The sequence below is a fragment of the uncultured Streptococcus sp. genome, assembly GCF_902463925.1.
Classification (GTDB): Bacteria; Bacillota; Bacilli; order Lactobacillales; family Streptococcaceae; genus Streptococcus.
The window spans coordinates 1-115,343 of the sequence record NZ_CABQHE010000007.1 but is presented as its reverse complement, the minus strand read 5'-3'; the positions used below and the strand labels follow the sequence as shown (position 1 = coordinate 115,343).

Annotated in this window: 108 protein-coding genes and 5 pseudogenes (1 of these 113 running past the window's edge); 93 read left to right on the top strand and 20 right to left on the bottom strand. The window is 40.6% G+C overall.

Annotation, left to right across the window (positions count from 1 at the left end; genetic code table 11):
• From rpe to gap, 9 genes are all read left to right on the top strand, one after another.
• Positions 1-553: the 3' portion of a ribulose-phosphate 3-epimerase gene (gene rpe / locus RDY04_RS06695; RefSeq protein WP_303950134.1), read on the top strand. Its footprint begins 107 nt before the window's first position; 553 of the gene's 660 nt are visible here — the last part of the coding sequence; the start codon falls outside the window, past its left edge; its stop codon occupies positions 551-553.
• Positions 546-1,178, top strand: coding sequence for a thiamine diphosphokinase (locus RDY04_RS06690; protein WP_303950131.1), 633 nt, complete (start codon positions 546-548; stop codon positions 1,176-1,178). Before rpe ends, RDY04_RS06690 begins: the two co-directional genes overlap by 8 nt.
• A 1-nt stretch (position 1,179) precedes the next feature.
• Complete coding sequence (locus tag RDY04_RS06685) at positions 1,180-2,454, top strand: DNA recombination protein RmuC (RefSeq protein WP_303950128.1); 1,275 nt, start codon at positions 1,180-1,182, stop codon at positions 2,452-2,454.
• The gene (locus tag RDY04_RS06680; RefSeq protein WP_303950127.1) at positions 2,444-3,385 is read left to right on the top strand and encodes a 3'-5' exoribonuclease YhaM family protein; all 942 of its coding nucleotides are present in this window, start codon (positions 2,444-2,446) and stop codon (positions 3,383-3,385) included. The genes RDY04_RS06685 and RDY04_RS06680 overlap by 11 nt, the downstream gene beginning before the upstream one ends.
• A gap of 93 nt (positions 3,386-3,478) precedes the next feature.
• A complete protein-coding gene (gene purR, locus RDY04_RS06675) occupies positions 3,479-4,294 on the top strand; it encodes a pur operon repressor (RefSeq protein ID WP_002891918.1) in 816 nt (271 codons plus the stop codon).
• A gap of 227 nt (positions 4,295-4,521) precedes the next feature.
• The gene (rpsL, locus tag RDY04_RS06670) at positions 4,522-4,935 is read left to right on the top strand and encodes a 30S ribosomal protein S12 (protein WP_002884809.1); all 414 of its coding nucleotides are present in this window, start codon (positions 4,522-4,524) and stop codon (positions 4,933-4,935) included.
• An 18-nt stretch (positions 4,936-4,953) separates the two neighbouring features.
• On the top strand, positions 4,954-5,424 hold the full coding sequence (gene rpsG, locus RDY04_RS06665) for a 30S ribosomal protein S7 (RefSeq protein WP_002884746.1): 471 nt from the start codon (positions 4,954-4,956) through the stop codon (positions 5,422-5,424).
• 212 nt (positions 5,425-5,636) lie between these two features.
• Positions 5,637-7,718 (top strand): elongation factor G, encoded by a 2,082-nt coding sequence (fusA, locus tag RDY04_RS06660; protein WP_002891917.1) that lies wholly within the window; start codon positions 5,637-5,639, stop codon positions 7,716-7,718.
• 187 nt (positions 7,719-7,905) lie between these two features.
• On the top strand, positions 7,906-8,916 hold the full coding sequence (gene gap, locus RDY04_RS06655; RefSeq protein WP_201710026.1) for a type I glyceraldehyde-3-phosphate dehydrogenase: 1,011 nt from the start codon (positions 7,906-7,908) through the stop codon (positions 8,914-8,916).
• Between the two features lie 111 nt (positions 8,917-9,027).
• On the opposite strand, the gene RDY04_RS06650 is transcribed toward gap, so the two are convergent.
• Positions 9,028-9,732 (bottom strand): hypothetical protein, encoded by a 705-nt coding sequence (locus tag RDY04_RS06650; protein WP_303950106.1) that lies wholly within the window; start codon positions 9,730-9,732, stop codon positions 9,028-9,030.
• A gap of 141 nt (positions 9,733-9,873) precedes the next feature.
• On the opposite strand from RDY04_RS06650, the gene pgk reads away from it, so the two are divergent.
• From pgk to RDY04_RS09610, 5 genes are all read left to right on the top strand, one after another.
• Complete coding sequence (gene pgk, locus RDY04_RS06645; RefSeq protein WP_272148057.1) at positions 9,874-11,073, top strand: phosphoglycerate kinase; 1,200 nt, start codon at positions 9,874-9,876, stop codon at positions 11,071-11,073.
• A gap of 153 nt (positions 11,074-11,226) precedes the next feature.
• Entirely contained in the window at positions 11,227-11,730 is a 504-nt protein-coding gene (locus tag RDY04_RS06640) for an aromatic acid exporter family protein (protein WP_272148056.1), read from the top strand.
• A gap of 173 nt (positions 11,731-11,903) precedes the next feature.
• Complete coding sequence (locus tag RDY04_RS06635) at positions 11,904-12,278, top strand: MerR family transcriptional regulator (protein WP_303950100.1); 375 nt, start codon at positions 11,904-11,906, stop codon at positions 12,276-12,278.
• A 48-nt stretch (positions 12,279-12,326) separates the two neighbouring features.
• Entirely contained in the window at positions 12,327-13,670 is a 1,344-nt protein-coding gene (gene glnA, locus RDY04_RS06630) for a type I glutamate--ammonia ligase (protein WP_295494329.1), read from the top strand.
• A 233-nt stretch (positions 13,671-13,903) separates the two neighbouring features.
• Entirely contained in the window at positions 13,904-14,086 is a 183-nt protein-coding gene (locus RDY04_RS09610) for a prolyl endopeptidase (RefSeq protein WP_303950095.1), read from the top strand.
• Positions 14,087-14,288: 202 nt separating this feature from the next.
• Here RDY04_RS09610 and rnjA read toward each other — a convergent pair whose 3' ends face one another.
• Both rnjA and RDY04_RS06615 read right to left on the bottom strand, forming a co-directional pair.
• Positions 14,289-15,971: a ribonuclease J1 gene (gene rnjA / locus RDY04_RS06620; protein ID WP_154864096.1), complete on the bottom strand. Its 1,683-nt coding sequence runs from the start codon at positions 15,969-15,971 to the stop codon at positions 14,289-14,291.
• A 4-nt stretch (positions 15,972-15,975) separates the two neighbouring features.
• Positions 15,976-16,206: a DNA-dependent RNA polymerase subunit epsilon gene (locus tag RDY04_RS06615; protein ID WP_002884752.1), complete on the bottom strand. Its 231-nt coding sequence runs from the start codon at positions 16,204-16,206 to the stop codon at positions 15,976-15,978.
• A gap of 260 nt (positions 16,207-16,466) precedes the next feature.
• Here RDY04_RS06615 and tsaB point away from each other — a divergent pair, with 260 nt between their 5' ends.
• From tsaB to RDY04_RS06590, 5 genes are read left to right on the top strand one after another with little or no spacing between them, the layout of a single operon-like run.
• Entirely contained in the window at positions 16,467-17,153 is a 687-nt protein-coding gene (gene tsaB / locus RDY04_RS06610) for a tRNA (adenosine(37)-N6)-threonylcarbamoyltransferase complex dimerization subunit type 1 TsaB (RefSeq protein WP_303950090.1), read from the top strand.
• Positions 17,113-17,568, top strand: coding sequence for a ribosomal protein S18-alanine N-acetyltransferase (gene rimI / locus RDY04_RS06605; RefSeq protein ID WP_303950088.1), 456 nt, complete (start codon positions 17,113-17,115; stop codon positions 17,566-17,568). Before tsaB ends, rimI begins: the two co-directional genes overlap by 41 nt.
• Positions 17,568-18,581 (top strand): tRNA (adenosine(37)-N6)-threonylcarbamoyltransferase complex transferase subunit TsaD, encoded by a 1,014-nt coding sequence (gene tsaD, locus RDY04_RS06600; RefSeq protein ID WP_303950086.1) that lies wholly within the window; start codon positions 17,568-17,570, stop codon positions 18,579-18,581. Before rimI ends, tsaD begins: the two co-directional genes overlap by 1 nt.
• Before the next feature lie 45 nt (positions 18,582-18,626).
• Positions 18,627-19,325, top strand: a complete 699-nt coding sequence (locus RDY04_RS06595; protein WP_303950084.1) for an AzlC family ABC transporter permease — start codon at positions 18,627-18,629, stop codon at positions 19,323-19,325.
• Entirely contained in the window at positions 19,312-19,638 is a 327-nt protein-coding gene (locus RDY04_RS06590) for an AzlD domain-containing protein (RefSeq protein ID WP_303950082.1), read from the top strand. The genes RDY04_RS06595 and RDY04_RS06590 overlap by 14 nt, the downstream gene beginning before the upstream one ends.
• 51 nt (positions 19,639-19,689) lie before the next feature.
• Here the strand turns inward: RDY04_RS06590 and RDY04_RS06585 are convergent, their stop codons facing one another.
• From RDY04_RS06585 to rnhC, 3 genes are read right to left on the bottom strand one after another with little or no spacing between them, the layout of a single operon-like run.
• Positions 19,690-22,194 carry an ATP-dependent RecD-like DNA helicase gene (locus tag RDY04_RS06585; protein WP_303950079.1) on the bottom strand — a complete coding sequence of 835 codons (2,505 nt, stop codon included), beginning with the start codon at positions 22,192-22,194 and terminating at the stop codon, positions 19,690-19,692.
• Positions 22,195-22,254: 60 nt separating this feature from the next.
• Entirely contained in the window at positions 22,255-22,896 is a 642-nt protein-coding gene (gene lepB, locus RDY04_RS06580; protein WP_303950077.1) for a signal peptidase I, read from the bottom strand.
• Positions 22,897-22,914: 18 nt separating this feature from the next.
• Entirely contained in the window at positions 22,915-23,805 is an 891-nt protein-coding gene (gene rnhC, locus RDY04_RS06575; RefSeq protein WP_303950075.1) for a ribonuclease HIII, read from the bottom strand.
• A gap of 308 nt (positions 23,806-24,113) precedes the next feature.
• On the opposite strand from rnhC, the gene RDY04_RS06570 reads away from it, so the two are divergent.
• From RDY04_RS06570 to RDY04_RS06535, 8 genes and pseudogenes are all read left to right on the top strand, one after another.
• Entirely contained in the window at positions 24,114-24,431 is a 318-nt protein-coding gene (locus RDY04_RS06570; protein WP_003096030.1) for a hypothetical protein, read from the top strand.
• Positions 24,428-24,970 (top strand): CvpA family protein, encoded by a 543-nt coding sequence (locus RDY04_RS06565; RefSeq protein WP_303950071.1) that lies wholly within the window; start codon positions 24,428-24,430, stop codon positions 24,968-24,970. Before RDY04_RS06570 ends, RDY04_RS06565 begins: the two co-directional genes overlap by 4 nt.
• A 103-nt stretch (positions 24,971-25,073) precedes the next feature.
• A pseudogene (locus tag RDY04_RS06560) lies at positions 25,074-25,303 on the top strand (IS5/IS1182 family transposase); the annotation flags it as partial.
• Positions 25,304-25,343: 40 nt separating this feature from the next.
• A complete protein-coding gene (locus RDY04_RS06555) occupies positions 25,344-26,066 on the top strand; it encodes a metal ABC transporter ATP-binding protein (RefSeq protein WP_303950068.1) in 723 nt (240 codons plus the stop codon).
• Positions 26,063-26,920: a metal ABC transporter permease gene (locus RDY04_RS06550; protein ID WP_302545964.1), complete on the top strand. Its 858-nt coding sequence runs from the start codon at positions 26,063-26,065 to the stop codon at positions 26,918-26,920. The genes RDY04_RS06555 and RDY04_RS06550 overlap by 4 nt, the downstream gene beginning before the upstream one ends.
• A complete protein-coding gene (locus RDY04_RS06545; RefSeq protein ID WP_303950064.1) occupies positions 26,917-27,849 on the top strand; it encodes a metal ABC transporter substrate-binding protein in 933 nt (310 codons plus the stop codon). The genes RDY04_RS06550 and RDY04_RS06545 overlap by 4 nt, the downstream gene beginning before the upstream one ends.
• 35 nt (positions 27,850-27,884) lie before the next feature.
• Positions 27,885-28,207, top strand: a pseudogene (locus tag RDY04_RS06540) (redoxin family protein); the annotation flags it as partial.
• Positions 28,208-28,763: 556 nt separating this feature from the next.
• Positions 28,764-29,417 carry a metal-dependent transcriptional regulator gene (locus RDY04_RS06535; RefSeq protein WP_295494356.1) on the top strand — a complete coding sequence of 218 codons (654 nt, stop codon included), beginning with the start codon at positions 28,764-28,766 and terminating at the stop codon, positions 29,415-29,417.
• Positions 29,418-29,645: 228 nt separating this feature from the next.
• Here RDY04_RS06535 and RDY04_RS06530 read toward each other — a convergent pair whose 3' ends face one another.
• Both RDY04_RS06530 and RDY04_RS06525 read right to left on the bottom strand, forming a co-directional pair.
• Positions 29,646-29,780 (bottom strand): hypothetical protein, encoded by a 135-nt coding sequence (locus RDY04_RS06530; protein ID WP_303950061.1) that lies wholly within the window; start codon positions 29,778-29,780, stop codon positions 29,646-29,648.
• A 68-nt stretch (positions 29,781-29,848) separates the two neighbouring features.
• Positions 29,849-32,197 (bottom strand): endonuclease MutS2, encoded by a 2,349-nt coding sequence (locus RDY04_RS06525; RefSeq protein WP_303950059.1) that lies wholly within the window; start codon positions 32,195-32,197, stop codon positions 29,849-29,851.
• 206 nt (positions 32,198-32,403) lie between these two features.
• On the opposite strand from RDY04_RS06525, the gene polA reads away from it, so the two are divergent.
• Positions 32,404-35,043, top strand: a complete 2,640-nt coding sequence (gene polA / locus RDY04_RS06520) for a DNA polymerase I (RefSeq protein WP_303950056.1) — start codon at positions 32,404-32,406, stop codon at positions 35,041-35,043.
• A gap of 669 nt (positions 35,044-35,712) precedes the next feature.
• Here polA and mutY read toward each other — a convergent pair.
• Together mutY and RDY04_RS06510 are read right to left on the bottom strand one after the other, a co-directional pair.
• Positions 35,713-36,864, bottom strand: a complete 1,152-nt coding sequence (gene mutY / locus RDY04_RS06515; RefSeq protein ID WP_303950053.1) for an A/G-specific adenine glycosylase — start codon at positions 36,862-36,864, stop codon at positions 35,713-35,715.
• Between the two features lie 1,198 nt (positions 36,865-38,062).
• Positions 38,063-39,016: a hypothetical protein gene (locus RDY04_RS06510; protein ID WP_303950050.1), complete on the bottom strand. Its 954-nt coding sequence runs from the start codon at positions 39,014-39,016 to the stop codon at positions 38,063-38,065.
• A 204-nt stretch (positions 39,017-39,220) separates the two neighbouring features.
• Here RDY04_RS06510 and rpsF point away from each other — a divergent pair, with 204 nt between their 5' ends.
• From rpsF to rpsR, 3 genes are read left to right on the top strand one after another with little or no spacing between them, the layout of a single operon-like run.
• Positions 39,221-39,511: a 30S ribosomal protein S6 gene (gene rpsF, locus RDY04_RS06505; protein WP_038676771.1), complete on the top strand. Its 291-nt coding sequence runs from the start codon at positions 39,221-39,223 to the stop codon at positions 39,509-39,511.
• A gap of 11 nt (positions 39,512-39,522) precedes the next feature.
• Complete coding sequence (locus RDY04_RS06500; protein WP_002891844.1) at positions 39,523-40,041, top strand: single-stranded DNA-binding protein; 519 nt, start codon at positions 39,523-39,525, stop codon at positions 40,039-40,041.
• Positions 40,042-40,082: 41 nt separating this feature from the next.
• A complete protein-coding gene (rpsR, locus tag RDY04_RS06495) occupies positions 40,083-40,322 on the top strand; it encodes a 30S ribosomal protein S18 (protein WP_000068665.1) in 240 nt (79 codons plus the stop codon).
• 106 nt (positions 40,323-40,428) lie between these two features.
• Here the strand turns inward: rpsR and RDY04_RS06490 are convergent, their stop codons facing one another.
• From RDY04_RS06490 to RDY04_RS06480, 3 genes are all read right to left on the bottom strand, one after another.
• Positions 40,429-41,310 (bottom strand): DUF4300 family protein, encoded by an 882-nt coding sequence (locus tag RDY04_RS06490; protein WP_303950043.1) that lies wholly within the window; start codon positions 41,308-41,310, stop codon positions 40,429-40,431.
• 116 nt (positions 41,311-41,426) lie between these two features.
• Positions 41,427-42,098: a DUF1129 domain-containing protein gene (locus RDY04_RS06485; RefSeq protein WP_303950042.1), complete on the bottom strand. Its 672-nt coding sequence runs from the start codon at positions 42,096-42,098 to the stop codon at positions 41,427-41,429.
• 67 nt (positions 42,099-42,165) lie between these two features.
• On the bottom strand, positions 42,166-43,110 hold the full coding sequence (locus RDY04_RS06480; protein ID WP_064519229.1) for a magnesium transporter CorA family protein: 945 nt from the start codon (positions 43,108-43,110) through the stop codon (positions 42,166-42,168).
• A 295-nt stretch (positions 43,111-43,405) separates the two neighbouring features.
• On the opposite strand from RDY04_RS06480, the gene uvrA reads away from it, so the two are divergent.
• From uvrA to nusB, 14 genes are all read left to right on the top strand, one after another.
• Positions 43,406-46,231: an excinuclease ABC subunit UvrA gene (gene uvrA / locus RDY04_RS06475; protein WP_303950037.1), complete on the top strand. Its 2,826-nt coding sequence runs from the start codon at positions 43,406-43,408 to the stop codon at positions 46,229-46,231.
• Between the two features lie 94 nt (positions 46,232-46,325).
• Complete coding sequence (locus tag RDY04_RS06470) at positions 46,326-46,568, top strand: DUF3923 family protein (protein WP_303950036.1); 243 nt, start codon at positions 46,326-46,328, stop codon at positions 46,566-46,568.
• A 173-nt stretch (positions 46,569-46,741) separates the two neighbouring features.
• Positions 46,742-46,891, top strand: coding sequence for a hypothetical protein (locus RDY04_RS06465; RefSeq protein WP_303950035.1), 150 nt, complete (start codon positions 46,742-46,744; stop codon positions 46,889-46,891).
• Positions 46,892-46,927: 36 nt separating this feature from the next.
• Positions 46,928-47,128 (top strand): hypothetical protein, encoded by a 201-nt coding sequence (locus RDY04_RS06460; protein ID WP_303950034.1) that lies wholly within the window; start codon positions 46,928-46,930, stop codon positions 47,126-47,128.
• Positions 47,129-47,528: 400 nt separating this feature from the next.
• Entirely contained in the window at positions 47,529-47,663 is a 135-nt protein-coding gene (locus RDY04_RS06455; RefSeq protein WP_037599086.1) for a bacteriocin, read from the top strand.
• A 37-nt stretch (positions 47,664-47,700) separates the two neighbouring features.
• Positions 47,701-47,850: a hypothetical protein gene (locus tag RDY04_RS06450; protein WP_181950364.1), complete on the top strand. Its 150-nt coding sequence runs from the start codon at positions 47,701-47,703 to the stop codon at positions 47,848-47,850.
• Positions 47,851-47,862: 12 nt separating this feature from the next.
• Positions 47,863-48,012, top strand: coding sequence for a hypothetical protein (locus RDY04_RS06445; protein ID WP_303950031.1), 150 nt, complete (start codon positions 47,863-47,865; stop codon positions 48,010-48,012).
• 137 nt (positions 48,013-48,149) lie between these two features.
• Entirely contained in the window at positions 48,150-48,971 is an 822-nt protein-coding gene (locus RDY04_RS06440; RefSeq protein WP_303950029.1) for an ABC transporter ATP-binding protein, read from the top strand.
• On the top strand, positions 48,961-49,683 hold the full coding sequence (locus tag RDY04_RS06435) for a hypothetical protein (RefSeq protein WP_303950027.1): 723 nt from the start codon (positions 48,961-48,963) through the stop codon (positions 49,681-49,683). The genes RDY04_RS06440 and RDY04_RS06435 overlap by 11 nt, the downstream gene beginning before the upstream one ends.
• A 131-nt stretch (positions 49,684-49,814) precedes the next feature.
• On the top strand, positions 49,815-50,876 hold the full coding sequence (locus RDY04_RS06430; RefSeq protein WP_303950026.1) for a Xaa-Pro peptidase family protein: 1,062 nt from the start codon (positions 49,815-49,817) through the stop codon (positions 50,874-50,876).
• Positions 50,877-50,894: 18 nt separating this feature from the next.
• The gene (locus tag RDY04_RS06425; protein ID WP_295494667.1) at positions 50,895-51,350 is read left to right on the top strand and encodes a deaminase; all 456 of its coding nucleotides are present in this window, start codon (positions 50,895-50,897) and stop codon (positions 51,348-51,350) included.
• Positions 51,351-51,462: 112 nt separating this feature from the next.
• The gene (gene efp / locus RDY04_RS06420; RefSeq protein ID WP_002891830.1) at positions 51,463-52,023 is read left to right on the top strand and encodes an elongation factor P; all 561 of its coding nucleotides are present in this window, start codon (positions 51,463-51,465) and stop codon (positions 52,021-52,023) included.
• A 70-nt stretch (positions 52,024-52,093) separates the two neighbouring features.
• Positions 52,094-52,483, top strand: coding sequence for an Asp23/Gls24 family envelope stress response protein (locus RDY04_RS06415; RefSeq protein ID WP_003094107.1), 390 nt, complete (start codon positions 52,094-52,096; stop codon positions 52,481-52,483).
• Positions 52,476-52,910, top strand: a complete 435-nt coding sequence (nusB, locus tag RDY04_RS06410; protein ID WP_002884506.1) for a transcription antitermination factor NusB — start codon at positions 52,476-52,478, stop codon at positions 52,908-52,910. The genes RDY04_RS06415 and nusB overlap by 8 nt, the downstream gene beginning before the upstream one ends.
• A gap of 89 nt (positions 52,911-52,999) precedes the next feature.
• Here the strand turns inward: nusB and RDY04_RS06405 are convergent, their stop codons facing one another.
• Positions 53,000-53,965, bottom strand: a complete 966-nt coding sequence (locus tag RDY04_RS06405) for a LacI family DNA-binding transcriptional regulator (RefSeq protein WP_303950021.1) — start codon at positions 53,963-53,965, stop codon at positions 53,000-53,002.
• 8 nt (positions 53,966-53,973) lie between these two features.
• The gene (locus RDY04_RS06400) at positions 53,974-55,416 is read right to left on the bottom strand and encodes a sucrose-6-phosphate hydrolase (protein ID WP_303950019.1); all 1,443 of its coding nucleotides are present in this window, start codon (positions 55,414-55,416) and stop codon (positions 53,974-53,976) included.
• Positions 55,417-55,605: 189 nt separating this feature from the next.
• Between RDY04_RS06400 and RDY04_RS06395 the strand changes: the two genes are divergently transcribed.
• The 13 genes and pseudogenes from RDY04_RS06395 to RDY04_RS06335 all read left to right on the top strand — a co-directional run bounded on the left by RDY04_RS06395 (position 55,606) and on the right by RDY04_RS06335 (position 69,926).
• Positions 55,606-57,507, top strand: coding sequence for a sucrose-specific PTS transporter subunit IIBC (locus RDY04_RS06395; protein WP_295494679.1), 1,902 nt, complete (start codon positions 55,606-55,608; stop codon positions 57,505-57,507).
• 180 nt (positions 57,508-57,687) lie between these two features.
• Positions 57,688-58,581, top strand: coding sequence for a fructokinase ScrK (gene scrK, locus RDY04_RS06390; protein ID WP_295494682.1), 894 nt, complete (start codon positions 57,688-57,690; stop codon positions 58,579-58,581).
• A gap of 65 nt (positions 58,582-58,646) precedes the next feature.
• Positions 58,647-58,793, top strand: a pseudogene (locus tag RDY04_RS06385) (type I phosphomannose isomerase catalytic subunit); the annotation flags it as partial.
• Between the two features lie 51 nt (positions 58,794-58,844).
• Positions 58,845-59,189 carry a hypothetical protein gene (locus tag RDY04_RS06380; protein ID WP_303950017.1) on the top strand — a complete coding sequence of 115 codons (345 nt, stop codon included), beginning with the start codon at positions 58,845-58,847 and terminating at the stop codon, positions 59,187-59,189.
• A 182-nt stretch (positions 59,190-59,371) separates the two neighbouring features.
• The gene (gene secA / locus RDY04_RS06375; RefSeq protein WP_303950015.1) at positions 59,372-61,921 is read left to right on the top strand and encodes a preprotein translocase subunit SecA; all 2,550 of its coding nucleotides are present in this window, start codon (positions 59,372-59,374) and stop codon (positions 61,919-61,921) included.
• A gap of 23 nt (positions 61,922-61,944) precedes the next feature.
• The gene (locus RDY04_RS06370; RefSeq protein ID WP_303950013.1) at positions 61,945-62,976 is read left to right on the top strand and encodes a 3-deoxy-7-phosphoheptulonate synthase; all 1,032 of its coding nucleotides are present in this window, start codon (positions 61,945-61,947) and stop codon (positions 62,974-62,976) included.
• An 84-nt stretch (positions 62,977-63,060) separates the two neighbouring features.
• Complete coding sequence (locus RDY04_RS06365) at positions 63,061-64,092, top strand: 3-deoxy-7-phosphoheptulonate synthase (protein WP_303950012.1); 1,032 nt, start codon at positions 63,061-63,063, stop codon at positions 64,090-64,092.
• Between the two features lie 3 nt (positions 64,093-64,095).
• Positions 64,096-64,449: a holo-ACP synthase gene (gene acpS, locus RDY04_RS06360; RefSeq protein ID WP_303950010.1), complete on the top strand. Its 354-nt coding sequence runs from the start codon at positions 64,096-64,098 to the stop codon at positions 64,447-64,449.
• Positions 64,450-64,476: 27 nt separating this feature from the next.
• On the top strand, positions 64,477-65,580 hold the full coding sequence (gene alr, locus RDY04_RS06355; RefSeq protein WP_303950008.1) for an alanine racemase: 1,104 nt from the start codon (positions 64,477-64,479) through the stop codon (positions 65,578-65,580).
• A gap of 118 nt (positions 65,581-65,698) precedes the next feature.
• A complete protein-coding gene (gene recG, locus RDY04_RS06350) occupies positions 65,699-67,729 on the top strand; it encodes an ATP-dependent DNA helicase RecG (protein WP_303950006.1) in 2,031 nt (676 codons plus the stop codon).
• Between the two features lie 738 nt (positions 67,730-68,467).
• Positions 68,468-68,905, top strand: a complete 438-nt coding sequence (locus RDY04_RS06345; RefSeq protein WP_303950004.1) for a hypothetical protein — start codon at positions 68,468-68,470, stop codon at positions 68,903-68,905.
• A 191-nt stretch (positions 68,906-69,096) separates the two neighbouring features.
• Positions 69,097-69,705, top strand: coding sequence for a DUF2975 domain-containing protein (locus RDY04_RS06340; protein ID WP_303950003.1), 609 nt, complete (start codon positions 69,097-69,099; stop codon positions 69,703-69,705).
• Between the two features lie 8 nt (positions 69,706-69,713).
• Positions 69,714-69,926: a helix-turn-helix transcriptional regulator gene (locus RDY04_RS06335; RefSeq protein WP_002884695.1), complete on the top strand. Its 213-nt coding sequence runs from the start codon at positions 69,714-69,716 to the stop codon at positions 69,924-69,926.
• Between the two features lie 50 nt (positions 69,927-69,976).
• On the opposite strand, the gene RDY04_RS06330 is transcribed toward RDY04_RS06335, so the two are convergent.
• Positions 69,977-70,120 carry a hypothetical protein gene (locus RDY04_RS06330; RefSeq protein ID WP_004183437.1) on the bottom strand — a complete coding sequence of 48 codons (144 nt, stop codon included), beginning with the start codon at positions 70,118-70,120 and terminating at the stop codon, positions 69,977-69,979.
• Positions 70,121-70,123: 3 nt separating this feature from the next.
• Positions 70,124-71,092, bottom strand: coding sequence for an asparaginase (locus RDY04_RS06325; RefSeq protein WP_303949999.1), 969 nt, complete (start codon positions 71,090-71,092; stop codon positions 70,124-70,126).
• A gap of 71 nt (positions 71,093-71,163) precedes the next feature.
• Between RDY04_RS06325 and RDY04_RS06320 the strand changes: the two genes are divergently transcribed.
• The 8 genes and pseudogenes from RDY04_RS06320 to addA all read left to right on the top strand — a co-directional run bounded on the left by RDY04_RS06320 (position 71,164) and on the right by addA (position 83,527).
• Complete coding sequence (locus tag RDY04_RS06320; protein WP_303949996.1) at positions 71,164-72,549, top strand: Cof-type HAD-IIB family hydrolase; 1,386 nt, start codon at positions 71,164-71,166, stop codon at positions 72,547-72,549.
• Positions 72,550-72,666: 117 nt separating this feature from the next.
• Positions 72,667-73,848 (top strand): DUF6574 domain-containing protein, encoded by a 1,182-nt coding sequence (locus tag RDY04_RS06315; protein ID WP_303949994.1) that lies wholly within the window; start codon positions 72,667-72,669, stop codon positions 73,846-73,848.
• 152 nt (positions 73,849-74,000) lie between these two features.
• Positions 74,001-74,204, top strand: a pseudogene (locus tag RDY04_RS06310) (hypothetical protein); the annotation flags it as partial.
• A 212-nt stretch (positions 74,205-74,416) separates the two neighbouring features.
• On the top strand, positions 74,417-74,863 hold the full coding sequence (locus tag RDY04_RS06305) for a LytTR family DNA-binding domain-containing protein (RefSeq protein WP_303949991.1): 447 nt from the start codon (positions 74,417-74,419) through the stop codon (positions 74,861-74,863).
• Positions 74,864-74,867: 4 nt separating this feature from the next.
• The gene (locus RDY04_RS06300) at positions 74,868-75,548 is read left to right on the top strand and encodes a hypothetical protein (protein ID WP_303949988.1); all 681 of its coding nucleotides are present in this window, start codon (positions 74,868-74,870) and stop codon (positions 75,546-75,548) included.
• 453 nt (positions 75,549-76,001) lie between these two features.
• Positions 76,002-76,310: a GHKL domain-containing protein gene (locus RDY04_RS06295; protein WP_303949986.1), complete on the top strand. Its 309-nt coding sequence runs from the start codon at positions 76,002-76,004 to the stop codon at positions 76,308-76,310.
• A gap of 253 nt (positions 76,311-76,563) precedes the next feature.
• Positions 76,564-79,884 carry an ATP-dependent nuclease subunit B gene (gene rexB, locus RDY04_RS06290; RefSeq protein ID WP_303949985.1) on the top strand — a complete coding sequence of 1,107 codons (3,321 nt, stop codon included), beginning with the start codon at positions 76,564-76,566 and terminating at the stop codon, positions 79,882-79,884.
• Positions 79,874-83,527, top strand: coding sequence for a helicase-exonuclease AddAB subunit AddA (gene addA, locus RDY04_RS06285; RefSeq protein ID WP_303949983.1), 3,654 nt, complete (start codon positions 79,874-79,876; stop codon positions 83,525-83,527). Before rexB ends, addA begins: the two co-directional genes overlap by 11 nt.
• A 342-nt stretch (positions 83,528-83,869) precedes the next feature.
• Here addA and RDY04_RS06280 read toward each other — a convergent pair whose 3' ends face one another.
• On the bottom strand, positions 83,870-84,601 hold the full coding sequence (locus RDY04_RS06280) for a DUF554 domain-containing protein (protein ID WP_303949980.1): 732 nt from the start codon (positions 84,599-84,601) through the stop codon (positions 83,870-83,872).
• Positions 84,602-84,875: 274 nt separating this feature from the next.
• On the opposite strand from RDY04_RS06280, the gene RDY04_RS06275 reads away from it, so the two are divergent.
• The 23 genes and pseudogenes from RDY04_RS06275 (at position 84,876) to RDY04_RS06165 (ending at position 111,454) form a co-directional block, all read left to right on the top strand.
• Complete coding sequence (locus RDY04_RS06275) at positions 84,876-85,607, top strand: ABC transporter ATP-binding protein (protein WP_295496888.1); 732 nt, start codon at positions 84,876-84,878, stop codon at positions 85,605-85,607.
• A gap of 2 nt (positions 85,608-85,609) precedes the next feature.
• The gene (locus RDY04_RS06270; protein ID WP_303949977.1) at positions 85,610-87,199 is read left to right on the top strand and encodes an ABC transporter permease; all 1,590 of its coding nucleotides are present in this window, start codon (positions 85,610-85,612) and stop codon (positions 87,197-87,199) included.
• Between the two features lie 120 nt (positions 87,200-87,319).
• Complete coding sequence (gene proB, locus RDY04_RS06265) at positions 87,320-88,123, top strand: glutamate 5-kinase (RefSeq protein ID WP_247918484.1); 804 nt, start codon at positions 87,320-87,322, stop codon at positions 88,121-88,123.
• Position 88,124: 1 nt separating this feature from the next.
• The gene (locus RDY04_RS06260) at positions 88,125-89,375 is read left to right on the top strand and encodes a glutamate-5-semialdehyde dehydrogenase (protein WP_303949973.1); all 1,251 of its coding nucleotides are present in this window, start codon (positions 88,125-88,127) and stop codon (positions 89,373-89,375) included.
• 93 nt (positions 89,376-89,468) lie between these two features.
• Positions 89,469-89,866, top strand: a pseudogene (locus RDY04_RS06255) (DUF805 domain-containing protein).
• 140 nt (positions 89,867-90,006) lie between these two features.
• On the top strand, positions 90,007-90,441 hold the full coding sequence (locus RDY04_RS06250) for a Wzz/FepE/Etk N-terminal domain-containing protein (RefSeq protein WP_303949971.1): 435 nt from the start codon (positions 90,007-90,009) through the stop codon (positions 90,439-90,441).
• A 222-nt stretch (positions 90,442-90,663) separates the two neighbouring features.
• Positions 90,664-91,512, top strand: coding sequence for a hypothetical protein (locus RDY04_RS06245; protein ID WP_303949969.1), 849 nt, complete (start codon positions 90,664-90,666; stop codon positions 91,510-91,512).
• Between the two features lie 114 nt (positions 91,513-91,626).
• A complete protein-coding gene (gene rsmH, locus RDY04_RS06240; protein WP_303949966.1) occupies positions 91,627-92,577 on the top strand; it encodes a 16S rRNA (cytosine(1402)-N(4))-methyltransferase RsmH in 951 nt (316 codons plus the stop codon).
• A 2-nt stretch (positions 92,578-92,579) separates the two neighbouring features.
• Positions 92,580-92,900, top strand: coding sequence for a cell division protein FtsL (gene ftsL / locus RDY04_RS06235; protein ID WP_303949965.1), 321 nt, complete (start codon positions 92,580-92,582; stop codon positions 92,898-92,900).
• A 3-nt stretch (positions 92,901-92,903) separates the two neighbouring features.
• Positions 92,904-95,171 (top strand): penicillin-binding protein PBP2X, encoded by a 2,268-nt coding sequence (pbp2X, locus tag RDY04_RS06230; protein ID WP_303949963.1) that lies wholly within the window; start codon positions 92,904-92,906, stop codon positions 95,169-95,171.
• A 1-nt stretch (position 95,172) separates the two neighbouring features.
• Positions 95,173-96,195 (top strand): phospho-N-acetylmuramoyl-pentapeptide-transferase, encoded by a 1,023-nt coding sequence (gene mraY, locus RDY04_RS06225; protein WP_003096123.1) that lies wholly within the window; start codon positions 95,173-95,175, stop codon positions 96,193-96,195.
• A gap of 73 nt (positions 96,196-96,268) precedes the next feature.
• The gene (locus RDY04_RS06220; protein ID WP_037602529.1) at positions 96,269-97,612 is read left to right on the top strand and encodes a DEAD/DEAH box helicase; all 1,344 of its coding nucleotides are present in this window, start codon (positions 96,269-96,271) and stop codon (positions 97,610-97,612) included.
• Positions 97,613-97,707: 95 nt separating this feature from the next.
• Positions 97,708-99,063 carry a bifunctional UDP-sugar hydrolase/5'-nucleotidase gene (locus RDY04_RS06215; RefSeq protein WP_303949957.1) on the top strand — a complete coding sequence of 452 codons (1,356 nt, stop codon included), beginning with the start codon at positions 97,708-97,710 and terminating at the stop codon, positions 99,061-99,063.
• A 54-nt stretch (positions 99,064-99,117) separates the two neighbouring features.
• A complete protein-coding gene (locus tag RDY04_RS06210) occupies positions 99,118-99,840 on the top strand; it encodes a YutD family protein (RefSeq protein WP_303949955.1) in 723 nt (240 codons plus the stop codon).
• Positions 99,841-99,903: 63 nt separating this feature from the next.
• A complete protein-coding gene (rlmN, locus tag RDY04_RS06205; protein WP_096832658.1) occupies positions 99,904-101,013 on the top strand; it encodes a 23S rRNA (adenine(2503)-C(2))-methyltransferase RlmN in 1,110 nt (369 codons plus the stop codon).
• A 1-nt stretch (position 101,014) separates the two neighbouring features.
• On the top strand, positions 101,015-101,542 hold the full coding sequence (locus RDY04_RS06200) for a VanZ family protein (RefSeq protein WP_003094723.1): 528 nt from the start codon (positions 101,015-101,017) through the stop codon (positions 101,540-101,542).
• Positions 101,543-101,639: 97 nt separating this feature from the next.
• Positions 101,640-103,397, top strand: coding sequence for an ABC transporter ATP-binding protein (locus RDY04_RS06195; RefSeq protein WP_303949953.1), 1,758 nt, complete (start codon positions 101,640-101,642; stop codon positions 103,395-103,397).
• Positions 103,390-105,135: an ABC transporter ATP-binding protein gene (locus tag RDY04_RS06190; protein WP_303949950.1), complete on the top strand. Its 1,746-nt coding sequence runs from the start codon at positions 103,390-103,392 to the stop codon at positions 105,133-105,135. Before RDY04_RS06195 ends, RDY04_RS06190 begins: the two co-directional genes overlap by 8 nt.
• A 664-nt stretch (positions 105,136-105,799) precedes the next feature.
• Positions 105,800-106,201, top strand: coding sequence for a hypothetical protein (locus tag RDY04_RS06185; RefSeq protein WP_308000836.1), 402 nt, complete (start codon positions 105,800-105,802; stop codon positions 106,199-106,201).
• A 538-nt stretch (positions 106,202-106,739) separates the two neighbouring features.
• Complete coding sequence (locus tag RDY04_RS06180; RefSeq protein WP_303949946.1) at positions 106,740-107,150, top strand: bacteriocin secretion protein; 411 nt, start codon at positions 106,740-106,742, stop codon at positions 107,148-107,150.
• A gap of 596 nt (positions 107,151-107,746) precedes the next feature.
• The gene (locus RDY04_RS06175; protein ID WP_303949944.1) at positions 107,747-109,900 is read left to right on the top strand and encodes a peptide cleavage/export ABC transporter; all 2,154 of its coding nucleotides are present in this window, start codon (positions 107,747-107,749) and stop codon (positions 109,898-109,900) included.
• 15 nt (positions 109,901-109,915) lie between these two features.
• Entirely contained in the window at positions 109,916-111,280 is a 1,365-nt protein-coding gene (locus RDY04_RS06170) for a bacteriocin secretion accessory protein (RefSeq protein WP_303949942.1), read from the top strand.
• Between the two features lie 15 nt (positions 111,281-111,295).
• Positions 111,296-111,454, top strand: a complete 159-nt coding sequence (locus RDY04_RS06165; RefSeq protein WP_303949939.1) for a ComC/BlpC family leader-containing pheromone/bacteriocin — start codon at positions 111,296-111,298, stop codon at positions 111,452-111,454.
• Positions 111,455-111,479: 25 nt separating this feature from the next.
• Here the strand turns inward: RDY04_RS06165 and RDY04_RS06160 are convergent, their stop codons facing one another.
• Both RDY04_RS06160 and RDY04_RS06155 read right to left on the bottom strand, forming a co-directional pair.
• On the bottom strand, positions 111,480-112,817 hold the full coding sequence (locus RDY04_RS06160; protein WP_303949936.1) for a sensor histidine kinase: 1,338 nt from the start codon (positions 112,815-112,817) through the stop codon (positions 111,480-111,482).
• The gene (locus RDY04_RS06155; RefSeq protein WP_303949934.1) at positions 112,814-113,545 is read right to left on the bottom strand and encodes a LytTR family DNA-binding domain-containing protein; all 732 of its coding nucleotides are present in this window, start codon (positions 113,543-113,545) and stop codon (positions 112,814-112,816) included. Before RDY04_RS06155 ends, RDY04_RS06160 begins: the two co-directional genes overlap by 4 nt.
• Positions 113,546-113,800: 255 nt before the next feature.
• Here RDY04_RS06155 and RDY04_RS06150 point away from each other — a divergent pair, with 255 nt between their 5' ends.
• The 4 genes from RDY04_RS06150 to RDY04_RS06135 all read left to right on the top strand — a co-directional run bounded on the left by RDY04_RS06150 (position 113,801) and on the right by RDY04_RS06135 (position 115,196).
• Entirely contained in the window at positions 113,801-113,977 is a 177-nt protein-coding gene (locus RDY04_RS06150) for a Blp family class II bacteriocin (RefSeq protein ID WP_011681570.1), read from the top strand.
• An 18-nt stretch (positions 113,978-113,995) separates the two neighbouring features.
• Positions 113,996-114,196, top strand: coding sequence for a hypothetical protein (locus RDY04_RS06145; protein ID WP_011681569.1), 201 nt, complete (start codon positions 113,996-113,998; stop codon positions 114,194-114,196).
• Between the two features lie 356 nt (positions 114,197-114,552).
• Positions 114,553-114,792 (top strand): Blp family class II bacteriocin, encoded by a 240-nt coding sequence (locus RDY04_RS06140; protein WP_011681565.1) that lies wholly within the window; start codon positions 114,553-114,555, stop codon positions 114,790-114,792.
• An 11-nt stretch (positions 114,793-114,803) separates the two neighbouring features.
• The gene (locus RDY04_RS06135) at positions 114,804-115,196 is read left to right on the top strand and encodes a hypothetical protein (RefSeq protein ID WP_303949924.1); all 393 of its coding nucleotides are present in this window, start codon (positions 114,804-114,806) and stop codon (positions 115,194-115,196) included.
• Positions 115,197-115,343: the final 147 nt, after the last annotated feature.

Below are 115,343 nucleotides of genomic sequence, written 5' to 3'. Positions count from 1 at the left end.
TATGGATGGTCAATTTGTTCCTAATATCAGTTGGGGTGCAGATGTGGTTGCTAGCATGCGTAAACACAGCAAGTTGGTTTTTGATTGCCACCTTATGGTTGTTGATCCTGAGCGTTATGTGGATGCCTATGCACAAGCTGGTGCAGATATCATGACCATTCATGTTGAAGCTACTAAGCATATCCATGGTGCTCTTCAGAAAATCAAAGCTGCTGGTATGAAAGCAGGTGTTGTGATTAATCCTGGAACCCCAGTTGAGGCACTTATTCCTGTACTTGATTTAGTGGATCAAGTACTTATCATGACTGTAAATCCAGGTTTTGGTGGTCAGGCGTTCATTCCAGAAATGATGTCTAAAGTAGAGCGTGTTGTGGAGCTTCGTGAAAAAGGTGGCTATTCATTCGATATTGAAGTTGATGGTGGTATAGATAATAATACTATTGCAGCGTGTGCCAAGGCGGGAGCTAATGTTTTTGTAGCAGGCTCTTACCTCTTCAAAAATCCTGATTTGACAGCGCAAGTTCAAACGCTTCGTGATGCTATCGATGCCTAAAGTAGCTTTATTTGTCGGTGGTGAGCTAGAGTGGTTCACTACCGATTTTGATTATTTTGTTGGGGTGGATCGCGCGTGCTTACGTTTGTTGGAGTTAGGTTTACCTATTGATTTGGCTGTCGGAGACTTTGATTCAGTATCTCGGTCAGAGTTAGAGATGATTCAATCAGCTACCAAAGATTGTATGATTGCTCCAGCTGAAAAGGATGATACGGATACAGAGTTAGCTCTAAAAATTATATTTCAATTATATTCTGAGGCGGAAGTAACTATTTTCGGTGCTTTTGGTGGCAGAATTGATCATATGTTATCAAATATATTTTTGGTCAGCGATCCTGAATTAGTTCCTTTTATGAGGCGTATCTGTTTGCGAGATAAGCAAAATAAGATTACTTATTATCCAGAAGGAAGTCATAAAGTTTTACCAGAACCCGGAATGACATATGTTTCTTTTTTACATGAAGGTGATGGAAAACTGACGATTTTGGGAGCAAAATACGAATTAACTAGTGTAAATTATTTCCAAAAGAAAATCTATTCTAGTAATGAATTCGTTGACGGTCCAATTCAAGTGCTTGTGCCAAATGGATATGTGATTGTCATCCAGACTAAAGATAGGAGTTAGTATGATCTATCTACTTACACTTTTAACTTTATTAAGCTTAGGGATTCTTATTGCTCTTTTCTTGAAGAATATGGAGTTAAAAGAACAGATTAATAAGAGTTTGGAAGAAAATGCAGATAATCTTTCAGATCAAGTTTCGTTTCAATTGGAAAGTTTTGCTAAGACAAATCAACTGGAAACAACAAAGCAATTGAATCAATTACAGTTGGAACTATATCAACAGTTGACAGATATTCGAGAGGTTTTACATCAAAATCTGTCTGATAATCGAGACCGTTCTGACCAACGCCTTGAGCAAATAAACCAAAGCTTGACCAAAGCTGTTAAAGATATGCAGGATTCCAATGAGAAACGTTTGGAACAAATGCGTCAGACAGTTGAAGAGAAACTTGAGCAAACCTTACAAACACGTTTACAAGCTTCTTTTGAGACGGTTTCAAGACAATTAGAGTCGGTTAACCAGGGTTTGGGGGAAATGAAAAATGTAGCCAAGGATGTTGGAAGTCTTAACAAGGTCCTTTCAAATACAAAAACACGAGGTATTCTGGGAGAGCTTCAATTAGGACAAATTATTGAAGACATATTGACTGTTAATCAGTACGAGCGAGAATTTCCTACGGTATCAGGTTCAAGTGAACGAGTTGAATATGCAATCAAAATGCCAGGAAACCATCAAGATGAATATATCTACCTTCCCATTGATTCTAAGTTTCCTTTGGAAGATTACTATCGTCTGGAAGATGCTTATGAGTCTGGTAATAAAGAGGAAATTGAGAATCACCGTAAGTCACTTTTGACTAGTATTAAGCGATTTGCCAAGGATATTAACAAGAAGTATCTTAACCCACCTGAAACCACAAATTTTGGCATATTGTTTTTGCCGACGGAAGGACTTTATGCTGAGGTAGTACGCCAACCAGCCTTCTTTGACGCTCTTCGTCGCGAGGAGAATATTGTTATCGCAGGTCCGTCAACCTTATCAGCACTTTTGAATTCATTGTCTGTAGGATTTAGAACTTTGAATATTCAAAAGAATGCGGATGATATTAGTAAGATTTTAGGTAATGTCAAACTAGAATTTAGCAGGTTTGGAGATATGTTAGCTAAAGCTCAGAAACAATTGAATACAGCGAGTAAAACAGTCGATAGTCTTCTCAACACAAGGAGTAGGGCAATTGTTAGAGCTCTTGATACAATTGAAACCTATCAAGACAGTGCGACACAAAGTTTGTTGGATTTACCACGATTAGAAAACGAGGACAAGCATGAAGATTAATCAAATGAAAAAAGACGAGTATTTTGAAGGTTTTTATCTGATTAAGCGTGCAGAGGTACGTAAGACAAGAGCGGGAAAGGATTACATTGCCTTTACATTCCAGGATGATACTGGTGAGATTTCAGGGAACCTATGGGATGCTCAGCCTTATAATGTCGAAGAATTTACCTCAGGTAAAGTAGTGCATATGGAGGGACGTCGAGAGGTTTATAATAATACTCCTCAGGTAAACCAAATTACCTTACGCTTGCCTACATTTGGTGAGCCAAATGATCCGGCTGATTTCAAAGAGAAACCACCAGTAAATCCTTCCGAAGTACGCGAATACCTAGAGCAAATGATTTTCAAGATTGAGGAAGCAACTTGGCAGCGTGTTGTTCGTGCCCTTTATCGAAAGTATAATAAAGAGTTTTTCACTTTTCCAGCTGCTAAAACAAATCATCATGCCTTTGAAAGTGGACTAGCCTATCATACAGCTACTATGGTTCGCCTAGCGGATAGCATTGGAGATATTTATCCAGAGCTCAATAAGAGTCTACTCTTTGCCGGAATTATGCTTCATGATTTAGCTAAGGTTATTGAACTTACTGGTCCTGAAAATACTGAGTATACGGTTCGTGGAAACTTGATTGGTCATATTGCTTTGATTGATGAAGAAATCACCAAGGTGCTCATGGAGCTCAATATTGACGATACACGTGAAGATGTCGTTGTTTTGCGTCATGTCATTCTCAGCCACCACGGACAACTAGAGTACGGTAGTCCAGTACGCCCCCGTATTATGGAAGCAGAGATTATTCATATGATTGATAATCTTGATGCCAGTATGATGATGATGATGACAGCCCTTAACCTGGTAGGTTCAGGAGAAATGACAAATCGTCTCTTTGCTATGGATAATCGTTCCTTCTACAAGCCAAAATTTGATTGAAATCGAAAGTAAACGAACATTTTATATGAAAATGTTCGTTTTTTGCTGTATTATGGTATAATAGTTAAAAAGTACAGAAAATATAGGTAACATATGAAATTAAAACGAAGTGAACGCATGGTAGTGATTTCAAACTACCTAATTAATAATCCTTATCAATTGACAAGTCTCAATACTTTTGCAGAGCGATATGAAGCTGCTAAGTCTTCAATCTCAGAAGATGTTGCTATCATTAAAAAAGCTTTTGAGGAAAGTCAAATAGGAGAAATCGAAACAGTAACTGGTGCATCTGGCGGTGTTATGTTTACACCGACCATTTCTGATGAAGATGCAAGAAGTCTAGTTGAAGATCTTTGTAAACGTCTTTCAGAGAGTGATCGTATCTTACCAGGTGGTTATCTCTACCTATCTGATCTATTGAGTACACCGTCTATTTTGAAAAATGTTGGTCGTATCATTGCTAGTGCCTTTAAAGGACAAAAAATTGATGCCGTTATGACTGTTGCAACTAAAGGAGTTCCTTTAGCAAATGCAGTAGCAGATGTCTTGAACATTCCATTTGTTATTGTTCGTCGTGACCTGAAAATCACAGAAGGTTCAACCGTATCGGTAAACTACGTTAGTGGTTCAAGTGATCGTATTGAAAAAATGTTCCTATCAAAACGTAGTTTGAAACCAAATAGCCGCGTCCTTATTGTTGATGATTTTCTTAAAGGTGGTGGTACCATTACGGGTATGATTAGCTTACTTTCAGAATTTGATAGTGAGTTAGTAGGTGTAGCTGTATTCGCAGAGAATGCTAAAGGCGATCGTGATATCCATGAATATAAATCATTACTTACGGTTTCTGACATCGATGTAAAAGCACAGAAGGTAGAAGTTGAAGTCGGTAATATTTTTGATAAATAATTAATCTACGATAGTATTCCTAATTTAACGATTAGGAATTTTTCTTTTTAACAAGAAAGTCTTGACAATAATTATCAAAAAATGATACTATATTAGACGGTACTTTTTACTTTTGGTCTCTCAAAAGTGTACAGAGACGTGCTGACATAAGTTGCAAAAGTACACACAGATATGGGCTGTCACCAAGTGCCATATCAACCAAAAATAAAAAACACAGGAGAATGTAGATGCCTACAATTAACCAATTGGTTCGTAAACCACGTCAATCAAAAGTTGTTAAATCTAAATCACCAGCTTTGAACGTTGGTTACAACAGCCACAAAAAAGTTCAAACTAACGTATCTTCACCACAAAAACGTGGTGTTGCAACACGTGTTGGAACAATGACACCTAAGAAACCTAACTCAGCCCTTCGTAAATTCGCTCGTGTACGTTTGAGCAACCTTATCGAAGTTACTGCTTACATCCCAGGTATCGGACACAACCTCCAAGAACACAGCGTTGTTCTTATCCGTGGTGGACGTGTAAAAGACCTTCCAGGGGTACGTTACCACATCGTCCGTGGTGCGCTTGATACTGCAGGTGTAGCTGATCGTAAACAAAGCCGTTCTAAATACGGTGCTAAACGTCCTAAAGGATAAGAAGGGAGATAAGATAAAATGAGTCGTAAAAATAGAGCGCCTAAACGCGAAGTATTGGCAGATCCATTGTACAATTCAAAAATCGTTACACGTCTTATCAACCGTGTAATGCTTGACGGTAAACGTGGTACTGCTGCAACAATCGTATACGATGCTTTCGAGCAAATCAAAGAAGCAACTGGAAACGATGCTCTTGAAGTATTTGAAACAGCTATGGACAACATCATGCCTGTACTTGAAGTACGTGCACGTCGTGTCGGTGGTTCAAACTATCAAGTCCCAGTTGAAGTTCGTCCAGAACGTCGTACAACTCTTGGTCTTCGTTGGTTGGTTAACGCATCACGTGCGCGTGGTGAACACACTATGAAAGATCGTCTTGCAAAAGAAATCATGGATGCTGCAAACAACACTGGTGCATCAGTTAAGAAACGTGAAGATACTCACAAAATGGCTGAAGCAAACCGTGCCTTTGCACACTTCCGCTGGTAATCATAAGTTTCAAGCTGAATTACAGTCATATATTCATAAGCTAAGATTATGGATTTGTAATAGGCTGACTCTGAATTCAAATAATATCATTCATATCATTTGAAAACCAGTTAAATATTAGTGAAAAAACGGGTAGGTCCTGCCTATCCGTTTTTTGACAATAATGTTATAATAAATAAGTAAACTAAAATATTTATAGGAGAATAAACCTAATGGCACGCGAATTTTCACTTGCAAAAACTCGTAATATCGGTATTATGGCCCACGTCGATGCCGGTAAAACAACTACAACAGAGCGTATCCTTTACTACACTGGTAAAATTCACAAAATCGGTGAAACTCACGAAGGTGCATCACAAATGGACTGGATGGAGCAAGAACAAGAACGTGGTATCACAATCACATCTGCCGCTACAACAGCACAATGGGATGGTCACCGCGTTAACATCATCGATACACCAGGACACGTGGACTTCACAATTGAAGTACAACGTTCACTCCGTGTATTGGATGGTGCCGTAACCGTTCTTGACTCACAATCAGGTGTAGAACCTCAAACTGAAACAGTTTGGCGTCAAGCAACTGAGTATGGTGTTCCACGTATCGTATTTGCCAACAAAATGGATAAAATCGGTGCAGACTTCCTTTACTCAGTAAGCACACTTCACGATCGTCTTCAAGCAAACGCACACCCAATCCAATTGCCAATCGGTGCTGAAGATGATTTCCGTGGTATCATTGACTTGATTAAAATGAAAGCTGAGATTTATACTAATGACCTTGGTACAGATATTCTTGAAGAAGATATTCCAGCTGATTACGTTGATCAAGCAAACGAATACCGTGAAAAATTGATCGAAGCAGTTGCTGAAACTGACGAAGATTTGATGATGAAATACCTTGAAGGTGAAGAAATCACTAACGAGGAATTGAAAGCAGCTATCCGTCGTGCAACAATCAACGTTGAATTCTTCCCAGTTCTTTGTGGTTCTGCCTTCAAGAACAAAGGTGTTCAATTGATGCTTGATGCGGTTATCGATTACCTTCCAAGCCCACTTGATATCCCTGCAATTAAAGGTATCAACCCAGATACAGACGAAGAAGAAACTCGTCCAGCATCTGATGATGAGCCATTTGCAGCTCTTGCTTTCAAGATCATGACTGACCCATTTGTAGGTCGTTTGACATTTATCCGTGTTTACTCAGGTATCCTTCAATCAGGTTCATACGTAATGAACACATCTAAAGGTAAACGTGAACGTATCGGACGTATCCTTCAAATGCACGCTAACAGCCGTCAAGAAATTGAACAAGTATACGCTGGTGATATCGCTGCTGCTATCGGTTTGAAAGATACTACAACTGGTGACTCATTGACTGATGAAAAAGCTAAAGTTATTCTTGAGTCAATCGAAGTTCCAGAACCAGTTATCCAATTGATGGTTGAGCCTAAGACTAAAGCTGACCAAGATAAGATGGGTATCGGTCTTCAAAAACTTGCTGAAGAAGATCCAACATTCCGTGTTGAAACTAACCCTGAAACTGGTGAAACAGTTATCTCAGGTATGGGTGAACTTCACCTTGATGTCCTTGTTGACCGTTTGAAACGTGAACACAAAGTTGAAGCAAACGTAGGTGCTCCACAAGTATCATACCGTGAAACATTCCGTGCAGCTACACAAGCACGTGGATTCTTCAAACGTCAATCTGGTGGTAAAGGTCAGTTTGGTGATGTTTGGATTGAATTTACTCCAAATGAAGAAGGTAAAGGTTTCGAATTCGAAAATGCTATCGTCGGTGGTGTGGTTCCACGTGAATTTATCCCTGCAGTAGAAAAAGGATTGGAAGAATCTATGGCTAACGGTGTCCTTGCTGGATACCCAATGGTTGACATCAAAGCTAAACTTTATGATGGTTCATACCACGATGTCGATTCATCTGAAACAGCCTTCAAGATTGCTGCATCTCTTGCACTTAAAGAAGCTGCTAAGACTGCACAACCAACTATTCTTGAGCCAATGATGCTTGTAACTATCACTGTTCCAGAAGAGAACCTTGGTGATGTTATGGGTCATGTTACTGCTCGTCGTGGACGTGTTGATGGTATGGAAGCACACGGTAACAGCCAAATCGTTCGTGCCTATGTACCACTTGCTGAAATGTTCGGTTATGCAACAACACTTCGTTCTGCAACTCAAGGACGTGGTACATTCATGATGGTATTCGACCACTATGAAGATGTTCCTAAATCAGTTCAAGAAGAAATCATCAAGAAAAATTCTGGTGAAGCTTAATTAGAAGTTTTTAAGTTAAGGTGCTTATGAAAGTAAGTGCCTTTTTCTATTTGCATTTTCCTGAAAAAAATTATATAATAGGGATGTTAAAAGGTTAAATGAAAGCGCTCAAGTTAATCTTTTCACAATAGGGAGAGCTTGCTCTCAAAATTATATTTATTTGATTTTCATAAGGAGGAAATCACTAATGGTAGTTAAAGTTGGTATTAACGGTTTCGGTCGTATCGGTCGTCTTGCTTTCCGTCGTATCCAAAACGTAGAAGGTGTTGAAGTTACACGCATCAACGACCTTACTGATCCAGTTATGCTTGCACACTTGTTGAAATACGACACAACTCAAGGTCGTTTCGACGGTACTGTTGAAGTAAAAGATGGTGGATTCGAAGTTAACGGTAAATTCGTTAAAGTTTCTGCAGAACGTGACCCAGAACAAATTGACTGGGCTAACGATGGTGTAGAAATCGTTCTTGAAGCAACTGGTTTCTTTGCTAAGAAAGATGCTGCTGAAAAACACTTGCACGAAGGTGGAGCTAAGAAAGTTGTTATCACTGCTCCTGGTGGAAACGATGTTAAAACAATCGTATTTAACACTAACCACGATATCCTTGACGGTACTGAAACAGTTATCTCAGGTGCTTCATGTACTACAAACTGCTTGGCTCCAATGGCTAAAGCATTGCAAGATAACTTCGGTGTTAAACAAGGTTTGATGACTACTATCCACGCTTACACTGGTGACCAAATGATCCTTGACGGACCACACCGTGGTGGTGACCTTCGTCGTGCACGTGCTGGTGCTGCAAACATCGTTCCTAACTCAACTGGTGCTGCTAAAGCTATCGGTTTGGTTATCCCAGAATTGAACGGTAAACTTGACGGTGCTGCACAACGTGTTCCAGTTCCAACTGGTTCAGTTACTGAGTTGGTTACAATTCTTGAAAAAGAAGTAACTGTTGATGAAGTGAACGCAGCTATGAAAGCAGCAGCTAACGAATCTTACGGTTACACTGAAGATCCAATCGTATCATCAGATATCGTTGGTATGTCATTCGGTTCATTGTTTGACGCAACTCAAACTAAAGTACAAACTGTTGATGGACAACAATTGGTTAAAACTGTTGCTTGGTATGATAACGAAATGTCATACACTTCACAACTTGTACGTACTCTTGAATACTTCGCGAAAATCGCTAAATAATTCAATTGTATAGGAAGAAGAGCTTCGGCTCTTTTTTTATTTTCCAAAATAATAAAACAGTCGCATAAATAGGCTGTTATAATCTCAGTAGGATTGTGATTTATGAATAAGCTAGAAGGTATTCCAAACAAGTAGAAAGGGCATGACACAACCCCAGGAGTTCTTATTATGTTTTTGTATAGCTAGCATACCATAAATAAGTATAAAAACGGTAAGTGATTCAAATAGGGTATAGACATCAAAAACAATGTTTCCATGGATAAGGAGGCAAAAAAAAGCACAAGTTATTGCTCCACTATCTAACCAAGAGTAAGGAGATGGAAAATGTATGCGTATCTTTTCAGTGATAACTGCATAGTTAAAGCCTTCCCAGAATCCCCAAATAAGACAGATGAATAGGTATGCCAGGATATTACTAGGAAATGATTGGCTCATTACTGCTTTTATTAATTGTATTGATTGAAGAGGTAGATAGGAATGAATCTGATGAGTAATTCCTTTAAATATGATAAGTGGTAGGGCTACAAGAAGAGATTGAAAAAGGGTGATAACCAAATTTTTGGTGATTAATCCAAAGTGTCTGAAAGATTCTTTGCGATAAAGCATAACAGTGCTGGTTCCTAAGCCTGCGATGGAAAATTGACAACTGGCTAATAAGATTAATCGAAGCCATAGCGGTACTGATATTTGGTTAGTGTATGAAAAAAGAGTTGGTTTAAGAGTAAGAAAGAGGAGCAGAGGAAGAAGAGTAAGAATAAGGATTACATTTAGATCATGGTCAGCTTGTTTCTGCTTCGTGTTTAGCTGTTTTTTCATGGATATTCGACCTTTCGATTTAGATTATATGCTAAATGCCTTCTGCTAGTAATAAGCTAGAAATCCTTCTGATTTTGCTATCTCTTTTATGCATTTTGTGATATAATGAAAACGTATTAAAAAATTAAGGAGTCTGATCAAATGGCTAAATTGACTGTTAAAGATGTTGACTTGAAAGGGAAAAAAGTTCTCGTTCGTGTTGACTTCAACGTACCTGTAAAAGATGGCGTGATCACTAACGACAACCGTATCACTGCTGCCCTTCCGACTATCAAGTACATTCTTGAACAAGGTGGACGTGCAATTCTTTTCTCTCACCTTGGACGTGTAAAAGAAGAAGGTGATAAAGAAGGCAAATCACTTGCTCCTGTAGCTGCTGACTTGGCTGCTAAATTGGGTCAAGACGTTAAATTTATCCCAGGTGTTACACGTGGTGCTGAATTGGAAGCAGCTGTTAACGCTCTTGAAGATGGACAAGTTCTCTTGGTTGAAAACACTCGTTTTGAAGATGTTGATGGCAAGAAAGAATCTAAAAATGATCCTGAACTTGGTAAATACTGGGCATCACTTGGGGATGGTATCTTCGTAAACGATGCATTCGGTACAGCTCACCGTGCACACGCATCTAACGTTGGTATCTCAGCAAACGTTGACAAAGCTGTTGCTGGTTTCCTTCTTGAAAATGAAATTGCTTACATCAAAGAAGCAGTTGAAACTCCAGAGCGTCCATTCGTAGCTATCCTTGGTGGTTCTAAAGTATCTGATAAGATTGGTGTTATCGAAAACCTTCTTGCAAAAGCTGATAAAGTTCTTATCGGTGGTGGTATGACTTACACATTCTACAAAGCACAAGGTATCGAAATCGGTAACTCACTTGTAGAGGAAGATAAACTTGATGTTGCTAAAGCTCTTCTTGAAAAATCAAACGGTAAATTGATCTTGCCAGTTGACTCAAAAGAAGCTAATGCATTTGCTGACTACACTGAAGTGAAAGACACTGAAGGTGAAGCAGTAGACCCAGGTTTCCTTGGTTTGGATATCGGTCCTAAATCAATTGCTGAATTCGATAAAGCCTTGACTGGTGCGAAAACAGTTGTATGGAATGGTCCTATGGGTGTATTTGAAAACCCTGACTTCCAAGCTGGTACAATTGGTGTGATGGACGCTATCGTAAAACAACCAGGCGTTAAATCAATCATCGGTGGTGGTGACTCAGCTGCCGCAGCAATCAACCTTGGACGTGCAGATAAATTCTCATGGATCTCTACTGGTGGTGGAGCTTCTATGGAACTTCTTGAAGGTAAAGAACTTCCAGGACTTGCAGCTTTGACTGAAAAATAATTTTTAGTAAATTAAGAACGTTCTGTAGGGCGTTCTTTTTTGTTGAATTGAAGACTATTCAATTGTAAGATGTAAAATATCAACATTCTTTTTTATTTTTTAATTATGCAGTGAAATATCCCAAAAGCCAGCCAATCATGGTAAAATAGTAGAATGGGATTGAAATTTGAACCAAAAAAATTTAAGTTTGGTATGCGTACACTAAAGACCGGGATAGCCGTTTTTCTTGTTTTAGGATTGTTCTCTGCTTTAGGCTGGGAAGGGCTTCAGATTGGTTGTTTAACTGCTGTTTTTAGTTTGCGTGAGAATTTTGACCGTAGTGTTCAATTTGGAAAGTCACGTATTTTTGCGAATACAGTTGGGGGTCTTTTATCGCTTTTATTCTATTTTGTGAATATATGGTTTGACAATTCAGTTTGGGTGACTTTGCTATTGGTCCCTATTTTAACAATGTTGACTATTGTCATTAATGTGTCCTTTAATAATGCTTCTGGAGTTATTGGAGGAGTGGCTGCGCTTCTGATTATTACTTTGTCTATCCCACCTGATAATACCTTCACCTATGTGATAGCCAGAGTATTTGAAACGTTTTGCGGAGTCTTTATTGCAATCCTTGTTAATTATGATTATGATTGGTTACTTAAACATTTAAAATAAGAATAATAGAGTTCTCTTGAGCTCTTTTTTTATGGTTTTTAAAATAAAATCCTTGAATATAAGGTAATAAACAATATAATGTTCGGGATTTTCTTATTGTGTAAGAAAAAGTAACATTATCTGTTGACATGTAGTAACATTCAGAATATAATTGTTAGGAAAGGAGGATAATCATGGCAAGAGAAAAAGAACTAAGACGTTCTTTATCTGTTTTTCCGATTGGCACAGTTATGAAGTTAACGGATTTAACTGCTCGTCAAATTCGTTACTATGAAGATCAGGGGTTGATTCAACCTGAACGTACAGCTGGGAATCGTCGTATGTACTCATTAAATGATATGGATAGTTTATTGGAAATCAAAGATTTTTTGAATGACGGTTACAATATTGCAGCAATTAAGCATGAGTATGAGGAACGTAAAGTTCGTGCTCAACAAAAACAAGTAGCTTTAACTGATGCGGATGTTCGACGTATCTTGCATGATGAACTCCTTCAGCAAGGCCGTTTTACGACCCCATCACAACAATTTGGTAACTTGCGTATTTAATTACGCTTTGAATTTTTATTTTTGGTTTTTATAAAGGAGACCCCTATTATGGCAATCACAGCAGCTGATATTCGTCGCGAAGTCAAAGAGAAGAATGTTACTTTTTTGCGTTTAATGTTCTCTGACATCCTTGGTGTTATGAAGAATGTTGAAATTCCTGCGACAGATGAACAGTTGGATAAGGTACTTTCAAATAAAGCTATGTTTGATGGTTCATCAATCGAAGGTTTTGTTCGTATTAATGAATCTGATATGTATCTTTACCCAGATCTTGATACTTGGACAGTCTTCCCTTGGGGTGATGAAAATGGGGCAGTCGCTGGTCTTATTTGTGATATCTATACTTCGGCAGGTGAGCCATTTGCAGGAGACCCACGTGGTAACTTGAAAAAAGCTTTGCGTCATATGGAAGAAGTTGGTTATAAATCATTTAATCTTGGACCAGAGCCAGAATTTTTCCTTTTCAAATTAGATGAACAAGGTAATCCTACGCTTGAAGTTAACGATAAAGGTGGTTATTTTGACCTTGCACCAACTGACCTTGCCGACAACACACGTCGTGAAATTGTTAATGTGTTGACAGAAATGGGATTTGAAGTTGAAGCATCTCACCATGAGGTTGCGGTTGGACAACACGAAATCGATTTTAAATATGCTGATGTTTTGAAAGCATGTGATAATATTCAAATGTTTAAGCTAGTTGTTAAGACAATTGCTCGTAAACATGGTCTTTATGCTACATTTATGGCGAAACCTAAATACGGTATTGCTGGTAGTGGTATGCACTGTAACATGTCTCTCTTCACTGATGAAGGAAATGCTTTCTTCGACCCAGAAGATCCACGTGGTATGCAATTATCTCAAGATGCTTATTACTTCCTTGGTGGATTGATGAAACATGCCTATAACTATACTGCAATTATTAACCCAACAGTGAACTCTTATAAACGTTTGGTACCAGGTTACGAAGCTCCTGTATATATTGCATGGGCAGGTAGCAACCGTTCACCATTGATCCGCGTCCCTGCTTCTCGTGGTATGGGTACACGCTTGGAATTGCGTTCAGTAGACCCAATGGCAAACCCATACTTGGCACTTGCCGTTCTTTTGGAAGCAGGACTTGATGGTATCATTAACAAGATTGAAGCACCAGAGCCAGTTGAAACAAACATCTACTCAATGTCTCCAGAAGAACGTAAAGAGGCTGGTATCATTGATTTGCCATCAACACTACGTAATGCTCTTAAAGCATTGGAAACGGATGAAGTGGTTCGTCAAGCTTTGGGTAATCATATCTATACAAACTTCCTTGATGCGAAACGTATGGAATGGGCAAGCTATGCTACTTTCGTTTCACAATGGGAAATTGATAACTACTTAGATCTGTATTAATAAAATAATTTGAAGATCAGGGTTACCTGGTTTTCTTTTTGTTTAAAAAGGAGTTTATTGAGTTCTTGGATAGATTACGTACTTCTAACAGATTTGTTTGCTTTTGTCATATTTTTTTCTCTCTTAATTACAGTAAAATATCAATATGTTAAACTCAGTTCATATTACTCTTATTCAGGGGGAAATATAAAAACAATAAAAAAGCTGCCTTAGCAATAGTCCCAAGTACATTATTGCTCGGTCTTACAGTCGCTCAAACAACTGATGCTGATTCTTATACTTTTCAAAATGGAGACTTGTTCTTCTCAATTGCTAGCCAAGGCTATGCTGTTGGTTCGATATGTGCTGCTCGTTCGATTGTATGTTGGACTGATGGTGGATATGGATACGTTGGTTATGTTACACCAGTTGGTTAGATTCAAATCTTGGAGTTGAACTATAACAATTAGCAACACATTGATAACTATCGTGCTTGGTTTAATCTGTAAAATTCAACAATATCAGGGGCGGTACCTTATATTTATCCAGGTGCATAAAAGAAGAAGTGTTTATGGAACTTTTTTACTTACTGAAGATTTGTATCGGACTAAAAAATGGTAGCTGTTAAGCTACCATTTTTTAGTTATCAGGTGTGAGAATCATTGGAATGATGATTGGCTCACGTTCTGTTTTTTCATATAGGAACGGTCGTAATGCATTGACGATAGCTCCGTTAACGGATTGAATACTGGCGTCTTTATTTTTAAGAGCAATACGAATAGCGTTGAATAGAATGCGTTGGCTATCACGAATAAGATCACCAGATTCACGCATATAGATAAAGCCACGACTGAGAATATCTGGACCAGCTAGAATCATCTTAGACTTGAAATCAACAGTTGCGACAGCAAGGACGACACCGTCTTCAGAAAGATCACGACGGTCACGAAGAACGGCCGCCCCGATATCACCGATACCATTACCATCGACATAGATGTCTTGAGCATTGAAATGACCTGCACGACGAGCAGAATCTTTTGTTAGGGCTAGGACATCACCATTTTCCATGATAAAGATATTATCTTTTGGAACACCACAATCAACAGCGAGACCCGCGTGGACTTTCTGCATGCGGTATTCACCGTGAACAGGCATGAAGAATTTTGGTTTGATCAAACGAAGCATGAGTTTTTGCTCTTGTTGACCACCGTGTCCAGAGGTATGGATATTGTTGATTTTACCGTGGATAACATCGACGCCAGCTTCTTGAATAGTATTAATCAAGCGGTTAACGCTGGTTGTATTTCCTGGGATAGGGCTAGATGAGAAAATAACAGTGTCACCAGGTTGCAGTGTCACTTGGCGGTGCATCCCGTTAGCGATACGTGCAAGGGCCGCCATAGGCTCTCCTTGAGAACCGGTACACATGATAAGAATCTCACTGGCATGGTAGTTTTTCATCTCACTAGGGTCAATAATAGTTCCTTTTGGAACCTTGATGTAGCCTAGTTCAACCCCATTAACGATGGCTTTTTCCATAGAACGTCCGAAGACAACAATCTTACGGCCAGTTTTTACAGCGGCTTCGGCAGCTTGTTGCAGACGGAAAATATTTGAGGCAAATGAGGCGAAGATAATACGTCCGTGGATGCCTTCAATAATTTTCATGATGGATTGTCCAACGACCTTCTCGGAATTAGTGAAAGTTGGGACTTCAGCATTGGTTGAGTCTGAGAGGAGGCAAAGAACGCCTTCTTCACCAAGTGCAGCCATACGGTGAAGGTCTGCTGGCTCACCCACTGGGGTGAAGTCAAACTTAAAGTCACCGGTACACACAATTTTACCTTGAGGTGTATGGATGACAATACCGAGAGGTTCTGGAATTGAGTGCGTTGTGCGGAAGAAGGTAACGCTCATATTTTTGAAAGTAAGCTCTGTATTAGCGTTAATTTCATAGAGTTGTGCGTCACGAAGTAGTCCGTGTTCTTCCAATTTTCCTTTAATAAGAGCAAGAGCAAGCGGTCCTGCGTAGATTGGGATGTTTGCTTGCTTAAGAAGGAAGGGAATACCACCAATATGGTCTTCGTGACCGTGAGTAATGACAAGTGCCTTTACACGATCAACGTTTTCAACGATGTAAGAATAGTCCGGGATAACATAGTCGATTCCGAGAAGATCATCCTCGGGGAATTTAATACCTGCATCGACGATGATAATCTCATCTTGGTATTCAATACCATAGGTGTTTTTACCGATTTCCCCCAAACCACCAATCGCATAAACCCCAACTTCTTCAGGTTTTAGATTGATTTTTGATGCCATGGTCTTAGAACTCCGTTACTTCAAAAACGCCTGTTTCTTTTTCGTATTCAAGGGCTTTTTCTGAGAGGAGCTCGATGAATTCGATGTTATAGGCAGTGTTTTTTTCGATGATTTGACGAGCTTGGATACGTCCCTCAAGTTCAGTTTCTGCATCGATATCTAGGTAGAGTGATTTTGTCTGTTCACGGCGTGGATTACGCTCTTTAGTTTCTTGGTAAAAGACTTTATAAATCATGGTTTTCCTTTCTTTCCAAAAGGCTCTGCCATTCTATAAAAAAACCGGTCAAGTTAATCTTTCTATGATTTACTTGACGTTATGATATTCACTTTATGAGTAATAGCTAGTAGCCTTGATTCGTTTAACAATTACTATTATTGTATCATAAGATAAGGGCTAGATAAAGAAAATGGCGGAAAAAGTTGGAAAATGTTCGTTTCTGGGAAACAGTGACTTGTGTTATAATAGAAAAGCATAGAAGGAAACAAGGGAAAAAGATGAAAATATTAGCATTTGATACTTCTAGCACGGCTTTATCAGTAGCCTTGTTGGAAGATGAGAACTTAGTGGCAGAGGCAACCGTGACAGTGAAAAAGAATCACAGTATTAGTCTGATGCCCACCATTGATTTTTTGGTTGCTCAGGCGAGCTGGCAACCAGCTGATTTAGAGCGTATCGTTGTTGCTCAAGGACCCGGATCCTACACAGGGCTTCGTGTGGCTGTCGCAACAGCTAAGACTTTAGCATATGCCCTGGACATTGATTTAGTGGGAGTTTCAAGTTTGCAGGCCTTGATGGATCTTTCAGCTGATGGTGTTGTGATTCCTATCATGGATGCCCGTCGTAATAATGTTTACGTCGGAATTTATCAAAATGGCCAAGCAATTGTCCCTGATCGTCATGCTGCTTTTACAGATGTTATTGAGCAAGCTAAAGGTTATGAAAAGGTGACATTTGTCGGTGAAGTGGCTAATTTTGTGGATCAGATTAAGGAAAGCCTTCCAGAGGCAACTATCTTGTCAAGTCTTCCGTCAGCCCTGTTAATTGGTCGTTTAGGTTTATCATTGCCTCCTGTTAATGTTGATGCCTTTGTCCCACATTACTTGAAGCGGGTTGAGGCAGAGGAAAACTGGCTTAAGACACATGAGGAGACTAACCGTGACAACTACATCAAGCGCGTCTAGATTGAGTTGCCAGGAACAGGCTCAACTGATTTATCAGATTTTGTTGGATGTTTATGACAAGTCTCCGTGGACGATAGAACAAGTGGTAGCAGACTTGGCTTTGGATACTACGGAGTATTTCTATGTTTATGATCAGGAAGAAGTTGTTGGTTTTTTAGCCCTTCAAAATTTAGTTGGTGAGCTTGAGGTTACCAATATTGCGGTTCTAAAAGCTTATCAGGGACGTGGTTATGCCAGTCAGCTGATGAAGTATTTAGAAGAGCGTAGTGAGCCAATCTTTCTTGAAGTTAGGGATTCAAATCAAGTCGCTCAGGCGCTATACAGAAAATTTGGATTTGAAAGTTTAGGAATTCGGAAAAATTATTATCATGAGCCTCAGGAGGATGCTATTATCATGAGGCGAGAGGAAATCTAATGGCAGATAGATATATTTTGGCGGTGGAGAGCTCGTGTGACGAGACTTCAGTTGCCGTTTTAAAAAATGAGAAAGAACTTTTAAGTAATATTATTGCCAGTCAGGTAGAAAGCCATAAACGATTTGGTGGTGTTGTTCCTGAGGTGGCTAGCCGTCACCATGTGGAAGTAGTGACTCTTTGTATTAAGGATGCTTTATCTGAGGCGGGAATTACTGCTGAACAACTAGATGCTGTAGCAGTAACCTATGGTCCTGGTTTGGTCGGGGCACTCTTGGTCGGGATGGCAGCGGCTAAGGCCTTCGCTTGGGCACACGGATTGCCTTTGATTCCAGTTAATCATATGGCTGGGCATCTTATGGCGGCGCGTGAGGTTAAAGAATTGGAATATCCCCTCCTAGCACTTTTGGTGTCCGGGGGACACACAGAGTTGGTTTATGTGTCAGAACCGGGAAATTACAAGATTGTTGGTGAGACACGTGATGATGCAGTTGGTGAGGCCTATGACAAGGTCGGTCGTGTGATGGGGTTGACCTACCCAGCTGGTCGTGAAATTGATGAATTGGCTCATAAAGGGAAAGATGTTTATGATTTTCCACGCGCTATGATTAAGGAAGACCACTTGGAGTTTTCATTTTCAGGCTTGAAGTCAGCCTTCATTAATTTGCACCATAATGCTGAGCAGAAAGGGGAAGTTTTAGTAACAGAAGACCTTTGTGCTTCCTTCCAAGCTGCTGTGTTGGATATTCTCCTAGCTAAGACGAAGAAAGCCTTGGAGCGTTATCCTGTCAAGACACTTGTTGTTGCTGGGGGCGTGGCAGCTAATCAGGGCTTACGTGAACGCTTGGCTGAGGAAATCACAGATGTAGATGTAGTCATTCCGCCTTTACGTCTTTGTGGTGATAATGCTGGCATGATTGCCTTAGCGGCTGCTATTGAATGTGATCAGAAACATTTTGCTGAGTTAGATTTGAATGCAAAGCCAAGTCTAGCCTTTGCAGGATTTGAAGAATAAGAAGAACCTCTTACTCGTCTGGTAAGAGGTTCCTTTAGAAAGGAATTGAGAGTGTCTGACTTTCGTTTAGGTGTAAAAGCCGCGGTACCGACAGCTTTAGGCTATGTAGCTATTGGCTTAGCCTTCGGTGTTGTAGCGGCCGCTTCGGGTTTATCAGCCCTTGAGGTTGCCCTCATGTGTGCCTTGGTCTATGGTGGATCGGCCCAGTTTGCCATGTGTTCTTTAGTAGTTGCGGGAGCTGGCCTAGGTGAGTTAACCTTGACTGTTTTCTTAGTTAATTTGCGTAACATGTTGATGAGTTTACATGCAACGACGATTTTTACAAAAACAAGCCTCTGGAATCAGCTGGGAATTGGTAGTCTGATTACGGATGAAAGTTATGGTGTCTTATTAGGAGAACATGTGCATCATAAAGATATTTCTGCTAACTGGATGCATGGGAACAATATTTTTAGTTATCTGGTTTGGATTGTATCTTCAGTTGTTGGCTGTTTAATTGGCTCAATGATTCCAAATCCTGAGCTTTTTGGTTTGGATTTTGCCTTGATTGCCATGTTTATTGGTTTGTTAAGTAGTCAGTTTGATGCCTTGCTAGGTGAAGGCGTGCGTAAGCTGTTTCTGATTCTGTTATCTATTGCTGTGGCATATCTGAGCTTTAGTATCATCTTATCAGAGTCTTTGGCTGTTCTAGTGTCTACTTTGATTGGATGTAGTGTGGGGGTAATGTGTGATGGTCGTCAATAGGTTTATTCTCATTGCTATCTTACTTGGATTTGTGGTTAGTTGGGTTCCTCGTATTCTCCCCTTTGTACTGGTTAAATACAAGGGCCTACCAGATATAGTTGTTCGTTTCTTACATTACTTACCAGTTTCTATTCTTTTTGCCCTGGTTCTCTCTAGTCTCATGACTGAGAAGATTGGTCACTTGCCGCAGCTTAAGTGGATGGAAATACTGGCTACGGTGCCAACGGTAATTGTAGCGTTTAAGAGTAAAAATCTGCTCTATGCAGTAATAGTCGGTATAGTGTCTATGGCCCTGATTCGTTTAGTATTTTAGCAAATGAAAAGACTTGGAGTTGCTCTTAGTGAGTCGCTTTCCAAGTCTTTTTTAGTTATTGTTAAAAAAGGCAGCAATATCATCTTCACTGAGACCAATCATTGGATCTATAGTTGCCCAATTTTCCTCAGTTAAACGACTGTTTTCTTCTGTTTGCACAGCTTTGTTAACAGACTTATCCACAGGGTGTGAATAAGTGTTAATAAGAGTTTGGGATGGTTTGATATTTTCCGAGAAGCCTTTGTTTTTAAGGGTTTCTGAGGGTCTATCGTTTTCTGTTATTGTTTGATTGGAGGCGTCTGTTGCCTCGCTTTTAACAATCTTTTCGACAGACTTATCAACAGCTTGTGTATAAGTTTGTTCAAAACGTTGGATGAGATAAGTATTTCGTTTAGCTCCCTCGTTGTGAACGGCAAAATCAAAAGCTGCGATTTCCCCCAACATGACCAGTTTACTCTTGGCGCGTGTGATAGCGGTGTAGATGAGGTTACGTTGAAGCATACGTCCACTTTGCCGTGTGATAGGAAGGATAACGACTGGAAACTCACTACCTTGGGATTTGTGGATTGACATGGCATAGGCCAGAGTAATCTTATTCCATTCGTTACGGGGATAGATAACCTCATTGCCATCGAAGGACATGTAAATTTCGTCCTGCTTACTTTCAGTATATTTACCAGGGATGAGGTCAGTGATGATTCCGATATCGCCATTGAAGACATTGAGTTCTGTATCGTTGACCAGATGGAGAATCTTGTCATTCTTACGGAAGAAAATATCATTAAAGGCAAATTGATTGGCTTTTTCTTTGGGATTGAGTAGGTCCTGCATAATGGTATTGAGATTGTTGATGCCAGCCTGTCCTCGGTACATGGGGGCCAGAATCTGAACATCCTGAGCAGCAATCCCGCTCTTTATAGCGGCAGAGACAATTTTAGGAACCATCTGTGGAATATGGTTGGCATTGGCCTCAAAGTAAGAGCGGTCAGCCTTTTTCTCTGTGAAATCAGCGGGTAGTTGGCCTTTGCGCATCTGGCTAGCTAAGGTAACAATGGTGGAGTCCTCGGATTGTCTGAAAATTTTGGTTAGAGAAACCTTAGGCAAGTCATCAATCTGCAAAAGGTCAGCCAAGACTTGGCCAGGACCTACGGAAGGCAGTTGGTCTTGGTCACCTACAATGATGACTTGGGTTGAATCAGAGATACTTTCAAAGAGTTGATTGGCCAACCAAGTATCAACCATAGAAAACTCATCGATGATAATCAAATCGCAATCGAGATAGTCATCTAAGGTCTTGAAATCGTCCTCGCTATTGAGGCCCAAATGCCTATGAATAGTGGCGCTAGGGAGTTGGGTGAGTTCGTTCATTCGACGAGCAGCCCGTCCTGTTGGCGCCGCTAAAATAATAGGCAAATCATACTTTTTGAGATCTAGACCATGAAGGTCGGCATAGGTTTTAATAATGCCGTTAATAACAGTGGTTTTCCCTGTTCCGGGACCACCTGTCAGGATGAAGACCTTGCTTTGTAGGGCTTTGATAATGGCATCTTTTTGAACCTTGTCATAAGTAATACCAAGATCCTCTTCCACCTCTTCAAGACTTGATTGGATTTTGTCCTCTGCATTAATGTCAGGTTGGTCTTTCATGATACGAGTTAGGTGGGTATAGATGCCCTGTTCTGCAAAATATAGAGTATTATCAAAGATTTTAGTCTCTACATTTTGCACCTTGTCCTCTTGTATGAGATTGGTTAATTCCTTAGCGACCAAGGCAGGGTCAAGTTCAATCTGGCGAGCACTTTCCAAAAGGATGATAGTTCGTTCAAGCAAGGCTTTGGCTTCGATATAGGTGTCGCCTTCTTCCATACTGGCTTCTAGCAGACAATGAATCAAGGCAGCTCGTAAACGTTCAGGAGCATCACTAGCAATTCCGAGACGTTCAGCCAGTTGATCAGCCATTTTAAATCCGATTCCTTGAACTTCCTCTACCAAGAGATAAGGGTGTTCCTCAATAAGATTAAGCGATTCTTCCTTATATTGGTTGAAAATTTGTGAGGCAGCCTTTGGCGTGAGTCCATAGCTAGAAAGTTTGGACAAGATTTGCTCGGTCCCATAGTTGATTTTTAACTTTGCAAGGAAGGCTTCTCGGTTTACCTTTGAAAGGTTAGAGATCTGCTCTAACTTGCTAGGATCCTCGAGAATCTTGTCAATAGGGTCTTCGCCATAAATCTCGACAATACGCTCAGCTGTTTTCTTACCAATCCCCTTAAAATTGTCGCTGGCGAAATACTTGATAAGACCACTGGCAGAAGGCTTTGAACGTTCATAGCGAGTCATTTGTAGCTGTTCACCATATTTGGGATGATTGGTTAGCTGACCCCAGAAGGTATAATCTTCACCCTCCATGACATCTCCCATGGTTCCTGTGACAATGATTTCATAGTCCTCAAAATCGCTGTCTGTTTCGTCAATTTCTAAGAGTAGGATACGAAAAAAATTACTAGCGTTTTCGAAAATGACGCGTTCGATAGTTCCTGAAAAATAAAATTCTTGCATGTGTTTTTCCTAGATACATAATAAGGCTGGGTTTCCCCAACCTTATCTTATTCAGTGTTTTTAGTTGTCCTCAACGGTACCAATTTTATTAAGTGGCCAGAAGCGGAATTTAACTTCTCCTACAAGAGCACTCTTGTCAAAGAAACCAACTGCTCGACTATCTTTGGAAACAATACGGTTGTCTCCAAGTAGGAAATATTTGCCTTCAGGAACAGTGACAGAGAAGGTCGTGTTACCGTCAGAATTGGTTGTAAAGGCCTTGGCATCCTTAGCTAGTTGTTGAAAGTAGCCACTCTTGCTCTTGTCGTCGTTGTAAGCATACTCTTTTTGTAGCTTATCTTTGGCAAAGGCAGCTTGGAATTCTTTGAGGTATTCTTCCTTAACTTCTTTGCCATTGACAGTAAGTTTATCGTTTTGATAGGTAATGGTGTCACCTGGCATACCAATGACACGTTTTACAATTTGTTTCGTCTTACCATTTTCAACTTCCTTGGCAACGACAATATCGAAGCGTTCAATGGATGTGTGTTTCAAAACGATCACACGTTGTCTATCTGCCATGGTTGGGTCCATTGAGTGTCCGTCAACCTGAACAGGGAGCCATAGGAAGAGGCGAGTCAAGAGGAAGAATGTGATAAAGAGGAGAAAGAGTCCCCATTCACGAAGGAAAATGAGGAAGTATTGGGTCCATTTGTTTTTCATAGTTAAGGCCTTTCAGGGTTATTTTAAGCGTTGGTAGGCTTTTTTAGTATTAGCGAAATGGTATTTAGCAGTAGCTTGGAGAGCCTGATCTCCATAGGCTTGAAGAAGCTTAGTTGCGACCTGGTCAGATTTAGCACCAGCACCTGAAGGAAGGGTGTAGCCAACCTCTTGGCTGAGTTTGTCCAGATTTTCCAGGAAGAGATTGCGAGCGATGATAGAGCTCACCGCGACAGCTAAGTATTTCCCTTCAGCCTTTTCTTCTAAAGTGATAGGAAAGTCAAAGCAATTGCGTTCATTCTTGAGGTATTTCTGATAATTTTTCTCACTGGTGAAGGCATCAATGACAATCTTATCTGGTTTAGCACCTGATTGTAACAATAGGAAGATAGCCTGATTGTGGAGGGCTACTTTAACGGACACAGCATTATGTGCTTTACCGTCTCCAACTACCTCATTGTACTTTCTAGGCGAAAGAAGGAGTGCCTTGTGAGGAATCTTCTCCTCCAATATAGGTGCAATCTGACGAATCTTGATATCATTAAGATTTTTAGAATCATCGACTCCTAGAGCTTTCAAAAAAGCATGATCAGCGGGAGTAACTAGGCTAGCTACAACAGCTAAACCACCAAAATAGGAGCCGTTTCCGACTTCGTCTGATCCAATTAGGGCTAGGTTTTGCCCATCAGGTGACTGCTTAGGCGTGGCTTGGTAACCAAAACGGCTAGCTAGGATTTCTGGTTTAGCACCCTGGAAGGTCACCTTACCTGAAGTATAGGCGATGACACTTGTTCCATCGACCTTAGCTGAAAAACTAGCGTATGGATTTTTAGTCGCAGTTGCATAGTTTGCCAGGTCCTTTTGGAGTGTCGAAATCTGCTCTGCTGTCATTTTTAATACGATTGTGCCCATGGAATCTATTTTAGCACAAAAAAGGAGAATTGGTAGATATTTTACAGGTTAGGAATCCTTGAAAATTATTTTTCTGGAGAAGGGCAAAGTCTAAAATTTACGAAAGTTAAAATTTAGGATATAATGATTAGGAAGAGAATGCCTAACCATGCCCTTTTTTCCACAATTAGAGGAAATGGGTTGGCATTCAAGTGTCGAACACGCCCCAGAGTAAGTGTCTGAATCTTGCTAAAAAATGGCGATATAAAATAAGGAGAAGCTGCGGTGGGGACTCCCTGCCCACCATTGATTAGGCAGTTAACAAGCAAATGGCAAACAAAAACCGTTACAAATTTCATTTTGGAGAGAAGAACCTCACGCTAACAACTGATAAGGACAACCTTTTCATGGAAGAGGTGGAGCGTGTTGCTTATGAGAAATATAAAATTATCAAAAAGCAGATGAAAAATGCTGATAATGAAACGATTGCTATCCTAATGGCCATCAACTCTTTGTCAACTCAGTTGGAACGTGAAATCCAAGTTGAAGATATGGAAAAAGAGTTGGAAATTTTGAGAGCTAAGCAACTCGAACAACTTAAGGTCAAGGCGACAGCTCAAAGTGATGACGATGAGGATGACGCATGATTGGACTCCTTGTCTTAGCCCTCGTGGCTTGGAATTTCTACATTGGCTACCGAAGAGGTCTCTTTATGCAAGCCTATTACGTGGTTTCAGTCATTATTGCCATGTGCGTCGCGGCCTATTTTTACAAGTCATTAGGTGAGGCTATTAATCTTTGGGTACCTTATGCTAATCCAACCAAAGATGCCAGTGTAGCTTTTTTTACAGACCAGAATATTTTCTCACTTGACCGTGCCTATTATGCGGGCGTTAGCTACTTCGCCATCTATTGTGTGACCTATTATGGTTTGCGCTTTCTTGGGATTTTCTTCCATTTTGTGAGAATTGAGCGTCTTGACCAGACACGGTTCCAAGTGGCAAGTGGTTTTTTGGCTTCCTTGGTAAGTCTAGTACCTTTGACTATGTTGGGGAATATACTTGCGACCGTTCCCATAAACAATATTCAAACGGTCTTATCATCTAGCTGGTTTTTGCGTTTTTTGATTAATTGGAATTTTCCAGTTAGCCAGATTATCCAACACTTGTGGACAAGTGTGATATAGAAAATAGACGTTTTCCTTGATTAAGGTAGTGTTTTGATTGAAGACAAAGTCCTCAGAAGTTATCTTCTGGGGACTTTTCTTGTGTTATACTTGAGAAAAATGAAAGTCCAAGATGGAAGATACGGTTGGTCTTACTTTGGTATATCTAAATATCAAAAAATTAGTAAAATGATGGTAGGCAAGACCTATTATTTAATCCAAATACCTCAATATTATTGGATTGTGCGAGAATTAAGTGTGAATATAAAAAAGGCAAACATCATTTTTGATGTTTGTTTTCATTCTGAAGGGAAACTCTATCGAGTTCTCTTTTTGAAAATTAACTTGACTTAATTTTTTTATTCATGTATATTAATGTTAAAGGAGTGAAATTATGATTCAAATTGAACATCTAAGTGTTTCTTACCAGAAAACACTGGCCTTAAAGGACCTTTCCCTCACCATCCAGGGTCCAACCATCCTAGGAATTCTTGGACCTAACGGAGCAGGGAAATCAACCCTTATCAAGGCCATGCTAGGACTTTTGCCTCATTCGGGAAGAGTCCAGCTTGATCAAAAAGATATCGGCCAAGTTCTTCAACGAGTGGCCTATGTCGAACAAAAGACAGCTATCGATTTCCACTTCCCCATCACGGTGCGAGAGTGTGTCTCACTGGGACTCTATCCCCATCTTTCTATCTTTAAGAAAAAAAGAAAAGAGAACCTCCAAAAGGTGGAAGATGCCTTAGAGCTTGTCAATCTCCTTGATTTAGCGGATCGCCAGATTGGCCAGCTTTCGGGAGGGCAATTCCAACGTGTCCTAATTGCCCGCTGTTTGGTTCAAGAAGCAGATGTCATCTTTTTGGATGAGCCCTTCGCTGGTATTGATTCCGTTAGCGAAGACATCATCATGCAGACACTACACACCTTGAAAAAGGAAGGCAAGACCATCTTGATTGTCCATCACGACCTCAGCAAGGTTCCAGCTTATTTTGATCAGATCATCTTCCTCCATCGCAAGCTGATTGCTTTTGGGAAAACAGAGGATACATTTACCAAAGAAAATCTTCACGCAGCCTACGGGCATGAACTCTTTATAGGAGGTGGAGTCGAATGATTACAGAATTTATCAATGGATTACAGCAATTCCACTTCTTACAGAATGCCCTAATCACAGCCATTGCCATAGGAATTGTCGCTGGAGTTGTGGGATGTTTCATCATTTTGCGAGGCATGTCTCTTATGGGAGATGCTATCTCACACGCGGTCCTTCCGGGGGTAGCTATGTCTTTTATCTTGGGCATCAATTTCTTTATTGGCGCCATTGCCTTCGGGCTTTTAGCTTCCATCTTGATCACCTATATCAAGAGCAACTCCATCATCAAGAGCGACACTGCAATTGGGATTACCTTTTCTTCTTTCCTCGCCTTAGGGGTCATTCTGATTGGAATTGCTAAAAGTTCTACCGACCTTTTCCACATCCTCTTTGGGAATATCTTGGCTGTGCAAGACCAGGATATGTGGATGACCATCGGTGTTGGGGTGGCTGTTTTACTGGTGATTTGCCTGCTCTTTCGTCCCTTACTGCTCACTTCTTTTGATCCTGTCCTCGCTCAATCCATGGGCGTACGGGTCAAGGTCTATCACTACCTCCTCATGGTGCTTTTAACCTTGGTTTCTGTCACTGCCATGCAGAGTGTCGGGACCATTCTCATTGTCGCCATGCTCATCACACCTGCTGCGACAGCCTATCTCTATGCCAAAAGCCTCTGGTCCATGATGCTCCTTTCATCCGGATTAGGTGCTCTTGCATCCATCCTAGGACTCTTTATTGGCTATAGCTTCAACATCGCCGTCGGGTCTTGTATTGTCCTCACTTCTGCAGTCTTCTTTCTCATCAGCTTCTTTATCGCTCCTAAGCAGAGAAAGAACAAGCATGCTCTCTCGTCTCATGAAAGGAAAAACACATGAAAAAAATCGCTTATGTCCTCACCCTCTTTGTGGTGCTCTTATTTGGTCTTATGGCTTGTAGCAAGAGCTCTTTTTCCAAATCCTCATCCGATAAGTTGAAAGTCGTTACCACCAACTCAATCCTTGCAGATATTACCAAAAATATCGCTGGGGATAAGATCGACCTACACAGTATTGTCCCTGTCGGTCAGGATCCCCACGAGTATGAACCGCTACCAGAAGATGTCAAAAAAACTTCACAAGCAGACCTGATTTTCTACAATGGGATTAACCTCGAAACCGGTGGCAATGCTTGGTTTAACAAACTAGTCAAAAATGCCAATAAAGTAGAAAACAAGGATTATTTCGCAGTTAGCGATGGAGTCGACGTCATCTACCTAGAAGGTCAAAACCAAGCTGGAAAAGAAGACCCTCATGCTTGGCTCAATCTCGAAAACGGTATTATCTATGCTAAAAACATTGCCAAACAATTGATCGCTAAAGATCCAAAAAACAAGGACTTTTACGAAAAAAATCTAGTAGCTTATACTGAAAAACTCCATAAGCTAGACCAAGAAGCCAAGCAAGCATTCAAGAACATTTCAGAAGAAAAGAAGATGATCGTGACCAGTGAAGGGTGTTTCAAGTACTTCTCGAAAGCCTATGGAGTCCCATCTGCTTATATCTGGGAAATCAATACTGAGGAAGAAGGGACACCAGAACAAATCAAAACTCTGGTAGAGAAATTGCGTCAAACCAAGGTTCCGGCCCTCTTTGTCGAATCCAGTGTCGATGAACGCCCTATGAAAACTGTGGCTAAAGATACCAATATTCCTATCTTTGCAAAGATCTTCACTGACTCTATTGCTAAAGAAGGGGAAGAAGGTGACAGCTACTATAGTATGATGAAATGGAATTTAGAGAAAATTGCAGAAGGTCTGAACCAATAAGGCTCCAAACCCATTAGCTTCTCAAATAAATCAGTATCTTTTCCCCTCAAACACGTCACTTCAACCAGAGGCTCTCTCTGACATGGAGAGCGCTGTGGTCTTAACGGTTTCTGTAAATTTTCCTTGCGCTTAAGGCAAATGGTATGCTGCAGAAGGAATTGAAAATGCCATCATGCTCTTAAACTATTTTGACTATTCCTTCGGAAAAGCCTACGGACTCTTAATAAATGAATGGCGTTTACTTGCACGTACTGTTTTGGTTTTAGATGCGAATAACAAGGCCACTTACGTTGAGTACCTAGACAACATCAATAGTGAACCAAATTGCGATGCTGCAATCGAAGCCATTAAAGCACTTAGAAAAAGAGGTCGTAGACCTCTTTTTCGTTGCTATAGAATACGATGGAGACCATCACGGAGAAGGACTCGTCAACGAGAGTGAGGGATGCGTTGTAGAAATCTTCGCATGCGCTTTACTACCTATTGCTTGTAGTTCCTACCTCCTTGTGCAAAGGTTTCCTTTCGGCTCCAATAAATCCTGTGATATAAGACAGGGGTGTATGGTCCCTTCTAAGAGAGCTTGGGAACGGACTCCTGTCAACTCTTGCAGTTCTCTCTGACACATATCTTGGAAAAGAGGGCTGGCAAAGACTGAGACAGAGCAGTAGCAAGTTTGCCGTATTGCTTCATACGTACAATTCTGCAATCGGTTTTCTAAGTGGCTGAGACATCTGGTCGTCCAGAGCTCAGCATTTCTAATTCCTGTCGCTGCATCTACATCCTCCTTTTTATTTTGTTCTCATTTTTTTATATTAGAATCTTTTACCCCCAGGCAATTCCTATCCACTGGCCAAGCCATTTTGCTCTTTTTTTGATATACTATATACTAGAAGGAGAGAAGAAAAGAGGAACCTATGACACCAAATAAAGAAGATTACCTCAAGTGCATCTATGAAATTGGTGCGCAACATGAAAAAATTAGTAACAAAGAGATTGCGTCCCGGATGCAGGTTTCACCTCCAGCCGTGACTGAGATGGTCAAGCGCATGATCTCGGAGAATCTCCTCATCAAGGATAAGCTCCACGGCTATCTGCTCACCGAGCTCGGCTTCCAAACGGTTTCCGATCTTTTTCGCAAGCACCGCTTGATTGAAATGTTTTTACTAAAAAAGCTGGACTATACTACTGAAGAAGTCCATGAAGAGGCTGAAGTGCTCGAGCATACGGTCTCCGATCGCTTTATCGATAAACTAGACCAGATGTTAGACACTCCTAAGACCTGTCCCCATGGAGGGACCATTCCACCGAAAGGAAAACTTCTCATCGAGGCTTACCAGGACCGTTTGAGCGATGTCAGCGAACCAGGAACCTATCGTTTGCGAAGAGTCCAGGATACCTTTGAATTACTCAAATTTTTAGAACAAATCCAACTGAAGATCGGGGATGACATACTTCTAAAGGGGTACGATGATTACACGGGTCTCTTTCAGCTCAAGATTAAGGGGCAAGAAGTTCAAATCAATCACCTAATCGCCCAACAACTTTACATAGAAAAACATGACCTTTGATTAAGGGCATATCAGATTGAAGACAAAGTCCTCAGAAGTTATACTTCTGGGGACTTTTCTTGCGTTATACCAGAGAAAAAGGAAAGTGCAAAATGGAAGATAAGGGTGGTCTTACTTTGGCGTGTCTAAATACCTTTTAAAATTGAATTGAGTTGATTGCAACAACAATTGTAGCTGCAATACTTACTGATACAGAAGCTAGTCCGCCAACACAAATCAGCTTGCCATTTAGTTATCGGCTTGTTGTGCATTCTGGTTTTTCTTTCCTTGGAAAAACTCAATTGCACCTAAAAAGGCCCATCCTAGGCCACCAATAGAGACCAATGCGCCCATGGCAGTAATAATTTTTGTAACAACTTCCATTTTTATTATTTCTCCGTTGTCTTGCAAAAAAAGACTGGACACATAGTCTCAGTCTTTCTTAACTATTTTTACCCTAAGGTTGCAATGGTACATCCGGAACCACCAGCACTCTGTGGGGCATATTCAAAACTTTTAACATGGCGATGACGGCGAAGATATTTGGTCACTGCGTCACGGATGACACCGGTACCAATACCGTGGATGATGTCCACCTGACTCATGTTATTAAGTAGGGCTTGGTCAATAAAGGCATCAAGTTCTTGCATGGCTTCTTCGTAACGTTTCCCACGAAGGTCTAGACGGGCACGAGGACCGCCAGAAGCCTTCTTGGCTTTTTTAACCACGTTAATCTGTTTCTTCTTGGGTTGTTGGGCTTCAGCTTGGGCACGAACGAGAGTGAATTCATCCGCCTTGAGGGTCATCTTGATGAGACCTACTTGGGCTTCCCAGTTACCATTTTTGGCCTGACTAGTAAGAGTACCTCGTTGACCATAGGCGGTCACGATGATATCATCACCGACACGAGGAGCACGCGCAGCCTTTTCTTTCTTGGCCTTACGAAGGACCTTATTCTTAGAGAGGTCCAATTGTGGGGCAAGTTTCTTGAGTTTTCCTTTGGCATCGATAACTTCATGAGGCTTGAGTTGACTCTTATCATGGAGATTTTTGAGAATACTATCGCTCTCAGCCAAAGCTGTATCCACCATCTCTTGAATGTCTTTTTGAGCTTTTTCGAGTTCCTTGTCGTACTCATGGGAGAATTCGTTATAGAGTTTCTTAACCGCACGGTTGAATTTAAGGTTCTCTTGCTCAACGTCCTTGATGTGTTCCAGACGTTTTTGTGTTTCCACAGTTTGGGCTTCAAGTTGCTCGATGATACGATTGACATCACTATCAGTATCAGTGAGGTTTTCTGCTTCCTTGACAATAATTTCATTCAAGCCGAGACGGCGAGCAATCTCAAAGGCATTAGAACGACCAGGAACCCCCTGCATAAAACGATAGGTAGGGCTTAAAGTCGCTGTGTCAAACTCCATGCTGGCATTTTCCACATGTTGGGTCTCAATTCCATAGGCCTTAAGCTCAGGATAGTGAGTAGTAGCCATGGTTTTAATCTGGCTTAAACGGAGGTGCTCTAGGATTGCCATGGCTAGACTAGCCCCTTCCTGAGGATCAGTACCAGCCCCGAGCTCATCGACCAAGACAAGACTGTTGCTGTCGGCAGCGTCCAGAATCTCGACAATGTGAGTCATGTGACTAGAGAATGTTGACAAACTCTGTTCGATAGACTGTTCATCTCCGATGTCCGCAAAAATCTCTTGGAAAATGGCTACACGACTGCCCTTATCAGCCAAAATTGGAAGACCAGATTGAGCCATCAGTTGAGCTAGTCCTAGAGTTTTAAGCATGACCGTTTTACCACCCGTATTAGGACCTGTGATGACAATGGCTGTAAGATTCTCATCGAATCTCAAATCGTTGGCTACTGGATTGACCAAGAGAGGGTGACGAACGTTAAGCAGTTGGAGTGTTTGGTTGTCACTAATCTTTGGAATAACCGCCTTCTTATCTTGGAGATAGAGGTATTTTCCACGAATAAAGTCCATGTGGCCCAAAATCCAAGCGTTGTTGGAAATTGCAGCAGCCTGTGGACGGAGTTGATCAGACAGTTCATGTAGGATACGGGCCATCTCGTGGCGTTCGTCTGCACGTAATTGTGTAATTTCTTCGTTAAGCTGGATAACGGCGCGTGGCTCGATATACACTGTGTTTCCAGAGCTTGAGATGTCATGTACAACCCCAGCGATACGGTTACGGTAGGTATTTTTTACAGGAAGCACTGAACGGCCATTACGACTAGCAATTAAGCTCTCAGCCAACATGTGGCCAGATTTCTTGAGAATGTCTTGCAAGGTCTGGCGAATGGCATCATCGCAAGATTTGAGTTGACGACGGATATTTTGCAACTCAGGGCTAGCAAAATGCTCAATGAAACCACTATCATTGATACTTTGAAGGCTACCTTGTAGACTTGGGAAGGCTTCAATCTTTTCAAAAAGACGTTTAAGAGCCACGAGCTCAACATTTTCAAGGTCAGCGTAGAAGCGGCCAAGGTCAGCTGAAACTTGCAAGACCTTCTTGATGGCAATGAGCTCCTGGATGTTGAGGTCAGCATCCAGTTCCAAGCGACGCAAGGACTCAGAAATATCTCTTAAGCTCCCAATGGCAAAGCCATGATGCTCTACGAAAATCTCAGACATTTCTTGGATTTCTGTAAATTGATTTTGAATTCTTTCTGGATTGGTCATAGGTACCAAGTCACGTAACTCTGCCTGAGCCTGATCAGTCTGTAGGTATTCTGTGAACTGGTCCTTGACCTTATTAAATTCTAATTGATCTAAAATCTTTGTGTTCATAACTCCTATTATAGCATATTTGACCATAGGACGTGGAGATGGTAAATACTTGTAACAATACTGTTGACTGATTCGCTCTAAAATTTGTCGATGGTCAATTCTCCTTGTGGCTTATTATTTATGAATGATTATTTTACAAAAGAGTCTCCCTAAAATAAGAGGATTTCAATTAAAACCAATGCTCCCATCTATGCTATAATAAACCTATGACTAATCAGAAAAAATTACTCCTAATCGACGGTTCATCCGTTGCCTTTCGTGCCTTTTTCGCACTTTATAATCAAATTGACCGTTTTCGTAACAATAATGGCTTGCATACCAATGCTATCTACGGTTTCCACCTCATGTTGGACAACCTGCTTGAGCGTATCCAACCGACTCATGTTTTGGTAGCCTTTGATGCGGGGAAAACAACCTTCCGTACAGAGATGTTTGCGGACTATAAGGCTGGTCGTGCCAAGACTCCAGAGGAATTCCGTGAGCAGTTCCCTTATATCCGTGAGATGTTGGCTGCACGTGGTATCGCCTATTATGATCTGGCTCAGTACGAGGCAGATGACATTATCGGTACCTTGGCTAAGATGGCTGAAAATACCAGTGAGGACTATCAAATTACTGTTGTCTCTGGGGACAAGGACTTGATTCAGTTGACTGATGTCAATACCGTCGTTGAGATTTCGAAGAAAGGTGTAGCTGAGTTTGAGGCCTTTACACCTGACTACCTCATGGAGAAAATGGGAATTACTCCAGCGCAATTCATCGACCTCAAGGCCCTCATGGGTGATAAGTCCGATAATATTCCAGGAGTTACTAAGATTGGTGAAAAGACTGGTCTCAAGCTCCTCTTGGAACACGGTTCTCTTGAAGGTATCTATGAGCATATTGATGAGATGAAGAAGTCCAAAATGAAGGAAAATCTCATCAATGATAAGGAACAAGCTTTCCTTTCTAAAACTCTGGCGACCATTGATACCCAGTCTCCTATTGAAATTGGCCTAGATGATACGGCCTTTACGGGACCTGACCTTGAAAAATTGTCAGCCTTTTATGATGAAATGGGCTTTGTTCAGTTTAAAAATGCCCTTGGTGGAGAGGCTGTGCCGCAGGATTTTGATGTGGCCTATGCAGAGCCTAGTCAAGTGACAGTGAATCACTTTAGCTCTGACGATTTCTTCTATTTTGAAATCCTCGGTGACAATTATCACACAGAGCCTATCATCGGTTTTGCTTGGGGGAACGACAAGCAGATGTATGCGTCTACAGATACTGAACTACTCAACTCAGAAGCCTTCCAGGCAGCTCTTTCTAAAGCTGTTAATATCTACGATTTCAAGCGTAGTAAGGTCCTCTTGAGCCATCTAGGTATTGACTTGCCTACGGCTAATTTCGATGCCCGTCTGGCCAAGTATCTGCTCTCAACCGTTGAAGACAATGAATTGTCAACCATTGCCCGTCTCTATACGGACCTACCGTTGGAAACAGATGAAGTGGTCTATGGCAAGGGAGCTAAGCGTGCAGTTCCTGAAAAAGAGGTCTTACTCAGCCACCTGGCTAAGAAAGTCAAAGTCCTTCAGGTCGCTAAACCGGTTATGCTTGAAAAATTGGCTGAACACGGTCAATCAGAGCTTCTCTTTGACATGGAGTTACCACTGGCAAATGTGCTAGCCAAGATGGAAATCGCTGGTATTAAGGTCAAGGGACAAACCCTTAACGAGATGGCAGTGGAAAACCAAGTAGTCATCGATAAATTGACTCAAGAAATCTACGAGATGGCGGGCGAAGAGTTCAATATCAATTCACCTAAACAATTGGGTGTTATCCTCTTTGAAAAAATGGCTCTACCTTTGGAATACACTAAGAAAACCAAGACAGGTTACTCAACGGCTGTGGATGTCCTTGAACGTTTGGCACCAATTGCTCCAATCGTAGCTAAGATTTTGGAGTACCGTCAAATCACTAAGCTTCAGTCTACCTATGTCTTGGGGCTTCAAGATTATATCCTTGAGGATGGCAAAATCCATACCCGTTATGTGCAAGATCTAACTCAGACAGGACGTCTGTCATCAGTGGATCCCAACTTGCAAAATATCCCTGTTCGCTTGGAGCAAGGTCGTCTCATCCGTAAGGCCTTTGTCCCATCGACTGAGGATGCAGTGCTTTTAAGCTCGGATTACTCACAGATTGAGTTGCGCGTGCTTGCCCATATTTCGGGAGATGAGCATTTGATTGCAGCCTTTAAAGAGGGGGCAGATATCCATACCTCAACAGCCATGCGTGTCTTTGGTATTGAAAAGCCAGAGGATGTCACACCTAACGACCGTCGTAACGCCAAGGCTGTTAACTTCGGTATCGTTTATGGTATTTCTGACTTTGGTCTATCCAACAACCTTGGTATTAGCCGTAAGAAGGCCAAGGAGTATATCGATACCTACTTTGAACGTTATCCTGGTATTAAGGCTTATATGGATAATGTGGTTCGTGAAGCCAAGGATAAAGGATATGTAGAAACCCTCTTCCACCGCCGTCGTGAGTTGCCAGATATTAATTCTCGTAACTTTAACGTCCGCAACTTCGCTGAGCGTACAGCCATCAACTCGCCTATCCAAGGCAGTGCTGCTGATATCCTCAAGATTGCTATGATTAACCTAGACAAGGCTCTGGTAGAAGGTGGCTATAAAACTAAGATGCTCCTACAGGTGCATGATGAAATCGTCCTTGAGGTGCCGAACGATGAACTTGTAGCTATGAAGGCCTTGGTTAAAGAAACCATGGAAGTTGCAGTCGAACTCGCTGTCCCTCTCATCGCAGATGAGAATGACGGCCGCACATGGTATGAGGCAAAGTAATACATGAAAGAAAATTTTCCATTCACCTATTTTCTCTTGCGCTACATGCTAGGATTTCTGGCCGTTGTCCTAGCTATCGTAGCAGTATTGGTGATTATCACCTACTTTATGACCAAGTAGAAATAGACAGATAAAAGCTGGACTGAGGTCCGGCTTTTTTGGTAGAACTACTTGTAATTATAAAGGAATACCTCTCAATCTATAGATAATTTAATCTAGTTTAGAATTGCTAAAACTTAGTATTTAGTCCAATGGCATAAACGATTAGAGATATAAAAATAATGAAAGGAGATAGAATAGACAGTTAATGTTAGTATGTCTCTGAGTGGTTAATGAGAACACTAAGAGATTTGCAACTCACAATTACCATAAATAGAAAAAATAATATAAGGAGAAAATATATTAAAACATTAGAATTGACACAACAAGTATTGACACATGAGAAATTATCACTAATGGTCCCGGAGGAGCCTTGTTGGGAGTAGCTGGAGGAGCAGTCAGTTATGGAGCGTTGTGTTGGGTATGATTGAATTTTTGATGTCAAAAAATGTGACTTATTTGGAGTTGTTTTATGTCTTTGTGGGAGTAGTTCTTTCGAAGATATACCTTGCTTTGCGTAGCCGTAAGTACGATAAACTTGACGCATAAGAAAAAGGGTAGCACTCACTGCTATCCTTTTTTGCTATTTTCATAAGCCTTAATCATTTTCTTTTGTGGTGTGGCCATCGGGAACTGGTCGAAGTTCTCAGCCGCTACCCAGCATAGCTCCTTATCGGTAGGGAGTTTGTCGTTATTAACGTTACCTTCCACCATCTCGATGGTCCATTTTTGGTGGCTGAAGGTATGTTTTACAGGTGTAAAATTGCTGTTCGTCCACTCCGGTTTGAGGGCATAATTTTCCTCAAAAATAGCCTTTTGAGAGACTGTCTCGAGAATACTATCATCCTTTTCAAAAAGGCTGAGTTGTTGGCCAATAAAGTCCGTTTCCATGATAGGGAAGGACCAGAAACCACCTAGTAGACGTCCCTCGACATTTTTTTCGAGCAAAAACTCTCCCTTTTCATTTTTAATAATAAAAGCCTGAATTTGCATAGGTTTAGGCTTCTTCTTAGGTAATTTTATGGGGTATTTATCATAAGTTCCGTTGAGATAGGCTGCACAGAAAAAGCGAATTGGGCTTTCGTCTGGTCTCGGATTTTTAGCTGATTCGATATCAGTTCCAAGGTCCATAAGCGCCTGATTAAAGTCACCAGGACGGTCAGGGTCAATTAAAATGTCCATAATCGCTTGGAAAATCTTACGATTTTTGGCATCTCCAATATCGTAGTTAACTTCAAAGAGACGAGCCATAACTCGCATAACATTACCATCAACAGCGGGCTCTGGGAGTCCAAAAGCAATGCTAGAAATAGCACCAGCAGTATAGGGGCCGATCCCCTTGAGCTTTGCAATATTGTCATAAGTATCTGGGAACTGACCAGCAAAGTCGGTCATGATTTGTTGTGCGGCCTTTTGCATGTTTCGGACACGTGAATAGTAACCTAGACCCTCCCAAGCTTTGAGGAGTTTCTCTTCTGGAGCCTCAGCCAAATTCTTAACTGTTGGGAACCAGTCTAAAAAGCGCTCGTAATAGGGAATGACAGTCTGAACCTGGGTTTGTTGTAGCATGATTTCACTGACCCAGATATAGTAGGGATTTTTAGTTCTACGCCACGGTAGGTCTCGTTTCTCTCGATCGTACCAGTCCAGGAGGGTACGACGAAAAGAGGCGATTTTCTCAGCATCCCACATGACAATGCCGTATTCTTTTAAATCTAACATATCTCTATTGTAGCAAAGAAATCTTTTTTCAAAAAATTATGCGTTTTTTCTGTTAAAAAGATTGACAAAAGTAAGCGTTTACATTATACTAAGAGTGTAAAGAAGAGAAGGATTCATCAAGGAGGTAAAAGCCATGGTGAGAGTCAATATTTCAAGGTACAAAAACGGAGACTAAGGTTTCTAAATAAAACAGTAGGCAAAATAACTAACTTTACCAATCATCTCTGAGGAGCGTGGTCATATGACAGTAGGGCGTTACAAGAACGGCGATTAAAAATGTTGCATAAAATAGCTACGAGGGAGTGATACCACCAGAAGTCGAAAGCCAAACTCAAATCTGTTAACTTAAGAAAAAGTGAGGTAAAGCTCATGAGAAATGTTAGTAGGTATAAAAATGGAGACACTTAAGCAGTTGCGTAAAATAGCTTAAGGAGTGATACCAATGCCAAACAAGTGAACTATCGACAAAAGTTTAATGCTTAAATCTTGTAACAAAGTACCGAGGTGACGCTTATGTTGATGTTTGATGTAAGTCGTTATAAGAACGGCGATTAAAAATGTTGCATAAAATAGCTACGAGGGAGTGATACCACCAGAAGTCGAAAGCCAAACTCAAATCTGTTAACTTAAGAAAAAGTGAGGTAAAGCTCATGAGAAATGTTAGTAGGTATAAAAATGGAGACACTTAAGCAGTTGCGTAAAATAGCTTAAGGAGTGATACCAATGCCAAACAAGTGAACTATCGACAAAAGTTTAATGCTTAAATCTTGTAACAAAGTACCGAGGTGACGCTTATGTTGATGTTTGATGTAAGTCGTTATAAGAACGGCGACAAGTAAATCTCATTGAGTGGTCAATGGGGAGATAGGTCTCAAATCATACGAATCAGAGGTGATTACTATGATGATGAATTTAGGACGTTATAAAAATGGAGACACTTCAAGTTATTGCATAAAATAGCTTAGGGAGTGATACCAATGTAATAGAAAATTTACAATACAAAAAGTTATTTGTAAGTTGATGGAGGTAATCTATGATTGCTAGGTATAAAAATGGAGACACACAATGACTCCTCCTTATGAAAATATTTTTTACAAAATTCCAAAAGGATGTTCTAATGACAATTGAAAAATCTTAAAAGCTCATTCTAGCGTGTAAGAATGAGCTTTTTGATATGTTGAATTTAGCTGAAAGATACTTAATCCTTATTGTTTAACTGGACCTTTCGTAGGAGAGCCAGTCTTTTTTGTTCATCTACTAGAGCCATAAAGATTTGGTACTGTTTTTGGAGATGTGGCAGGAAGCTTTTAGGAATCTTGCTATCAAAGCTTAGGTTGTTCAGAAATACGGGGGCGCTACTATCTTTATAGATTTGTCCTTGGAAGAAGTAGTTGTCGGTCACGATATCAATTGAGATACGTGATGAGCGCCATCGGCGTTTGCGCATGTACTTGGGTTTCCAACGAATCTTAAGTTGTTGGTCCTTGATATACCACCCCATGATGTCTATTCTAGCGGTCTGTTTCGTTTTGTCATCACAGTAGGTTACTGGGACGCTTAAAACCTGTTGGCTTCTTGGTGAGGTTAAGAAGGGATGAAAATCGGGAATGAAGTCGTAGTCCTTGCTAGACACTTCCGATAGGCTGTCTTCTTCTCGTATTTTGCTACGACTGGCGTACTTGAAGAAGTCAAAACTCTTACCTTGTCTTTCTAGTTGATCAGCCTCTAATTGATATTTTGTTACCTGGTCACCGATATTTTTTGTGGTCTTGAGGTAACGCATGATTTCTTCATCCTTGTAGTAAAGAGCGACGAGATTTTTTAGACGCTGACTAGGGTTCAGAGAGTGTAACTTGTCTGGAAAAGACAAGATTTGTATGCTATGAACAGAGGCTAAAGGGACAGCAGCGATGCCTGATAAGAGATTGTCTTGTTCAAAGAGGGAGACGGTATCAAAATGACTGGTATGACCAAGCTGATGTCTTATGTCAACAACAAAGAGGTTGTTGTCCTGTTTAAAAGTAATAATGTAGGTATCACTCGGACCTAAGTTTTTAAGGTTATATTCTAGGGAAGTAATAGGAATATTATAGTAGTGGTTAAAGGTGGGAAGCCCTAGTTTTTCTCCTAATTTCTTTTTATGATAAAGCATTCTCTTATTTTAGCATGAAGTTTGATCGGAGAAAAGATAACGCATAGGGCTTAACTTTTTTTCTGAGTGATTCAAATTTCTAACTCTTTACTTTTTCCTTGCATTATCCCTCAAACTTTGGTAAAATTATATATTGTGAGTGCACCTCACTTACTCGTGGCGAAAGTCCATGAGTCATTAGACCAAAAGAGGAGGAAAATATCAATGGCTAAATACGAAATTCTTTATATCATTCGTCCAAACATTGAAGAAGAAGCTAAAAACGCTTTGGTAGCACGTTTCGATTCTATCTTGACTGACAACGGTGCAACTGTTGTTGAATCAAAAGATTGGGAAAAACGTCGTCTTGCATACGAAATCCAAGATTTCCGTGAAGGACTTTACCACGTTGTTAACGTTGAAGCAAACGACGATGTAGCTCTTAACGAGTTCGACCGTCTTTCAAAAATCAACGGCGACATTCTTCGTCACATGATCGTTAAACTTGACGCGTAAGAAGGTAAATTATGATTAATAATGTCGTACTCGTTGGTCGCATGACCCGTGATGCGGAACTTCGTTATACACCAAGTAACGTTGCTGTTGCAACATTCAGCCTTGCGGTTAACCGTAATTTCAAGGGTGCTAATGGTGAACGTGAAACAGACTTTATTAACTGTGTTATCTGGCGCCAGCAAGCTGAAAATTTGGCTAATTGGGCTAAGAAAGGTGCATTGATTGGAATTACAGGTCGTATTCAGACTCGTAACTATGAAAATCAACAAGGTCAACGTGTTTACGTAACTGAAGTTGTCGCTGATAATTTCCAAATGTTGGAAAGCCGTGCGGCACGTGAAGGTCACAGTGGTGGTTCTTACAACGCTGGAGGATTTGATAATTCAAATTCATTCGGTGGAGGAGCTTCAACTGGTGGTTCATTTGGTGGATCACAACCTGCACAATCTACACCAAACTTCGGTCGTGACGAGAGTCCATTTGGTAATTCAAATCCAATGGATATTTCAGATGACGATCTCCCATTCTAAGAATGGACAAAACGAATTAAATATATAAAGGAGAAATAAACATGGCTCAACAACGTCGTGGCGGATTCAAACGCCGTAAAAAAGTTGATTACATCGCAGCTAACAAAATCGAATATGTTGATTACAAAGATACTGAGCTTCTTAGCCGTTTCGTTTCAGAACGTGGTAAAATTCTTCCACGTCGTGTAACAGGAACTTCAGCTAAAAACCAACGTAAAGTGACAACAGCGATTAAACGCGCTCGCGTTATGGCACTTATGCCTTACGTAAACGAAGACTAAAAATAATACCCTCGACTGAGGGTGTTTTTTTATGCCTTGATTTTTTATGCTTGTGTGCTGACTTTTATTTTATACTTTAGGGAAAAAGAGAAACCAACTGGTCTTCTCATTTATCTTGAGGAGCTAGTTGGTTGTTTTGTGGTATATAGAGTGTGTTTTCTAAGAAATCATCAAATTTTTGGTCGTTAACGAGGATATCGACATTGTCTTTGAAAACCTTGAAACGATTGCTTAACCAGTGTGTTTTGATGTCGACCCAATTGTTGAAATGACTCCAGCGGTAAGGAAGTGTTGGATCTTGTTTTTCAAAAATATAGATACTACCATCTTTTTCGTAAGCTATAGCTGTGTGGAAGTTACTAACATCACCAGGGCTATTTTGAAAGACGGAGAGGAGTTTAACCTTTTCTGGAAACTTGAGTCCGGCTTCTTTCCAAGCTTTCAGGAGTTCATCTGTAGACTGGTAGCTGATATTATCCCCAAAGAGAAGGCTGTAGAGGGCTTGATCTTTGGCATTTAGCTCTTTGTGGCGTGACTTGAGATCAAGAAATTCATTTTGAAGGGGGAGGTCTAATTTAGTAAGGTCCTCTGAGCTTGTAATAAGGTTATGAAGGAGCAGGAAGGATGTTCGTCGGCAGTTTAAATCATCAGTAAAGTGCGATTTGTTATCTTCGAAAGTTTTTTCATTAAGGAAGGTGACAAATTGGTTTTGGTCTTTGCCGATTTTACTTTGGGTCCATTTTTTGACAACAGGTTGAAGGTTTGTATTTTCCTGATTGTAACGACTAATATAAGGGGCTAGATTGTTCCAGTCTTTTGTTGGAATACCCTTGCTTTTTAAGGCTTTTGCTAGCTGCTTTTCCTGAGTGGAAGTTGTCACATTGTTAAAACTATAGTAAGCTTGATAGTTTTTCTGAGTATTCTTGTGGCCACAAGCCATAAGTAATAGGCAGCAAGCAATGATTAGTAGAGGGAATTTGATACGCATCTATTGGAATTCTTTCTTTTGTCTATTAACTTTAACATTTTAGTATAGAATAGCCAACTGTGTCAAGATTTCTGACGTAAAAAAGCACCCATAAGGGTGCTTGAAGTTGAGATTGATTAAGATGCAGGTGCGTAAGTACTTTGAACGTTGTAGTGACGTTTGAAGAAGTATTTGGCAACACCAGCGATGACACCAATGATAAGGATCACAATTGGTGAAAGACCAGGGTTGAGGTAGCTTGGAAGAAGGGCTGTAAGACTAAAGAGAGCAAACCATGCAATAAAAGAGAGTGTGATGACGGTCATGCTGAACCACCATTTTGGACGTTCTTCTTTTGGTTTGTTATTGTGACGGTAGATGTAGTGATAAGGAGTGTACATAGCTAGACCACCGATGAATGATACGGATAGGAGAGTTGTGAGGCCGTAGCTTGTTTGCGTACCAGAGAAACCAAAGACTGCATTCATGATGGCAACAATGGCTAGAAGGAAAAGTGAGGTATCAAGCCACATCTTCCAAGGTGTTTTGTCTGTTTCTGGGACTTCTTTGCTGGTCTTTTCTGAGTTAGGTTGTGGATGTTTTTCAGGAGAGAAACTAGCTGCCCAGACCGTTGGAGCACCAAGAAGACTGCGTCCTGTGATTCCTTTTTTCTGATTTTCAAGGAGTTCGGGAATGACATTACCAAGGATGTCTTTGATTTCTTGGTCTGACTTACCGTCTCTGATAAGCTGATTGGTTGCGATGTGGATGAATTCTTGGTTTTTCTTGGTGAGTTTTTGGATGTCCATGAGATGACCTTTCGATAAATAATATTATTTTTAGTGTTGAAGTTTAGGGAAAAGAAGAGGTTCTATGTTAGAACCATTTTTTTCTGATAAAGTAGATAACAACGCAGGATGACCCTAAGGCTGCGATGAAGAAGATGACCCAAAAGGCGTTATCTAAATCGTTTAGTGGCATAGAATTGTTTTTAAAGTTCATACCGTAAGCGGAGAAGATAACGGTCGGGATGTCCAGAGCCATCGTCATAAGAGCTAGTGTTTTCATGATAGTGTTCTGGTTATTACCGATGATAGAGGCAGAAGTTTCGGCCATGGCATTCAAGACATTTTCATAGATGCCTGCCATTTCGATGGCCTGTTGGGTTTCGACCAAGGTGTCTTCCAATAGGTCCTCGTCCTCGATATATTTCTTCAAGCTAGAGGCGTTACCTGTTAGCTTTTTGACAATTCGTTCATTCATCTTAAGTGAGGCTTTTAGATAGACAATGGATTTTTCCAATTCCATCATGTCAATCAAGTGCTCGTTTTTAGTCGCATTTTCCAACTGAGCTTCCAATTTATCACTCTGACGGTCGATAGAACGTAGGGCGGTTAGGTAAAGTTGGGCATTGCGGTAAAGGATCTGAAAGACGAAGCGTGTCTTCATGAAGGTGTAGAAGTTACGCACACGGTGGTTTAGGAAATTATCCATGAGACTAATGTCCTCAAGACAGGTAGTAACAACCACCTCATCGGTAACGATGATACCCAATGGAATAGTGACGTAGTAGCTTTTGTTATTACGCTCTTCCTGGGTTGGAACGTCGACCAGAATCAAGGTGTAGTCATCTTCGACATCGATACGTGAAGTTTCTTCCACGTCCAGAGGGGCGCGGAGGTCTTGAATATCAATGTTAAACCGTTCTGCGACCTTCATGGCTTCTTCTTGGGAAGGGTTCACCAAATGAATCCAAGCACCAGGCTCGAATGTTTCAATTTCTTTGAATTCTTTTCCGGTGGATAAGAACATTTGTTTCAATGGGAACCCCTCCTTCGTCATTAAGTAAGTGCTAGCATCTTGATTATAAAAGGATTTGTAGAATCGCTTTTAAGTCCAATTAACACTGCTCTTAACTTTTTTTAGTGTTGTCAAATGAGGCTTGGGATGATGTTCCTTGCCTTTTTTAGACACTTCACCATTATACTATATTTGAAACATTTTTGGGCTGGATAAATTGAAATTTTGTTATAATTATGAGAGAAAGTCGGGATGGATTTTCCATCCGTCTGTAGAAAGGAGCGGCAGTGGCTTTTGGGCTAGGCCTCTTAAAAATATGCAAGATAAGTTAGTGATTCATGGAGCAAGAGCTCACAATTTAAAAAATATCGATGTGGAGATTCCGCGTGATAAACTGGTGGTGGTGACGGGCTTGTCAGGTTCTGGGAAGTCTTCCTTGGCCTTTGATACCATCTATGCAGAGGGGCAACGTCGTTATGTTGAAAGTCTCTCGGCTTATGCCCGCCAGTTTTTGGGAAATATGGAGAAACCTGATGTGGACTCGATTGATGGTTTGAGTCCTGCCATCTCCATTGACCAGAAAACAACAAGCAAAAACCCTCGCTCGACGGTCGGAACGGCAACAGAGATTAATGACTATCTTCGTCTCCTGTATGCGCGTGTGGGTGTCCCTTATTGTCCTAATGGTCATGGAGCCATTCAGTCGTCCTCTGTGGAACAGATTGTGGATGAGGTTCTAGCTCTTCCTGAGCGTACGCGTATGCAGATTTTAGCGCCGATTGTTCGTCGTAGGAAAGGTCAACACAAGGCCGTTTTTGAGCGTGTACAAAAGGATGGTTATGTTCGTGTTCGTGTAGATGGTGAGATTTACGATGTTACAGAAGTGCCAGAGTTGTCTAAGTCTAAGATGCATAATATCGAAGTGGTTGTGGACCGCTTGGTGAATAAGGAGGGTATCCGTAGTCGCCTCTTTGATTCGGTGGAGGCGGCCCTACGTTTAGCAGATGGCTACTTGATTGTGGATACCATGGATGATAATGAGTTGCTTTACTCAGAACATTATTCTTGTCCGGTTTGTGGCTTCACAGTGCCAGAGTTGGAGCCTCGTCTCTTTTCATTCAATGCGCCATTTGGCTCTTGTCCGACCTGTGATGGTTTGGGCAATAAACTGGAAGTTGATATGGATTTGGTCATTCCTGATGCTAGTAAGACCTTGCGTGAAGGTGCTTTAGCGCCTTGGAATCCTATTTCGTCCAACTATTATCCAGCCATGCTTGAGCAAGCTATGGAGCAGTTCGGCGTGGATATGGATACGCCATTTGGAAAACTGAAAAAAGAAGAACAAGATTTGGTCCTCTACGGATCTGGGGATCGTGAATTCCATTTTCATTATGTTAATGATTTTGGTGGGGTGCGTGATATTGACATTCCTTTTGAAGGGGTTGTGACTAATATCAATCGTCGCTATCACGAGACCAATAGTGATTTCACTCGCAATGTCATGCGAGGTTATATGAATGAGCTGTCATGTCCAACTTGTCATGGCTATCGTCTTAACGAAGCAGCACTCTCGGTTCGTGTTGGTGGCGAGAATGGCCTCAATATTGGTCAAATCTCTGATTTGTCTATTTCAGATCATCTTAAGGAAATCGATAACCTTGAATTAGGTGAAAACGAGGGAGTGATTGCTCGTCCAATTGTTAAGGAAATTAAGGATCGCTTGACTTTCTTAAATAATGTAGGCCTTAATTATTTGACTCTCTCTCGTATGGCTGGAACTCTTTCAGGTGGTGAGAGTCAGCGTATCCGTTTGGCGACACAGATTGGCTCTAACCTTTCTGGAGTCCTATATGTGTTGGATGAGCCTTCTATTGGGCTTCATCAGCGAGACAATGATCGCTTGATATCAAGTCTTAAAAAGATGCGTGATTTGGGCAATACCTTAATTGTGGTGGAGCATGATGAAGATACCATGCGTGAGGCTGACTGGCTTATCGATGTGGGACCTGGTGCTGGTGCCTTTGGTGGTCAAATCATGGCCTCTGGAACCCCAGAGGAAGTGGCTAAGAACAAGAAATCAATCACCGGGCAATATCTGTCAGGTGCTAAATCAATTCCTGTACCGAGGGAACGTCGTGTAGGTAATGGTCATTTTATCGAGGTTACAGGAGCTAGCGAAAATAACCTTAAGAATGTATCTGTCAAGTTTCCACTTGGAAAGTTGATTGCAGTCACAGGTGTTTCTGGTTCGGGAAAATCGACTTTGGTTAACGGAATTCTCAAGAAAAAAATTGCCCAAGAACTCAATCGCAATAGTGAGAAACCTGGTAAACACAAATCGGTGACAGGAATCGAGCATATCGAGCGTTTGATCGATATTGACCAAAGTCCAATTGGGCGTACACCTCGTTCTAATCCAGCGACTTACACAGGCGTCTTTGACGATATTCGTGATCTTTTTGCTCAAACCAATGAGGCCAAGATTCGAGGTTACAAGAAGGGGCGTTTCTCTTTCAATGTCAAGGGAGGCCGTTGTGAAGCCTGCTCTGGTGATGGTATTATCAAGATTGAGATGCATTTTTTGCCGGATGTTTATGTTCCTTGTGAGGTTTGTCATGGCACACGCTATAATTCTGAGACCCTAGAAGTTCGTTATAAAGGGAAAAATATCGCGGAGATTCTGGATATGACAGTTGATGACGCAGTTGACTTCTTTGCGGCTATTCCTAAGATTGCCCGTAAAGTGCAGACAATCAAGGATGTGGGGCTTGGGTATGTGACCTTGGGCCAACCAGCAACAACCCTATCAGGTGGTGAAGCTCAACGTATGAAGCTGGCTAGTGAGTTGCACAAACGCTCTACTGGGAAGTCTTTCTACATTCTGGATGAACCGACGACTGGTCTCCATACAGATGACATTGCACGTCTTTTGAAGGTGCTTCAGCGTTTTGCGGACGATGGCAACACTGTTCTCGTGATTGAGCACAATCTGGATGTTATCAAGACCGCAGACCATATTATCGATTTGGGTCCTGAAGGCGGTGTCGGTGGAGGTACTATCGTTGCTACGGGGACCCCAGAAGAGGTGGCAGCTGTTCCAGAAAGCTACACAGGACAATATTTGAAAGAAAAATTGACCTAAAGTAAAAAGGCTCTTTGAGTCTTTTTTTGCTTTAGGCTGGTTTAAGTTGAGCTTGCTGTTCTATGGTTAAGAAAAAACATACAGGAGTCAGACTATGGTTAAAAAGCGTTTTTTTATAGGCTTTAATGGTATTCTTCTAGCCCTATTTCTAGATATTTGTCTTTTGATTAGCATCCGTACAGTGGATCATCATGGCCATTTTCAATCAGCAACAGATAAATGGGAAACTTTGCTTTATGTTTTAGGACTTTATTTTAGTTTTCTCCTTTTTGAAGTGATATTTTATCTTATTCTGAAACACCGTAGAAATAAACAAGTTTTGGAACAGGCCTTATAGAGGCTTGGATTTTTGTGTTCAGTGATAATGACATTTATGTCACTATTGTTTTGAAAAGAGAGAACTTATAATGATCTTATACCCCAACCAACTAGGTCCCCAAGACGACTAAATCTTGTATAGTCCAAGTGGTTATTGCTGTATTTATTTTTGAAAAGAAAGGAGAAATAAGAATGCGAACTAAGGCATATGGTGAAGAGCTCAATGCTGAAACCTTAGAAAATGTCACAGGGGGTGGTTTTGTATCTAGACCTCAAACCTTGCCTGAACGATTAGGTTGGAACAAATGGTGGTTGAAAAGAAAACCTCCTTATGGCGATTAGAAGTTACCATGAGTACCAAATATGGGAAAGAGTAATATGGATAAACAGAAGAATAATCTTATTAGAAGTTTAAGCATTGTTATCGTGATTGTCTGGCTATTTATTGTGATGATAAATGCTACGCTAAGTTTCAACGAAGGCGTTGCCTTTATTGACCATTGTCTCGTCTGGTCAACACTTTCGCTAGCTTTTTCTTTGTTTGCGCTTAGAGTAGCGGGTAAGGACAAGGAGAAATGATTTTCTCTGTTGATTACTATAGTCTCAGGTTGAGTTTATTTGCTTAGCCTTTTCTTTTTACCTTTAATTCTATGGAATGGTGACATTTATGTCACTACAGAACGTAGACAAACCCCACTAGCAATAGAAAAATTGTCATTTTGTCGGTTGGGTACCACTTAGCGAAAACTCATGGAAATGCTGTTTTAACGCTATTCTTAAGAGTTTTTCTCTTTTTCTAGTAAAAGAAAAAGACTGAAGCAAATTGTCCAAAATGGACTTTTTCTTCAGTCTTTGGTGACATAAATGTCACTATTTTTTATCTTGTTAAGCTCTTATAATGAAGTCATAGCTTGGACTTAGTAGCTAAGAGCTGGTGAGAGAGCTAACTTTAGAATTTTATTTAGAAAGGAGCTTTGTAATGTTAGAAGAAAAACAATTATTTACGGTGTTGTCCAATGATGATTTAGAGCAAATCAGTGGTGGTTTCAATCCAGTTAAATATGGTAAGTACGTTATTAACGAATTTGTAAAAGGTTTTCGTCAAGCGTGGTAGGTAGTCGAAGTCAATGAAATAAAGAATAGGAGAGAACATGAAAAATACATTTCAAAAAATTGATATTAAAGATCTAGCAGTTGTAGTTGGTGGAAGTATTTACTCATCTGTAGGATATGGAGTCGGAGTAGTTACCCACACGGTTTATGATTTTGGTCGTGGATTTGTAGATGGGTTTAGAGGTTAAGGGGAAATATATATGGATACAATGATGAATAGATTTGATTCTTTAACCTTTGATAAGCTTTCTGAAATTGTTGGTGGAAATGTAGCATATGACATTGGTTATGGAGTTGGACAAGTAAGTTATATTGCAGTTGAGATTTTAAAACTGAGAAAAATAAGATAGCAGGTTATTAAATAACTCTTATTTTCATGAGAGTCAAAAAGAATAAGCATTATAAGTTTTCATCGTCCAAGTGAACTATTCACTTGGATGTTAAAGATTTATATTAGAAATATATTTAAACAAAGAAAGGTAAATACATGACAGTGCTAGCGGTGAAAGGCTTAACCTATAGTTTTGGAAAGCAAACCGTTTTGGATAATATCTCATTCACGTTAGAGAAGGGGGATATTGCCGGTTTGATTGGTAATAATGGTGCAGGGAAGACAACCCTGATGAAACTAGTTTCAGGTATTTTGGCAGGACCCAAGGATATTATTGACTTAAAAACAAAAACTGTAGGAGCCTTGATTGAAGCCCCAGCCCTATATCCTAACATGACTGTTGAAGCTAATCTTAAATTCTATTGTAAATTGTACAGTAAAGATTACGCATTGATTGACCGTTATAAGGACGAGTTGGAGGTGGCAGCCTATCTTAAACGCAAGGCTTCCAAATTGTCTTTGGGAATGAAGCAACGTGTGGGGTTGTTTATCGCCTTAATTGCTTCAGATGAACTCATCCTTCTTGATGAGCCTACAAATGGTCTGGATCCTAATGGAATCAACAGTCTTCTCACATTAATTAAAAAGTTAGCTAAAAATCATGGTCTAACCTTTATTATCTCGAGTCATATCTTGTCTAATCTTGAGCAGGTTTGTACGAAAAACTATTTGTTGAAGAATCATAAGCTGATTTACTTAGATGATAGTGATAATGTCAAATACAAGATTTATACTGAGGATTTAAGTTTGAAGTCATTAATGTCTCTGTTCAAATTAAATGGTATACCTTTTGAACGACAAAAGCATGACATCTTAGTCAAAGGATTAGCAGCTGTTAAGCAGGTTATGGATCGGGAGGGAATTCCTTTTACTTATGAAAAAGAAGGATTAAGTGAGGTGCTATTCAATGAAAAGTAAATTGAGAACCGTATTTTTACAGCAGGAATGTGTGACGAGGAGTGTCTTTATTTGTCTCGGATTGGTAGCCTTGATTGGTGCAATTGTAATCTTATGTGATGGCTATAAGGGAGATTATCTTGGGCCATCAGCGATTATTGCCAGTTATTCCTTTATCGTGGATATCGTTTTTACTTATCTAGCAGTATCTAGTCTTGGACGAGAATTTCAGAATCGAACAATTAATATGATTCGGGTGTCTTCCTTATCTGGACGCGAGGTTATTCTTCGAAAACTCTTAAGTTTCCTTGTGTTGTCCATAGTTGCTGCTACTATCTTGGTTTTGGAGTTGGCCTTCTACAAGTATTCTGTGCAACATGTAGATTTTTCTTTGTGGGATTATATTAGAAACATCTATATTGATTTCCTAGTTTATGGAGCCTTTATTTATATGATTTCCTCTTTGCTTGTCTTGTTTGTAAAAAATACCTTGACAGCCTTTGTAACGACCTATTTTGGTGTAACAGGAATGACTTTCTTTACGCTCTATTTGGCTAGTTTAGGGGATACCATGACTAAGCTGATGACTTATGTGCCATTTAGCTTTATGCGAGCAGTCTTTACTAGCGGTCAACAGTTCTTCAGTCTTCGCGAAGCCTTTGTTTTGTTTGCTTGGACTTTGGTTTTGCTCCTCTTTGCGCCAATTATCTACGAAAAGCGAGCCTATGTGTAGTGCTAATAAAGTCAGAGTTTCATCTGGCTTTTTCTTAATGCCATCAAAAAAACACGATAAAGTATCAATTTCGTCCTTTAAAATCTGAGAATTTGGTATAATTAACCTAAAATACCAAAGGAGTCATTCAAATGCAACGTAGACTTGAGCGATTTGATGCTAAACTTGCCCAATCAGGCCTTGATGCCTTGTTGGTGACAGGACAAAATAATATTTACTATTTGACGGATTTCTGGGGGACAAATGCGACTGTTTTCATTACGAAAAATCGTCGTCTCTTTTTAACAGATTCACGTTATACGCTTATTGCCAAACAATCTGTACACGGCTTTGATATTATCGAAAGTAAGGATCCACTAAAAGATATCGTTAAATTTGTCGAGGCTGATAACCTTGAGACTATCGGTTTTGATAATCAGGTGTCATTTGCTTACTACCAAGGTCTTCAAGCGATTTTTGAAGGCTATACTTTGTCGCCACAAAGTAACTTCATGGAAGAGTTGCGTATGATCAAGGACGAAAAAGAATTGGCAACTATCCGTAAGGCTTGTTCTATCTCAGACCGTGCCTTTACAGATGTGCTTGATTTTATCAAACCAGGTCAAACAACAGAACTACAAGTGGCTAACTTCCTAGATTTCCGTATGCGTGAATATGGAGCTTCAGGTATTTCCTTTGAGTCTATCATTGCTTCAGGTTACCGTTCAGCTATGCCTCACGGTGTTGCTTCAGACAAGGTTATTCAATCTGGTGAGACCTTGACTATGGACTTTGGTTGTTACTACAATCACTATGTTAGCGATATGACTCGTACTATCCACATTGGTGACACGACTGATGAGGAGCGTGAAATTTATGATATCGTTTTACGTTCTAACCAGGCCTTGATTGACGCGGCTAAGGCTGGCATGACACGTCGTGACTATGATAAGGTTGCGCGTGATGTTATTGTCGAAGCAGGGTACGGTGATTACTTTACACATGGTATCGGACATGGTATCGGTCTTGATATTCACGAGATTCCTTACTTTGGTAATTCTGATGAAACCATCGAAGCTGGTATGGTCTTGACGGACGAGCCAGGTGTTTATTTGGCTGATAAATATGGTGTTCGTATTGAAGATGATATCATTATTACTGAAAATGGTTGCGAATTGATTACTCTTGCACCTAAGGGATTGATTGTACTCTAAGATTTGGAGGAATATTTTATGTCAAACCGTCTATCTTGGCAAGACTATTTTATGGCTAATGCAGAGCTGATTTCTAAACGTTCTACCTGTGACCGTGCCTTTGTTGGTGCTGTTTTGGTCAAGGACAACCGCATTATTGCTACAGGTTATAACGGTGGAGTCTCTGAGACAGATAACTGTAATGAGGTTGGTCACTACATGGAAGATGGTCACTGTATTCGTACGGTCCATGCGGAGATGAACGCTCTTATCCAGTGTGCCAAAGAGGGGATTTCTACCAAAAATACAGAGATTTATGTGACGCATTTTCCTTGTATCAACTGCACCAAAGCTCTCCTGCAGGCTGGCATTGTTAAGATTACTTATAAGGCTAATTATCGCCCCCATGCCTTTGCGATTGAGTTGATGGAACAAAAGGGAGTTTCTTATGTGCAACATGATGTTCCAGAGGTACACTTGGGAATGGATGACTAGATTCTCCTTGGAAAAGCCTAATGATTAGCTCTGATTCTATAAAACATTTGAGCCATGCTGTCATTTATGGTAAAATAAACTGATAATAATTTTTACAAAGAGGTATTTAATAATGATTGAAGCAAGTAAACTCCGTGCGGGTATGACTTTCGTAACAAATGATGGCAAATTGATCAAAGTCCTTGAAGCTAGCCACCACAAACCTGGTAAAGGTAACACAATCATGCGTATGAAATTGCGTGATGTTCGCTCAGGTTCAACTTTTGACACTAGCTACCGTCCAGAAGAAAAATTTGAACAAGCAATCATCGAAACAGTACCAGCACAATACTTGTACCAAATGGATGATACTGCATACTTCATGAACACTGAAACATATGACCAATATGAAATTCCAGTAGCCAACGTCCAAGAAGAATTGAAATTTATCCTTGAAAACTCAGACGTAAAAATCCAATTCTACGGAACAGAAGTTATCGGTGTGCAAGTACCAACAACTGTTGAATTGACAGTTACTGAAACGCAACCATCAATCAAAGGTGCAACAGTTACAGGTTCAGGTAAACCTGCAACACTTGAAACTGGTCTTGTGGTTAACGTTCCAGACTTCATCGAAGCTGGTCAAAAATTGGTTATCAACACAGCTGAAGGTACTTACGTATCACGTGCCTAAGCCTAACTAAGTCTTTCAAACCACTGGTTAGAAAGCTTTATTTTCCAAACTAACGGAAAGGAACTATGCGATGACTACAGAAAATATCGGTGAAATCGTGATTGCCCCTCGTGTTCTTGAAGTGATTACTGGTATCGCTGCAACTAAAGTGGACGGTGTTTACGCCCTTCAAAACAAAAACGTTACAGATAGTCTCAGCAAAACAAGCTTGGGACGTGGTGTTTATCTTCAAACTGAGGAAGATGGTACAGTAAACGCTGATATCTACGTTTCTCTTCAGTATGGAGTTAATGTGCCTGCGGTTTCAATTGAGATTCAAAAGGCTGTTAAAGCAGCTGTCTATGATATGGCAGAAGTGGCAATTTCAGAAGTCAACGTTCACGTTGAATCTATTGTTACTGAAAAGTCGCAAAAACCGGACTTGGCTGAATTGTTTAACGAGGATTTTTTGAATGACTAATATCTTTAAAGATTCACGTCGTGACCTTCGTGAGCGTGCTTTTCAAACGCTTTTTGCTCTTGAATTTGGTGGTGAAGCTCTGGAACAAGCACATTTCGCTTACACTTATGACAAGCCAATTGACGAAGAAACTGAAGTTGATGTACCAGCTTTTCTCCTTAGCCTAGTAACAGGCGTCCGTGAAGAGTTGGCTCAACTTGATAGTCAAATTGAAGAAAAATTGAAAGAAGGTTGGAGTCTTTCACGTTTGATTGTGACAGATCGTACTCTCCTTCGTTTGGGACTTTATGAAATCACGTCTTTTGAAGAAACACCAGGACGTGTGGCTATCAATGAAATTATTGAAATTGCTAAAAAATATTCTGATGAAACATCTGCTAAGTTCATTAATGGTGTTCTTAGTCAGTTCGTGACAGACGAAGCATAAGCAAAAGAAGTTGAGCACTGTTTCAACTTCTTTTTTCTACAAATTTAACAAGGAAAAAGTCGCAAACGGAGATTTCTTGCGACTTTTATTTATATACTGCCACCAGAAATCAAATTTACTGGTAGCACATAATCACGACTGACTATTTCGCCTTTGATTTTCTTCAAAAGAATTTCGACACAAAGTTTAGCAATTTCATCCAAAGGCTGTTGGATGGTTGCTAGCTCTGGATAGAAGTGTCGGATAAAGGCAGTACCGTCGTAACCGATGATTTTTAAGTCATCGGGGATGGAAAGTTCTAGTTGTCTAGCTACTTTCATAACTAAGATAGCTGTTAAATCATCTGAGACAAAGATACCATCCGGTTTTTCACGAGAAATAATAGATTTGATTTCCAATTCTCGTCGCATGAGAGATAAATCGTTTGGGACAGGGCAGACAATACCGTGCTTATTCAATTCGTAATTGAACCCAAGTTGACGGAGTCCAGTTGGAGATTCTGAATTATCATTACCTGTAATCATGACAATGCGCTGGCAACCAGCCTTGACCAAGGCTTTTGCGGCTAATTTTCCTCCTTCAAAGTTATCAGATGAGATAATAGGAATCTTTGGAGCGAGATTACGGTCGAAGGCAATGATAGGAGCTTCAACCTTCTCATAATCTTCAATACCAAGGTTGTGACTAGACGAGATGATACCATCACATTGGTTGGCGGCAAGCATCTCCAAATAGTCCTTTTCCTTGTTAGGATCGTGTTCACTATTACAAATAATGGTTTTATAGCCTTGCTTAAAGAGTTCATCTTCAAGACGTTCAATAAGTTCAGCATAAAATACATTGGAAATATTTGGGAAAATCAAGCCAACGAGTTTGGCTGATTTTCCTTGAAGACCACGAGCCAAGTTGTTAGGTTTATAGTTTAGCTCATGCATAGCAGCGTGAACCTTGTCAATGGTCTTTTGTGAGAGGTAGCCCTTTTTGTTTATGACGCGAGAAACTGTGGTTGGGCTTACACCAGCAAGTTCGGCAACGTCAGTAAGCTTTGCGACCATAAATCACCTTAGTATTTTAAGTCGAAGTAATGCCCAGAAATGTTTCCTGATGACACTTTGATACCAGTTTGTTCTGCACTTGGGAAGACACGACTAGTGAAGACTTTTTCACCTTTGTTGAAGAAAATTTCAACGATTGAATTGTCTACAAAGATGTTTGCGGTTGCAGTTTGACCGGCTTCAAGAGTACATTCACGGCTTGTACCAAAGTCAGTGGCATATTGCTCCCCAGCTTTAGAACGGTCAAGGATGACTTTTCCATTTTCAGTATCAACCGTAAGTGACAAGCCATCTCCTTCTTGGTCAGCAAAGAGGACAAGTTCAGTTTGAGAGTTAGCTTCGAAGTTAAGTTCAAGCTCATAAGTGTTAGTTGTTGACGTTTTTTCAGAGAAATCTTCTTGGCTAGCACGTAAGCTTGTAATGGCTTCGACTGGATATTGGTAGAGTTTGCCATCCTTAATAGACAATTCTTTAACCAAACTCATAGCCCCTTGGTAGTCATACTTGTCAGTTGGATAGTCCACATCTGGAAGACCAATCCAGCTAACAATAAGGGCACGACCATCTGGGGTATTGAAGCCTTGAGTCGCATACGCTTCAAATCCGTAGTCCAAGTTGATAATTGGTGTGCCATCAACGAGGGCAGGTTTCTCTGCATCGAAATATTGGAAAATCTTATAAGTGTTAGGGTAGATGTTACCGTAGTCAAGTTCAGCTTTATCAAGACCTTGTGGGCTATAAAGAAGAACAGCTTTGCCATCTACAAAGACAAGATTTGGACACTCAATCATGTACTCTGAGCCAGTGCCACCAAAGTCTAGGTCTCCAACTTCAACCCAGTTTTCGACATCATTATCAACTGCTTTGTAAAGTTTGATAAAACCCTGTTTATCATGATTTTGAGCACCTACGATAGCGTAGAATTGTCCCTTGTAATCGAAGATTTGAGGGTCACGGAAGTGTTCAGTAGCATCAGCAGGTTGTTTGATAAGAACTTTATCGAATTTTTCGATTTCACCGTCTTTATCCATCCAGGCACCAATTTGGCGTGGGTCACGAACCCAATTGTCATCACGAACGTTCCCTGTGTAGAAGATAAAGAGTTTATCACCAATTTGATAAGCAGAACCTGAGTAGGCCCCATGACTATCATTTTCATGGTCTGGCAAGAGTTTAACACCAGTTTCTGTGAAGTGAACCAAGTCTTCAGATTCAGTGAGAACCCATTGTTTCAAACCATGAGCTGCTCCAAACGGCCAGTTCTGGTAGAAAAGTTGGAACTTACCATTAAAGTAAGAAAAACCATTTGGGTCATTTAGAAGCCCTGTTTCTGGTTCAATATGGTAGCTTGCGCGCCAAGGTGATTTAGCAACATTTTCTTTAATTTTTGTTTTTTCTTCGTTTGTCCAATCCGCGTATGGACGGTAACGAACTTCTGTTGGTAGATTCATATAAAGGGATCTCCTAATCTATTTGTTAGTAATATAGTAAACGTTTTACCTAGAAAAATCAACGATTTATCATAAAAAAATAAAAAATATGCTAAACGGTTGACATATGACAGAAAGATGCTAAAATAGTTACCGTAAAGAAAAGCTAAACGCTTTCAAAAACAAATTTTATTAAGGAGAATTTTGCAAATGGATAACAAACAAATTGCAAAAGAAGTCATCGATGCCCTCGGTGGACGTGAAAACGTTAACAGTGTTGCTCACTGTGCGACTCGTCTACGTGTGATGGTTAAAGATGAAAACAAAATCAATAAAGAAAAGGCTGAGAATATTGAAAAAGTTCAAGGTGCTTTCTTTAACTCAGGTCAATACCAAATCATTTTTGGTACAGGTACTGTTAACAAGATTTACGACGAAGTCGTTGCTCAAGGTCTTCCAACAGCATCTAAAGACGAACAAAAAGCTGAAGCTGCTAAACAAGGAAACTGGTTCCAACGTGCCATCCGTTCATTCGGTGACGTTTTCGTTCCATTGCTTCCAGCTATCGTAGCGACAGGTCTTTTCATGGGTATCCGTGGAGCAATCAATAACGATACAGTTCTTGGTTTGTTCGGTACAACATCAAAAGCTTTTGCTGCTACTGATTTCTACACTTACACAGTTGTATTGACAGATACAGCCTTCGCCTTCTTCCCAGCCTTGATTTGTTGGTCAGCCTTTAACGTCTTTGGTGGTTCACCACTTCTTGGTTTGGTTCTTGGTTTGATGATGGTTAACAACGTTCTTCCAAATGCTTGGGACGTTGCATCAGGTGCAGCTAAACCAATCTACTTCTTTGATTTCATTCCAGTAGTAGGTTATCAAAACTCAGTCCTTCCAGCCTTCTTTGTAGGTTTGCTTGGTGCTAAGTTCGAGCAATGGGTTCGTAAATGGGTTCCAGATGTTCTTGACCTTCTCTTACGTCCCCTTATCGTCTTCGCTGTAATGTCAGTTTTGGCCCTCTTTATTATTGGTCCTGTCTTCCATACTGTTGAGAGCTACGTTCTTGCTGGTACAGAGTGGATTCTTGCCTTGCCATTTGGTCTTGCGGGTCTTGTTCTAGGTGGTATTCACCAAGTTATCGTCGTTACAGGGGTTCACCACGTCTTCAACTTGCTTGAAGCTAACCTTATTTCTAATACAGGTAAAGACCCACTTAACGCAATCATCACAGCTGCTATGACTGCACAAGCTGGTGCGACACTTGCAGTTGGTGTAAAAACTAAAGATGCTAAATTGAAAGCACTTGCTTTCCCTGCAACTCTTTCAGCGGTACTTGGTATCACTGAACCAGCTATCTTTGGGGTTAACCTTCGTTTCGGTAAACCATTTATCATGGGTCTTATCGCCGGTGCTGCTGGTGGTTGGTTGGCATCAATCCTTAACCTTGCTGGTACAGGATTTGGTGTAACAATCGTTCCTGGTACACTTCTTTACCTTAACGGTCAAGTACTTAAGTATGTTCTTATGGTACTTGTCACTCTTGCTCTTGGTTTCGCTCTTACTTGGATCTTCGGTTACAAAGAGGAAGAAGTTGAAGCCCAAAAAGAAGTTGTTGCTGAAGATATTGCATCAGCAGAATCAGCTCCAGTTGCATTGCAAGCTGAAACAATCGCTGCACCACTTAAAGGTGAAGTTGTAGCTTTGGAAAATGTAAATGACCCAGTCTTCTCATCAGGAGCTATGGGTAAAGGTGCCGCTATCAAACCTTCAGGGAACCAAGTTGTTGCACCATTTGACGGTGAAGTGCAAATTGCCTTCCCAACAGGTCACGCTTACGGTCTTAAATCTGATAAAGGTGCTGAAGTACTTATCCACATCGGTATCGACACTGTCTCACTTGACGGTAAAGGATTTGATGCTAAAGTTCAAGCAAATCAACGCATTAAAAAAGGTGATGTCTTGGCTACCTTCGATAGCTCAGTTATCACTGAAGCAGGTCTTGACGATACAACTATGGTTATCGTTACAAACACTGCAGACTTCGAAGATGTTTCATCAGTAGCGACTGGTTCAGTTGCTGAGGGTGCTGACTTCATCGCAGTTAAATAATAAGCTAGAAAAGTCGAATCCAATTCGGCTTTTTTAGTTAAATAGCTCATAAAGAAAAGTATGAAGCAGAGTAGTCTGTGCCTCCTTAAACAAGGTCTCATTTAGATTGTCTTTTGCCTAGCTTTTCTTTATAATAGTATAAATAGTTATTATTGATCATAAAAGGAGATAGCTTTACATATGGCTAAACTATACGGAAGCTTGGAAGCTGGTGGTACAAAGTTTGTTTGTGCTGTTGGTGATGAGAAATTCCAAGTCATTGAAAAAACTCAATTCCCAACAACAACACCTTATGAAACCATTGATCGTACGGTTGAATTTTTCAAACGTTATGAAGACCAATTGGCTGGAATCGCTATTGGTTCATTCGGTCCAATTGATGTTGATCCAAACTCTGAAACATATGGTTTTGTGACTTCAACACCAAAACCACATTGGTCAAATGTCGACCTTCTTGGTTTGATTGCTAAAGAGTTCAATATTCCTTTCTACTTTACGACTGATGTGAATTCATCTGCTTATGGTGAAACACTTGTTCGTAAAGGTGTTAAGAGTCTTGTTTATTACACTATCGGAACTGGTATTGGTGCTGGTGCTATTCAAAATGGAGAATTCATTGGTGGCTTAGGTCATACTGAGGCAGGTCACGTTTATGTACCATTTCACCCAAATGATGTTGCTAATGAATTTAATGGAACGTGTCCATTCCACCGCGGATGTTTGGAAGGTTTGGCTGCTGGTCCATCGCTTGAAGCCCGTACAGGTATTCGTGGTGAATTGATTGAGCAAAACTCTGAGGTTTGGGATATCCAAGCTTACTACATTGCTCAAGCTGCTGTCCAAGCAACTGTGCTCTACCGCCCAGAGGTTATCGTCTTTGGAGGTGGTGTTATGGGACAAGAACACATGCTTCGTCGTGTTCGTGAAAAATTCACAACTCTTTTGAATGGTTACCTTCCAGTGCCAGACGTGACTGAGTATATTGTGACACCGGCTGTTTCAGGTAATGGCTCTGCGACACTTGGTAACTTTGCACTTGCCAAAGATGTAGCTGATAAATACTCACGCAAATAACACAAATATGTAAAATCGCTTTAAGACATGATCTTAAGGCGTTTTGCTCTATACAGGAGGATGTAATGGAACCTTTACTTTTAGATTCGCCAATGCATGAAAAAATATGGGGAGATAATCGACTTAAGACAGAGTTTGGTTATGATATTCCTAGTGTACACACTGGAGAATACTGGGTAATCTCTGCTCATCCTAATGGTGTATCTTTTATCATATAGTGGAAAATTGGAGATGATTGTTAATCATCCTAACGAGGCTTGAGTATGAGTAATGAACAAGTATTATCAGCTCTTTTTGAGCGTATTGAGGTTGGAAAATCCTACTATTTTGAAGGAGCTTATTATCGTCTGAAAGACTATGGAGACCACATTTATGGTTTGCAACGGGCAATTCCTGGTATGTGTGGTGAAAAAACAGCTTCCCCTAGCATCAAATTTTACTGGGAAAATGGTGTTCTGGAATACGAATTTTACGTGGATTTTGAGGCCAGTCCTATGATTATGAAGGCTTATAGTAGTAGTGATAGAGCTTTCTTTGAACAGGCCTTTGAAAATCTCTTACATGACTTTGAGGATTTCTTAGAGAATCAAGAAATCACTGAGAAATAGCCTTGAAGTGTTATTGTCGATATTTTCAGTGAATCTAATAAAGAAGCTTTAGTTTATTTGCTAATCTGTTGTGAAAGCCTTTAAAATGGGGCTTTTTTCTTCGTCAATACTTGAGTGATTTCTTGTTTAAAAGGGGCATTTGTGGTAAAATATGGAGATAAAGACTGTCGAAAGGAAAAAAGATGGCAAATATATTACGCAAAATCATTGAAAATGATAAAGGCGAAATTAAAAAACTAGAAAAAACTGCCAAGAAAGTTGAGAGCTATGCTGATGCAATGGCGGCTCTTTCAGATGAAGAACTTCAGGCAAAAACAGAAGAATTTAAACAACGATATCAAAACGGAGAAAGTCTAGATCAGCTCTTGCCAGAGGCATTTGCGGTTGTTCGTGAGGGAGCGAAACGTGTCCTTGGACTTTTCCCATATCGTGTGCAAATTATGGGTGGTATTGTGCTTCACCATGGTGACGTACCGGAGATGCGTACAGGGGAAGGGAAAACCCTGACTGCGACAATGCCTGTTTACTTGAATGCTATTTCAGGTGAAGGTGTACACGTTATCACCGTTAACGAATACCTTTCAGAGCGTGATGCGACTGAAATGGGTGAGCTTTATAGTTGGCTTGGTTTGTCAGTAGGGATTAACCTTTCAGCTAAATCACCAGCTGAAAAACGTGAAGCTTATAACTGTGACATCACTTACTCAACCAACTCAGAGGTAGGTTTCGACTATCTTCGTGATAACATGGTTGTTCGTAAGGAAAACATGGTACAACGTCCATTGAACTATGCCTTGGTTGATGAGGTTGACTCGGTTCTTATCGATGAAGCTCGTACGCCATTGATTGTATCAGGTCCTGTAAGTTCAGAAACTAACCAGTTGTATCATCGTGCAGATGCCTTTGTTAAGACCTTGACAGAGGATGATTATGCCATTGATATTCCAACAAAAACGATTGGTTTGAATGACTCAGGTATTGACAAGGCTGAGGAATTCTTCAACTTGGACAACTTGTACGATATTGACAATGTTGCCTTGACTCACTATATTGACAATGCCCTTCGTGCCAACTACATCATGTTGCATGATATCGACTATGTGGTAAGTCCTGAGCAAGAAATTCTTATCGTTGACCAATTTACAGGTCGTACCATGGAAGGTCGTCGTTTCTCAGATGGGCTCCACCAAGCCATCGAGGCTAAAGAAGGTGTACCAGTCCAAGAGGAAACCAAGACTTCTGCCTCAATCACTTACCAAAATATGTTCCGTATGTACAAGAAATTGTCAGGTATGACTGGTACTGGTAAGACTGAAGAAGATGAATTCCGTGAAATTTATAACATGCGAATCATCCCAATCCCAACAAACCGTCCAATTCAACGTATTGACCATGACGACCTTCTTTACTCAACTTTGGATGCAAAATTCCGTGCTGTGGTACAAGATGTTAAGCGTCGTTATGAGAAGGGGCAACCAGTCCTTGTTGGTACGGTTGCCGTTGAAACATCTGACTTGATTTCTAAGATGTTGGTTGACGCAGGTATTCCTCACGAAGTGCTTAATGCCAAGAACCACGAAAAAGAAGCGCATATTATCATGAATGCGGGTCAACGTGGTGCCGTTACGATTGCGACCAACATGGCCGGTCGTGGTACCGACATCAAACTTGGTGAAGGTGTTCTTGACCTTGGTGGACTTTGTGTCATTGGTACAGAGCGTCATGAAAGCCGTCGTATCGACAACCAGTTGCGTGGTCGTGCGGGACGTCAAGGGGATCCAGGGGAGTCTCAATTCTACCTATCTCTTGAAGACGAATTGATGCGTCGTTTCGGTTCTGACCGTATCAAGCATGTCTTGGAACGTTTGAACGCCGATGACGAAGATATTGTTATCAAATCACGTATGTTGACCCGTCAAGTAGAATCAGCTCAAAAACGTGTCGAAGGGAATAACTACGATACTCGTAAACAAGTCCTTCAGTATGATGATGTTATGCGTGAACAGCGTGAAATCATCTACGCTGAGCGTTATGATGTTATTACAGCAGAACGTGACCTTGAACCTGAAATCAAGGCTATGATCAAGCGTACTATTGACCGTACGGTTGATGGACATAGTCGCAACGATCAAGAAGAAGCTCTTAAAGGTATCTTGAATTTTGCACGTCAGGCCTTGGTTCCTGAGAATGCCATCTCACTTGAAGATTTACAAGAAGTGGGAGAGGTAACGAAACGTAGTGTTAACTATGAAGCTATTAAAGTTTACTTGAATGAGTTATCAGATGATGTTTATGATCGTCAAATCAAGAAATTGCGTTCAGAGGAAGCTATCCGTGAGTTCCAAAAAGTCTTGATTTTGATGGTTGTTGATAACAAGTGGACGGATCACATCGATGCCCTTGATCAATTACGTAATGCCGTTGGTTTGCGTGGTTATGCACAAAACAACCCAATCGTTGAGTATCAATCTGAAGGGTTCAAGATGTTCCAAGATATGATTGGGGCAATTGAATATGATGTGACACGTACAATGATGAAAGCACAAATTCATGAACAATCTCGTGAACATGTGAATGAACGTGTTTCAACAACAGCAACAGGCAATATCCAGGCTCACCAAGCAGATGCTAATGGTCAAAAAATTGACTTTAGTAAGGTTGGTCGTAATGACTTCTGTCCATGTGGCTCTGGTAAGAAATTTAAAAATTGTCACGGTCGTAAACAATTTTAGGAAAAAAGAAATAGGTAATTATTATGGTTTTTAAAGCAGTAAGTGAAAAAATTGATTTTGATGCAGTTAAAGAATCAACGACATTAACAGGTGAAGCCCTTGCCAAGAAACAAGCTCGTGATAAAGAGCTTGAAGCAATCATCAAGGGTGAAGATGACCGTACGCTTTTGGTTATTGGTCCATGTTCATCTGATAATGAAGAAGCCGTTCTTGACTATGCTCACCGTTTGGCTAAACTTCAAGAAGAAGTGAAAGATAAAGTCTTTATGGTTATGCGTGTCTATACAGCTAAACCTCGTACAAATGGTGATGGTTATAAAGGGCTTGTGCACCAACCTGATGCTGAAGGTAAACCAAACCTAATCAATGGTATCAAGGCTGTGCGTAATCTTCACTACCGTGTTATCACTGAAACTGGTATCACAACTGCTGATGAAATGCTTTACCCAGAAAACCTTCCTTTGGTAGATGACCTTGTGTCATATATTGCCATCGGTGCACGTTCTGTAGAAGACCAACAACACCGTTTTGTTGCATCAGGTATTGATGTTCCAACTGGTATGAAGAACCCAACATCAGGGAACCTTAACGTGATGTTTAATGGTATCTACGCTGCACAAAACAAACAAAACTTCCTCTTTAACGGTGAAGAAGTTGAAACTTCAGGTAATCCATTGGCACACGTTATTCTTCGTGGTTCAACGAATGAATATGGTAAAAACGTGCCTAATTTCTACTATGATGATGTGCTTGAAACAATCGAACACTATGAACAAATGGGCCTTGAAAATCCATTCATCGTTATTGATACAAACCATGATAATTCAGGTAAACGTTACTTGGAACAAATCCGTATCGTTCGTCAAACCTTGATTAACCGTGATTGGAATGAAAAAATCAACAAAGTTGCACGTGGTTTCATGATTGAATCTTACCTTGAAGATGGCCGTCAAGATGCGCCAGATATCTATGGTAAATCAATCACTGACCCATGTCTTGGTTGGGATAAGACAGAAGAATTGATTCGTGAAATCCACGATACTTTGTCAAAATAATAAGGTAACAGAAACCATATATGGGGAGTGAACCGTTTGGATGACCAAGCGGTTCGCTCTCTTTTCACAAAGAGAGGGAAATAAATGGGAATTCACCAAAATAGTCCGCTGATTGATGTAGCGGAAGTAAGGAAATTGCATGCTCTTACGGGAGATGCTCTAGTAACTAAACAGGCTAATGATGAGGTTTTGGCAAAAATTATCAAGGGTGATGACAAACGTATTCTATTGGTTATTGGTCCATGTTCGTCTGATAACGAAGAAGCCGTTCTTGACTATGCTCACCGTTTGGCCAAACTTCAGGAAGAAGTGAAAGATAAAATCTTTATTGTTATGCGTGTTTATACAGCTAAACCACGTACTAATGGGGACGGTTATAAGGGGCTTATCCACCAACCAGATGCAGAGGGTGATGTAGATCTTCTTGCTGGGGTTAAGGCGGTTCGCCACCTTCAGTCACGTATTATTACTGAAACAGGCCTTCCAATCGCTGACGAGATGCTTTATCCATCAAATCTTTCCTTCTTTGATGACCTACTTAGCTACCACGCTGTTGGAGCACGTTCGGTTGAGGACCAAGAACACCGCTTTGTAGCTTCAGGTATTGATGTGCCAATTGGTTTGAAGAACCCAACGTCAGGGAATTTGAATGTCATGTTTAATGGTATCTATGCTGCGCAGAACCAACAGCATTTCCTTTACAATGGTGCTGAAGTTAAAACAGATGGTAACCCACTCGCTCACGCTATCTTGCGTGGTGCCAACAATGAAAATGGTCAAAACATTGTCAACTACCATTACGAGGAATTGGTTAAGGCTCTGGACAAGTACAGTGCATTTAATTTGGAAAACCCATTTATTCTTGTTGATACTAACCATGATAACTCTGGTAAAAACTTCATGGAACAAGTTCGCATTGTGCGTGAAGTCCTTCTTAACCGTGAGTGGGATGAGCGTATCGCGGATACCGTACGTGGCTTTATGATTGAGTCTTACCTTGAGGATGGTCGTCAAGACACACCTGAAGTTTATGGTAAATCAATCACAGATCCATGTCTCGGTTGGGAAAAAACCGCTAACCTTATTCATGAAATCCATGCTACCCTTTCAAAATAGTTTATGATTTTTGGACATGGTATAGACTTGCAGGAAATTTCAGCAGTTAAAAAGGCCTATGACCGAAACCCACGTTTTGCAAAGAAAGTATTGACACCAAAAGAATGGGAGCGTTTTGAGTCCCTTTCTGGAAATCGTCAGATGTCATTTCTGGCAGGGCGTTGGGCTGGTAAGGAAGCTTTTTCAAAGGCTTGGGGTACTGGAATCGGAGCAGTTGGTTTTAAGGATATTGAAATTCTAAACAATGACAAGGGAGCTCCCGTGGTCACTCAGTCGCCTTTTGAAGGCAATGTTTTTATCTCCATTTCCCATAGCGGTGATTTTGTTCAGGCAAGTGTTATTTTAGAAAAAAACTAAGAGATAGATGTTGGAAGAGGATAGCTTATGATTTCGAGTTTACATCGACCAACCTTGGCAAAGGTTGATCTGTCAGCAATTTCAGAAAATATTGAACAAGTGGTTAGCCACATTCCTAAACAGGTAAAGACTTTTGCAGTTGTTAAGGCTAATGCCTATGGTCATGGGGCTGTTGCGGTGGCCAAGCATTTGTCTAAACAGGTAGATGGTTTTTGTGTTTCCAACCTAGACGAGGCACTTGAACTCCGTCAGGCTGGATTAGAGCAACCGATACTTATTTTAGGAGTCGTCTTGCCAGCCGAGGTTCCTTTGGCTATTCAAGAAAACATCACTCTGACGGTAGCTTCGCTTGAGTGGTTGGAAATGGCTAAGGATCAAGGGCTTGATTTGACTGGTTTGACCTGTCATATTAAGATTGATTCAGGCATGGGACGCATTGGAGTACGTAACCTAGAGGACGCAGATAACTTGATTGCTGGTCTGAAGTCACTTGGTGCCGATGTCGAAGGTATTTTTACTCATTTTGCAACGGCTGATGAGGCAGATGATAGTAAATTCAAGCGTCAATTGACCTTCTTTACGGATTTGGTTAATAACTTGGTGGACCGCCCTCGCTTGTTACATGCTAGCAACTCTGCGACGAGTATCTGGCATGCAGAAACGGTCTTTAATGCGGTACGTCTAGGTGTCGTTATCTATGGTCTCAATCCTAGTGGCAGTATTTTAGACCTTCCCTATAACATTCGTCCTGCTTTAAGTTTGGAGACAGCACTTGTTCATGTTAAAACCCTGACAGCAGGTCAAGATGTGGGTTATGGTGCAACGTATACGACGACAGCTGATGAGGTTATTGGAACTATTCCGATTGGCTATGCGGATGGTTGGACCAGAGATTTACAAGGTTTCCATGTTATTGTGGATGGACAGCTTTGTCCTATTGTTGGTCGCGTGTCTATGGACCAAATCACTGTTCGCCTTCCTAAGGTTTATCCTCTAGGAACTCCTGTCACTCTTATGGGTGAAAATGGGGGAGCAAGCATCACTGCGACAGAGGTGGCTGAAAAACGTGGCACTATCAACTACGAAGTTCTTTGTTTGCTTAGTGATCGTGTACCTCGTAGCTATGATTAATATAAATAAAGAGAAATCCAGTTTGATACTGGATTTTTTGATTTTAGTGAAGACCATTTGTATGTGTTATAATAGCTGATAAGACTTCCTCTTTCACGAGGAGAAGAACACGATAGAAATGATAGAGGATATGATTCGACTAGATTCACCAATTGCGGATTTGAAAGGCTTTGGTCCTAAGTCCGCTGAAAAATTTACCAAATTAGATTTGCACACGGTTGGGGACCTCTTGCTTTATTTTCCTTTCCGATATGAAGATTTTAAGAGTAAATCTATCTTTGAACTGATGGATGGCGAAAAGGCTGTTATTACGGGAACGGTGGTGACACCTGCCAATGTGCAGTATTATGGCTTTAAACGTAATCGTCTGAGTTTTAAAATCAAGCAAGGAGAGGCAGTGATTGCCATTAGTTTCTTCAACCAGCCTTATCTTGTGGACAAGATTGAGATGGGGGCAGAAGTGGCTATTTTTGGCAAATGGGACCAGAAGAAGTCGGCTGTGACTGGTATGAAAGTGTTGGCCCAAGTTGAGGACGATATGCAGCCAGTCTATCATGTGGCCCAGGGTGTTAGTCAGGCCCAGCTGATAAAGGCTATAAAGGCAGCTTTTGATAGTGGGTCCTTGAATTTGTTAGAGGAGAGTCTCCCACAGGTGCTGATGGACAAGTATCGTCTTATGGGACGCCAAGAGGCTGTGCGTGCCATGCATTTTCCGAGAGATTTGGCTGAATATAAGCAGGCTCTACGTAGGACCAAGTTTGAGGAGCTCTTTTATTTCCAGATGAACTTACAGGTGCTGAAGGCTGAGAATAAGTCCGAAACCAATGGTTTAGCAATTGATTACGATGAAGCCAAAATCAAAGCCAAAATTGCAGAATTACCATTTCCCTTGACAGAAGCCCAACAGCGCAGTTTATCGGAAATCCTAGCTGATATGAAATCTGGTGCTCATATGAACCGTCTCTTACAAGGAGATGTGGGCTCAGGGAAAACAGTTATCGCTAGCCTTGCCATGTATGCAGCCTACACGGCAGGATTGCAGGCTGCCCTCATGGTACCGACGGAAATCTTAGCAGAGCAGCACTATCAGAGTTTGCAAGGGCTTTTTCCTGAGCTGGAGGTAGTGCTCCTAACTTCTGGGATGAAGGCGACGGACAAAAAAGTAGCTCTTTCCAAAATCGAATCTGGGGAGGCTCAGATGATCGTGGGGACTCACTCACTGATTCAGGATGCAGTGACTTATCACAGGCTTGGGCTAGTAATTACTGATGAGCAGCACCGTTTTGGGGTTAATCAACGTCGTATTTTCCGTGAGAAAGGTGATAATCCTGATGTCCTTATGATGACAGCGACACCTATTCCTCGGACTTTGGCGATCACTGCCTTTGGGGAGATGGATGTGTCAATCATTGACCAGATGCCGGCTGGACGTAAGCCCATTATTACCCGTTGGGTTAAACATGAGCAACTAGATACCGTATTGGCTTGGATTAAGGGTGAGTTGGAAAAAGATGCTCAGGTCTATTTTATTTCACCTTTGATTGAAGAGTCTGAGGCTCTTGATTTGAAAAATGCTGTTGCCCTTCATCAGGAACTCACAGAGTTTTTTGGCGATTCAGCTACGGTGGCTCTGATGCATGGTCGGATGAAAAATGATGAAAAAGACCAAATTATGCAAGATTTCAAGGATAAAAAATCTCAGATTTTAGTATCAACCACAGTTATTGAAGTGGGAGTTAACGTACCTAATGCTACGGTTATGGTCATTATGGATGCGGATCGTTTTGGACTTAGCCAGCTTCACCAGCTTCGAGGCCGTGTAGGGCGTGGCGACAAGCAGTCCTACTGTGTTTTAGTGGCTAATCCTAAAAATGATACTGGAAAAAAACGCATGCAGGCCATGTGTGAGACTACGGATGGTTTTGTTCTAGCAGAAGAGGACCTTAAAATGCGTGGTTCAGGAGAAATCTTTGGAACACGTCAGTCAGGAATTCCTGAATTTCAAGTGGCTGATATTGTGGAAGACTACAATATCTTAGAAGAAGCAAGGCGCGTGGCCAGTCAAATTGTATCTGACCCTAACTGGCGTGAGAATCCTGATTGGCAGGTGCTAGAAGCTCATTTGAGAAGTCAAAGTGAGTTTGACTGAGGAGGAAACCAATGAAAAGAAGCGGTTAAAAATCGATTTTTTTGCTATCTTCCATGCCTTCTTTCTTACGATGATAGGTCTTATATTTTATTTTGCAGGTTTTACCTTATTTTATCCATGATAACAAAAACTCTCAGTAAACTCACTGAGAGTTTTAAGTTTCCTTCAAGCTTATTACAAGCTTTCTTTAAGTTAGGCAATCTATAATAAAACCATCAAAACGAGATAGGTTTTGATAATAAAACGTTTTGGCTAGGCCAAACCATTCCTAAAAAGGAGGACATAACAATGACAGTAAAAATTAAAGTAACCTACAACCGAAATTTCCAGAAGCATCCTCAAGACTTTAAGGTTTATCAAAACTAGTATTGATGCTAGGAAGAGGCCAAATTTACCCATATTCTACAACTTTCATCCCTCATTTTCCAAAATCCTTTTTCCTTTTTTTCATAACGTAGAATCCCTCTTCTTAAACTCATAAAAAGTCTAGACGGAAGAATGACCAGTCTAGGCGATTAACATAAGTAAGCTAACCAGTTGAGATTTTCTTGACTGGTTTTTATTTTTTGATTTTTAGATAAAAAATATCGAAAAACGATAAAAATGTGTTGACAAGGAGAAATAAAGAGTGTAACATGTAATTATCGATAAACGATAATAAGTTTTCGATAAAGATAATCTTATTCGCGAAAAAGAGAAATTATACACTAAAACTATTTAATAAAGGAAATACTTATCATGAAAACACTTAAATCAATCATCAACGTAGTTCTTATTCTTCTTATGGCAATCTACGGTCTTGCAATGCTTGCTTTACTTATCCTTCCTTTTGTGGATGTGACTAATCTTTTCCCAGGTGCTGAGGTTCATTACCTTTCTGGATGGGGTTACTGGCTAGTCTCAGAGTTACAATTCGCCTTCTATCTTGCCTTGATTTGGCTCCTTCGTAAAGAGCTTAAAGACTTTACTTGGAAGTTACTTTGGACAGAAGATTTTTCTCTCTTATTGAAAAAGGCTGCTCTCTTAACCTTTGTGCCATCAGCCTTGAATATCTTCTTGCAGTTGGGAACGACTAATCACCTTGTAGTGGACTTCAGCACATCAGTCTGGCTCCTCTTGGTCTCTCTAGCTTGTGATGCTGTCCGTCTTCGTAAGGGACAAACAGCTGTCAAATAATTGAAGGAATCTTATTTGAAAAGTAGTAAAAACTTATCTATAAACTAGTATTTTATATTGATATTCGATATAATTGATACTGTTAATAGTTAGCTCATGATTTAGTATGAAGTCAAGGGATCCTAGAGGCACCTTGGCTTTTTCTAATCTATGCTCAAAGAAATCAAATGAATTTACAATCGAGGTAACACATGACAACTATCTTATTCTATTTTTTAATCATCCTAGCCTTGGCTGGCTCTAGTTATTATGGTTGGAGATCAGCTAAAAGTGCTAAAAATCGTCAGGAAATGCAAGAACAAAAACGTCTGCGTAGTGTTCTCTTGTTCGTTAATGTCCTCCTTTTTGCGGGCTTTTTAAGCCTTGTTATTACCATTCTTAATGATGCCTTTATCCTGACTGGTCATGAAGGACTCTTACAACAAGGTTTACGTATGCTTCTTGGGTCGGGAGTTACCGTGAAAAGTAGTAGCACTAGTCTGACGCTTTTTGCAGCAATCATTGATTTCCTTCGTATGTCAGTCAACATAGGCTTCTTGTTGTGCCTACGTGTCTTTCTGATTAATCTTTATCGTTCTGATATTTTTATCGCTAAAAATGCTAAGTTGGTTCGTTGGTCAGCGCATTTGCTCGTTCTTGGAGCCTTTATCAATAATGGTATCTTTACATTTGGGACAGGCAACCATAGTTATAGTTTCTTTAATATCAGTTATTTGCTAGTTAGCTTTGTTCTCTATGCTGTTGCTATGATTTTGACTAAGGCTAATGCCATTGCTGAGGAAAATGAGTACACGATTTAGGAGGGCTTATGATTATTGTCAATTTGGACGTTGAACTTGCCAAGAAGAAGATGCGCTCGGGTGAGCTGGCAGAACGTATTGGTATTACCCCAGCCAATCTTTCAGTTCTTAAGACAGGCAAGGCCAAGGCAATCCGTTTTACAACACTGGACGCTATTTGTAAGGAGTTAGATTGCCAACCAGGAGATATTCTTGAATATAGACCAGATGAAGAAAACTAAAAGCCTGAAGCAGTTCAGTCACTTCTATAGTGACCATGCTTCAAGCTTTTTTATTTTTTCTTCAACCATGCGACCAAGGCTACACTGGCTAGCACGGTACCACAGACTATGGCGATATATGTTTTTGAGACTGTCAGCTCATAGTGGAAATCTTTATTTTTCAATTTATCGGTTGCTTCAATACTAAGTTTCATGTTTTATCCCTCAATATAGTCTTTCAATTCTTGGCCTTTGAGTCCCGCACTAAGTGCAATGAGAAGTTTGAGACGAGCCTTTGGTGCGTTGAGTTCTTTAACAAACATAACGCCTTCTTCTTGGAGTTTAACGCCGCCCCCTTCGTAGGCGTAGACTGGTTCGGCGATACCGTTAAAGCAACGGGAAACGAGTACAACGGGAACTCCCTTGTCCATAAGTGACTTAATTTCTCTTGCAGCTAGTGGTGGGAGGTTTCCAGCACCTAGAGCCTCGATAACCACACCGTCAATCTTTTCAGGGTCTAAGAGACTGATGATACCATCTCCAATCCCCATTCCAGCATAGGCTTTTATGATTGGTACTGTTCCTGTAATTTGTTCCAAGTCAAAGCGAACACGAGGCTCAGCAGTTTTGAACCAGAGGATATCATACTTCATGATGATGCCTAGTGGACCGTGGGTTGGTGTGTGGAAGGTTGCCACGTTTGTGGTATGAGTCTTGGTTACATACTTGGCCGCATGGATTTCATCGTTCATAACGACTAGGACACCCTTATCGGCAGCCTTGTCATTGCTTGCGACACGAAGGGCTGAGAGATAGTTGTAGACGCCATCGCTTCCTAGCTCGTTTGACGAACGCATGGCACCAGTTATGACGATTGGAATTTCAGGGATGTTCATGGTATCTAGGAAGTAGGCTGTTTCTTCCAGGGTATCTGTTCCGTGGGTGATAACCACCCCGTCATATTGTCCAGCTGTTTCCTTGATTTTTTTATAAATATCAAGCATATGGTAAGGCGTAATGTGTGGGCTAGGGATGTTAAGGAAGTCTAGGACAGTTAAGTCCAGATTATCTAAATCAAGTCCCACATGGTTCATGGGATTATCAGCGTTTTGACTGACCTTGCCATCATCATCTGCGGACATGGAAATGGTTCCTCCAGTATGAAGGACTAGGATTTTTTTTGTCATTTATATTACTCACCATTATATTATGTGTTATAATTTATTTTATCATAAAATGTTAGAAGGAGGGGAGCTCTGTGGCCATTAAAGCAGTCTTTTTTGATATTGATGGGACTTTTCTAAATGACCGAAAACGTGTGTCAAGTTCAACCAAAAAAGCTATCAGTCAAATGAAGGAAGATGGTATCTTGGTTGGTTTGGCAACAGGTCGTGGTCCAGGATTTGTTCAGCCTTTCATGGACAATCTGGGTCTAGATTTTGCAGTCACTTATAATGGTCAGTATATATTGACTCATGATAAGGTCCTGTATCAAAATCAGCTCCCTAAATCAACAGTCTACAACTTGATTCGCTATGCCACCAAGCACCGTAGAGAGATTTCTCTAGGGACGAGCACAGGTCTTGTTGGTTCCAATATTATTAGTATGGGAACGAGTAAGTTTGGGCAGATCGTCAGCCGTATTGTCCCTAAGTCCTGGGCTAAGATGGTGGAACGTAGTTTCAAGTCTTTGATTCGTCGTTTCAAGCCACAAAGTATTGAAACTCTTAAGACTATCATGCGTGAGCCAATTTATCAGGTGGTTATGGTAGCGACGGTGGGGGAAACACAAGATATTGAAGAAAAGTTTCCTCATGTGAAGATTACCCGTTCAAGCCCTTATTCAGCCGATATTATTTCAGCGGATCAATCTAAGTTGAAAGGTATCGATCATCTAGGCGAGGTTTTTGGTTTTGAACTCAGTGAGGTTATGGCCTTTGGGGATTCGGAAAATGACCTAGAAATGTTGTCTGGCGTTGGCGTTGGTGTTGCCATGGGTAATGGTGAAGACGAACTGAAAGACCAGGCTACCCATGTCACTGATACTAATAACCAGAATGGGATTGCTAAAGCCTTGTCACACTATGGTTTGATTCACTTTGAGACAGAAAATTCATTTACCAGTGATGATGACAACTTCAACAAGGTTAAGGATTTCCACCATTTGATGGATGGCTCAACTACTGATATGCCTCGTGTTTACGGTATTGAGGAAGCTAGTCACCGTTCGGACTTCAAGTTGGAAGAAATTGTCGAATTCCTTTACGCTTCATCAGGTGGGGACAAGCGTGTCTTTGGTCAGGCTGTCCTGGATTTGCATGCTGCTCTTGACAAGGCAGCCCTCAAAGTTAGTTCTAAAGAGCATTCAGAATCAACTATGGTTGGTCAGGTGGATGCTTTGACTGACTTGCTTTATTTGACCTATGGTTCATTTGTCCTTATGGGGGTAGATCCTAAGCCTTTCTTTGATACGGTTCATGAGGCTAATATGGGTAAAATTTTCCCAGATGGCAAGGCACATTTTGATCCTGTGACCCACAAAATTCTTAAACCAAGTGACTGGGAAGAGCGATTTGCACCAGAACCTCACATTAAACGTGAGCTAGATCGTCAGATTCAAAAATCCCTACAAAGAAGTAAATAAGAAGATATAAAGGTTTGGACAGTTTGCTCCGAACCTTTTTCTAATAAAAATGACATTTATTAATGGATTTATTTGTGATAAAATAAAGCCGTTCTATGTATTTTTAAGGAGATTATTATGACTAAAGCAGATTGGTTAGATTTTTTTGAAGCCATCAATGGTCGTTCAGCGACTGAAGAAGAAATTGCAGCGGCACTTGCAGCTGGTGAGTTCCAAGATGACGCCCCAGAAGTAGAAACTGCTCCAGTACAAGAAGCGCCAGCGCAACCAGCTTTCGCCAATGTTCAAGAAACACCAGCCCAAGAGTCGCACCCACAGCCAACTTTCGCTGGTGCCCAAGAAGCGCAACCTCAACCGACTTTTGCGAGTGCACAAGATGCACAACCACAAGCTCCTTTTGCAACTGCTCAGGCAGCACAACCTCAACCAACCTTTGCGGGGGTGCAAGCTGCTCCAGTACAAGGAGTGCCAAATCAAGCGACGCAACCACAAGCTGTTTTTGCGAATGCTCAAGCTGGTCAACAAGCATCTTTTGCTAACGGTCAACCTCTTCAACCAGGTCAAAATGTTCAATTTATCAATGGTCAAGCTGTAGTTGTCCCTGCACAACCATCAGCATTTGCGACAACTTTCAAAAACTACTGGACATGGTTGCTTAATGCATGGCGTCGTCCAGCTGATATGACAGATTATGGGAAACACAATGGTTGGCTTAACTATATCTTCTTGTCACTCTTCACTGGACTTGCCTTCTTTGCAATCTTGAGCGCTGTGGCACGTAAATTTGTTAGCCCAGTTGTATCAACAACAAACGCATTGTCTAGTATGTTTGGTTCTTATGGAACAGATAGTTACTCATCTTCATTTTCAAGTCATACATCTAGCATTGGTTTTGGAGCTTTCTTTGCAAGTATCCTAGCTGCCTTCCTCTTTATCTTTGCCTTTATCTTGGCAGGATTTGTAACACGTAAGGCCATCTTCCGTGATCCTGAGACTACTTTCTTGAATAGCTTTGATCGTTTTGGTCGCTTGACATCATCGGCCTTGCCAATCTTGCTCGTAACAATCTTGTTCGGAGCTATTGGACTTGTTGGCTTCCCACTTTTCTTGTTCTATGTTGTTTACTTCTTATTTGCACTTGCAAACCTCTTTACAATTGTTCCTGTAACAACAGCGTGGAAGGCTGATAAGTTCTATCAAATGATCTTGGCAGCACTTTTGAACGGTGTCATTTTGTCTATCTTATTTGCAATCGTATTTACTATCATGTCATCATTTACAATAGGTCTTCTATTCTAAGTAAAGCTCTAGCATTTTTTGAAAAAAACAAGTTTATAGGAGTCTTTATGGCAACAAAAGAAAAGTGGATTGATTTATTTGAAAAGTCAGTTGGTCGTCCGCCCCGTGTCTTGGAAATTGAAGAAGGCTAAAAAGAAGACTTTGATTTAAAGGTGACCTTCACAGCTGTTTATGATTTCTACTATGGTTATGATTCAAAATTCAAGTCATCAGGAGATATCAAAGATAAAATCTCTTGGTCATGTAATGTGGAATATGTTGGTGACGATGATAGCGATTCTAACTACAGCAACTATCGTATCAACGGCAAGGCTGGTGAATCGCAAAATGTGAGCCGTGAAAATACTGTGAAATAACAGTTGCTTGCTCAGCTAGTCAGCATTGAACGGATTACAAATAGGAGGTTAGTCCTCCACACTAAAAAATGGAGAACTTGGCAATTGCCAGGTTCTTTTGTTTGTCTGTTTTTACCTCTTAGGGGCTAAACTGTGCCACTTACCTGAAAAGCCTTGTTTTGTTGAAAGCAGCTGTTATAATGAAACCATCAAAAGGACAGGAAAGGAGTATTATGAAAGTTAGCATCGAATTAGACCCATTCATGGATGAGCCTGAAATCTTGATTAGAGCTCCTCAATTAACAGAAGAAATAGCGTGGCTCCAGGAGTCCATTTTTAAGCAAAAATTGGTCCCTTTAGCCTTTTACAAGGATCGTAGTGAGTATTTTCTAGATTTGGAAACGATTCTCTTTTTTGAAACAGATGGGGAGAAGATTTATGGGCATACCAGGGATGAGGCTTATGAGGTCAAGCAGAAGCTCTATGAGTTAGAAGAACTGCTTCCGGTTGCCTTTTGTCGGATTTCCAAATCAACCATTGTCAACGTAAAGCAGATTTATTCTTTAGAGAAGTCTTTTTCAGGGACCAGCACGGTCAATTTCTATCAGACCCACAAGCAGGTTCATGTATCAAGACGCTACTATCCAGTCTTAAAAGAACGATTAAACGAAATGAGGTAAGATAATGAGAAAGAAATTAATTGGGATCCTCTTGATCCTTTTGGCAGCTTTGGTAATTGTACAAGACTATTTTATACAATGGGAAATTAGTTTTTGGATGTTAGCTTGGGTAGTCTTACTGGCTATCTTGTCCCTTTCTAGTTTTTTGAAACGACATTTTGGTCTTGGTTTCGCCTATGGCATTGTGGCTCTTTTTTCACTCAACGGGCAGTTCCATTTTCTTCCAGTATCTAATTCGGTCCTTATCCTCTCTTCTATTCTTGCAGTCATTGGCTTGAACATTCTCTTCAATTCTTCTAGTAAAACAAAGAATCGTTTTGGATTGGGTTCTACTGGCTCAGACGCTAATAATGGTGGAAATGATATTGATGTCACTTTTTCAGCAGTGACCAAATATCTCAATGATCAACACTTTACTCATGGAAGTGCGGATGTAAGTTTAGGACAGGCTTCCGTTTATTTGGATAATTGTCATATCGAGGGGCCATCTGCCCAGTTTGATGTGGACGTTTCTCTTGGAAGTCTTAGTCTCTATGTGCCCAGTGATTGGCGAGTACATGTGAATGTGGATAATTCTCTTTCAGCTGTACAGCATGAGGAAAATCCTAGTAACCTGACTAGCAAGGACTTCTACATCAAAGGGGAAGTTTCCTTGGGTAATTTAGAAATTATTTATGTTGGTTAGAATGCGGTTGATTAAGTTAGGAGGGAAGTTGCTAAGAGCATGACATTAGGGAGATAATATCTTCTGTATTTATAAGTTCATCCAATCTATCAGATTGATTGACACTCAAGGGAGTGGGACAAGAAACAATTTTTAAAAAGTTGTTCGGTCTCACTCTCTTTTTTACTATTTTGTAGTCTCTTTATTTGTGATAATAGAGTATAGTGAAAAACTATATTGGAATGATTATACTCTATTGGAGTTTTATGTGACAAAAATGACATTAAAAAATCTAGGCGAATGCATGCTAAGACTGAAAGTCAGATAAACAGAAAATGAGGCTAGCAGGGAAATTACTATGTGAAAGAAAGTGGTTGGTCTTGATTTAGGAACAACTAACTCCGTCATGTCTGTTGTTAGTGAAGATGTGCTAGAGATTATTCTGATGGAGACGAATGACGATCATGTTTTGCTATGAATGTGGTTGACTTGACCCTACGAGTGTCCATTTTCTTTAGTAATGCGATTGATGAGAGTAAGCAGGTGCCTGTAAGTCAAATCAATTTTAGTTTTCATAGCCATGATAAGGATAGTAGCTACCATTTCGTCATGGGAAATACGACGCAAGAAGAAAAAGTTGACCTTGATGCCATTATGCAGGAAGAAAATCAGAAGAAGACCTCTGGTCTTAACCTTCACTCAGCCAAGAATATTCTTAGGAAGTATAGGGATGCCAAGCTGATTACAAGCAGTGGTGACAACCTTTTAGGAATTAATTTTTAAATAAAGTTGTGGAGCTAAATCTTTTGATTTGGTTCTTTTTTGGGCTATAGGACCAGATATTTGGGACTTTTACTGTAGGGGATAAGCTTATGTCTGGCCCATAGTCCAGAGGGCTAAAAAGGGATGAGGGAGGAGTCTGATTGTTGATTAATTCTGTGTTATAATAGCAAGGATTAGTGGTTGTTAGGGCTAAGTGAATGGCAATTCTTGCTTAGTCCGAACGACTGGTGCAGAGACAAGAAAGGGACGTCTTATGAAATTACTTTATACGGATATGTCTCAGGATTTAACAGAAATTCTGACGGAGCAGGCAACCAGCTATGCTCAAAAGGGGAAGAGGGTCTTTTATATTGCCCCTAATGCCCTGTCATTTGAGAAGGAGCGTAAGGTCTTGGAATACCTGCCTCAGTCAGCATCCTTTGAGATTACGGTGACTCGTTTTACTCAGATGGCGAGATATTTTATTCTCAATACGAGCAACCCCAAGATGCAGCTGGATGATACTGGTCTGGCCATGATTTTTTATAAGGTGTTGTCGCATATGGGCGATGATGAACTCAAGGTCTATGGCCGTTTGCGTAAGGATAGCAACTTTATTAATCAATTGGTAGACCTTTATAAAGAGTTGCAGCAGGCTAATATGACGGTTCTGGATTTGCAGCATCTGGATCAGGTTGAGAAACAAGAGGATTTGATAAGGATTTTTAGTGCCGCTCAGGACCTCTTGTTGGCAGGGGATTTTGACAATCAATCAAAACTCAGTGCCTTTTTTAAGGAAATTACCTCAGGTCATTTGGATAAGGTCCTGGGCAACACGGTTTTGGTCATTGATGGCTTTACGCGTTTTTCTGCCGAGGAGGAGGCTCTGGTTGCCCTCTTGAATGATAAGTGTCATCAGATTGTCATTGGAACTTATGCCAGTCAAAAAGCTTATAGGGCTAACTTTGTTTATGGCAATGTTTATCAGGCCTCAGTGGATTTTTTGAGAACTTTGGCTCAAACCTATAAGGTGACACCCGACTATGTAACGACAGACAAAGAGGGCAATCCTTCTTTTGCTCGCATTAGCCGTCTTTTGGAGAGCCGTCATGATTTTAGTATGGTAGATGAGCAGCTGACTGCTCAGGACAAGCAAGCCTTGCAGGTCTGGGAAGTGGTCAACCAAAAGGAAGAGGTGGCTCAGGTTGCCAAGAGTATTCGTCAGTTGTTGGCAGATGGTAAGCGCTACAAGGATATTCTAGTCTTACTTGGTGATGAGGAGAGTTATAAGCTTCAGGTGGGGCAGATTTTCCGAAAATTTGATATTCCCTATTATTTCGGTAAGGAAGAAACCATGTCTAGCCATCCTTTGGTGCAGTTTGTGGATTCGCTGGAACGTATCAAGCGCTATAATTATCGTGCCGAGGATTTGCTTAACCTCGTAAAATCTGGTCTCTATGGTGGTTTTGCTCAAGAGGAATTAGACCTTTTTGAGTATTATGTCAATTTTGCAGATATCAAGGGGCGTCACAAGTTCTTGTCTGATTTTACGGCTAATAGTCGTGATAAGTATGATTTAGACCAGCTCAATGGCTTAAGGTTACAGCTGGTAGAGCCCTTGGACAAATTGCTTAATAGTCGCAAACAAAAGGGATCTAGTCTACTCAAGAAACTAGTGGTCTTTTTAGAGGCTGTGCAAGTGCCAAGTCAGATGGCTGCTTTGACTGCCAAGGCCAGTGAGGCCGAAAAAGAACAGAATGAACAGGTCTGGAAGGCTTTCACACAACTCTTGGAGCAGGTTGAGACTATTTTTGGGGAAGAAACACTGTCAGTCGACGACTTTTTGTCCATTTTGCGTTCAGGAATGTTGGCCTGTGATTACCGTACTGTCCCAGCCACTATCGATGTGGTCAATGTGAAGAAATACGATTTGATTCAACCACATTCTGCTCCTTATGTTTTTGCCCTGGGGATGACCCAGTCACACTTTCCTAAGGTAGGGCAAAATAAGAGTCTCCTGTCTGACGAGGAACGTAGTCGTATCAATGAGGCGACGGATGAACACAGGAGTTTGGATATTGTTACGCAGAGCAATAGTCAGCGGGGGCATTTTGTAGCTATGTCACTTTTTAATGCGGCTAGTGAACAATTGGTGCTTAGTCAGCCACAAATTCTCAATGAGACTCAAGATGACATGTCGGTTTATTTGAAAGAGCTGCTTGACCTTGGCCTTTCTTTGGTTGAAAAGGGACGTAATCGTTTCGAGGCTAAGGGTGACCAGATTGGGAACTACAAGGACCTTCTATCAACTGTCATTGCCCTTAACAGCAGCCATCTAGATGCTGATTTGGATAAGGAAACGCAGACTTTCTGGTCCGTTGCTGTGCGTTATCTCCGTAAGCGACTTGATAAGGACCAAGTCTTGATTCCAAATGTGATTGACGATGTGACGACAACCAAGGTGGATGATCAGGTCATGCAGCTGGTTTTTCCGGGGGAAGAACCACTGAAATTATCAGCTTCGGCTCTGACGACCTTCTATAACAACCAATACCTTTATTTCTTGCGTTATGTTTTGGGGCTTGAAGAGTTGGAGTCCATCCATCCGGATGCTCGACACCACGGGACTTACTTGCACCGTGTCTTTGAGCGTGTGATGGGGGATTCTTCGTCAGAAAACTTCGATGATAAATTGGAAAAGGCTATTGCTCAGACCAATCAGGAACAACCCTTTGAAATTCTCTATACAGAGGACCAAGAGAGTCGCTTATCTCGTCAGATTTTGGAAGATATCGCCCGTTCAACTGCCAGTGTTTTACGTGACAATGCGGCCGTTAAGGTTGAGCGTGAGGAAGCCAAGTTTGATTTGCTTTTAGCAAATAGCATCAAGATTACAGGGATTATTGACCGTGTGGACCGTTTAACAGATGGGGCTCTGGGTGTCGTTGACTACAAGTCAGGTAAAAATATCTTTGACATTCAAAAATTCTACAATGGCCTCAGTCCGCAATTGGTGACCTATCTGGAGGCCCTTCGCCAAACCTATAAGGTTGATGCTGCTCAGCTTTTTGGGGCCATGTATCTTCACATGCAGGACCCACAGCTTAACCTAGCTAAGTTTGGTCTGGATAAGCTGGCAGCTCAGGCTCATAAGGAATTGACCTATAAGGGACTTTTTGTGGCTTCAGAAACAGAGCATCTGGCTGGTGGAAACTATGATTTACAAAAGACCGTCACCTATGACAAGGAGGACCTAGAAACCTTGCTAGACTACAATATCAAGCTCTTTACAAGTGCTGCTGAAGTTATTCGAAGCGGGAATTTTGCGGTTAATCCTTATACTGAGGATGGTAAGTCTGTCCAAGGAGATCAAATCAAGGCAATTACTCATTTTGAGGCCGACCGACACATGGGACAGGCTCGAAAACTCTTGCGTTTACCAAGTAAGGGCAAGAAGGAAGCCTATTTGGAGCTGATGGCAAAAGATGAGGACGATAATGAGATGCAAGTTGCTGAAAAAATCATCCCCTCTACAGTCACTGATCAAGCTGTGACAGCAGACAAAAAAGACCAGGAGGATAACCATGTTGACTAAAGCTTTTTTAAGTCCAACAGAGATTGAGGAACGTATTGCCCAAGAATCAGCTTCTAACAAGGAACGCAAGTTAACACCTGAGCAGATTGAGGCCATTTACAGTAATGGTAGCAATATTCTTGTATCAGCTTCGGCTGGATCAGGAAAAACCTTTGTTATGGTTGAGCGTATCCTTGATATGATTGGACGTGGCGTTGGCATTGATCAACTCTTTATCTCAACCTTTACGGTAAAGGCCGCAGGTGAGTTAAAAGAGCGTCTGGAAAAGCGTCTGACAGAGCAGTTGGGACAGGTTGAGACGGATGAAGAGCGTGCCTTTCTTTCAGATCAGATTGCCAAGATTGGAACGGCTGATATTGGAACCATGGATGCCTTTACCCAGAAATTGGTCAATCAGTATGGCTATCTCCTGGGTGTGTCACCTATTTTCCGCATCATGACAGACCCTGCCGAGCAGACACTTATGAAAAATGAGGTTTATGCTGACCTCTTCAACGATTACATGCAAGGGAAGGATGCCCAACTTTTCCAAAAATTGGTCCGCAATTTCACTGGACATAGCAAAACTAGTAAGGCCTTCCGTGATTTAGTTTACGATGTCTATAACTTTTCTCAGGCTACTGCAGGTCCTGAAAAATGGCTACGTCAAAATCTCTTAAAGGGGCAGACGGAGGCCAAGCCAGAACAGGCTAAAAATGATCTTTTAGACGGTCTTAAAGTTGGCTTGTTGGCTGATTTCCTAGCTTTCTTAAGAGACCATTTAGGTCTAGCTCAGCGTGAATTTGCCAAGGCTAAGTATCTGAATAATGTGTCGGATGCCATTAGCCTTCTTGAAGGAGCTCTGGCCAATGACCAAACGGATATGGAGGACTTGCTCAAACAACTCTTGACTTTGTCAGGAGGTACTGGTTTGACCAATATGACCCGTCCTAAAGACGAGGAACTCAAGGCCTACAAGGAAGCTTACAACAAGACCAAAAATGAGTTTGTGGCCCAGTTGCGAGAGGTTGATACCCAACTAACGGTCCTCGAGGTTTTGACCAAGCATAATGATGACATCCTACCTCTGTTGGAGTTGCTTCAGTCCTTTGTACTTGATTTTTCGGACCAGTATTTACAGGCCAAGATTCAGGAAAATGCTTTTGAATTCTCGGATATTGCCCATTTTGCCATCCGTATTTTGGAGGAAAATCCAGAGGTGGCAGCTAGCTACCGTGACCGTTACCATGAAGTAATGGTAGATGAGTATCAGGACAATAGCCATACCCAAGAACGCATGTTGGAACTCCTATCTAATGGACACAACCGATTCATGGTGGGAGATATCAAGCAATCCATCTATCGTTTCCGTCAGGCAGACCCTCAGATTTTTAATGGTAAGTTCCAGCTTTTCCTTGAAAATCCAGATGCAGGTAAACTTATCCTTCTAAAGGAGAACTTCCGTAGTCAATCTGAAGTTCTTGATGCGACTAATGGTGTTTTCAGCCACCTCATGGATCAGGAAATCGGGGACATCCTCTATGACAAGACGCACATGCTGGTAGCGGGTAGCGAGAAGCAAAGAGAGCCCCATCCTGAAAATCAGACAGAGGTTCTGATTTACAATAGTGATGAAGCAAGTGTGACTCCCGACGAGGAAGGTGCGGATCAACCTATTAGTAGCGGCGAGATTTCCTTGGTTATCAAAGAAATTATCAAACTTCACGAGCAGGGTGTACGTTTTGAGGACATTACCCTCCTAGCACCAACCCGCAACACCTATCTGGACTTGATGGCAAGCTTTGAGGAGCACGGAATTCCTTTGGTTCCTGACGAGTACAAGTCAAGTTACCTTGAGTCACTAGAAGTTATGATTATGTTGGATACTCTTCGTGCCATCAATAATCCTCTCAATGACTACGCCTTGGTTGCTCTCCTTCGTTCACCGATGTTTAACTTCAACGAGGACGACCTGGCTAGGATCGCTGTCCAGGCTGACAAAGGCCAATTCTACGATAAGCTTCTTGCAGCTCATACTAAATCAGGACTTCATCCAGAAGTTGTCACCCAAGGACTTGAGACCAAGTTGACTCTCTTAATTGAGACTCTATCAGATTGGCGTGATTACAGTAAGTGGCACTCGCTCTATGACCTCATCTGGAAGATTTACGACGATCGCTTCTATTATGATTATGTTGGCAGTCTTCCACGAGCTGAGCAACGCCAGGCCAATCTCTACGCCCTTGCCTTGCGTGCCAATGCCTATGAAAAGACTGGCTTTAAGGGACTTTCTCGTTTTATTGGTATGATTGATAAGATTATTTCTAGCGGTAACGACCTAGAGGAAGTAACAGACTTGGTTCCCAAAAATGCCGTTAGACTCATGACCATTCACAAGTCCAAGGGTCTAGAGTTCAAGTATGTCTTTGTCTTGCAGATGAATCGCAAGTTCATTGGTCACAGCAAGGATGGCCTAAGTGGTAAGTATATTATCAACCGTGAAAAAGGACTTGGTATTAAGTATCTAGCTGACCTCAAAGACCAGGTAAATACCAATTTGCCTAAGTTAAATGTTGTTCTCGAGACCTTAACCTTCCAGGAAAATCGTAGGGAAGAGCGTCGAGCAAGTATCTCAGAAGAGATGCGTCTGCTCTATGTTGCAATGACCCGTGCAGAGAAAAAACTCTACCTGGTTGGTAAGGGCAGTAAGGAGAAATTGACCCAGGAATTTGGCACGGATGTTGAAAATAATCGCCTACCAGTAGCCCTACGTGACCAAATCGCTACTTATCAGGATTGGGTTATGGCTTTGGATACCGCCTTTATGAGAAAGGATCTCAAGTTTACTGTTCGCTTTGTTGAGGCTGAGGAGTTAACTCCAGAGGCTATTGGTCAGGTTGAAGTTCAAGCGGCAGTAGATGCTGATGATCTATCTAACAATCGCCAGACGGAAGACATTAAGCGTGCCCTAACTGTCTTAGAAAGTGTTGAGAAACTCAATCAACTTTATGCACCAGCGATTGACCTGCCATCTGTGCGTACCCCAAGCCAGCTCAAGACCTTTTACGAACCAGTTATGGATACAGAGGGCGTAGATATCATGTATAAGAAAGAGGAAGTGCAACCTCTTGAGACAGCAACCACTTTTGAGTTACCAGACTTTGGACAAAAGATTAAGGTAACCGGAGCTGCAGTTGGTTCAGCAACCCATGAACTCATGCAACGCTTGATTCTTTCTGATACAGTGACTCTCCAAGATTTGACACAGGCCTTGAGTCGAGTATCGGCAGATGATCGAGTCAAGGCGCGTGTTCAGTTAGAAAAACTTTTAGGATTCTTTGATACAGAGCTCGGGAAGCTCATTTTAGCCAATCGTGATAAGTTGCGTCGTGAAGCACCATTTGCCATGTTGGCAGAAGACCCAGCTAGTAAAGAAGACTTTGTCGTCCGTGGTATCATCGATGGCTACCTTCTTCTAGAAGACCGTATTGTCCTCTTTGACTATAAGACAGACCGCTTCACTCAACCTGGTGAGCTTAAGGAACGCTACAAAGGGCAAATGAGCCTATATGCTAAAGCACTCAGCCAAGCCTATCAAATAGATAAGATTGATAAATACCTTATTCTCCTAGGTGGAAAAAACTTGGAAGTTGTAGAAGTATAAGTTATCACAGAACCATTCTTTCATAGTGAGAGAGTGGTTTTTGTGTCCCGAATCCACCAAAAAAGACCAGTGTCTCCACCAGGCTTTCCGATAAATTTCCATCAGTATTGTAAGTTCATTAAAATATTAGAGGGTGGAAACGGTTATGAAAAAAAGTATCTTGTAGGTCGCTTAGACCTACGAAGGTTATTATAACAAGATCTAAACAAGGTTAGAAAAATTACAATTAAACACTATAAACATTACTAGTTTTTAATAGTTTGTATCCATAACGGCAATAAATAGAGACCAAAACCGCCAGGAGTTAAGTACTAACGGTATTTCGTTATTTCGATGGTAATTTCAACCAAGAAAAGGCAATATCCAATTAACCCAAGCCCAGGAAATAGGCATAGCCAGAATCATGGCTGGAATCATATCTGCTGTTGGGAATTGACGCAGTTTCATAATACGAAATCCCGTCGCAATCATGAGGAAGCCCCCACAAGCCTTAAAGTCACCAATCATGGCTTTTGTTGTTAGAGGAAGAATGAACCCAGCGCTCAAGAAGAGAAGGAAAAAAATGATAAATTGTGGGATGGCAATCATGGAAACGATGTAGCCCAGACTGCAAGAGAAAATCATGGCTGTAAAGAAATCCAGGATAGACTTAGAAATTAAGATAGAAGCATCACCAGTCATTCCAGACTCAAGACTCCCGTAAATTCCTGTCCCACTCGCACAAAAGAGGACGATAACTGTCAGAAGTTGTGCATAGAATTCATCATGAGCCAGTCCGGTTTCCTTGCTTGGTGTAATCTTGGACAGGCCTTTTTCCATAAGTCCAGCTCCCTTGTTGATGAGGTTTCCAAACTTTAGCAAGAGGCCGATGATAGTACCGATAACCACCGCGAAGATAACCGCAGGCATATTAACCATATTCATAATAGCACTAATCCCCATAACCATAGAGGCTAGTCCGAATATGAGATTAAGGTTCTCCTTGAAGTCTTCTCTAAGATAGTCGCCAAAGAGTCCTCCAGCGATTCCTCCCAGGATAATTGATAGCGAATTGATGATAATTCCGGTTGGCACCAGTGATTTTCCTCCTATTTGTTCTAAATACTATAAGTTTAGCATTATCAAAGGCTGAATGCAAAATTGTCTCGTATTTGCAATCGTTTTCTTGAAATTGTACCTTTAAAATGATACAATAAACGAAGAGGTAACGAAATAGCCTTATCTAAATCTATTTCCAGTATTTTTAGAGCGTTATTCATAAAAAATAAGGAAACAACTCTAACTCAAAATCTAATATAAATTATAAAATGAGGCCATCGTTAAATAGGTTCTCAAGAAAGGATAAAAGATGATTCACTTTGAACATGTAACGAAACGTTATGAAGATAAAGATGCTCTCTCAGATCTTAATCTCGAGATTCGAGATGGTGAAATCTTTGGTTTGATTGGTCACAACGGAGCTGGTAAAACTACTACTATTTCTATTTTGACGTCTATCATTGAAGCTAGCTACGGAGAAGTTTACGTCGATGATATGGCCCTTAGCCAACATCGTGATGCTATTAAGAAGAAAATAGCATATGTGCCAGATTCGCCGGACTTATTTCTAAATTTGACTGCTAATGACTATTGGTACTTTTTGACACGTATCTATGATTTGGAAGCTAGTCAAGTCGAGGAACGTTTGACTGATCTCATGTCTACCTTTGACTTGACTGAAAATCGATATAACCTCATTTCTTCCTTCTCTCACGGTATGCGTCAGAAGGTTGTTGTCATCGGTGCCCTTTTGGTTAATCCACAGATTTGGGTTTTGGATGAGCCCTTAACTGGTCTGGATCCACAGGCGTCTTATGATTTGAAAGAAGCCATGCGTCATCATGCCAAGGAAGGCAATAGTGTCCTTTTCTCAACCCACGTTTTAAGTGTAGCTGAGCAGCTCTGTGATCGGATTGCTATTTTGAAGAAAGGAAAACTTATCTTCCAAGGGTCTCTAGCTGAACTGAAATCTCAGTACCCTGATAAGGATTTGGAAACCATTTATCTGGAAATGGCTGGACGTAAGATTGAGGAGGTATAGTCATGAACTGGAACCATGTTTGGGAGCTTTTTAAAATTAATCTCCTCTACGCCAATCCTCAAGCAGTAACTAACCTACAGAAACGTCAGGAGAAAAAGAAAAAAGCTAATTTCTCCATCGTTAATGCCATGCTTAGACAACAACTCTTGATTCTAGTTGTTTTTACGGTTGTCTATAGCTATCTTTTTGTAGGTATCGATTATAAGGCCAATCCTGGAGTCTTAACCCTATATCTCTTGACATTTTCAATCATGGGACTTCTCCAGACCTTCACGGCTCTCTATAGTACCTTTTATGACAGTAAAGATAGCAAGGTCTATCTATCTCTCCCCTTGAAACCATCAGAAGTTTTCCTTGCCAAGACCTTGTCAGGTTTTATGGTTGGTATGAGCTTCATGGTACCTATCCTTAGTCTTTTGATTCTAGCTTACTGGCAATTTATTGGGCCGCTTGGGATACCTGTAGGTCTATTTGCCTTTATCCTTTGTCTTTTTGTCAATCTCGTTCTGTCAGTAGTTCTCGCTAATAGCATTGGGACAATGATTGTTCGTAGCTCTCGTCAAAAGCTCTATTCGAGTATCCTGATGACTCTGTCGACCATATTGATTATGTTGCCTATCATGATGGTTGGTTTTCTTAATGGTTATATTAAGGGTGCTGGGCATGTCAATTTTCCCTTGTTGCCTTATCTAAGAGGTTACTATGATGTCGTAGCTGCCCCTCTATCTCCAGAGGCTCTGCTAAATTTCTATCTTCCTCTTATCTTAGTGCTTATCTTGGGCTATTGGTTTTATAAAGTCAGAATGCCTCGTTATTTCCACGAAGCCATTTATAACCAGAAGGCTAGAAAGCCTCAGGCCAAAGCTGTTACCCGAAGCCAAAGACAGGTCTTGGTTCGCCATCATTTATCTACTTTGGGGAATTCAACCCTCATTATCAATACCTATGTGGTACCAGTCTTATATATGATCATGCTAGGTGGGGGTGCGGTCTTTTTGAAAGATCTGGGTCCAGACTATTTCGGACTCCTGCTTTTGGTCGGAATTGCCTTTGGTTTCTTTTCAGCTCAACCAACAAGTTTTCTTGGTGTAGCAACTTCCTTAGAGGGAACAAACTTTGACTTTATTCGTAGCTTGCCAATCAATATGGGTGACTATCTTCGTCAAAAGTTTTGGATTTTCTATGGCTTGCAAGTCAGTGTTTCCCTCTTATTAGGAGGACTTGGTTTAATATTCCTTGCACATCTCCATCCGGTTTTAGTACTGAGTTTCATCATTGGTTTCCTTGTGACAACCTATCTTGCAGGTGGCTATTTCTTTGAACGTGACCTTAAATTGTTGGAAGTGAATTGGCAGGAAGTTACCCAGCTCTTCAATCGAGGTGGCGGCCAGTGGCTTTATATGGGTATCTTTGTCCTTACCATTTTTATTGCAGCCTTGCTGGGTGGTGTGGTCTTCTTTGCAAGTAAGTTCTGGATTGCCCTAGTAGTCAATACTATAGTATCTGGGCTTATAGCTTTAATTGCCTTAATCGTTTATCTCTTTGTTGATCGCAGACGTTGGAAACGTATTAGAGCCATGTTGTTTGCCTAAAACAAACTGTTTAAAGAGTCTCTCCGATTGGAGGGATTCTTTTTTTGATGATGATGTTGGTTATTTAAAGTTATGCATTATATATGTTAAAATACAAGAATTTAGTGTATAATCATAAACATGAAACGAAATTTTGACTCAGTAAAACGCCTAGTTATCAAAATCGGGACCAGCTCTCTGGTTTTGCCATCAGGGAAAATTAATCTTGAAAAAATCGATCAGCTAGCTTTTGTTATTTCTAGCTTACACAATAAAGGGATTGAGGTTGTCCTCGTATCCTCTGGAGCCATGGGCTTCGGGCTCAATGTCTTAGACCTAGACAAGCGACCGGCTGAAGTCGGTAAGCAACAAGCTGTCTCAAGTGTAGGACAGGTGGCTATGATGAGCCTATATTCTCAGGTCTTTTCACATTATCAAACCAAGGTATCTCAGTTGCTTTTGACCCGTGATGTGGTCGAGTACCCCGAGAGTTTGGCCAACGCCATCAATGCCTTTGAAAGTCTCTTTGAGCTTGGAGTTATTCCAGTTGTTAATGAAAATGATGCTGTCAGCGTAGATGAAATGGATCATGCAACTAAGTTTGGAGACAATGATCGCTTGTCGGCTATCGTAGCTAAGGTTGTTGGTGCGGACTTACTTATCATGTTGTCAGATATTGATGGGCTCTTTGATAAGAACCCAAATGTCTATGAGGATGCAACCCTTCGAAGCTATGTACCAGAGATTACCGAGGAAATTCTAGCCTCAGCTGGTGGTGCTGGTAGTAAATTTGGCACGGGTGGTATGATGAGTAAAATTAAGTCAGCTCAGATGGTTTTTGAAAATCAAAGCCAAATGGTTTTAATGAATGGTGAAAATCCACGTGACATTCTTCGTGTCCTAGAAGGAGCCAAAATCGGTACACTCTTTAAACAGGAGGACTAATATGACATATATCGATACACTAGGCCAACAGGCCAAGGTGGCAGGTCGTCAGATTGCTAAATTATCAACAGCAGCTAAAAACGACCTTTTAAATCAGGTAGCAAAAGCTCTAGTAGCTGAGAGTGACTATATTATCACTGAAAATGCTAAGGATATGGCCAATGCCAAGGAAAATGGTATCTCCGAAATCATGCAAGACCGCTTGCTCCTAACGGAAGATCGTATCGCAGGAATTGCCGAAGGTGTCCGTCAGGTCGCAGATCTCCAAGATCCCATCGGTCAAGTGGTTCGTGGCTATACGAATCTGGATGGGCTCAAAATCGTTCAAAAGCGTGTTCCCATGGGTGTTATCGCTATGATTTTTGAGAGCCGTCCTAATGTTTCAATCGATGCTTTTAGCCTTGCCTTTAAAACTAATAATGCCATTATTCTTCGTGGAGGACGTGATGCTATCAATTCCAATAAAGCTTTGGTGGCGGTAGCTCGTAAAGCTTTGGAAAATGCAGGAATTACAGCAGATGCTGTTCAACTGGTTGAAGATACCTCTCATGAGGTAGCCGAGGAACTCATGGCGGCGACCAAGTATGTTGACTTGCTCATTCCTCGTGGTGGAGCTCGTCTCATCCAAACGGTTAAAGAAAAAGCCAAGGTTCCTGTCATCGAAACGGGTGTTGGTAACTGTCATATTTATGTGGATAAATATGCTAACTTAGATATGGCGACACAGATTGTCATCAATGCTAAGACCCAACGACCAAGTGTGTGTAATGCTGCAGAATCTCTCGTTGTTCATGCTGATATTGCGGAAGACTTCTTGCCTAACTTGGAAAAAGCTATTTCAAAAGTTCAAGCTGTTGAGTTCCGTGCAGATGAAACGGCTCTGAAACTCATGGAAAAAGCTGTACCAGCTTCACCAGAAGATTTTGCGACAGAATTTCTTGACTATATCATGTCTGTCAAAGTGGTAGACAGCCTTGATGAGGCCATTGATTGGATTAATACTTACACGACATCGCATTCAGAGGCTATCGTGACTCAGGATATCAGTCGTGCGGAGCAATTCCAAGACGACGTAGACGCTGCAGCGGTCTATGTCAATGCCTCAACCCGCTTCACAGACGGCTTCGTCTTTGGATTGGGGGCTGAAATCGGAATCTCAACCCAAAAAATGCACGCCCGTGGTCCAATGGGACTTGAGGCCCTAACTTCAACCAAGTTCTATATTAATGGCCAAGGACAAATTAGAGAATAAACAAAAAAGCTCCTCATGGGGCTTTTTTGGTCTATTTGCTAGAGTAAGAAGCTTCTGATATATTGGGGGTATCAAAAATGAGGAGCTTTGGTGATGTTTAAAGCTTATAAAAAATATTGGAGGGGCTATGTAGATTTTGAAGGACGTTCAAGCCACTCAGATTATTGGTTTGCGGTGTTAGCAAATATTTTAGTCATTTTCGCTGTAGAGATTTTAGCAGGTATATTTATAGGTGCTAATGATGGTAGTGTGGCCGGTCCACTAGGTACTATTGCAATCTTACTGATATTAGCTATGTTAATATATGGTCTTGCTGTTGTATTACCATTTACTGCAATCCAAGTCCGTCGTTTGCGTGATGCTGGTTATCACTGGGCTTTTATTTTCTTCCGATTTGCCGTGGGGATAGGTGGGATTGTACTTTTAATTTTGTTCTGTCAACCAACAAAAGTAGAATGCCATTCAACAACTTCAATAATCCACAACAATAACGACAATCAACCGACTCAAAGAGTTGGTTTCTCTGATGTCAAAAAGCTTTATGTCAATGTTGCACATTTTAATATTTCTGATATAATCTTATCTGAGATTAATCAACACTAAAATATAATTTAAGAAATGTGAATAACTTATGAAACTATTTCGTCACTTAAAAGAAAAACGTTACCTTATTTTGGCATTTACCCTACCAGCTCTTTTATTGGCTTTGGCTATTGTCTTTTTCCGTCCTACTCATCATCATGCCGAGGTAGGAGTGAGAGTCAGCACCAAACAGTCGTCATCAAAAGCTAAGGCTCCCTCTAAATCATCTAGCTCTAGCTCGTCATCGTCAACATCAACGTCTAGCGAGTTGTCAAGCTCTAGCACGACATCTGTAGCAGCTAGTCAGGCACAGGCAGCCACAACGACTACGGTTACACCGGCTCCTTCCTCAGCTCAAGGAACTTACCAAGCACCACAGTATAATTATGCCCCTCCAACAACTGATACCGACTCAAATAGTGAGACCTCAAGCTATACAGACCCTGCCTACGGCTCAGATATTAGCTCTGGGACAACAGAATAAGGGTAAGAGAAAAGGAATTTAGGATCAGCAATGAAAAATAAAGTTTTAGTATTAGTAACAGGATTATCTAGCCTAGTCTAGCCCTATTGGCTGCTTGTTCAAATCAGTCTAATCATTTATCATCTACCAATTCTTCATCATCAGTAGAACAGTCACAATCAAGTAGTAGTGAAAGCTCTAGCTCAAGCTCTAGTCAAGAGAAAAAAGTAGATACCTCTGCTTATGATGATATCATACAGCAAGTACCAAACAGCTGTAGCTGACAATCAAACTGACGCTTCAATTAATCCTTTGGTGGTGACCTATGCTAATTCTCAAATAAGTCCTGCTTCAACGGTCTATACTTACCGTGATTTGGATGGTAATGGGGTTGATGAGTTGATTCTTGCTTTTAAGCCAGGTAAACTCTTTAAAGAACATGTGATTACGGATATTTACACTATCTCTAAGGATAGTGGTCAGGTTATTCGTCTGACAGAAGGTCCACAACTGGGCATGTTGGGTGAGCGTATGACATTGGCCTACCTCATGGATAACACCTTTAGCTACTATGGTAGTGCCGGTGCAACAGTAGGCGGTGGTTCAGGTTACCACTTTAGTAGTGATGGCCAGTCTCTTGTAAAAGATGACAGTGATTCTGGTGCAGATGAGGTTGATCTCTCTAATTGGGGTTGGAAGGACCTGAGCAGTGCCTCTACTGAATCTAGCGCAGCGTCACAAACTCAAACAAGTTCAACAGCTCTCAAGCCTGATGAACTCAAAAATGGCAACTATAAATCAGCTGTAGGAACATGGAAATCTTCAAATGGACAGACTATCACCATTACTTCGGATGGACAGTTGAATCTCTGGGGTTCTACTTACCCTATCGACAAAGTCTCATCCAATCAATATGTGTCTGGAATATATAGTATAACTTATGTTGATTCCATTCCAACAGGTAATACCCCAATTGAGCTTTGTCCTAAAGGAGTTAGCGATGGAAGTGATGCGGGAGATAACAGTAAGGACCGAATTTTAGCGACTAATGGTAAGCCATCTGAGGAAAGTTATTTTTACAGAGTTGACTGATTTTCGAGAACCGATCTATCAATCATCAAGCCAGACCACAGGTCTGGCTTTTTTACTATCCTGTTAACTTACAGAACGAGACAATTTCTCCATCCTTGTGCTATAATAAAAGTTATGACTAATGAATTTCACCATGTAACCGTTCTTTTACACGAAACTGTTGATATGCTTGATATCAAGCCCGATGGCATCTATGTTGATGCGACCTTGGGTGGCGCAGGACATTCGTCTTATCTATTGTCACAATTGTCTGAAAAGGGTCATTTGTACTGTTTTGATCAGGATCAAAAGGCTATTGATAATGCTCAAGTGCGTCTCAAGGACTATATTGATAAGGGAATGGTGACTTTCATTAAGGATAATTTCCGTAACCTCAGATCTAACCTTGAAGCTCTGGGAGTGTCTGAAATTGATGGCATTCTCTATGACTTGGGTGTGTCTAGCCCACAGTTGGATGAGCGTGAGCGTGGTTTCTCCTATAAACAGGATGCCAAGCTGGATATGCGTATGAATGAGGAGGCGAGCTTGACTGCTTATGAGGTGGTCAATACCTATCCTTACATCGATTTGGTGCGCATTTTCTTCAAGTATGGTGAGGACAAGTTCTCTAAACAAATTGCACGTAAAATTGAACAGGCTCGTCAGGTTAAACCAATTGAGACCACGACGGAACTGGCAGAAATCATTAAATCAGCTAAGCCTGCTAAGGAATTGAAGAAGAAGGGCCATCCAGCCAAGCAAATTTTCCAAGCTATTCGAATCGAAGTGAACGATGAACTTGGTGCTGCGGATGAATCTATTCAGGAGGCTTTGGATCTCCTAGCTGTGGATGGTCGCATTTCGGTGATTACCTTCCATTCTTTGGAAGACCGGTTGACTAAGCAACTTTTCAAGGAAGCTAGCACGGTAGATGTACCTAAAGGCTTACCTTTTATTCCCGAAGACTTACAACCGAAGGTAGCTCTGGTTAATCGCAAGCCTATCCTACCTAGTCAGGAAGAATTAGAAGCCAATAATCGCTCGCACTCTGCTAAATTGCGTGTGGCTAAAAAAATCAGGAAGTAACTATGGAAAATCAGGAACGTCAGATTGTTAATAGGGCTATTAGAAACCATATTCGTTTTATGACACGTATGGAAAAGGCCTTCTATTCGGCAATTGTTTTGACAGCTATTGTGATGAGTATCGCTGTTGTATTTCTACAAGGGCGTAATCAGGCTATCAAGCAACAAATCACAGAACTTAATCGCAAGATTAGTGACGAAAAGACAGAGCTTAACAATGCTAAGCAGGCAGTAAATGAGTTAACTAACTCTGATCGTATCAAAGAGATTGCCACTAAGGCAGGACTGTCTATTAATAACGATAGTATTAAGAGTGTGAAATAGCCAATGAACAGACTTAAAAAACTTAAACATTTATTTCTAAACTATGTCGTAAGGGATAGGAAAAAGCCAGCCCAAAACCGACAGCATGTTGGTCAGAACCTGATGGTTCTCAGCATTTTTATCTTTTTTGTTTTTATTATCAACTTTGTGGTAATTATTGGGACCGATAGTAAGTTTGGTGTTGATTTGTCAACACAGGCTGCTAAGTCTTATAATACGAAAACCACAGTGGCGGCCAAGCGTGGGACGATTTATGACCGAAATGGAAATGTTTTGGCTGAGGATTCAACCAGTTATTCCATTTATGCTATTGTATCAACCAGCTATGTGTCAGCAACTCGGGAAAAACTCTATGTCCAAGATAGTCAGTTTGATAAGGTTGCCGATATTTTGAAAGACAAGCTAGGAATTGAAAAGAGTGATGCTTTGGCTCAATTGCGTACCAAGGGTGCCTATCAAGTATCCTTTGGACTAAAAGGAAAAGGAATCACCTACTCTGTCAAAGAGGACCTAGAAAAGACTTTTAAGGATGCAGGTATTAAGGGGATGGCATTTGAAGCGACAACCTCCCGTATGTATCCTAATGGAACCTTTGCTTCAGAGTTTCTTGGCCGTGCCGAAGCTGTTGAAAATAAAAAAGACGGTTCGTATTCATTGGTCGGTCAAACAGGTTTAGAGCGTTCGCTGAATAGCCTTTTGACAGGTAAAGATGGCGAAGCTATCTATGAGAAGGACAAGGACGGTAATACCCTTCTTGGAACGGAAACGATTACTAAAGAAGCTATCGATGGTAAGAATATCTATACGACATTGTCGGCCCCCCTTCAGACCTTCCTAGAAACGCAGATGGATACGTTTATGGAGCAGACCAAAGGTGTAAATGCTTCAGCAACAGTTGTCAATGCGAAAACAGGTGAAATCCTTGCAACGACACAACGTCCAACCTATAACTCGGATACGCTAGAAGGACAGACTAAAAAAGGTTACGACTGGGTCAACCGCCTCTATGAAGCTCAGTATGAGCCAGGGTCAACCATGAAAGTGATGCTCTTGTCAGCAGCTATCAATAATGGAAGTTTCAACCCGAATGCAACCTACAGTAACGCTAATGGTATTAAGGTTGATGATGTTGAAATCAATGACTGGTCAATCAATGAAGGTGTTTCAACAGGTCGAACGATGTCATTTGCACAAGGATTTTCATATTCAAGTAATGTTGGTATGACCATGCTGGAACAAGACATGGGAGACAAAGTCTGGTCTAACTACCTATCGCTATACAAATTTGGACTTCCAACCCGCTTTGGGATGGTTGGTGAGTCTTCAGGGATTGTCTCTCGAAACTCAGTTAATATTGCCCAATCATCTTTTGGACAAGGGATTTCAGTAACTCAAGTCCAAATGCTCCGAGCCTTTACCGCAATCTCTAACAATGGTATTATGTTAGAGCCTCAATTTATTAAACAAGTTGCCGATACTAATCAAGGTACTGTTCGTACAGCCAAGAAAGAAGTTATTGGTAAACCTGTTTCCAAGCAGACTGCATCTGAAACCCGTAACTATATGATTTCTGTCGGTACGGATCCAGAGTTCGGTACCCTATACAACAAGTCTGAAGGTTCGCCAATCATTCAGGTTGGTAACTATGATGTTGCGGTTAAGTCAGGAACAGCCCAAGTGGCTGATGAAAAGACAGGAACCTATAAAGTTGGGACTAACGAGACTCTCAACTCAGTTGTAGCCATGGTTCCTTCTGATGATCCAGAATACATCATGTATTTGACCGTTCAAGAGCCTAAGACCTGGGATAATAATTTCTTTGCGACTGTGGTGAACCCTGTTTTAGAAGAAGCCATGTCAATGGGTGCTACTTTGGAGACTTCTGTTTCTGAGGGGAGTGGAAATACTGAAGAGACTAGCTATCAAACTGGTGATATCATTGGTAAGACACCAGGAGAGACAGCTAATACTCTTCGCCAAAACCTAATTCATCCGGTTGTTCTGGGCGTTGGCAATAAGATTGAAAAGGTTTCTGTAGATGCAAAAGCTGATATTAAAGCTAATGAGCAGATCCTAATCATGACTAATGACTTCACAGAACTTCCAGACATGTATGGTTGGACCAAGAAGAATGTTGAAACATTTGCCAAATGGAAAGGCATTAAAATTACTTACAAAGGTGGCAAGTCAGGGACTGTGACCAAACAAAGTGTTGCGGCAGGAAAAGCCCTGTCTAAAACCAAAAAGATTACCATTACTTTAGGAGACTAAGATGACTATGAGTCTGATAGCAGGCGTGGCCGCCTTTGTGTTGACGGTGCTCGCCATGCCTCATTTTATTACTTACTACAAAATCAAAAAAATCGGTGGCCAACAGATGCATGAAGATGTGAAGCAGCACTTGGCCAAGGCTGGTACACCAACTATGGGAGGGACAGTATTCCTAGTGGTTGCCATCTTGGTTAGTTTGATTTTCAACTTCCATGTCTTTAGCAAGGGACACCAAGCCTATGGTGCCCCAGTAGGAATTCTCTTTGTACTCTTGATTTATGGTATTATCGGCTTCCTTGATGATTTCCTTAAGATTTTCCATCAAATCAATGAGGGTCTTAAACCTTGGCAAAAGATGGCTTTGCAGATTATTGCAGGTTTGCTTTTCTATTTCATCCATGTACTCCCTAGTGGGACAAATAGCCTATCTATTGGAGGATTGACAATTCACCTTGGTGTCTTCTATGTTCTCTTTGTCCTATTCTGGATTGTTGGTTTCTCAAATGCTGTGAACTTGACAGACGGTATTGATGGTTTAGCTTCTATCTCTGTGGTTATCAGCTTGATTGCTTATGGAATCATCGCTTTTGTCAAGGGTGAGTTCGCTATCTTGACTATCATTATTACTATGATTGGTGCCCTTCTTGGCTTCTTCGTCTTTAACCACAAGCCAGCCAAGGTCTTTATGGGGGATGTTGGGTCTTTGTCACTTGGGGCTATGCTTGCGGTTATCTCTATTGCCCTACGTGTAGAGTGGACGCTACTCTTGATTGGTGTGGTTTATGTCTTTGAGACAGCTTCTGTCATGCTACAGGTCAGCTATTTCAAATACACTAAGCGTAAGTATGGAGAAGGTCGTCGTATTTTCCGTATGACACCATTCCACCACCACCTCGAATTGGGTGGTCTTTCAGGTAAGGGCGACAAATGGTCAGAGTGGAAGGTTGATGCTTTCCTTTGGGCAGTTGGAGCACTTGCAAGTGCCATTACCCTTTGGATGGTTCTTGGAAACGTTATGAAATAAATGAAAAGAGCAGAAATGCTCTTTTTTTGTTATAATGATAAGGATAGACTAGATAGAAAAGAAGTAAGAAAAAATGTCATTTAAAGATTTTAATTTTAAAACATTTATTCAGGAGGCTCTTGACGAGATTAAGTTTAAGGAGCCGACGCCTGTTCAACAGAAATTGATTCCTGTAGTCCGTTCAGGCCGTGATTTAGTTGGTGAATCAAAGACGGGTTCAGGGAAAACACATACCTTTCTCTTGCCAATTTTTGAGAAGCTCAATCCAAAGAGTGGCGATGTTCAAGTTGTTATTACAGCGCCATCACGTGAATTGGCGACACAAATTTACCAAGCGACAAAACAGATTGCTAAACACTCTGAGACTGAAATTCGTGTGGTTAACTATGTGGGTGGTACAGACAAGCAACGTCAGATTGAGAAACTCAAGGTAGCCCAACCTCATATTGTTATCGGGACACCAGGGCGTATCTATGACCTAGTTAAATCTGGTGACTTAGCTATCCACAAGGCCCATACTTTTGTTGTTGACGAGGCTGACATGACCATGGATATGGGATTCTTGGATACTGTGGATAAGATTGCGGCAAGTCTTCCTAAGGAAGTTCAAATTTTGGTCTTCTCAGCAACCATTCCTCAAAAATTGCAACCATTCTTGAAGAAATACTTGACCAATCCTGTCATGGAACAAATCAAGACTTCAACTGTGATTGCAGATACCATTGATAACTGGTTGGTATCTACCAAGGGGCGCAACAAGAATGAACAGATTCTTGAGATGCTTAAGGGAATGCAACCATACTTGGCAATGATTTTCGTCAATACCAAGGAACGTGCGGATGATTTACATAGTTATTTGGTATCAAACGGTCTTAAAGTTGCGAAAATTCATGGCGGTATTCCACCGCGTGAACGTAAACGTATCATGAATCAAGTTAAGAAACTTGAGTTTGAGTATATTGTAGCGACTGACCTTGCAGCGCGTGGAATTGATATTGAAGGGGTTAGCCATGTTATCAATGACGCTATTCCTCAAGATTTGTCATTCTTTGTTCACCGTGTAGGACGTACTGGACGTAACGGCTTGTCAGGGACAGCTATCACCCTTTATCAACCAAGTGACGACTCAGATATTCGTGAGCTGGAAAAAATGGGTATTACCTTTGAACCTAAGGTATTTAAAGATGGTGAGTTTCAAGATACCTATGACCGTGACCGTCGTGCCAACCGAGAAAAAGCCTATCAAAAACTTGATACGGAAATGATTGGTCTGGTTAAGAAGAAAAAGAAAAAAATCAAGCCTGGTTACAAGAAGAAAATTCAGTGGAAGGTTGACGAAAAACGCAAACGTGAGCGTCGTGCAGCTAATCGTGCTAAGGGACGTGCTGAGCGTAAAGCTAAGAAGCAAAGTTTCTAAGCCTTGGCGTTTAGCTGTAAGCAAATTTAGATATGTAAAAACTTGGCAAAATGAATGTCAAGTTTTTTTGTGGTAAAAGTGCTAAAATAGAAGTCATGAAAGACACGATTCGAATTCTTCATATCAATGATTTGCACTCTCATTTTGAACAGTATCCACAACTCAAGCGGGCTGTGGATGATTTGAGTCAGACGTATAGAGAGTTGATTAAGGTAGATCTTGGGGATAATGTGGATAAGTCCCATCCTCTATCTGATGCGACCGCTGGGCGTTTTAATGTAGCCTTGATGAATGAGTTGGGAATAGACTATGCGACTATTGGAAATAATGAGGGAATTGGTCTAGCTAAGAATGAGCTAGACTGTCTTTATGAGCAGGCCAAGTTTCAGCCAATTATAGGAAATCTCAAGGATGAGGGGAGACAGCCTGAATGGACCAAACCCTATCTTATCCATAAAACTAAAGCAGGTACAAACATTGCTTTCTTGGCCTATACCTTCCCATATTACATTACCTATGCTCCTAACGGTTGGCAGGTGTTAGAGCCTATGGCTCGGTTGGAAGAGGATTTGGCTCGCCCTGGGGTAAGGGATGCAGACATAGTCGTCGTTCTTAGCCATCTGGGTGTACGTTATGATGAGCAGATTGCAGAGACTTATCCGCAGGTAAACCTTGTCATCGGGAGCCACACGCATCACCTTTTTGAAGAGGGCAAATTGATTAATGAGACTTATTTGGCAGCTGCTGATAGATATGGCTATTATCTTGGCTGTATTGACCTTACTGTGGAAAATGGGCAATTGATAGAGTGTCAGATCGAGGCTATTCCCACCAAGTCATACATCTTGGATTTGGACAAGGAGGACGAAATCTTTATCAAGGCTATGCGTGAGGAAGGCCATCGTCGTTTGGCTCAGGAAAAAGTGGCTAATCTAGGCCGAGAACTAGATTTTGATGAGACTTGTCAATTGGTTTTACAAGCTGTTTGTCAGGAGACAGATAGCCAGTTAACGCTTTTAAATACAGGTCTTATCATGAAAACGCTAGGTCCTCAAGTGACCATGGCAGACCTTCAAAAAGCCCTTCCCCATCAGATGCGGATGGTGCGTCTAGTCGTGACAGGGAAAGAAATAAAGGAAATCTGTCGTGAAGTTTTTACCAAGGCTGAACTCCTTAAAAACCAGGCTATTAAAGGTATGGGCTTTAGAGGCAAGGTATTTGGTGAGCTAATTACAGGGAATTTTGCTTACAAAAACGGTATTTTATTGTATAATAGTAGGGTTGTAGATTCCAATGAGAAGTTTAGTTTGGTCCTTGTGGATCAATACTACTTTGCTTCTTATTTCCCTACAATCAAAGAAAAGGAAGTCACTCTTCTTTTTCCGGATTTGTTAAGGGGACTTGTGGCTAAGTATTTAAGAAAAAATGGTGCTGATTGGGATAAGAGATAAGAGCATTATAACAGCATCAGGACAGAAAATAAGAGAGAGCAGAAAGGATGGCACATGCGTAAAGAAATCTTGCCAGAAATGTTTAATTATAATAAATATCCAGGGCCAGACTTTGTGTATGTGGCCGACCTTCTGAAATCAGATGCCTATCAGTTTACGGTTCTTGAAAATCACAAGGATGCTTTAGACGCTACCCGCTTTGGGCAACGTTTTTCTGAAATCATGCTTAAGTATGACTATATTGTTGGGGATTGGTCTAATGATCAGCTTCGCCTTAAGGGCTTTTACGAGGACGAGCGTCCTAATACGCGTAAGACAGATCGTATTAGCCGATTGTCAGAGTATTTACGTGAATACTGTGCCTTTGGTTGTGCCTACTTTATTTTAAAAAATGAAGAGCCGCAGTTAATCGTCTTTGAAGAGGAGACAGAGCCTCGTCGCAAGCGTCGTCGTTCTAACAATCGTCGTCATTCTTCTCAGGAATCTAGAGAGAAGGAGCGTAATGCTTCTCAAAAGAATAAGGACCAAAAAGTTTCTGCTAAGCAAAAGCGGGATAAGTCCAAACGAAGAGACAGGGACCAAGAGGGGCCAAGCTTTGAGAAAATCAAGCGTCGACCTAAGTTCAAATCTAGGGCTGAGGATGCTAGTCGTGAGCGAAAGTCTAACTTCAAGAAGAGTCAGAAGAAGGCTTCAAAAAATCAACATACCTCACTGAAAAAGCAAAGTAATGCCAAGTCAGATGGTCAGCATTTTACAATCAGAAAAAAAGGAAATTAAACTATGTCAGAAGTAACAACACAAGCAAAACCAGAACGTCGTAAACGTCAGAAATTGGAGGATATGGAGGGCTACAAGCCTTCTATTTACGGTCTTACTCGTGATGAGTTGATTGACTGGGCTATGGAACACGGGGAAAAGAAATTCCGTGCTACTCAAATTTGGGATTGGCTCTACAAGAAGCGTGTGCAATCTTTCGAAGAAATGACCAACATTTCTAAGGATTTCATTGCTAAATTGAACGAGAATTTCTGCGTAAACCCATTGAAACAGCGTATCGTTCAAGAATCAAAAGATGGTACAGTTAAGTATCTTTTTGAATTGCCAGATGGTATGTTGATTGAGACTGTTTTGATGCGTCAACACTATGGTTTGTCTGTCTGTGTGACAACTCAGGTTGGCTGTAACATTGGTTGTACTTTCTGTGCGAGTGGTTTGATTAAGAAACAACGTGACTTGACTGCTGGTGAGATTGTGGCGCAAATCATGTTGGTACAAAAATACTTTGATGACCGTGGCGACGGTGAACGTGTCAGCCACGTGGTTGTTATGGGTATCGGTGAGCCATTTGATAACTATGACAATGTGCTTCGCTTCTTGCGTACCATTAACAATGACAATGGTCTTGCCATTGGAGCACGTCACATTACTGTGTCAACATCTGGTTTGGCACCAAAAATCAAGGAATTTGCTAACGAAGGTGTTCAAGTTAACCTTGCCGTATCACTTCACGCACCTAACAATGATCTTCGTTCAAGCATCATGCGTATCAATCGCTCGTTCCCACTTGAAAAACTCTTTGAAGCTATCGAGTATTACATCCAGACAACCAATCGTCGTGTCACTTTTGAGTATATCATGCTTAATGAGGTCAATGACCATCCTGAAAATGCTCAAGAGTTGGCTGATTTGACTAAGAAAATCCGTAAGTTGTCATACATCAACTTGATTCCATATAACCCAGTATCAGAGCACGACCAATATAGCCGTTCAACGAAAGAACGTGTGGCGGCCTTCTACGATGTACTCAAGAAAAATGGGGTTAACTGCGTGGTTCGTCAAGAGCACGGTACAGATATCGATGCAGCTTGTGGACAATTGCGTTCAAACACTATGAAACGCGACCGTCAAAAGGCAGTGGCAGAAGCTTCTGGTAAATCAGAAGGTAAGTAAGATGTTTCAGCTTAAGACTTGGGTAGATAAGGATGGAGAACTAACACCAAAAGGAAGAAAGCTAAGCAGAGTTTTGGTCTGTGCTTATCTCCTTTGTTTAGTACTCCTATGCTGGACACCCCAGTACGGGCTAGTTGAAGGTGTTGAAACCCCTGGTATTCAACATTTTGGTCGTGTCGTGGTCCTATTAACCCCATTCAATAGTTTGACCAACTTTTATCAGCTGGATAGTCTTAAAGAGATTGTCTTTGTGCTTGGGCAAAATGTGACCAATATTTTCTTACTGAGTCCGCTGATTTTAGGGCTTTTAGCCTTGTACCCCAGATTCAGGTCTTGGAAAAAGGTTCTTTTAGCGACCTTTGTCATGTCTTTGACGATTGAGGTTGGACAAGTTATCCTAGATCTTCTCATTGATGCTAATCGTGTCTTTGAGTTAGATGATTTATGGACCAATACTTTGGGTGGTTTGGTGGCACTAGGTGTCTACCGCCTTCTTGTAAAACTGATTCAAACGCATTCTAAAGAGTAAAAAACCTGGGAGCTTACGCGTCTCAGGTTTCACTTATTTTCTATCGAGACTTATACGAGGTCTATTATTAACCATTTGTAAGGATAGGAGGAGTAACTTGTCTTTTAAAGAATCAATCATTGCAAAACTTTGGTGGTTTTTCAAGTTGGAAAAACGCCGGTATATTATTGGGATTTTAGCACTGAGTCTGGTTTCGGTTCTCAATCTGATTCCTCCTATGGTTATGGGGAGGGTCATTGATGCTATCACATCGGGAAAATTGACCAATCAGATGATGCTTCTGAATCTCGTATATTTGCTATTGGCAGCTTTGGGAATGTACTATTTGCGTTATGTTTGGCGCATGTATATCTTGGCGACTTCTTATCGCTTAGGCCAGATTATGCGTTCACGCCTATTTGAGCATTTTACCAAGATGTCGCCTTCTTTTTATCAAAAGTACCGAACTGGAGACCTCATGGCCCATGCAACCAATGATATCAACTCTTTAACCCGCTTGGCTGGTGGGGGTGTCATGTCAGCCGTAGATGCCTCTATCACAGCTTTGGTAACCCTAATCACCATGTTTTTCAGCATTTCCTGGCAGATGACACTGGTGGCTGTCTTACCCCTACCCTTCATGGCTTTTGCGACCAGTCGTTTGGGCCGTAAGACCCATAAAGCTTTTGGAGAATCTCAGGCAGCTTTTTCCGAACTTAACAATAAGGTTCAAGAGTCGGTATCAGGAATCAAGGTAACCAAGTCTTTTGGCTATCAGGAGGCTGAGCTTCAGTCCTTCCAAGAGACCAATAAGATGACCTTTAAAAAGAATATGCATACCATGAAGTATGACAGCCTTTTTGATCCTTTGGTCTTACTTTTTGTTGGCTCATCCTATGTTTTGACCCTTCTTGTCGGTGCCTTTATGATTCAGGCTGGTCAGATAACGGTCGGAAATTTGGTAACCTTCATTACCTATTTGGACATGCTGGTTTGGCCTCTGATGGCCATTGGCTTCCTCTTTAATATCACACAGAGGGGAAATGTGTCCTACCAACGTATTGAAAATCTTCTGGAGCAGGAATCAGATGTTCAAGATTCTGTGCACCCTCTCCCAAGTATTGAAAATGGTCGCTTGGAATATGCGATTGACCGCTTTACCTTTGAGGATGAAGATACTTTGAGAGATATTCATTTCACCTTGGACAAGGGGCAAACCCTTGGTTTAGTTGGACAGACTGGTTCAGGAAAGACGGCTCTTGTCAAGTTGCTCTTGCGGGAGCACGATGTAAATCAAGGAGCCATCTATTTGAATGGGCATGACATCCGAGACTATCGCCTATCAGACTTGCGTAGCTTGATGGGCTATGTTCCTCAAGACCAGTTTCTCTTTGCCAGTTCCATTTTAGACAATGTCCGCTTTGGTAATCCTGATCTTGCCTTTGAAAAGGTGGAAAAAGCGACTAAGTTGGCTCAAGTTTATGATGATATCAAGGATATGCCTGAAGGTTTTGAAACGATCATTGGTGAAAAGGGTGTCAGCCTATCAGGTGGTCAAAAACAACGTCTGGCCATGAGTCGGGCCATGATTTTGGATCCAGATATTTTGATTTTGGACGACTCCTTATCTGCGGTTGATGCCAAGACAGAACATGCTATTATTGACAATCTCAAACATACCCGTAAGGACAAGACGACTATCATTACCGCCCATCGTTTGAGTGCGGTGGTGCACGCTGATCTTATCTTAGTCATGCAGGATGGTCGTATCATTGAACGTGGCCGTCATGAGGACTTGTTAGCTCAGGGTGGTTGGTATGCCAAGACCTATGAGTCTCAACAGTTAGAAATGGAAGGAGGAGAAGCCGATGCCTAATCAAAACCAATGGTCTGTGTTTAAGCGTCTTTTAACTTATCTCAAGCCTTACAAATTCTTGACCTTTCTAGCTTTAGCCTTTCTCTTGTCTACAACGGTTATCAAGAGTATCATTCCCCTTGTGGCCTCTTATTTTATCGACCACTATCTCCATGATATGAATCAAGCAGCAAGTATGATTCTGATTGGGTACTATGGTCTTTATCTTTTGCAGACGCTAGTCCAGTATTTTGGAAATCTCTTTTTTGCGCGTGTGTCCTACAGTATTGTCAGGGATATTCGCCGAGATGCCTTTGCTAATATGGAGAAACTGGGTATGTCCTACTTTGACAAAACTCCAGCAGGATCTATCGTTTCTCGCTTAACCAATGATACAGAGACTATTAGTGAGATGTTCTCAGGGATTCTGTCTAGCTTTATTTCGGCTATCTTTATCTTTGTCACCACCCTTTACACCATGATGATGTTGGACATTCGTCTGACGGGGCTTATTGTCCTCTTTCTTCCTTTGATTGTCCTTTTGGTTAACCTTTACCGCAAAAAATCAGTGGTCATCATTGAAAAGACCAGAGCCTTACTTTCAGATATAAATGCTAAATTGTCAGAGAGTATCGAAGGGATTCGCATTATTCAGGCTTTTAACCAAGAGAAACGCCTCAAAAAAGAGTTTGATGCTATTAATGAGGAACACCTAGTTTACGCTAGCCGTTCCATGTCACTGGATTCTCTCTTTCTACGCCCAGCCATGAGTTTACTTAAGCTCCTGGGCTATGCTGTTCTCATGGCCTATTTTGGCTATCGTGGCATCTATCTGGGTATCACAGCGGGGACCATGTATGCCTTTATCCAGTACATTAACCGTCTCTTTGATCCCTTGATTGAAGTGACACAAAACTTCTCAACCTTGCAAACTTCTATGGTCTCAGCCGGTCGGGTCTTCGCCTTGATTGACGAGCGTACCTATGAACCTGAGCAGCGAGACACAGATGCCAAGGTTACTGAGGGGAATATTCGCTTTGAAAATGTCTCCTTCTCCTATGATGGCAAGCACCAGATTTTGGATAATATATCTTTCTCTGTCAATAAAGGAGAAACCATCGCCTTTGTCGGTTCTACAGGTTCCGGAAAATCCTCTATTATCAACGTGTTTATGCGTTTCTATGAGTTCCAATCAGGCCGAGTTCTTCTTGACGGTGTGGATATTCGCGATTATAGTCAGGCAGAGCTGCGTAATAACATTGGTCTTGTCCTTCAGGAACCCTTTCTCTATCATGGTACAGTCAAATCCAATATTGCCATGTATCAGGATTTAACTGATGAAGAGATTAAAGCCGCCGCTGAGTTTGTGGATGCCAATCACTTTATCGACAAACTTCCAGAAGGCTATGATGCTCCAGTTTCTGAAAGAGGTTCAAGTTTTTCAACCGGTCAACGCCAACTTCTAGCCTTTGCTAGGACCGTTGCTAGCCAACCTAAGATTTTGATTCTGGATGAAGCGACAGCCAATATTGATTCAGAGACAGAGGCTATTGTCCAAAATTCTTTAGCAAAAATGCGTCAAGGACGCACAACCATTGCTATTGCCCACCGCCTATCAACAATCCAAGATGCCAACTGCATCTATGTCTTAGACAAGGGCCGCATCATCGAACACGGTAGCCATGAGGAGCTCTTAGCCCTCGGCGGTACCTACCACAAGATGTACAGCCTACAAGCAGGTGCAATGCAAGGAGAGTAAGCTAGTTTAGAGCATTGATTCTATATTCGAAAAGATTTCTTAAAAATCAAAATCGAGTAGTGACATCCATGTCACTACTTTTTTATCGGCTTCCAATCTATAATAAAACTCATAGCTTATGCACAGATAGCTAAAAACACTTTAAGGAGAAAAGTATGTTCAAAGACTCAAAACCGTATTTACTGGCTACCATTCTCATCGGAATGAGCCTCGCTAATCTATTTAGAAGTTTGGATGCAGTCCACCATACCATTAACTTGCTAGGGCTAACGGTGCTTCTTTATAGCTTACTTTTTAAAAAATGGGTACAGTTTCAAAAGTAACCTTTGGTCACTTTGAACGTAAGATGCTTGCAAATGATTATACTTGATGTTCCCGAAATAAAATTATTCTTGCTAATGATAGCGGAGATTATATTTGATTGCATATCTTTGTAATAGAAAAAACAAAGATATGTATATTCGTTTATTTAAAGTATCAGTTCTAATGACGCTATTATATTACATCTCCAGTAGAATTTAATCGTTAAGGACTTATTATCAAGTCTACTAAAGATAGCAAAGGATAAACGAAATATGAAATACAGAAAGGAATAGAGTTTAATGTAATAGCTTATTAGGTTTTCAAGACTGACTGAGGTTATTCATAGCTTAAGTGTTTTATCATGAAGTTAAAGAATATTAGTTCGAGAGTACTGCGATTTTCTAGGGTCGTCACTGCTGTATTGGCAGTTTTCCTTATAAGTATCAGCCTTTCTCTCTACAAAAGCAAGACCTCGACAGAGATTTTGCTAGCAGTTGGAGTGCTAGCTTTAGTAGTTATTTTGGTAAATGGGCTGCTCTACCATATTCTTAAGGAGCGTCCAGATTCAGTGAATCCGTTAACAATACGGCAGTTCTTCATTGTCTTTCTGGTCATCTCATTTCTAGTGCTTTGTGTAGAGTTTTACACATTACTAACATTCAGTGATATGATAGACCGTATAGTACTAGCTGTATTAATGCTTTTATTAATACTCTGTGATTTTCTAGCTTACCTTCAAGTGAAAAAATATTTTAAAAAATAGAAAATATAGTAACCATTTGTGACATTATTCAATTTACGTTGCATAAAGCGCTATAATAAGAAAGTGATTAATGAAAAATGTGAAAATTAGAGTAGGGTTTCTATGGCCTGAAAGAAGTTCTTCTATCGTATAGACAAAACTTACAGTGTCTGGGTTTTCAAAAATGTCATGAAAGGAGGATTACTATTGGAACAATCTGTTTTTTCTAGAAAATACATAATATTTATCCTACAAGTTATCTTGGCTGTCTGTATTCAATGTGTGATAACATTCTTCTGGCATCAAGAAAGAACATTTTTATTTTATACCTTGTCACTTTATGTTTCTTTATCGCTCTCTGATGATCTTAGTCAGCTCATTTTTAGAAATGATAAGTGATGTGGTTACTCTAATCTGGTACGAGTAATGCGACAGATACGAGGCTAGAATGCTATTTATGATAGATATGCTTATAAAAATAGTGTTTATCTATGCTTTGTAGGTGTAATTCAATATATTGAAAACTTTCTGTTTAAGAGAAGTGTGAGGTTTATATTTTATGTCAAAAAATCTACGTGCCCTTACGGCTATTGTTTTATCTCAATTGCTTATTGAGTGGGTAGGATTCTTTTTAGGAATTCCTCTTAGTAAGATTCTGGTTTTAACAGTACTTAGCAGTATAGCAGAGGTTCTGATGCATCTTGTCCTAGGCAAAAAATCTAAAGTCACTTTGGGGGATAAAGAGATATGGTATCAATATTTGTTATTCTTTAAGAAGACGCTGTGGCTCTCCATTCTGTTAGTTGCCATTTTACTTTTTTATACGTTTACTAAATCTGATAGCTTTATGCTTTATTTTTACTGGCATATCTTTGTGTTATTCCACCGTCTTGGCTCTATAATTTCTGTAGTGGGAAAAACCACTGTAGAGATTATAGAGCTTTTTGAGATGGTGCCACCTCAAGGTTGAGTAAATCAAAAGATAGAAGGCACAATTACTCAAGGTGGAAATAAGGTGGGCATTAAGGAAGGGAACCCCTCTAGTGACGCTAAAAATAGCATTGACAGTGATAACAAATACACTTACAAAGCTAAGGAAAATTAAACCGATAATTGAGTAATCGAATCTCAAGAGGCTGATTTAGCCTTTTTTGATAGGATTTTTTGAGATATGGATTGACGTTTTTCATAATGTTATCCCCTTTCGGAATAAAAATAATCAAATTATGACATCATACGATAGAGATAGGCTCCGAGGCTATCAGCAGTCATGGTTTCTTTTGGAAATACCAGGGCTGGCACAGTAATAATGGTTAGATCAAATACGTATGCTTGTAGGACTATTTTAGAATGTTTCCTTCTAATAACTATTGTATAACTTTGAAATCGATTTCAATGAACTTGTCCTAAATGACCCCAAATACGGCTTAAATGGTAATAGTGGAGATGACTTTAAGATTTTTCTTACCGTTTGGGACGTATAGCAACTTTTTGGGACGCTGGCTCTTTTTATCCTGAAAATATGACATACTAATCATATGATAATTTGTGATGAAAGGGTTTGGTATGTTTCGTTTTCGTAGGACTTTTGTCCCTCAAATAGACATGAGGGATTGTGGAGTTGCTGCCTTGGCATCAGTGGCCAAGTACTATGGTTCAGATTATTCATTAGCACATCTGCGTGAGTTGGCGAAGACCAATAAAGAAGGGACAACTGCCTTAGGTCTTGTAGAGGCTGCTAAAAAAATTGGCTTTGAAACGAGAGCTATAAAGGCTGAAATGTCGCTCTTTGAGATGGAAGATGTTCCTTATCCTTTTATTGCTCATGTTAATAAAGATGGGAAGCTTCAACATTATTATGTTATTTATAAAAGCACCAAGGATTATCTGATAATTGGAGACCCTGATCCAAGTGTAAAAGTAACTAAAATGACTAAAGAGCGTTTTGAGAAAGAGTGGACAGGTGTTACTCTTTTTATGGGACCGGAACCCAGTTATAAACCACATAAGGATAAGAAAAATGGACTCTGGGACTTTCTCCCTTTGATCTTTAAACAAAGGTCCTTGATAGCTAATATTGTCTTTGCCAGTCTCTTGGTTACCTTAATAAATATTTTAGGTTCCTATTATTTACAAGGTATTCTAGACGAATATGTCCCTAATCAAATGAAGTCTACCTTAGGAATTATCTCAATTGGATTAGTTGTGACCTATGTTTTACAACAAATGATGACTTTTGCAAGAGATTATCTCTTAACCATACTGAGTCAGCGATTGACCATTGACGTTATCTTGTCTTACATACGACATATCTTTGAACTCCCAATGTCTTTTTTTGCCACAAGACGTACAGGGGAGGTTACCTCACGTTTTAGTGATGCTAACTCTATTATCGATGCTCTGGCTTCGACGATATTATCACTTTTCCTTGATTTCTCTATTGTGATTATCGTAGGAGGCGTGTTATTGATACAAAATAGCAATCTCTTCAAGCTAGTTCTTTGTTCGGTTCCAATTTATACCCTTATCGTCTTTGCCTTTATGAAACCTTTTGAGCGAATGAATCATGACGTCATGCAGAGTAATGCTATGGTTAGTTCAGCCATCATTGAGGACATTAATGGGATTGAAACCATAAAATCACTAACCAGCGAAGAAGTACGCTATCAAAAGATTGATGGTGAGTTTGTTGACTATCTAGACAATTCTTTTCGCCTTTCTAAGTTATCTATACTACAAACATCATTGAAACAAGGTGCTCAACTTATTTTAAATGTACTTATCCTCTGGACAGGTGCTCAGTTGGTGATGGGAAATACCATTTCTATAGGACAATTGATTACTTTTAATATGTTGCTTTCCTACTTCACGAATCCTTTGGAAAATATCATTAACCTGCAAACCAAGTTACAGTCTGCTAAGGTAGCTAATACTAGGCTAAATGAGGTCTATCTGATTGAATCAGAGTTTGGACAAAGTGATGATACCTATCAAGAAGGCATTGCGGATGGAGATATCACTGTTACGGATTTATCTTATAAATATGGTTTTGGTCGTGATACTTTGACTGATGTCAGTTTGACGATTAGACAAGGAGAAAAAATCAGTTTTGTTGGTGTCAGTGGATCTGGTAAGACTACTCTAGCTAAAATGTTGGTCAATTTTTATCAACCATATAAGGGGCACATAGATTTTAATGGTCAAAATATTAGTCGCATAGACAAGAAAACTCTTCGTCAACATATTAACTATCTCCCTCAGCAATCCTATATATTTAGTGGTAGTGTTTTAGAAAATCTTACTTTAGGTGCAGCACGGGGTATTACGCAAGCTGATATTTTGAAAGCTTGTGAAATAGCAGAAATTCGTCAAGATATTGAAAACATGCCTATGGGGTTTCAGACAGAGCTGTCTGATGGAGCAGGTCTGTCTGGAGGGCAAAAGCAACGTATCGCTTTGGCGCGTGCACTACTAACGAAATCTCCTGTACTAATCTTAGATGAAGCAACTAGCGGATTGGATGTTTTGACAGAAAAGCAGGTTATTGATAACCTCCTAGCATTAAAAGATAAAACGATCATCTTTGTAGCACACAGGCTTAGTATCGCTGAGCGGACCGACCGTATCGTAGTCATTGATCAGGGACGCGTAGTGGAGACAGGTTCTCATCAAGACCTGATGTCTTATCCAGGTTTCTATTATCAATTATTTAGAAAGTGAGGAAAAGGAAACACGATGAATCCACAGTTGTTTAAAAGCACAGAGTTTTACCATCGTCGCTACCACAATATGTCTACTGTTTTGATTACTCCCTTGATTTTGTTAGTTATTTTCCTTTTTCTTTTCGCTTTTTTTGCTAAGAAGGAAGTTACAGTCACGTCTAGAGGAAGTATAGAGCCAACCAAGGTTATCGCAGTAATCCAATCAACCAGTGACAATACCATCATAGATAATCAACTGGTTGCTAATAAGGTTGTTAAAAAAGGGGACACCTTAGTTCAGTATTCAGAGACCATGGAGGCATCGCAAAAAGAGGGGCTTCAAAAGCAACTAGAACTTTTAAAAAGACAGGAATCAGGTTTGAAGACCTTGCAATCTAGCCTAACTCAGGGAACCAATCTTTTCCAAGAACAGGAAGACGAGTTTGGTTATCAGAGTACTTTTAACACCTACCTAAGTCAGGCACAGGATATTGACTTGGGTGTGGCTAAAACAAATACAGAGGTTAATAACCAAGCAGCAATTGCGAGTAATACCGGTTCTGCTATTGATAACCAGATTAGTCAATTGCAGACTCAGGTCTCAGAGTATGAGGCGCTCTCTCAAGCTATTACCAATCATGAAACGACTTTACCTGAAGGCAATCCTCATCAGGCAACCTTAAATGCCTATAACAGTCAGTATGCTACGACACCGGATGCTAGTGTAACAGACCAATACCTATCTCAAGTTAATACCAATATTTCGAGCTTGAATGCTTCCATAGGTAATCTAGAAATCCAAAAGGCTGGGACAGGTACAGTAGCAACTTATGACAATAGTGCTAGCACTAAAAAAGAAGCTCTAAAAAATCAATTCTTGCAAAATGCAGGACAGCAATTGAGCTCAGTGGAAACACAAATTACCGATACCGAGAGTAAAATCAATCAGGCAGATGTCCTTCTGACTAATACCCTCATCCAGTCACCAGAAGATGGAATCTTACACTTGAGTCAAGCTGATAAAAAAGCAACCATGGCTGCGACAGGAACTGAGTTGGCCCAGCTTTATCCCGATATGACTCAAACCCAGGAAGTTGCCATTACTTATTATGTGAATTCGGATTATGTGCCAAAACTGCAAAAAGGCCAGTCAGTTCGACTGACCTTGGATAAGGTTGGTAATCACGGTACCACAATTATTGGAAAACTTGAGAGTATTGATAATTCTGCCACGGAAACAGAAAGGGGGAATGTGTTTAGAGTAACTGCTAGGGCAAGCATTTCAGAAAAAGAAGCCCAAAATCTACGTTACGGTCTAGAAGGTCGTGTGACAAGCGTTATTGACCAAAAGACCTACTTCAATTACTTTAAAGACAAGTTACTAAACTTGCAGGACTAATAAGGAGAGTTACTGATGACTAAAAATACTATTAACAACTTTGAATCACTTGATAACCAAGACCTGGCACAAGTCGTAGGTGGAGGCGGATGGATGGATTATTTGAAAATTTTCTTTGGTCAGAATAGTAGAGAGCAAAGATCATTTGTTGACAAAGGTTATAAGAATTTTTAAATCTAAATCGACTAAAAAAGGCTGACTAGGCCTTTTTAGTTATTGTTAATTGTTGTGTGAATGAGAAATTGTTACTCTGTGTCTCTAAGTGCACGTTGCTATAGGTACTTAAGATTTCAGTGACATTAGCAAGGCCAATTCCTCGCTCATGTCCCTTGTTGGAGACACCTTTTTTGAATATGGTTTGAGTTTCTGTTTTTTCTTCACTTATGGTATTGCTAATAGATAATAGCTGGGAATGATTATCTTCCATAAAACTGATAGTAATCTTAGGGTTTAATGTTTGATTAGCACTTTCTATAGCGTTATCTAAAAAAATAGAAGTGATGATAATAAAGTCTAGGATTTCCATTCCTACCAAACTAATCGGTTCAGGTACGCTAAGATGCGTTTCGATATTCTCTTCCTCTGCTTGTAATACTTTAGCTGACAAGAGACTTTTTAAGGTGTTATCTTTGATATTAGTCAATCGGGCTAGATCAAAGTTACCTGCATTTAGTCGCTTATTGGATTCCTGAAGCACACTATCATAGACCTCTTTAACAATAGTCATGTCGTTTTTGTCAATTCCTAGCCTTAGGGTGACCAAGAGATTACTATAGTCATGTCTAAAACTACGAACAGAATTGTATAGACCCTCAATATGTTTGTTGTAGGTGCTGAGGTTTTTTAGTTGTAGGTTTTTCTGGAAGTCCAATTGCTCTTGAATTATTTTTCGGATTTCTCTATCTAGAAAGATAATCATAATAAAGAAAAGGATAAGAGAAACAACGACGAGGAGCTTTCTAATCTCTAAAGTTGAGTAGTGAGTAGTATTTTCAAGATACATGAGGGTTTGTAAAAGTAAAGTATATCCAAGCATGAAAAAGTTGGCAACTTTAATAATATGTTGGATTGGTGAATTTGATTTCTGCTTTTGAAGTATGGTAAAGCTCCCCTTGAATAATTTAATAAATAGGAATGATAGGAAAAGAGAAACAGCAGACGTGAAAATGGAGACAACTAAAGAATGCTGATAATTAGTAATGCTTAAGTGAAGGAATGGGAAAAGGAAAAAAGTAACTAATCTTAACACAAGATTAGTTAGTGTATTAGAGAATAACCCATTGAAAGCTTTTAAACTAAATGATTTTTCAGTCCTATAGGATAAAATAAATGAAAGGAGAAGGTAGTAAATATCTTCTCCCCAGAATTTAAATATCATCCAGTGAGAGTAATAAGAAGTAAAATTAAAAGCACACCTGCACACTAGTAAAAGTAAAAAATATTTAACTGAAATTCTTTTGTTTAAGAGATAAAGAAATAAGAGAATCTCTAAGCTGAGACAAAAAACAGTTAACAGTAACAGAACTAAATTGATCATCTTCCTCTCTCCTCAACAATCTGTGCAATTTTTCCTATTTTCAGACGTGATACTGGCAGGATTTGACCATTAATCAAGGTAACTTCATAATTGGTCTTATTTACAGAGATGATCATATCTGTATTGACGATGTAAGAGCGATGGCATGGCTGGAGTTTATGGTGTATCTTTTTAAAGTCCATCAGATTTGCTCGGATATCCATGAGGGTATGGATAGTCTGGAGGTGAACATGGTGTTTGATATCTGATGTGGATAGGTAGAGAATTTGATCCATAGGAAGGTTTATTAATTGAGACTCTGTTTTGTAGAGAAAAAACTCATCCGTGGTAGTTGCGTTAATAGGGAAGACTTGAGCAATGGTTTCCCCTATTTCTTTTCTAAAGCTAGCTTCATCTAAGGTTTTATCGATGTATTTATAGGCTGTAACGCCAAAAGCTTGAGGCATGAACTCTATATGTGTAGTGACAAAGGCAATGATAGCATAAGGGTTATTTTGACGTATGATTTTAGCGATATCAAGTCCCTTCTTATCTTCACCTTTAATTTCAATATCAAGAAAGAAAATCTGATCGCTTGTATTAGAAGTGATAGCTGATAACAACTGGTCAGGTTTGTCAAAAGACTGGACACAGGATAGATCTTTTCCGAAGGATTTAAGTTCATGTGCCACAGCCTCTTCCAAGCGACCCATCTGAATAGAATTATCTTCTAATAGGTAAATTCTCAAGGTTGAGTCCTCCCTTTCATGACGAATACTGTTTATTGAAAAATTGTAACATAAAGAAAACGGTTTTTCAATTTTTTATGAGTGTAAAATGAGATTTTTTTTTTTTTCTGAATTTTATAAACAATATATATTAGGAATTACCATTCGGGACATATGGCCACTTTTTGGGACGCTAGCTCTGATAGAGACACTTGAATGCTATACTAAAGATGTGATTGAGAGATCACACGATAAAAATTTTAGGAGGTAGTTGCCATGGCAACTCAAACAATTGAAAACTTTAACACCCTCGACCTCGAAACACTTGCTAGTGTTGAGGGTGGGTTGTCCTGTGATGAGGGGATGCTGGCAGTAGGAGGACTTGGTGCAGTAGGTGGCCCGTGGGGAGCTGTCGGTGGGGTGTTAGTAGGTGCAGCCTTATACTGTTTCTAATTTGTATGGGAGGAATTTATGAATAATAAACAACTTGAAAGATTTAAAAAACTGGATACAAATGCATTGTCTAATGTAAGTGGTCAAGGCTATGGTGCTCAATGTGTTATTGGTACTACCGGAATGACGATTGTCGGTGCAGCTTTCTTTGGCATCGCAGGTGCAGGAGCTGGATTTGCAGGCGGTAGCACAGCATTTTGTTATGATACAGCTAAATAATCTTCATTTGAGGTAGGTGATACAAATGAAGAAATACCTAATCATTTTTTCGACTATTGCGATGATATATTTATATAGCAAAGTACTATTGTCATCAGGAAATATCTATCAACTTTTGTTAGCATCAATAGGATTCTTTTTCTTTTTATTTGGAGTCTATAGGCAGTATAGAAAGAATTAGTTAAAGCTTTTTCAATAAGATATGGACTGAATCAAAAATGATATTCAGTCTTTTTTTTTACTATTCGGGACATATAGCCACTTTTTGGGACGCTGGCTTTTAAATGACTATCAGAGTGCTATACTAAAGATGTGATTGAAAGAACACACGATAAAAATTTTAGGAGGTAGTTGCCATGGCAACTCAAACAATTGAAAACTTTAACACCCTTGACCTCGAAACACTTGCTAGTGTTGAAGGAGGACGAGTCAATTGGGAACGATGGGGAATGTGTGGGGCCTCTGTCGCCGTAGGTGCTTCAGAAGGATTCTCTGCAGCTGCAGGTGGAACGGCTTTCTTCATTGGACCGTATGCAATTGGAACTGGTGCAGTAGGTGCAGCTATTGGAGGTGGAGTAGCCTTACTTGGCTGTTAAGGAGAACAACAATGACACATAGAGTTTCAAAAAGGGATATAGTGCTATTTATCATTGCCCAAGTAGTTAGCATATCCTTACTGGTACTTTTTTTTAGTCAATTACTTCATAACTTATCATCCGTATTCCAATTGATCTACATCGTAACAGCCCTCTTAGTGGTTGTGGTTGATATATTGCTCATTCGAAAAATAATGACAATAAGAGAAGAACCAACTGTGTTAAATCAATTAAAAGCTTCCCTAGCTTGTTTCTTGTTACTGACACTTAGTTGCCTTCGTTTTTTGACAACAGATTTCTATTATCAAAAAGTTATCGCTATATTTGTAGGTTTTTTTTCATTATTGGGTTTCGTACTATTTTTATGGGGCATCAAGTATATCAACCATAATATAGAGAAGTAAGTAATTGACAAAATAAGGAGTATAAGCAATGTTTATAAAATTAACTCATAACGACCTTGAAGTAATTCAAGGTGGTGCTGTTTGTCTTATGCCAAATGTGAATAACAAGGAGGGTGACCCTTTTAAAGGAACCCTAGTGCCACTGCC

Bases quoted from the DNA above. Each gene is read 5' to 3' on its own strand.
- RDY04_RS06690 (WP_303950131.1), top strand. From the start codon at position 546: ATGCCTAAAGTAGCTTTATTTGTCGGTGGTGAGCTAGAGTGGTTCACT.
- RDY04_RS06685 (WP_303950128.1), top strand. From the start codon at position 1,180: ATGATCTATCTACTTACACTTTTAACTTTATTAAGCTTAGGGATTCTT.
- RDY04_RS06680 (WP_303950127.1), top strand. From the start codon at position 2,444: ATGAAGATTAATCAAATGAAAAAAGACGAGTATTTTGAAGGTTTTTAT.
- purR (WP_002891918.1), top strand. From the start codon at position 3,479: ATGAAATTAAAACGAAGTGAACGCATGGTAGTGATTTCAAACTACCTA.
- rpsL (WP_002884809.1), top strand. From the start codon at position 4,522: ATGCCTACAATTAACCAATTGGTTCGTAAACCACGTCAATCAAAAGTT.
- rpsG (WP_002884746.1), top strand. From the start codon at position 4,954: ATGAGTCGTAAAAATAGAGCGCCTAAACGCGAAGTATTGGCAGATCCA.
- fusA (WP_002891917.1), top strand. From the start codon at position 5,637: ATGGCACGCGAATTTTCACTTGCAAAAACTCGTAATATCGGTATTATG.
- gap (WP_201710026.1), top strand. From the start codon at position 7,906: ATGGTAGTTAAAGTTGGTATTAACGGTTTCGGTCGTATCGGTCGTCTT.
- RDY04_RS06650 (WP_303950106.1), bottom strand. From the start codon at position 9,732: ATGAAAAAACAGCTAAACACGAAGCAGAAACAAGCTGACCATGATCTA.
- pgk (WP_272148057.1), top strand. From the start codon at position 9,874: ATGGCTAAATTGACTGTTAAAGATGTTGACTTGAAAGGGAAAAAAGTT.
- RDY04_RS06640 (WP_272148056.1), top strand. From the start codon at position 11,227: ATGGGATTGAAATTTGAACCAAAAAAATTTAAGTTTGGTATGCGTACA.
- RDY04_RS06635 (WP_303950100.1), top strand. From the start codon at position 11,904: ATGGCAAGAGAAAAAGAACTAAGACGTTCTTTATCTGTTTTTCCGATT.
- glnA (WP_295494329.1), top strand. From the start codon at position 12,327: ATGGCAATCACAGCAGCTGATATTCGTCGCGAAGTCAAAGAGAAGAAT.
- rnjA (WP_154864096.1), bottom strand. From the start codon at position 15,971: ATGGCATCAAAAATCAATCTAAAACCTGAAGAAGTTGGGGTTTATGCG.
- RDY04_RS06615 (WP_002884752.1), bottom strand. From the start codon at position 16,206: ATGATTTATAAAGTCTTTTACCAAGAAACTAAAGAGCGTAATCCACGC.
- tsaB (WP_303950090.1), top strand. From the start codon at position 16,467: ATGAAAATATTAGCATTTGATACTTCTAGCACGGCTTTATCAGTAGCC.
- rimI (WP_303950088.1), top strand. From the start codon at position 17,113: ATGAGGAGACTAACCGTGACAACTACATCAAGCGCGTCTAGATTGAGT.
- tsaD (WP_303950086.1), top strand. From the start codon at position 17,568: ATGGCAGATAGATATATTTTGGCGGTGGAGAGCTCGTGTGACGAGACT.
- RDY04_RS06590 (WP_303950082.1), top strand. From the start codon at position 19,312: ATGGTCGTCAATAGGTTTATTCTCATTGCTATCTTACTTGGATTTGTG.
- RDY04_RS06585 (WP_303950079.1), bottom strand. From the start codon at position 22,194: ATGCAAGAATTTTATTTTTCAGGAACTATCGAACGCGTCATTTTCGAA.
- lepB (WP_303950077.1), bottom strand. From the start codon at position 22,896: ATGAAAAACAAATGGACCCAATACTTCCTCATTTTCCTTCGTGAATGG.
- rnhC (WP_303950075.1), bottom strand. From the start codon at position 23,805: ATGGGCACAATCGTATTAAAAATGACAGCAGAGCAGATTTCGACACTC.
- RDY04_RS06570 (WP_003096030.1), top strand. From the start codon at position 24,114: ATGGCAAACAAAAACCGTTACAAATTTCATTTTGGAGAGAAGAACCTC.
- RDY04_RS06565 (WP_303950071.1), top strand. From the start codon at position 24,428: ATGATTGGACTCCTTGTCTTAGCCCTCGTGGCTTGGAATTTCTACATT.
- RDY04_RS06555 (WP_303950068.1), top strand. From the start codon at position 25,344: ATGATTCAAATTGAACATCTAAGTGTTTCTTACCAGAAAACACTGGCC.
- RDY04_RS06550 (WP_302545964.1), top strand. From the start codon at position 26,063: ATGATTACAGAATTTATCAATGGATTACAGCAATTCCACTTCTTACAG.
- RDY04_RS06545 (WP_303950064.1), top strand. From the start codon at position 26,917: ATGAAAAAAATCGCTTATGTCCTCACCCTCTTTGTGGTGCTCTTATTT.
- RDY04_RS06535 (WP_295494356.1), top strand. From the start codon at position 28,764: ATGACACCAAATAAAGAAGATTACCTCAAGTGCATCTATGAAATTGGT.
- RDY04_RS06530 (WP_303950061.1), bottom strand. From the start codon at position 29,780: ATGGAAGTTGTTACAAAAATTATTACTGCCATGGGCGCATTGGTCTCT.
- RDY04_RS06525 (WP_303950059.1), bottom strand. From the start codon at position 32,197: ATGAACACAAAGATTTTAGATCAATTAGAATTTAATAAGGTCAAGGAC.
- polA (WP_303950056.1), top strand. From the start codon at position 32,404: ATGACTAATCAGAAAAAATTACTCCTAATCGACGGTTCATCCGTTGCC.
- mutY (WP_303950053.1), bottom strand. From the start codon at position 36,864: ATGTTAGATTTAAAAGAATACGGCATTGTCATGTGGGATGCTGAGAAA.
- RDY04_RS06510 (WP_303950050.1), bottom strand. From the start codon at position 39,016: ATGCTTTATCATAAAAAGAAATTAGGAGAAAAACTAGGGCTTCCCACC.
- rpsF (WP_038676771.1), top strand. From the start codon at position 39,221: ATGGCTAAATACGAAATTCTTTATATCATTCGTCCAAACATTGAAGAA.
- RDY04_RS06500 (WP_002891844.1), top strand. From the start codon at position 39,523: ATGATTAATAATGTCGTACTCGTTGGTCGCATGACCCGTGATGCGGAA.
- rpsR (WP_000068665.1), top strand. From the start codon at position 40,083: ATGGCTCAACAACGTCGTGGCGGATTCAAACGCCGTAAAAAAGTTGAT.
- RDY04_RS06490 (WP_303950043.1), bottom strand. From the start codon at position 41,310: ATGCGTATCAAATTCCCTCTACTAATCATTGCTTGCTGCCTATTACTT.
- RDY04_RS06485 (WP_303950042.1), bottom strand. From the start codon at position 42,098: ATGGACATCCAAAAACTCACCAAGAAAAACCAAGAATTCATCCACATC.
- uvrA (WP_303950037.1), top strand. From the start codon at position 43,406: ATGCAAGATAAGTTAGTGATTCATGGAGCAAGAGCTCACAATTTAAAA.
- RDY04_RS06470 (WP_303950036.1), top strand. From the start codon at position 46,326: ATGGTTAAAAAGCGTTTTTTTATAGGCTTTAATGGTATTCTTCTAGCC.
- RDY04_RS06465 (WP_303950035.1), top strand. From the start codon at position 46,742: ATGCGAACTAAGGCATATGGTGAAGAGCTCAATGCTGAAACCTTAGAA.
- RDY04_RS06460 (WP_303950034.1), top strand. From the start codon at position 46,928: ATGGATAAACAGAAGAATAATCTTATTAGAAGTTTAAGCATTGTTATC.
- RDY04_RS06455 (WP_037599086.1), top strand. From the start codon at position 47,529: ATGTTAGAAGAAAAACAATTATTTACGGTGTTGTCCAATGATGATTTA.
- RDY04_RS06450 (WP_181950364.1), top strand. From the start codon at position 47,701: ATGAAAAATACATTTCAAAAAATTGATATTAAAGATCTAGCAGTTGTA.
- RDY04_RS06445 (WP_303950031.1), top strand. From the start codon at position 47,863: ATGGATACAATGATGAATAGATTTGATTCTTTAACCTTTGATAAGCTT.
- RDY04_RS06440 (WP_303950029.1), top strand. From the start codon at position 48,150: ATGACAGTGCTAGCGGTGAAAGGCTTAACCTATAGTTTTGGAAAGCAA.
- RDY04_RS06435 (WP_303950027.1), top strand. From the start codon at position 48,961: ATGAAAAGTAAATTGAGAACCGTATTTTTACAGCAGGAATGTGTGACG.
- RDY04_RS06430 (WP_303950026.1), top strand. From the start codon at position 49,815: ATGCAACGTAGACTTGAGCGATTTGATGCTAAACTTGCCCAATCAGGC.
- RDY04_RS06425 (WP_295494667.1), top strand. From the start codon at position 50,895: ATGTCAAACCGTCTATCTTGGCAAGACTATTTTATGGCTAATGCAGAG.
- efp (WP_002891830.1), top strand. From the start codon at position 51,463: ATGATTGAAGCAAGTAAACTCCGTGCGGGTATGACTTTCGTAACAAAT.
- RDY04_RS06415 (WP_003094107.1), top strand. From the start codon at position 52,094: ATGACTACAGAAAATATCGGTGAAATCGTGATTGCCCCTCGTGTTCTT.
- nusB (WP_002884506.1), top strand. From the start codon at position 52,476: ATGACTAATATCTTTAAAGATTCACGTCGTGACCTTCGTGAGCGTGCT.
- RDY04_RS06405 (WP_303950021.1), bottom strand. From the start codon at position 53,965: ATGGTCGCAAAGCTTACTGACGTTGCCGAACTTGCTGGTGTAAGCCCA.
- RDY04_RS06400 (WP_303950019.1), bottom strand. From the start codon at position 55,416: ATGAATCTACCAACAGAAGTTCGTTACCGTCCATACGCGGATTGGACA.
- RDY04_RS06395 (WP_295494679.1), top strand. From the start codon at position 55,606: ATGGATAACAAACAAATTGCAAAAGAAGTCATCGATGCCCTCGGTGGA.
- scrK (WP_295494682.1), top strand. From the start codon at position 57,688: ATGGCTAAACTATACGGAAGCTTGGAAGCTGGTGGTACAAAGTTTGTT.
- RDY04_RS06380 (WP_303950017.1), top strand. From the start codon at position 58,845: ATGAGTAATGAACAAGTATTATCAGCTCTTTTTGAGCGTATTGAGGTT.
- secA (WP_303950015.1), top strand. From the start codon at position 59,372: ATGGCAAATATATTACGCAAAATCATTGAAAATGATAAAGGCGAAATT.
- RDY04_RS06370 (WP_303950013.1), top strand. From the start codon at position 61,945: ATGGTTTTTAAAGCAGTAAGTGAAAAAATTGATTTTGATGCAGTTAAA.
- RDY04_RS06365 (WP_303950012.1), top strand. From the start codon at position 63,061: ATGGGAATTCACCAAAATAGTCCGCTGATTGATGTAGCGGAAGTAAGG.
- acpS (WP_303950010.1), top strand. From the start codon at position 64,096: ATGATTTTTGGACATGGTATAGACTTGCAGGAAATTTCAGCAGTTAAA.
- alr (WP_303950008.1), top strand. From the start codon at position 64,477: ATGATTTCGAGTTTACATCGACCAACCTTGGCAAAGGTTGATCTGTCA.
- recG (WP_303950006.1), top strand. From the start codon at position 65,699: ATGATAGAGGATATGATTCGACTAGATTCACCAATTGCGGATTTGAAA.
- RDY04_RS06345 (WP_303950004.1), top strand. From the start codon at position 68,468: ATGAAAACACTTAAATCAATCATCAACGTAGTTCTTATTCTTCTTATG.
- RDY04_RS06340 (WP_303950003.1), top strand. From the start codon at position 69,097: ATGACAACTATCTTATTCTATTTTTTAATCATCCTAGCCTTGGCTGGC.
- RDY04_RS06335 (WP_002884695.1), top strand. From the start codon at position 69,714: ATGATTATTGTCAATTTGGACGTTGAACTTGCCAAGAAGAAGATGCGC.
- RDY04_RS06330 (WP_004183437.1), bottom strand. From the start codon at position 70,120: ATGAAACTTAGTATTGAAGCAACCGATAAATTGAAAAATAAAGATTTC.
- RDY04_RS06325 (WP_303949999.1), bottom strand. From the start codon at position 71,092: ATGACAAAAAAAATCCTAGTCCTTCATACTGGAGGAACCATTTCCATG.
- RDY04_RS06315 (WP_303949994.1), top strand. From the start codon at position 72,667: ATGACTAAAGCAGATTGGTTAGATTTTTTTGAAGCCATCAATGGTCGT.
- RDY04_RS06305 (WP_303949991.1), top strand. From the start codon at position 74,417: ATGAAAGTTAGCATCGAATTAGACCCATTCATGGATGAGCCTGAAATC.
- RDY04_RS06300 (WP_303949988.1), top strand. From the start codon at position 74,868: ATGAGAAAGAAATTAATTGGGATCCTCTTGATCCTTTTGGCAGCTTTG.
- RDY04_RS06295 (WP_303949986.1), top strand. From the start codon at position 76,002: ATGAATGTGGTTGACTTGACCCTACGAGTGTCCATTTTCTTTAGTAAT.
- rexB (WP_303949985.1), top strand. From the start codon at position 76,564: ATGAAATTACTTTATACGGATATGTCTCAGGATTTAACAGAAATTCTG.
- addA (WP_303949983.1), top strand. From the start codon at position 79,874: ATGTTGACTAAAGCTTTTTTAAGTCCAACAGAGATTGAGGAACGTATT.
- RDY04_RS06275 (WP_295496888.1), top strand. From the start codon at position 84,876: ATGATTCACTTTGAACATGTAACGAAACGTTATGAAGATAAAGATGCT.
- RDY04_RS06270 (WP_303949977.1), top strand. From the start codon at position 85,610: ATGAACTGGAACCATGTTTGGGAGCTTTTTAAAATTAATCTCCTCTAC.
- proB (WP_247918484.1), top strand. From the start codon at position 87,320: ATGAAACGAAATTTTGACTCAGTAAAACGCCTAGTTATCAAAATCGGG.
- RDY04_RS06260 (WP_303949973.1), top strand. From the start codon at position 88,125: ATGACATATATCGATACACTAGGCCAACAGGCCAAGGTGGCAGGTCGT.
- RDY04_RS06250 (WP_303949971.1), top strand. From the start codon at position 90,007: ATGAAACTATTTCGTCACTTAAAAGAAAAACGTTACCTTATTTTGGCA.
- RDY04_RS06245 (WP_303949969.1), top strand. From the start codon at position 90,664: ATGATGATATCATACAGCAAGTACCAAACAGCTGTAGCTGACAATCAA.
- rsmH (WP_303949966.1), top strand. From the start codon at position 91,627: ATGACTAATGAATTTCACCATGTAACCGTTCTTTTACACGAAACTGTT.
- ftsL (WP_303949965.1), top strand. From the start codon at position 92,580: ATGGAAAATCAGGAACGTCAGATTGTTAATAGGGCTATTAGAAACCAT.
- pbp2X (WP_303949963.1), top strand. From the start codon at position 92,904: ATGAACAGACTTAAAAAACTTAAACATTTATTTCTAAACTATGTCGTA.
- mraY (WP_003096123.1), top strand. From the start codon at position 95,173: ATGACTATGAGTCTGATAGCAGGCGTGGCCGCCTTTGTGTTGACGGTG.
- RDY04_RS06220 (WP_037602529.1), top strand. From the start codon at position 96,269: ATGTCATTTAAAGATTTTAATTTTAAAACATTTATTCAGGAGGCTCTT.
- RDY04_RS06215 (WP_303949957.1), top strand. From the start codon at position 97,708: ATGAAAGACACGATTCGAATTCTTCATATCAATGATTTGCACTCTCAT.
- RDY04_RS06210 (WP_303949955.1), top strand. From the start codon at position 99,118: ATGCGTAAAGAAATCTTGCCAGAAATGTTTAATTATAATAAATATCCA.
- rlmN (WP_096832658.1), top strand. From the start codon at position 99,904: ATGGAGGGCTACAAGCCTTCTATTTACGGTCTTACTCGTGATGAGTTG.
- RDY04_RS06200 (WP_003094723.1), top strand. From the start codon at position 101,015: ATGTTTCAGCTTAAGACTTGGGTAGATAAGGATGGAGAACTAACACCA.
- RDY04_RS06190 (WP_303949950.1), top strand. From the start codon at position 103,390: ATGCCTAATCAAAACCAATGGTCTGTGTTTAAGCGTCTTTTAACTTAT.
- RDY04_RS06185 (WP_308000836.1), top strand. From the start codon at position 105,800: ATGAAGTTAAAGAATATTAGTTCGAGAGTACTGCGATTTTCTAGGGTC.
- RDY04_RS06180 (WP_303949946.1), top strand. From the start codon at position 106,740: ATGTCAAAAAATCTACGTGCCCTTACGGCTATTGTTTTATCTCAATTG.
- RDY04_RS06175 (WP_303949944.1), top strand. From the start codon at position 107,747: ATGTTTCGTTTTCGTAGGACTTTTGTCCCTCAAATAGACATGAGGGAT.
- RDY04_RS06170 (WP_303949942.1), top strand. From the start codon at position 109,916: ATGAATCCACAGTTGTTTAAAAGCACAGAGTTTTACCATCGTCGCTAC.
- RDY04_RS06165 (WP_303949939.1), top strand. From the start codon at position 111,296: ATGACTAAAAATACTATTAACAACTTTGAATCACTTGATAACCAAGAC.
- RDY04_RS06160 (WP_303949936.1), bottom strand. From the start codon at position 112,817: ATGATCAATTTAGTTCTGTTACTGTTAACTGTTTTTTGTCTCAGCTTA.
- RDY04_RS06150 (WP_011681570.1), top strand. From the start codon at position 113,801: ATGGCAACTCAAACAATTGAAAACTTTAACACCCTCGACCTCGAAACA.
- RDY04_RS06145 (WP_011681569.1), top strand. From the start codon at position 113,996: ATGAATAATAAACAACTTGAAAGATTTAAAAAACTGGATACAAATGCA.
- RDY04_RS06140 (WP_011681565.1), top strand. From the start codon at position 114,553: ATGGCAACTCAAACAATTGAAAACTTTAACACCCTTGACCTCGAAACA.
- RDY04_RS06135 (WP_303949924.1), top strand. From the start codon at position 114,804: ATGACACATAGAGTTTCAAAAAGGGATATAGTGCTATTTATCATTGCC.